Annotated in this window: 108 protein-coding genes, 7 tRNA genes and 2 pseudogenes (2 of these 117 running past the window's edge); 80 read left to right on the plus strand and 37 right to left on the minus strand. The window is 71.7% G+C overall.

Features of this window, described 5'->3' with window-relative positions:
* The 6 genes from CTZ28_RS06570 to CTZ28_RS06595 all read left to right on the plus strand — a co-directional run.
* On the plus strand, positions 1–455 hold the 3' end of the coding sequence (locus CTZ28_RS06570) for a sensor histidine kinase (RefSeq protein ID WP_121888285.1). The gene continues 682 nt to the left of window position 1, outside the view; 455 of the gene's 1137 nt are visible here — the last part of the coding sequence; its start codon lies off the left edge, out of view; it ends in the stop codon at positions 453–455.
* Positions 456–600: 145 nt separating this feature from the next.
* Positions 601–1725, plus strand: coding sequence for a phenylalanine--tRNA ligase subunit alpha (gene pheS, locus CTZ28_RS06575; protein WP_121888286.1), 1125 nt, complete (start codon positions 601–603; stop codon positions 1723–1725).
* Positions 1725–4268, plus strand: coding sequence for a phenylalanine--tRNA ligase subunit beta (gene pheT, locus CTZ28_RS06580; RefSeq protein ID WP_121888287.1), 2544 nt, complete (start codon positions 1725–1727; stop codon positions 4266–4268). The genes pheS and pheT overlap by 1 nt, the downstream gene beginning before the upstream one ends.
* Before the next feature lie 162 nt (positions 4269–4430).
* On the plus strand, positions 4431–5657 hold the full coding sequence (locus CTZ28_RS06585) for a PP2C family protein-serine/threonine phosphatase (RefSeq protein ID WP_259471489.1): 1227 nt from the start codon (positions 4431–4433) through the stop codon (positions 5655–5657).
* A gap of 109 nt (positions 5658–5766) precedes the next feature.
* On the plus strand, positions 5767–7107 hold the full coding sequence (locus tag CTZ28_RS06590; protein WP_121888288.1) for an NsdA family TPR-like regulatory protein: 1341 nt from the start codon (positions 5767–5769) through the stop codon (positions 7105–7107).
* 57 nt (positions 7108–7164) lie between these two features.
* On the plus strand, positions 7165–7698 hold the full coding sequence (locus CTZ28_RS06595) for an NUDIX hydrolase (protein WP_121888289.1): 534 nt from the start codon (positions 7165–7167) through the stop codon (positions 7696–7698).
* 12 nt (positions 7699–7710) lie between these two features.
* Here the strand turns inward: CTZ28_RS06595 and CTZ28_RS06600 are convergent, their stop codons facing one another.
* The 3 genes and pseudogenes from CTZ28_RS06600 to CTZ28_RS06610 form a co-directional block, all read right to left on the minus strand.
* Positions 7711–7968 (minus strand): hypothetical protein, encoded by a 258-nt coding sequence (locus tag CTZ28_RS06600; protein WP_121888505.1) that lies wholly within the window; start codon positions 7966–7968, stop codon positions 7711–7713.
* A 276-nt stretch (positions 7969–8244) separates the two neighbouring features.
* Positions 8245–8406, minus strand: a pseudogene (locus tag CTZ28_RS48070) (protein-L-isoaspartate(D-aspartate) O-methyltransferase); the annotation flags it as partial.
* 13 nt (positions 8407–8419) lie between these two features.
* Positions 8420–8779 carry a hypothetical protein gene (locus CTZ28_RS06610; protein ID WP_121888290.1) on the minus strand — a complete coding sequence of 120 codons (360 nt, stop codon included), beginning with the start codon at positions 8777–8779 and terminating at the stop codon, positions 8420–8422.
* Positions 8780–8884: 105 nt separating this feature from the next.
* Here CTZ28_RS06610 and CTZ28_RS06615 point away from each other — a divergent pair, with 105 nt between their 5' ends.
* Positions 8885–9667: an NADP-dependent oxidoreductase gene (locus tag CTZ28_RS06615; RefSeq protein WP_259471490.1), complete on the plus strand. Its 783-nt coding sequence runs from the start codon at positions 8885–8887 to the stop codon at positions 9665–9667.
* Here CTZ28_RS06615 and CTZ28_RS06620 read toward each other — a convergent pair.
* From CTZ28_RS06620 to CTZ28_RS46570, 4 genes are all read right to left on the minus strand, one after another.
* Entirely contained in the window at positions 9654–9941 is a 288-nt protein-coding gene (locus tag CTZ28_RS06620; RefSeq protein WP_259471491.1) for a hypothetical protein, read from the minus strand. The genes CTZ28_RS06615 and CTZ28_RS06620 overlap by 14 nt on opposite strands.
* A gap of 149 nt (positions 9942–10090) precedes the next feature.
* On the minus strand, positions 10091–11158 hold the full coding sequence (locus tag CTZ28_RS06625) for a hypothetical protein (RefSeq protein WP_147481113.1): 1068 nt from the start codon (positions 11156–11158) through the stop codon (positions 10091–10093).
* Positions 11159–11817: 659 nt separating this feature from the next.
* Positions 11818–12174 (minus strand): hypothetical protein, encoded by a 357-nt coding sequence (locus CTZ28_RS06635; protein WP_147481114.1) that lies wholly within the window; start codon positions 12172–12174, stop codon positions 11818–11820.
* 34 nt (positions 12175–12208) lie between these two features.
* Positions 12209–12391 carry a hypothetical protein gene (locus tag CTZ28_RS46570; protein ID WP_147481115.1) on the minus strand — a complete coding sequence of 61 codons (183 nt, stop codon included), beginning with the start codon at positions 12389–12391 and terminating at the stop codon, positions 12209–12211.
* Positions 12392–13276: 885 nt separating this feature from the next.
* Here CTZ28_RS46570 and CTZ28_RS06645 point away from each other — a divergent pair.
* Positions 13277–14692 (plus strand): glycosyltransferase, encoded by a 1416-nt coding sequence (locus tag CTZ28_RS06645; RefSeq protein ID WP_259471492.1) that lies wholly within the window; start codon positions 13277–13279, stop codon positions 14690–14692.
* Positions 14693–14815: 123 nt separating this feature from the next.
* On the opposite strand, the gene CTZ28_RS06650 is transcribed toward CTZ28_RS06645, so the two are convergent.
* Positions 14816–15685, minus strand: coding sequence for a 3-hydroxybutyryl-CoA dehydrogenase (locus tag CTZ28_RS06650; RefSeq protein WP_121888294.1), 870 nt, complete (start codon positions 15683–15685; stop codon positions 14816–14818).
* A 168-nt stretch (positions 15686–15853) separates the two neighbouring features.
* On the opposite strand from CTZ28_RS06650, the gene CTZ28_RS06655 reads away from it, so the two are divergent.
* The gene (locus CTZ28_RS06655) at positions 15854–17164 is read left to right on the plus strand and encodes a glycoside hydrolase family 10-like protein (RefSeq protein ID WP_121888295.1); all 1311 of its coding nucleotides are present in this window, start codon (positions 15854–15856) and stop codon (positions 17162–17164) included.
* Here the strand turns inward: CTZ28_RS06655 and CTZ28_RS06660 are convergent, their stop codons facing one another.
* The gene (locus CTZ28_RS06660) at positions 17165–17368 is read right to left on the minus strand and encodes a DUF1918 domain-containing protein (protein ID WP_121888296.1); all 204 of its coding nucleotides are present in this window, start codon (positions 17366–17368) and stop codon (positions 17165–17167) included. It lies immediately after the preceding gene.
* Positions 17369–17380: 12 nt separating this feature from the next.
* Positions 17381–18331, minus strand: coding sequence for a DMT family transporter (locus tag CTZ28_RS06665; RefSeq protein WP_121888297.1), 951 nt, complete (start codon positions 18329–18331; stop codon positions 17381–17383).
* Here CTZ28_RS06665 and CTZ28_RS06670 point away from each other — a divergent pair.
* The 3 genes from CTZ28_RS06670 to CTZ28_RS06680 all read left to right on the plus strand — a co-directional run bounded on the left by CTZ28_RS06670 (position 18330) and on the right by CTZ28_RS06680 (position 20925).
* Complete coding sequence (locus CTZ28_RS06670; RefSeq protein WP_121888298.1) at positions 18330–19763, plus strand: aminotransferase-like domain-containing protein; 1434 nt, start codon at positions 18330–18332, stop codon at positions 19761–19763. The genes CTZ28_RS06665 and CTZ28_RS06670 overlap by 2 nt on opposite strands.
* A 60-nt stretch (positions 19764–19823) precedes the next feature.
* Positions 19824–20261 carry a GNAT family N-acetyltransferase gene (locus CTZ28_RS06675; protein ID WP_121888299.1) on the plus strand — a complete coding sequence of 146 codons (438 nt, stop codon included), beginning with the start codon at positions 19824–19826 and terminating at the stop codon, positions 20259–20261.
* Between the two features lie 73 nt (positions 20262–20334).
* Positions 20335–20925 (plus strand): histidine phosphatase family protein, encoded by a 591-nt coding sequence (locus tag CTZ28_RS06680; RefSeq protein ID WP_121888300.1) that lies wholly within the window; start codon positions 20335–20337, stop codon positions 20923–20925.
* Here the strand turns inward: CTZ28_RS06680 and CTZ28_RS06685 are convergent.
* A complete protein-coding gene (locus CTZ28_RS06685; RefSeq protein ID WP_121888508.1) occupies positions 20907–21359 on the minus strand; it encodes a DUF6314 family protein in 453 nt (150 codons plus the stop codon). The two genes, CTZ28_RS06680 and CTZ28_RS06685, sit on opposite strands and share 19 nt — an antisense overlap.
* 351 nt (positions 21360–21710) lie before the next feature.
* Here CTZ28_RS06685 and CTZ28_RS06690 point away from each other — a divergent pair, with 351 nt between their 5' ends.
* The 8 genes from CTZ28_RS06690 (at position 21711) to CTZ28_RS06725 (ending at position 30838) form a co-directional block, all read left to right on the plus strand.
* Positions 21711–24359, plus strand: a complete 2649-nt coding sequence (locus tag CTZ28_RS06690) for a YfhO family protein (RefSeq protein WP_121888301.1) — start codon at positions 21711–21713, stop codon at positions 24357–24359.
* Between the two features lie 23 nt (positions 24360–24382).
* On the plus strand, positions 24383–25333 hold the full coding sequence (locus CTZ28_RS06695) for a glycosyltransferase family 2 protein (protein ID WP_121888302.1): 951 nt from the start codon (positions 24383–24385) through the stop codon (positions 25331–25333).
* A gap of 35 nt (positions 25334–25368) precedes the next feature.
* Positions 25369–25776, plus strand: a complete 408-nt coding sequence (locus tag CTZ28_RS06700; protein ID WP_121888509.1) for a GtrA family protein — start codon at positions 25369–25371, stop codon at positions 25774–25776.
* 67 nt (positions 25777–25843) lie between these two features.
* The gene (argC, locus tag CTZ28_RS06705) at positions 25844–26872 is read left to right on the plus strand and encodes an N-acetyl-gamma-glutamyl-phosphate reductase (protein ID WP_121888303.1); all 1029 of its coding nucleotides are present in this window, start codon (positions 25844–25846) and stop codon (positions 26870–26872) included.
* Positions 26873–27020: 148 nt separating this feature from the next.
* A complete protein-coding gene (gene argJ / locus CTZ28_RS06710) occupies positions 27021–28172 on the plus strand; it encodes a bifunctional glutamate N-acetyltransferase/amino-acid acetyltransferase ArgJ (RefSeq protein WP_121888304.1) in 1152 nt (383 codons plus the stop codon).
* Entirely contained in the window at positions 28169–29083 is a 915-nt protein-coding gene (gene argB, locus CTZ28_RS06715; RefSeq protein WP_121888305.1) for an acetylglutamate kinase, read from the plus strand. The genes argJ and argB overlap by 4 nt, the downstream gene beginning before the upstream one ends.
* Complete coding sequence (locus CTZ28_RS06720; RefSeq protein ID WP_121888306.1) at positions 29080–30279, plus strand: acetylornithine transaminase; 1200 nt, start codon at positions 29080–29082, stop codon at positions 30277–30279. Before argB ends, CTZ28_RS06720 begins: the two co-directional genes overlap by 4 nt.
* A gap of 7 nt (positions 30280–30286) precedes the next feature.
* Positions 30287–30838, plus strand: coding sequence for an arginine repressor (locus tag CTZ28_RS06725; protein ID WP_121888307.1), 552 nt, complete (start codon positions 30287–30289; stop codon positions 30836–30838).
* Between the two features lie 388 nt (positions 30839–31226).
* Here CTZ28_RS06725 and CTZ28_RS06730 read toward each other — a convergent pair whose 3' ends face one another.
* The 5 genes from CTZ28_RS06730 to CTZ28_RS06750 are packed head-to-tail and all read right to left on the minus strand — an operon-like array spanning position 31227 to position 36113.
* Entirely contained in the window at positions 31227–32015 is a 789-nt protein-coding gene (locus tag CTZ28_RS06730; protein ID WP_121888510.1) for an FAD:protein FMN transferase, read from the minus strand.
* Between the two features lie 4 nt (positions 32016–32019).
* Positions 32020–32802 carry an FMN-binding protein gene (locus CTZ28_RS06735; protein WP_183154284.1) on the minus strand — a complete coding sequence of 261 codons (783 nt, stop codon included), beginning with the start codon at positions 32800–32802 and terminating at the stop codon, positions 32020–32022.
* A gap of 49 nt (positions 32803–32851) precedes the next feature.
* Positions 32852–34234, minus strand: coding sequence for a ferredoxin reductase family protein (locus tag CTZ28_RS06740; protein ID WP_183154285.1), 1383 nt, complete (start codon positions 34232–34234; stop codon positions 32852–32854).
* 60 nt (positions 34235–34294) lie between these two features.
* A complete protein-coding gene (locus tag CTZ28_RS06745) occupies positions 34295–34753 on the minus strand; it encodes an FMN-binding protein (RefSeq protein ID WP_121888308.1) in 459 nt (152 codons plus the stop codon).
* 7 nt (positions 34754–34760) lie between these two features.
* On the minus strand, positions 34761–36113 hold the full coding sequence (locus tag CTZ28_RS06750) for a ferredoxin reductase family protein (protein ID WP_121888309.1): 1353 nt from the start codon (positions 36111–36113) through the stop codon (positions 34761–34763).
* A gap of 174 nt (positions 36114–36287) precedes the next feature.
* Between CTZ28_RS06750 and CTZ28_RS06755 the strand changes: the two genes are divergently transcribed.
* Both CTZ28_RS06755 and CTZ28_RS06760 read left to right on the plus strand, forming a co-directional pair.
* Positions 36288–37028, plus strand: a complete 741-nt coding sequence (locus CTZ28_RS06755; protein WP_121888513.1) for a response regulator transcription factor — start codon at positions 36288–36290, stop codon at positions 37026–37028.
* The gene (locus CTZ28_RS06760; RefSeq protein ID WP_121888310.1) at positions 37025–38533 is read left to right on the plus strand and encodes a sensor histidine kinase; all 1509 of its coding nucleotides are present in this window, start codon (positions 37025–37027) and stop codon (positions 38531–38533) included. The genes CTZ28_RS06755 and CTZ28_RS06760 overlap by 4 nt, the downstream gene beginning before the upstream one ends.
* 374 nt (positions 38534–38907) lie before the next feature.
* Here the strand turns inward: CTZ28_RS06760 and CTZ28_RS06765 are convergent, their stop codons facing one another.
* The 3 genes from CTZ28_RS06765 to CTZ28_RS06775 all read right to left on the minus strand — a co-directional run bounded on the left by CTZ28_RS06765 (position 38908) and on the right by CTZ28_RS06775 (position 41265).
* Positions 38908–39612: a L,D-transpeptidase family protein gene (locus CTZ28_RS06765; protein WP_121888311.1), complete on the minus strand. Its 705-nt coding sequence runs from the start codon at positions 39610–39612 to the stop codon at positions 38908–38910.
* Positions 39613–39615: 3 nt separating this feature from the next.
* Positions 39616–40203: a pyridoxamine 5'-phosphate oxidase family protein gene (locus CTZ28_RS06770; protein WP_121888312.1), complete on the minus strand. Its 588-nt coding sequence runs from the start codon at positions 40201–40203 to the stop codon at positions 39616–39618.
* A 174-nt stretch (positions 40204–40377) separates the two neighbouring features.
* Positions 40378–41265, minus strand: a complete 888-nt coding sequence (locus tag CTZ28_RS06775) for a hypothetical protein (RefSeq protein ID WP_121888313.1) — start codon at positions 41263–41265, stop codon at positions 40378–40380.
* Between the two features lie 176 nt (positions 41266–41441).
* On the opposite strand from CTZ28_RS06775, the gene CTZ28_RS06780 reads away from it, so the two are divergent.
* The 5 genes from CTZ28_RS06780 to CTZ28_RS06800 all read left to right on the plus strand — a co-directional run bounded on the left by CTZ28_RS06780 (position 41442) and on the right by CTZ28_RS06800 (position 47479).
* Positions 41442–42635, plus strand: coding sequence for an argininosuccinate synthase (locus CTZ28_RS06780; protein ID WP_121888314.1), 1194 nt, complete (start codon positions 41442–41444; stop codon positions 42633–42635).
* A 103-nt stretch (positions 42636–42738) separates the two neighbouring features.
* Positions 42739–44172 (plus strand): argininosuccinate lyase, encoded by a 1434-nt coding sequence (gene argH / locus CTZ28_RS06785; protein ID WP_121888315.1) that lies wholly within the window; start codon positions 42739–42741, stop codon positions 44170–44172.
* Positions 44173–44355: 183 nt separating this feature from the next.
* Positions 44356–45327: an aldo/keto reductase gene (locus tag CTZ28_RS06790; protein ID WP_121888316.1), complete on the plus strand. Its 972-nt coding sequence runs from the start codon at positions 44356–44358 to the stop codon at positions 45325–45327.
* 80 nt (positions 45328–45407) lie between these two features.
* Positions 45408–45959 carry a TetR/AcrR family transcriptional regulator gene (locus tag CTZ28_RS06795; protein ID WP_220795310.1) on the plus strand — a complete coding sequence of 184 codons (552 nt, stop codon included), beginning with the start codon at positions 45408–45410 and terminating at the stop codon, positions 45957–45959.
* Positions 45956–47479 (plus strand): MFS transporter, encoded by a 1524-nt coding sequence (locus CTZ28_RS06800; protein ID WP_121888318.1) that lies wholly within the window; start codon positions 45956–45958, stop codon positions 47477–47479. Before CTZ28_RS06795 ends, CTZ28_RS06800 begins: the two co-directional genes overlap by 4 nt.
* 102 nt (positions 47480–47581) lie before the next feature.
* On the opposite strand, the gene CTZ28_RS06805 is transcribed toward CTZ28_RS06800, so the two are convergent.
* Positions 47582–48253 (minus strand): lysophospholipid acyltransferase family protein, encoded by a 672-nt coding sequence (locus tag CTZ28_RS06805; protein WP_121888319.1) that lies wholly within the window; start codon positions 48251–48253, stop codon positions 47582–47584.
* A gap of 417 nt (positions 48254–48670) precedes the next feature.
* Between CTZ28_RS06805 and CTZ28_RS06810 the strand changes: the two genes are divergently transcribed.
* The 3 genes from CTZ28_RS06810 (at position 48671) to CTZ28_RS06820 (ending at position 50979) form a co-directional block, all read left to right on the plus strand.
* On the plus strand, positions 48671–49843 hold the full coding sequence (locus tag CTZ28_RS06810; protein ID WP_121888320.1) for a glycerophosphodiester phosphodiesterase: 1173 nt from the start codon (positions 48671–48673) through the stop codon (positions 49841–49843).
* Between the two features lie 86 nt (positions 49844–49929).
* On the plus strand, positions 49930–50424 hold the full coding sequence (locus CTZ28_RS06815; protein ID WP_121888321.1) for an RNA polymerase sigma factor: 495 nt from the start codon (positions 49930–49932) through the stop codon (positions 50422–50424).
* 57 nt (positions 50425–50481) lie between these two features.
* Positions 50482–50979: a GNAT family N-acetyltransferase gene (locus CTZ28_RS06820; RefSeq protein WP_121888322.1), complete on the plus strand. Its 498-nt coding sequence runs from the start codon at positions 50482–50484 to the stop codon at positions 50977–50979.
* On the opposite strand, the gene CTZ28_RS06825 is transcribed toward CTZ28_RS06820, so the two are convergent.
* Entirely contained in the window at positions 50969–51394 is a 426-nt protein-coding gene (locus CTZ28_RS06825) for a hypothetical protein (RefSeq protein WP_121888323.1), read from the minus strand. The genes CTZ28_RS06820 and CTZ28_RS06825 overlap by 11 nt on opposite strands.
* 1 nt (position 51395) lies before the next feature.
* Entirely contained in the window at positions 51396–51755 is a 360-nt protein-coding gene (locus tag CTZ28_RS06830) for a hypothetical protein (protein ID WP_121888324.1), read from the minus strand.
* A gap of 65 nt (positions 51756–51820) precedes the next feature.
* On the opposite strand from CTZ28_RS06830, the gene CTZ28_RS06835 reads away from it, so the two are divergent.
* From CTZ28_RS06835 to CTZ28_RS06880, 10 genes are all read left to right on the plus strand, one after another.
* Complete coding sequence (locus CTZ28_RS06835) at positions 51821–52471, plus strand: HAD family hydrolase (protein WP_121888325.1); 651 nt, start codon at positions 51821–51823, stop codon at positions 52469–52471.
* 366 nt (positions 52472–52837) lie between these two features.
* Positions 52838–53890, plus strand: coding sequence for a methionine ABC transporter ATP-binding protein (locus tag CTZ28_RS06840; RefSeq protein WP_121888326.1), 1053 nt, complete (start codon positions 52838–52840; stop codon positions 53888–53890).
* A 20-nt stretch (positions 53891–53910) separates the two neighbouring features.
* Positions 53911–54621, plus strand: a complete 711-nt coding sequence (locus CTZ28_RS06845; protein WP_121888514.1) for a methionine ABC transporter permease — start codon at positions 53911–53913, stop codon at positions 54619–54621.
* A gap of 72 nt (positions 54622–54693) precedes the next feature.
* On the plus strand, positions 54694–55530 hold the full coding sequence (locus tag CTZ28_RS06850) for a MetQ/NlpA family ABC transporter substrate-binding protein (RefSeq protein ID WP_121888327.1): 837 nt from the start codon (positions 54694–54696) through the stop codon (positions 55528–55530).
* Between the two features lie 22 nt (positions 55531–55552).
* Positions 55553–56383 carry a MetQ/NlpA family ABC transporter substrate-binding protein gene (locus CTZ28_RS06855; RefSeq protein ID WP_121888328.1) on the plus strand — a complete coding sequence of 277 codons (831 nt, stop codon included), beginning with the start codon at positions 55553–55555 and terminating at the stop codon, positions 56381–56383.
* A gap of 144 nt (positions 56384–56527) precedes the next feature.
* Complete coding sequence (locus CTZ28_RS06860) at positions 56528–57166, plus strand: GNAT family N-acetyltransferase (RefSeq protein WP_121888329.1); 639 nt, start codon at positions 56528–56530, stop codon at positions 57164–57166.
* A 123-nt stretch (positions 57167–57289) separates the two neighbouring features.
* Positions 57290–58507: a precorrin-6y C5,15-methyltransferase (decarboxylating) subunit CbiE gene (gene cbiE / locus CTZ28_RS06865; protein WP_121888330.1), complete on the plus strand. Its 1218-nt coding sequence runs from the start codon at positions 57290–57292 to the stop codon at positions 58505–58507.
* Positions 58508–58888: 381 nt separating this feature from the next.
* Positions 58889–62641 carry a nicotinate-nucleotide--dimethylbenzimidazole phosphoribosyltransferase gene (cobT, locus tag CTZ28_RS06870; protein ID WP_121888331.1) on the plus strand — a complete coding sequence of 1251 codons (3753 nt, stop codon included), beginning with the start codon at positions 58889–58891 and terminating at the stop codon, positions 62639–62641.
* A gap of 169 nt (positions 62642–62810) precedes the next feature.
* On the plus strand, positions 62811–64043 hold the full coding sequence (gene cobA / locus CTZ28_RS06875; RefSeq protein WP_121888332.1) for a uroporphyrinogen-III C-methyltransferase: 1233 nt from the start codon (positions 62811–62813) through the stop codon (positions 64041–64043).
* A 98-nt stretch (positions 64044–64141) separates the two neighbouring features.
* Positions 64142–64951 carry a TrmH family RNA methyltransferase gene (locus CTZ28_RS06880; protein WP_121888333.1) on the plus strand — a complete coding sequence of 270 codons (810 nt, stop codon included), beginning with the start codon at positions 64142–64144 and terminating at the stop codon, positions 64949–64951.
* Positions 64952–65168: 217 nt separating this feature from the next.
* Here the strand turns inward: CTZ28_RS06880 and CTZ28_RS06885 are convergent, their stop codons facing one another.
* Positions 65169–66539 (minus strand): serine/threonine-protein kinase, encoded by a 1371-nt coding sequence (locus CTZ28_RS06885; RefSeq protein WP_121888334.1) that lies wholly within the window; start codon positions 66537–66539, stop codon positions 65169–65171.
* 196 nt (positions 66540–66735) lie between these two features.
* Between CTZ28_RS06885 and CTZ28_RS06890 the strand changes: the two genes are divergently transcribed.
* The 4 genes from CTZ28_RS06890 to CTZ28_RS06905 all read left to right on the plus strand — a co-directional run bounded on the left by CTZ28_RS06890 (position 66736) and on the right by CTZ28_RS06905 (position 69044).
* Positions 66736–67011, plus strand: a complete 276-nt coding sequence (locus tag CTZ28_RS06890) for a hypothetical protein (protein WP_121888335.1) — start codon at positions 66736–66738, stop codon at positions 67009–67011.
* 198 nt (positions 67012–67209) lie between these two features.
* The gene (locus CTZ28_RS06895) at positions 67210–67407 is read left to right on the plus strand and encodes a hypothetical protein (protein ID WP_121888336.1); all 198 of its coding nucleotides are present in this window, start codon (positions 67210–67212) and stop codon (positions 67405–67407) included.
* 300 nt (positions 67408–67707) lie between these two features.
* On the plus strand, positions 67708–68682 hold the full coding sequence (locus CTZ28_RS06900) for a phosphotransferase family protein (RefSeq protein ID WP_121888337.1): 975 nt from the start codon (positions 67708–67710) through the stop codon (positions 68680–68682).
* A gap of 80 nt (positions 68683–68762) precedes the next feature.
* A complete protein-coding gene (locus tag CTZ28_RS06905; RefSeq protein WP_121888338.1) occupies positions 68763–69044 on the plus strand; it encodes a TFIIB-type zinc ribbon-containing protein in 282 nt (93 codons plus the stop codon).
* 50 nt (positions 69045–69094) lie between these two features.
* Here the strand turns inward: CTZ28_RS06905 and CTZ28_RS06910 are convergent.
* The 5 genes from CTZ28_RS06910 to CTZ28_RS06930 all read right to left on the minus strand — a co-directional run bounded on the left by CTZ28_RS06910 (position 69095) and on the right by CTZ28_RS06930 (position 69549).
* A tRNA-Val gene (locus tag CTZ28_RS06910) sits at positions 69095–69166 on the minus strand.
* A 33-nt stretch (positions 69167–69199) separates the two neighbouring features.
* Positions 69200–69271: transfer RNA gene (locus CTZ28_RS06915), tRNA-Val, on the minus strand.
* 20 nt (positions 69272–69291) lie between these two features.
* Positions 69292–69363, minus strand: a tRNA-Val gene (locus CTZ28_RS06920).
* A gap of 1 nt (position 69364) precedes the next feature.
* A tRNA-Cys gene (locus CTZ28_RS06925) sits at positions 69365–69438 on the minus strand.
* A 38-nt stretch (positions 69439–69476) separates the two neighbouring features.
* Positions 69477–69549, minus strand: a tRNA-Gly gene (locus CTZ28_RS06930).
* A 177-nt stretch (positions 69550–69726) separates the two neighbouring features.
* On the opposite strand from CTZ28_RS06930, the gene CTZ28_RS06935 reads away from it, so the two are divergent.
* Genes CTZ28_RS06935 through CTZ28_RS06945 form a run of 3 tightly spaced genes read left to right on the plus strand, consistent with a single transcriptional unit; the run spans position 69727 to position 72478 of the window.
* Positions 69727–70776: a chorismate-binding protein gene (locus CTZ28_RS06935; protein WP_121888339.1), complete on the plus strand. Its 1050-nt coding sequence runs from the start codon at positions 69727–69729 to the stop codon at positions 70774–70776.
* 1 nt (position 70777) lies between these two features.
* Complete coding sequence (locus CTZ28_RS06940) at positions 70778–71599, plus strand: aminotransferase class IV (protein ID WP_121888340.1); 822 nt, start codon at positions 70778–70780, stop codon at positions 71597–71599.
* Between the two features lie 51 nt (positions 71600–71650).
* Positions 71651–72478, plus strand: coding sequence for a GNAT family N-acetyltransferase (locus CTZ28_RS06945; RefSeq protein WP_121888341.1), 828 nt, complete (start codon positions 71651–71653; stop codon positions 72476–72478).
* 31 nt (positions 72479–72509) lie between these two features.
* Here CTZ28_RS06945 and CTZ28_RS06950 read toward each other — a convergent pair whose 3' ends face one another.
* Positions 72510–73034 (minus strand): DsbA family protein, encoded by a 525-nt coding sequence (locus CTZ28_RS06950; RefSeq protein WP_121888342.1) that lies wholly within the window; start codon positions 73032–73034, stop codon positions 72510–72512.
* Between the two features lie 195 nt (positions 73035–73229).
* On the opposite strand from CTZ28_RS06950, the gene CTZ28_RS06955 reads away from it, so the two are divergent.
* Together CTZ28_RS06955 and CTZ28_RS46855 are read left to right on the plus strand one after the other, a co-directional pair.
* Positions 73230–73673 (plus strand): hypothetical protein, encoded by a 444-nt coding sequence (locus CTZ28_RS06955; protein ID WP_121888343.1) that lies wholly within the window; start codon positions 73230–73232, stop codon positions 73671–73673.
* 206 nt (positions 73674–73879) lie between these two features.
* Positions 73880–74032 carry a hypothetical protein gene (locus tag CTZ28_RS46855; protein ID WP_167345734.1) on the plus strand — a complete coding sequence of 51 codons (153 nt, stop codon included), beginning with the start codon at positions 73880–73882 and terminating at the stop codon, positions 74030–74032.
* Between the two features lie 81 nt (positions 74033–74113).
* Here CTZ28_RS46855 and CTZ28_RS06960 read toward each other — a convergent pair whose 3' ends face one another.
* A complete protein-coding gene (locus CTZ28_RS06960) occupies positions 74114–74674 on the minus strand; it encodes a CGNR zinc finger domain-containing protein (RefSeq protein WP_121888344.1) in 561 nt (186 codons plus the stop codon).
* Positions 74675–74944: 270 nt separating this feature from the next.
* Entirely contained in the window at positions 74945–75358 is a 414-nt protein-coding gene (locus CTZ28_RS06965) for an SsgA family sporulation/cell division regulator (protein ID WP_004002642.1), read from the minus strand.
* A gap of 191 nt (positions 75359–75549) precedes the next feature.
* On the opposite strand from CTZ28_RS06965, the gene CTZ28_RS06970 reads away from it, so the two are divergent.
* From CTZ28_RS06970 to CTZ28_RS07005, 8 genes and pseudogenes are all read left to right on the plus strand, one after another.
* On the plus strand, positions 75550–76014 hold the full coding sequence (locus CTZ28_RS06970; RefSeq protein WP_121888345.1) for a TIGR02611 family protein: 465 nt from the start codon (positions 75550–75552) through the stop codon (positions 76012–76014).
* Positions 76015–76104: 90 nt separating this feature from the next.
* A tRNA-Val gene (locus tag CTZ28_RS06975) sits at positions 76105–76176 on the plus strand.
* Between the two features lie 270 nt (positions 76177–76446).
* Positions 76447–77707, plus strand: a pseudogene (locus CTZ28_RS06980) (ABC transporter substrate-binding protein).
* Positions 77708–77718: 11 nt separating this feature from the next.
* Positions 77719–78672, plus strand: a complete 954-nt coding sequence (locus CTZ28_RS06985; protein WP_121888346.1) for a carbohydrate ABC transporter permease — start codon at positions 77719–77721, stop codon at positions 78670–78672.
* A 35-nt stretch (positions 78673–78707) separates the two neighbouring features.
* Positions 78708–79592, plus strand: coding sequence for a carbohydrate ABC transporter permease (locus tag CTZ28_RS06990; RefSeq protein ID WP_121888515.1), 885 nt, complete (start codon positions 78708–78710; stop codon positions 79590–79592).
* 10 nt (positions 79593–79602) lie between these two features.
* Positions 79603–80193, plus strand: coding sequence for a hypothetical protein (locus tag CTZ28_RS06995; protein WP_121888347.1), 591 nt, complete (start codon positions 79603–79605; stop codon positions 80191–80193).
* Positions 80194–80387: 194 nt separating this feature from the next.
* Complete coding sequence (locus tag CTZ28_RS07000) at positions 80388–80834, plus strand: SRPBCC family protein (RefSeq protein WP_121888348.1); 447 nt, start codon at positions 80388–80390, stop codon at positions 80832–80834.
* 39 nt (positions 80835–80873) lie between these two features.
* Positions 80874–80945 (plus strand) — tRNA-Val (locus tag CTZ28_RS07005).
* 58 nt (positions 80946–81003) lie between these two features.
* Here the strand turns inward: CTZ28_RS07005 and CTZ28_RS07010 are convergent.
* Positions 81004–81729 (minus strand): 3'-5' exonuclease, encoded by a 726-nt coding sequence (locus tag CTZ28_RS07010; RefSeq protein ID WP_121888349.1) that lies wholly within the window; start codon positions 81727–81729, stop codon positions 81004–81006.
* A 168-nt stretch (positions 81730–81897) separates the two neighbouring features.
* Between CTZ28_RS07010 and CTZ28_RS07015 the strand changes: the two genes are divergently transcribed.
* From CTZ28_RS07015 to thrS, 3 genes are all read left to right on the plus strand, one after another.
* Positions 81898–82464: a DUF4365 domain-containing protein gene (locus CTZ28_RS07015; RefSeq protein ID WP_121888350.1), complete on the plus strand. Its 567-nt coding sequence runs from the start codon at positions 81898–81900 to the stop codon at positions 82462–82464.
* Positions 82461–83699 (plus strand): hypothetical protein, encoded by a 1239-nt coding sequence (locus tag CTZ28_RS07020; RefSeq protein ID WP_121888351.1) that lies wholly within the window; start codon positions 82461–82463, stop codon positions 83697–83699. Before CTZ28_RS07015 ends, CTZ28_RS07020 begins: the two co-directional genes overlap by 4 nt.
* Positions 83700–83820: 121 nt before the next feature.
* Entirely contained in the window at positions 83821–85797 is a 1977-nt protein-coding gene (gene thrS, locus CTZ28_RS07025; RefSeq protein ID WP_121888352.1) for a threonine--tRNA ligase, read from the plus strand.
* A gap of 27 nt (positions 85798–85824) precedes the next feature.
* Here the strand turns inward: thrS and CTZ28_RS07030 are convergent, their stop codons facing one another.
* The gene (locus CTZ28_RS07030; RefSeq protein ID WP_259471494.1) at positions 85825–86496 is read right to left on the minus strand and encodes a potassium channel family protein; all 672 of its coding nucleotides are present in this window, start codon (positions 86494–86496) and stop codon (positions 85825–85827) included.
* A 67-nt stretch (positions 86497–86563) separates the two neighbouring features.
* On the opposite strand from CTZ28_RS07030, the gene CTZ28_RS07035 reads away from it, so the two are divergent.
* The gene (locus CTZ28_RS07035; RefSeq protein ID WP_121888516.1) at positions 86564–87124 is read left to right on the plus strand and encodes an HIT family protein; all 561 of its coding nucleotides are present in this window, start codon (positions 86564–86566) and stop codon (positions 87122–87124) included.
* An 18-nt stretch (positions 87125–87142) separates the two neighbouring features.
* Here the strand turns inward: CTZ28_RS07035 and CTZ28_RS07040 are convergent, their stop codons facing one another.
* Entirely contained in the window at positions 87143–88789 is a 1647-nt protein-coding gene (locus tag CTZ28_RS07040) for a hypothetical protein (protein ID WP_121888354.1), read from the minus strand.
* Positions 88790–89009: 220 nt separating this feature from the next.
* Complete coding sequence (locus CTZ28_RS07045; protein ID WP_121888355.1) at positions 89010–91208, minus strand: elongation factor G-like protein EF-G2; 2199 nt, start codon at positions 91206–91208, stop codon at positions 89010–89012.
* Between the two features lie 252 nt (positions 91209–91460).
* Between CTZ28_RS07045 and pgsA the strand changes: the two genes are divergently transcribed.
* From pgsA to CTZ28_RS07125, 15 genes are all read left to right on the plus strand, one after another.
* On the plus strand, positions 91461–92189 hold the full coding sequence (pgsA, locus tag CTZ28_RS07050) for a phosphatidylinositol phosphate synthase (RefSeq protein WP_121888356.1): 729 nt from the start codon (positions 91461–91463) through the stop codon (positions 92187–92189).
* Entirely contained in the window at positions 92186–93094 is a 909-nt protein-coding gene (locus CTZ28_RS07055) for a phosphatidylinositol mannoside acyltransferase (RefSeq protein ID WP_121888357.1), read from the plus strand. Before pgsA ends, CTZ28_RS07055 begins: the two co-directional genes overlap by 4 nt.
* Positions 93091–94260: a glycosyltransferase family 4 protein gene (locus CTZ28_RS07060; protein ID WP_121888358.1), complete on the plus strand. Its 1170-nt coding sequence runs from the start codon at positions 93091–93093 to the stop codon at positions 94258–94260. Before CTZ28_RS07055 ends, CTZ28_RS07060 begins: the two co-directional genes overlap by 4 nt.
* A 195-nt stretch (positions 94261–94455) precedes the next feature.
* On the plus strand, positions 94456–94998 hold the full coding sequence (locus CTZ28_RS07070) for a hypothetical protein (protein WP_121888360.1): 543 nt from the start codon (positions 94456–94458) through the stop codon (positions 94996–94998).
* Between the two features lie 209 nt (positions 94999–95207).
* Positions 95208–96119, plus strand: a complete 912-nt coding sequence (gene pdxS / locus CTZ28_RS07075) for a pyridoxal 5'-phosphate synthase lyase subunit PdxS (RefSeq protein ID WP_121888361.1) — start codon at positions 95208–95210, stop codon at positions 96117–96119.
* Positions 96120–96122: 3 nt separating this feature from the next.
* Positions 96123–96728: a pyridoxal 5'-phosphate synthase glutaminase subunit PdxT gene (gene pdxT, locus CTZ28_RS07080; RefSeq protein ID WP_121888362.1), complete on the plus strand. Its 606-nt coding sequence runs from the start codon at positions 96123–96125 to the stop codon at positions 96726–96728.
* A gap of 49 nt (positions 96729–96777) precedes the next feature.
* A complete protein-coding gene (locus tag CTZ28_RS07085) occupies positions 96778–97530 on the plus strand; it encodes a YebC/PmpR family DNA-binding transcriptional regulator (protein WP_121888363.1) in 753 nt (250 codons plus the stop codon).
* Between the two features lie 122 nt (positions 97531–97652).
* On the plus strand, positions 97653–98192 hold the full coding sequence (gene ruvC, locus CTZ28_RS07090) for a crossover junction endodeoxyribonuclease RuvC (RefSeq protein ID WP_121888364.1): 540 nt from the start codon (positions 97653–97655) through the stop codon (positions 98190–98192).
* Entirely contained in the window at positions 98189–98794 is a 606-nt protein-coding gene (ruvA, locus tag CTZ28_RS07095; RefSeq protein WP_121888365.1) for a Holliday junction branch migration protein RuvA, read from the plus strand. Before ruvC ends, ruvA begins: the two co-directional genes overlap by 4 nt.
* A 30-nt stretch (positions 98795–98824) precedes the next feature.
* Positions 98825–99913, plus strand: a complete 1089-nt coding sequence (ruvB, locus tag CTZ28_RS07100) for a Holliday junction branch migration DNA helicase RuvB (RefSeq protein ID WP_121888366.1) — start codon at positions 98825–98827, stop codon at positions 99911–99913.
* A gap of 167 nt (positions 99914–100080) precedes the next feature.
* The gene (yajC, locus tag CTZ28_RS07105) at positions 100081–100596 is read left to right on the plus strand and encodes a preprotein translocase subunit YajC (protein WP_121888367.1); all 516 of its coding nucleotides are present in this window, start codon (positions 100081–100083) and stop codon (positions 100594–100596) included.
* A 131-nt stretch (positions 100597–100727) separates the two neighbouring features.
* Positions 100728–102491, plus strand: a complete 1764-nt coding sequence (gene secD / locus CTZ28_RS07110; RefSeq protein WP_183154287.1) for a protein translocase subunit SecD — start codon at positions 100728–100730, stop codon at positions 102489–102491.
* A 3-nt stretch (positions 102492–102494) separates the two neighbouring features.
* Positions 102495–103601, plus strand: a complete 1107-nt coding sequence (gene secF / locus CTZ28_RS07115) for a protein translocase subunit SecF (RefSeq protein WP_121888369.1) — start codon at positions 102495–102497, stop codon at positions 103599–103601.
* On the plus strand, positions 103598–104137 hold the full coding sequence (locus CTZ28_RS07120) for an adenine phosphoribosyltransferase (protein WP_121888370.1): 540 nt from the start codon (positions 103598–103600) through the stop codon (positions 104135–104137). Before secF ends, CTZ28_RS07120 begins: the two co-directional genes overlap by 4 nt.
* 239 nt (positions 104138–104376) lie before the next feature.
* Positions 104377–106890 (plus strand): RelA/SpoT family protein, encoded by a 2514-nt coding sequence (locus tag CTZ28_RS07125; protein WP_121888371.1) that lies wholly within the window; start codon positions 104377–104379, stop codon positions 106888–106890.
* A gap of 84 nt (positions 106891–106974) precedes the next feature.
* On the opposite strand, the gene CTZ28_RS07130 is transcribed toward CTZ28_RS07125, so the two are convergent.
* A complete protein-coding gene (locus tag CTZ28_RS07130; protein WP_121888372.1) occupies positions 106975–108204 on the minus strand; it encodes a DUF349 domain-containing protein in 1230 nt (409 codons plus the stop codon).
* 144 nt (positions 108205–108348) lie between these two features.
* Positions 108349–109170: a peptidylprolyl isomerase gene (locus CTZ28_RS07135; protein WP_121888373.1), complete on the minus strand. Its 822-nt coding sequence runs from the start codon at positions 109168–109170 to the stop codon at positions 108349–108351.
* A 169-nt stretch (positions 109171–109339) separates the two neighbouring features.
* Here CTZ28_RS07135 and CTZ28_RS07140 point away from each other — a divergent pair, with 169 nt between their 5' ends.
* The 4 genes from CTZ28_RS07140 to CTZ28_RS07160 all read left to right on the plus strand — a co-directional run.
* The gene (locus CTZ28_RS07140; protein WP_121888374.1) at positions 109340–110050 is read left to right on the plus strand and encodes an MBL fold metallo-hydrolase; all 711 of its coding nucleotides are present in this window, start codon (positions 109340–109342) and stop codon (positions 110048–110050) included.
* Positions 110051–110062: 12 nt separating this feature from the next.
* Entirely contained in the window at positions 110063–111325 is a 1263-nt protein-coding gene (gene hisS / locus CTZ28_RS07145; protein WP_121888375.1) for a histidine--tRNA ligase, read from the plus strand.
* A gap of 514 nt (positions 111326–111839) precedes the next feature.
* A complete protein-coding gene (locus CTZ28_RS07155; RefSeq protein WP_121888376.1) occupies positions 111840–112493 on the plus strand; it encodes a vitamin K epoxide reductase family protein in 654 nt (217 codons plus the stop codon).
* A 52-nt stretch (positions 112494–112545) separates the two neighbouring features.
* Positions 112546–113074 carry the start of a replication-associated recombination protein A gene (locus CTZ28_RS07160; RefSeq protein ID WP_121888377.1) on the plus strand. Its footprint extends 827 nt past the window's final position, so 529 of the gene's 1356 nt are visible here — the first part of the coding sequence; it begins with the start codon at positions 112546–112548; its stop codon lies beyond the right edge, outside the window.

The raw sequence follows: 113074 nt of genomic DNA on the forward strand, positions 1-113074 counted from the left end.
GGGCGGCCGTGGGACGGCACATCCAGGCGTACGTCGCAGCCGGGCAGCCCGCCGACCGGTTCCTGCTGCGCATCGAGCAGCCGCTGCCCGCCCTGTGGGCCGACCCCGACAAGGTCGACCAGGTGCTCAGCAACCTCATCGAAAATGCCGTGCGGCACGGCGAGGGAACCGTCACCATTGATGTCACGCCCGCCGCGTCCCCGCGCGAAGGAGAGGACGCCGGCACATCGGTCACGGTGAGTGACGAGGGCGCCGGCATCCCGGAGGAGTCCATGAACCGCGTCTTCACCCGCTTCTGGCGGGGCAGCAAGCGCGGCGGGACCGGCCTGGGACTGTACATCGTCAAGGGCATCGTCGAGGTGCACGGCGGCACCATCACGGTCGGCCGGGCCCCGGGCGGCGGCGCGGAGTTCCGATTTACCCTGCCCGTGGGCACCCCGGCACACCTGCTGTAGACCGCCGGGGACCCGCGGGCGCATGCGTATCCCCCCAGCCCCGTTAGACTCGGCCTTTGGCACCTTTGCGTCCAGATCCGTGGACAGAACGTCCGAGACCGGAGACGGGGCACGTCAGCCAGCCCAATCGGAAGCACGGGAAGAGATGTCCGCACCCAATAAGTCGTACGACCCGGTCGAGGTCGAGACGTTGAAACCGGAAGAGATCGAGCGCATGCGGGACGAGGCGCTCGCCGCCTTCGCCGCCGCGGACTCCCTCGACGCGCTCCACGAGGCCAAGGTCGCCCACACCGGCCCCGCCTCGCCGCTGGCCCTCGCCAACCGCGAGATCGGCGCCCTGCCCCCGCAGGCCAAGGCCGAGGCCGGCAAGCGGGTCGGCCAGGCCCGCGGCGCCGTGAACAAGGCGCTCGGCGGCCGCCAGGGCGAGCTGGAGGCCGAGCGCGACGCCCGCGTCCTGGTCGAGGAGTCGGTCGACGTCACGCTGCCGTACGACCGCGTACCGGCCGGCGCCCGGCACCCGCTGACCACGATGATGGAGCGGGTCTCGGACGTCTTCGTGTCCATGGGCTACGAGATCGCCGAGGGCCCCGAGGCCGAGGCGGAGTGGTTCAACTTCGACGCGCTGAACTTCACCCCGGACCACCCGGCCCGGCAGATGCAGGACACGTTCTTCGTCCAGGGCCCGGCGGGCGACGACGCCGAGTCCGGTGTGATCCTGCGCACCCACACCTCGCCGGTCCAGGTCCGCGCCCTGCTCGACCGTGAGCTGCCCGTCTACATCGTCTGCCCCGGCCGGGTGTACCGCACCGACGAGCTGGACGCCACGCACACCCCGGTCTTCCACCAGATCGAGCTGCTGGCCGTGGACGAGGGCCTGACCATGGCCGACCTCAAGGGGACCCTGGACCACATGGTCCGCTCCCTCTTCGGCGCGGACATGAAGACCCGGCTGCGGCCGAACTACTTCCCCTTCACCGAGCCGTCCGCCGAGATGGACATGCTCTGCTACGTGTGCAAGGGCGAGTCCGTCGGCAACCCCGACCGGCCCTGCCGCACCTGTTCCAGCGAGGGCTGGATCGAGCTGGGCGGCTGCGGCATGGTCAACCCGCGGGTGCTCACCGCCTGCGGTGTCGACCCCGAGAAGTACAGCGGATTCGCCTTCGGGTTCGGCATCGAGCGGATGCTGATGTTCCGCCACAACGTCGAAGACATGCGAGACATGGTCGAGGGTGACGTCCGGTTCACCCGGCCGTTCGGGATGGAGATCTGATGCGGATCCCGCTTTCTTGGCTGCGGGAGTACGTCGACCTGCCGGCGACGGAGACCGGGCGCGACGTCCAGGACAAGCTGATCTCGGTCGGCCTAGAGGTCGAGACCGTCGAGCAGCTCGGCGCCGACCTCAAGGGGCCGCTCGTCGTCGGCCAGGTGCTGACCATCGAGGAGCTGGACGGCTTCAAGAAGCCGATCCGCTTCTGCACCGTCGACGTCGGCCGGGCCAACGGCACCGGCGAGCCCCAGGAGATCGTCTGCGGCGCGCGCAACTTCGAGGTCGGCGACAAGGTCGTCGTGGTCCTCCCGGGCGCCGTGCTGCCCGGCGGCTTCGCGATCTCCGCGCGCAAGACCTACGGCAAGGTCTCGCACGGCATGATCTGCTCCAGCGACGAGCTGGGCATGGGTGACGACGGCTCCAAGGGCATCATCGTGCTGACGCCGGAGCACGAGGTCGGCACGGACGCCATCGAGCTGCTCCAGCTGGTCGACGAGGTCCTCGACATCGCGGTGACGCCCGACCGCGGCTACTGCCTGTCCCTGCGCGGCGTCGCCCGCGAGACGGCGATCGCCTACGGCCTGCCGCTGCGCGACCCCGCGCTGCTCGACGTACCCGGCCCGAACGCCTTCGGGTACCCGGTCCAGGTCGCCGACCCGTTCGGCTGCGACCGGTTCACCGCCCGCACCGTGACCGGCCTCGACCCCGAGGCCCGCTCCCCGATCTGGCTCCGCCGCCGCCTCCAGAAGGCCGGCATGCGCCCGATCTCGCTGGCCGTGGACATCACCAACTACGTGATGCTGGAGCTGGGCCAGCCCCTGCACGCCTACGACCGGGCCCGCGTCCAGGGCACGATCGGCGTGCGCCGGGCCACGGCGGGTGAGAAGCTCACCACCCTCGACGGGGTGACCCGCACCCTCGACGCGGAGGACCTGGTCATCACCGACGACCGCGGTCCGATCGGCCTGGCCGGCGTCATGGGCGGCGCCACCACCGAGATCGACGACACCGACGGCACCACCACCGAGGTCGTCGTCGAGGCCGCCCACTTCGACGCGGTCTCCGTCGCGCGCACCGCCCGCCGGCACAAGCTGTCCTCCGAGGCGTCCCGCCGCTTCGAGCGGGGCGTCGACCCGCGGGCCGCGTCCGCCGCGGCCCAGCGCACGGTCGACCTGCTCGTGCTGCTCGCGGGCGGCACCGCGGACGCCGGTGTCACCGAGGTCATCGCGCCGTCCGCGCCGCGCACCATCACCCTCCCGGCCGCCCACCCGGACCGGGTCGCGGGCGTCGACTACGGCCGGGAGACGGTCGTCCGCCGCCTCCAGGAGATCGGCTGCGACGTGTACGGGCAGGACGAGCTGATCGTCACCGTCCCGTCCTGGCGGTCCGACCTCACCGACCCGAACGACCTGGCGGAGGAGGTCATCCGCCTGGAGGGCTACGAGAACCTGCCCGCCACGCTGCCCAAGCCCCCGGCGGGCCTGGGCCTGACCGAGCGGCAGCGGCTGCACCGCCGGATCGGCCGCGCGCTGGCCGGCGCCGGCTATGTCGAGGCGCTGAACTACCCGTTCATCGGCGAGCAGATCCTCGACCAGCTCAACCTCGCGGCCGACGACCCGAACCGCCGGGTGGTCACGCTGGTCAACCCGCTCTCCGACGAGGAGCCCGCCCTCCGCACGACGCTGCTGCCTGGCCTGCTCGGCGCGCTGCGCCGCAACGACGGCCGCGGCTCGCACGACCTGGCGCTGTTCGAGACCGGGCTGGTCTTCCATCCCCGGGCTGCCGGCTCCGGCGAAGCGGGGGAGACCCCGGCGGCCGCGGAGCCGACGGCCGCCGTCCGGCTGCCCGTCGACCGGCGTCCCACCGACGCGGAGATCGCCGCGCTCACCGAGGCGCTGCCCGAGCAGCCGCGGCACGCCGCCGTCGTCCTCGCGGGCGCCCGCGAGCAGACCGGCTGGTGGGGCACGGGCCGCCCGGCCGACTGGGCGGACGCGGTCGAGGCCGCGCGGCTGCTCGCCCGCGAGACCGGGACCGAACTGCTCGTCCGCAAGGGGCAGTACGGCCCCTGGCACCCCGGCCGCTGCGCCGAACTGGCGGTCGTCGTGGACGGCGCCGAGCAGGTCATCGGGTACGCCGGTGAGTTGCACCCCGGTGTTCTCAAGAAGCTCGGCCTGCCCCCGCGCACCTGTGCGATGGAGCTGAACCTGGACGTCCTGGAGCAGGCGGGTGCCGGACTCGTGACGAGCCCGCGCATCTCGACCTTCCCGGTGGCCACCCAGGACGTGGCCCTGGTCGTCGACGCGGGCGTGCCGAGCGCCGACGTCGAGGCCGCGCTGCGCGAGGGAGCGGGTGAACTCCTCGAGTCCATCCGGCTGTTCGACGTCTACGAGAACGCCGAGCAGCTCGGGGCGGGCCGCAAGTCGCTGGCGTACGCGCTGCGTTTCCGCGCGGCGGACCGGACGCTGACGGTGGACGAGGCCTCGGCCGCCCGGGACGCGGCGGTCAACGTCGCGGGCGAGCGCATGGGGGCGGTGCTGCGGGGATAGGCGCTCCTGCCTGCATAAATGCGGGCAACCCGAAGCGAGATCACTCATTCGGGTGGCAACAGCCGATGATCTGGCCCTTCCGGGCCATGCCGTCGACAGAATCGGACCGGCCTTTCGGGGTCGGTCCGTCCGCGCTGTCAGGGCTTCCATGGGGGCATCGGCATGATCCGTATCAAGGCGCGGGCACCCACGCGGCGGTCCGCGGCCGGGCCGGTGCGGCGCGGTGTGCGCCGCGCCCGCACCCTGGCCCTGCCCACGCTCTGGGGCGGCGCGGCCATCCTGTACAAGCTGGCCTGCCCGCTCGCCCGGCAGAACGGGATCGGCGCGCGGATCGTCACCTGCGCCGTGTTCTTCGCGGTCGGCACCGGCCTCATCGTCCATGTCCGCCAGGCCCTGCTGCGTGAGCTGCGGCAGGCCCGCCGGGTCGCGGGCGCCGCGCAGAGCGTGCTGCTGCGGCCTCCGCCGGCCCGCCTCGACGGCCTCCGTGTCGCCGCCGGTCAGCTCTCCGCCGACCGCGGCGCGGCCATCGGCGGCGATCTGTACGAGGCGATCGCCACCGAGCACGGCGTCCGGGTGGTGATGGGGGACGTGCGCGGCCACGGTCTCGCCGCGCTGGCCACCGTCGCGGCCGTCCTCGGCAGTTTCCGCGAGGCCGTCCACGACGAGCCCGAACTCGGCTGTGTGCTGCACCGGCTGGACAGGGCCCTGGACCGGCATCTGCGCGAGCGGGCCCACGCCGAGCATCCCTGGGCCGGCCAGGATCCCGACACCCCGGTGGCCGAGGAGTTCGTCACGGTGCTCCTCCTGGAGATCCGCCGGGACGGCGAACTCCGCGCGCTCAACTGCGGCCACCCGTGGCCGTATCTGCTCAGCGGCCACGGCGTCGAGCCGCTCACCCGCGCCGAACCCCTGCCGCCGCTCGGCCCGTTCCCGCTGCCGCGCGAGGTGGACCCCGTGGTCTGCGGTCATCTGCTCACCGGCGATTCCCTGGTCCTGTACACGGACGGGGCGGAGGACGCGCGGGACGCGCGGGGCCGCTTCTTCTCGCTGCCGGGAGTCCTCACGGAAGCGGCCCGCGCCGACCCGGTCTCCCCGCAGACGGTCCTGCGCACGGTCCTCACCTCCCTGCTCCGCCACACCGCCGGCACCCCGACGGACGACATCGCCCTGCTGATCCTCCGGAACGAAGGGGGGAGGGCGCAGCGCGGCGCGCCCTCCAAGAGTGCGGGGAACGGCGCCGCCGGCTGCCCGCAACCCGCGGCCGACGACGGGCATGTGACGACGGGTCCCAGGCCGCACGGCCGAGCCGCCGGCCAGGCCACCGCACTGTACGAGGGGGAGGCGGTGGCCCGGCCGGCCTCTTGCGAGGCATTTCAGTCAACCGACTGAACACGCTGCGCGACAGTGCGCGTACCGCCCGGATGCGCGTACTCCGTTCACACCCCGTGTGAACCCGTACGCACTACGCTGACGACACCAGGCCACCCGGGGGGCATCCATGCAGCCCAACACTCTGCTCGACGCGATCCTGGACGAGGCCGGCATCTCGCACGCCGGTCTTGCCGCCCATGTCAATCAGACGGGCCGGGCGCGGGGCCTCGCGCTCCGTTATGAACACACCGCCGTCGCCCGGTGGTTGAAAGGCCAGCGGCCCCGCGGCCAGGTGCCCGACCTGATCTGCGAGGTGCTCGCCGCCCGGCTGCACCGGCCCGTCACGCTCGACGACATCGGCCTCGGTGTCCCGGGCGAGCCCGCCACTGCGCACGGCACCTCGCTGTCCGGCTTCGTCGAGCGCGCCACCGCGCTGTGGCGCTCCGACGAGCAGCAGCGCCCGCATGTGCTCGGCGCGCCCGCCGTCACCGGCACGCCGGCCGTGATGCCCGTGTGGGAGTGGGAGAACCCGCCCGAGGACGTGGACGTCTCGCGTGGCGGCAGCCACCGGGTCACCTCGGGCGACATCGAGATGCTGCGTGTCGCCCGCGCGCACTACGAGCAGATGTACCGCAAGGCCGGCGGCATCGCGACCCGCACCCGTGTCGTCGGCTTCCTGAACGCCGAGGCGGCCCCGCTGCTGCGGGGCGGCTACGCCGACGCCACCGGCCGTCAAGTGCACCGGGCCACCGGCGGGTTGGTGGCGATCGCGGGCATCTGCGCCTACGACTCCGACGCGCACGGACTCGCCCAGCGCTACTTCCACCAGGCGCTCAGGCTGGCGAAGGCCAGCGGGGACCGGGGACTCGGGGCGTATGTCATCGCGCTGCTGGTCAACCAGGCGCTGTTCACGCGGGAGTACCGGCAGGCGGTCGCCTTCGCCGAGGCCGCGCTGCGCGCCGCGGGCAAGCACATCACCCCGGCCCTCGCCTCGGATCTGTACGCGATGCAGGCCAAGGCGTACGCCCACCTCGGCGACGGCACGAGCGCCCTGTCCTGCATCCGGCGGGCCGAGACGGCCGCCGAACGCATCCGCCGCGGATACGAACCCGACGAGACCGGCTATGTCCAGCCGGGGCTCGTCAATGTCCAGGTGGCCGAGGCGCTGCTCAGCCTGGGCGAGTTGGCGGCGGCCCGGGAGCACGCCGCGGCGGCCGTGGGCAACCCGGCCCACGACCGGGGCCGGGTGCACCGGCTGGCCATGCTCAGCACCATCGAACTCCGTCAGGGCAACGCGGACACCGCGGTGGCCACGGCGGTGCAGATGGCCGAGCAGGCCCGCGGCATGGAGTCCCAGCGGCTGCGCGACCGACTGCGCGCGGTGCGCGAGCACCTGGCGCGCAGCGGCTGCGCCGGAACCGCCGAGGCCGCCGAACTCATCGACGGGGCGCTGCGCGTCCCGTTGTAGGCCAGTCCAAGCCACTGCTGCGATATTGCCACCTACTCGGCGGAAGGTGGCAGAACCGTGCAGTGGACGAAACAGAACGAACAAACTGTGTATGCAAATCGCTGGTTCAGCGTCAATCTCGCAGATGTCGAGCTGCCGGACGGCCGGCACCTGGACCACTTTCTGATCCGGCTGCGGCCCGTGGCCGTGGCGACGGTGGTGAACGAGGCCAACGAGGTACTCCTGCTGTGGCGCCACCGGTTCATCACGGACAGCTGGGGGTGGGAACTCGCGGCGGGCGTCGTGGAGGACGGCGAGGACATCGCCCGCGCGGCTGCCAGGGAACTGGAGGAGGAGACCGGCTGGCGGCCGGGACCCCTGCACCATCTCATGAGCGTGGAGCCGTCCAACGGCCTCACCGACGCGCGCCATCACATCTACTGGGCCGACGAGGGCGAGTACATCGGACACCCCGTGGACGACTTCGAGTCGGACCGGCGGGAATGGGTCCCCCTCAAGCTCGTCCCCGACATGGTCGCCCGCGGCGAGGTCCCGGCCGCCAACATGGCCGCCGCGTTACTCCTGCTGCACCACCTCAGGCTCGCGGGCTAGGCGCTCCGCCGCTCAGCGGGCCAGCACCTGCCAGACCGTCACGACGAGCGCTCCCAGGGAGATGAGCGCGGCGACCGAGGGCAGCGGCCAGCGCGCGTGTTCCAGCGAGGTCATACGGGTGTTCAGTTCGTCCAGCTCCTTGGCGGTCTCCTTGGTGCGATGACTGAGCAACGCCAGACCTCCCTCGACACGGGCGTAGGCCACGTCGAGGCGGCGCCGTAACTCTGCGAGTTCTCCAGGGACCACGGGATGCTTCGGATCGGCGGTCACGGGTCCACTCCTTTCCGTAGTCGAACGTGGGGGTTGCACATCCTTTGCATGCGCATGAGGAGTCAACTCGCCTGGTGGGCACGTGGGGAGCGTGTGCGACGGGCATATGCGGGTCCGGTGCGCACACGGTGTGTGAAACGGACGGGCCCGGCACCGCATCCGGTGCCGGGCCCGTGTCATGTCGCTCCGGGTAATCAGCCGGATGAGCTCCAGCTCTGCCCACAGCCGTCGCGGGCCGCTCTCGTGCACGACCGGGGAGTCGAGGTGGGCGTAGTCGCCGCCGTCGGGGGTCTTGTCCGCGGTGAGGATCAGCCCGGTGCCGGCGATCGTGGTCACGAGCCGGCCACCCGGCCGCAGTGCCCGCAACTAGGAGGCCAGGACGGGCCGCACGGACACGGTGGACACGATCCGGTCGTACTCGCCGGGCAGCGGCCCCGAGCTGGAGTGTGGTTCAGCTGCTGGCGGTCAGGGTCCGCAGTCGGTCCAAGGTCTCGTGGATGACTTCTTGCAAGCCTTGCTCCTCGGTGGTGCCGACCCATCGCGAGAAGGCGACGCGGAACACGACAATGCTCGTCTCGGCGGCCAGACTGGCCTCGAAGTCGCCGATGCCTCGCTGTCGCAACCTGTCGGCCAGGGCGGCCGACATGGATGCGAGCTTGATCAACTCGCGTTCGCGGAGATCGGCGTTGGCCATGATCACGCTCTGCCGCATCCGCGCGAGCTCACGGTCGCCTATGTCCGCCACCATCGTCTGCTCGAAACCGCGCTCCAGATAAGCGCATCCAGTACCGTACGGCGGTCCGGAGGTCATGCGGCTGGAGGAGTTCGAGCCGGCTCGTCCGCGTTCCGGCGAGGTGCTGGTCCGCGTGCGGGCCGCGGCGGCCAATCCGATGGACGGGGGGATCCGTAGCGGGCCATGAAGGTGGTGACGGGGCGGACGTTCCCGCGCGGGTTGGGCCACGACTTCGCGGGCGTCGTCGAGGCTGTCGGCCCGGGCGTCTCCCGCCTCGTCGTCGGCGACGAAGTGCTCGGCGAGGCATCGATCAAGGCGTCGGGTGCCTTCGCCGAGATGGTCCTCGCCGAGGAGAAGGGGGTTGTGAAGAAGCCCTCGAACCTCTCCTACGAGGAGGCCGCCGCCCTCCCGACCGTGGGGCTCACCGCCTTTCAGGCCATGGCCAAGAAGGGGAAGCTGCAATCCGGACAAGTCGTTTTCATCCACGGGTGCCTTGGCGGAGTGGGCCGATCCGCCGTTCAGATCGCCTTGGCGCGTGGTGCCTCGGTGGGAGGCAGCTGCCGCGCTACCGCTGCGCAGGACGCTCACGACCTCGGTATCGACCCGATCGTCGAGTTCGACTTCGACCCGACGGTGCTCAGCAGGCGATTCGACCTCGTCCTCGACACTGCCGACACGCTCCCGATCGATGCAGCGAAGAAGATGCTGAAGCCGGGCGGACGCATCATCAGCATTCACCCCACACCCGCGAACATCGCGAGGAGTGCGCTGCCGGGCCCGTGCAGCGTCTTGATCGCGAGGCCCGTGACGGGGGACCTGGAGGAGGTCGCGCGCGCCGCTGGACGGGGCACACTGCGCGTGCCGATCGTCCGCACGGTGCCACTCACGGAAGCAATCGCTGCACTCACAGAGCACGAACGCAACGGCACGCCCAAGGGCGGCAAGCTCATCATCACGACCGAATGACCGCGCGGGCGCTGTTGCGGCGGTGGTGTGCGCTGCGGGCATTGGCGGGGTCGAGGAGGTCGCCGCCGCGGGAGAGCGGGGCGGCGTGGTGGAGGGGGAAGGCGTCGCGGTGGCGTTGTGCGGCACGGCCGGTGAAGTCGTAGCGGATGGGCTGGCCGCACCACCAGCAGGGCAGGAGCAGGGCGAGCTGGGCGGCGAGAGCGTTGAACGCAGTGACGTACTGGTTGGCGGCACGCAAGGTGGTGTCGTCATGAGATCTGTTGTGTCCGGGCATGCCGGCAGCAGGATGCCCGTGGCCATGAGTGATCATTTCTGTCCTCTACGCAGAACGATCAAGCAGGAGCCACGGGCTTGCTCAGCGATGCGACGTTGCTGCTCGGCCTCGACGGGTGTCGGTCGTTCGGGCCGAGCAGCTGGCCGACGTCAGCCGGGGCTGGTACCTGACATCATGCCCAGGCCGAGATCTGCGGTTCCGTCGGTGCCGGTCGACCACAGGCTGCCGGTGTTGGCCTGGAACAGGACTTGATACCAACTATTGATGGGGAGGCGGATGCCACCCTGGATGTGGGGGCTGGTACCTGGCATCATGCCCAGGCCGAGGTCTGCGGTTCCGTCACGGCCGGTCACCCACAGGTTTCCGGTGTTGGCCTGGAACGCCACCTGGTAACCATTCAAGACCCTGGCGATGCTGGGGCTGGTGCCTGGCATCATGCCCAGGCCGGAGTCACGGGTTCCGTAAGTGCCGGTCGTCCACAGGGTGCCGGTGTTGGCCTGGAACGCGATCTCAGTGTTGGAGATGCTGGGGCTGGTACCTGGCGCCATCCCCAGGCCGAGGTCTGCGGTTCCGCGACTGCCGGCCGTCCACAGGCTGCCGGTGTTGGCCTGGAACGCCACCTGAAAACCGCCCTCGACGGACGTGATGTCGGGGCTGGTGCCACGCATCATGCCCAGGCCCCAGTCTCCGGTTCCGGCACTTCCGGCCACCCACAGGGTGCCGGTGTTGGCCTGGAACGCGATCTGATAGCCGCCGCTGGCGAGGGCCGTGATGCTGGGGCTGGTGCCTGGCATCATGCCCAGGCCGAGGTCTGCGGTTCCGTAATGGCCGACCGTCCACAGGGTGCCGGTGTTGGCCTGAAATGCGACCTGATAACCACCACCATTACCGGCGGCGATGATGCTGGGGCTGGTGCCCTTCATCATGCCCAGGCCGGTGTCGTAGGTGTTTCCGGCTCCGTCGGTCACCCACAGGGTGCCGGTGTTGGCCTGGAACGCCTTCGGCCGACCGTCAATATTCTTCGCAGACCTGGGCTCGCTGGGAGCGGTCGGTTTGGCCATGCCTGAGGCCTTGTGCGACTTGATGTGCGTGCCTGCCGGGGCGCTCGCCGACGCCGCCAGGGCAGGGGGCGCCACGGCCGCAGCCATTGCCATCAGTAACATCAGGACGATCGACCGCGCGGCACTGCGCAGCGCGTCAGGCGGTATCCGTCTCATGATCCATCTCCTGGGGTGTCTTCACCGTCCCCCCTGCTCAAGAGCCGGCATCCGATGACAGTGCTGCCTGCAATGGCGATCGAGAGCAGTCGATCCGATGGACGCCATTGATGCACCACCCACAAAGAGCCGCCCAGCCCCCTTTGTGTGATGAACAGGTAATCCGAACGAATGGTGCCTGCCTGGGCTGACGCCGCAATCACGGGCAGGCGCAGCGGGCCCCGACGTGACCGGGAATTGCGGGGCAGGGCCGGTTCCTGGCGCTCGGCTACGCGGTTTGGGTGCCGGTGAGGCGGCGGCGTACTGGTGGAGTGTCTGTATTGGATCGGTGCGCAATTCCTTCGCCAGTCGGGCTCGATGCGAGTGCCTGAACGGTGACTGTGGCGACTGCGAGAGGAGCAGAGCAGCGATGCCATCGCCTCCGATGAAAACCTTTGCGCGGGTCGCCGTCCGGATGATGAGGTGGCACGGTGATCAACCACGATGAGTGGGCGGCTGTCCGACCGCTGACCCTGGCTTGGGTGGGCCGACACCTGGAGGTCGGCGAACGGACCGTCAGAACCGAGGCGTAGGCCCGCAGCCTGCCGGTTGCCGTCTTCGCTCCATGACGGAGCCCTTGACCACCAAGCGGTGGCCGAGGGCTCCGTTGTCCGGGCTGATTACGGTCCGGAGGATGGCGGTGCCGAAGGAGTCGTCGGGCCCGGAGTGGGCGTGTCGTGCTGCTCCTCCACTGCGGGACGGGTCGTCCACCACAGCACGGCCACCAGCCCAACGACGCACGCACCACCGACGAGCATCCCGACCGCAGGGCGTCGAGGGGAGCGAGCCAGGCGCAGCCCCAGCCAGCCGACGCACGCCACGGCGAAGACTGTGATCGTCGAGGTGAGGTCGCCGTTCCTGTAGGTGATCAGCAGGGCGTCGTAGTTGGTGGACAACGCCAAGAGCGTCGCGAAGAGCACCGTGATGACCGCGCACGCGCCTTCCAGCAGGCGCAACACGCGTCGGCTTCTGTCCATGCCGATCTCCCCTCCCCGGCCGAACGCAGGGCCGTCAGTTGGCTGGCGGCACCGACGGCTGGGCCTGGACGTTCTCCGTCACCCGTCCGTCCGCGTCCGTTTCCATGGTGCGAGTCTCCTCGGCCTTCGTGCCGTTGGCGTCCTTGACGACCTTGCCGGCAGCGCCGATCAGCAGCGCAGCGACTGCCGTGCCCATGGCTATGCGTACCTTCTTCACGTGCGCCTCCTGGCTCTGGCGTGGTAACGGCTCGACGAAGTGGGACCCGGGCCAGATGGGGACGTTGCCCCGTACCACGAGCCACCGTAGTAGCCACCTCCGCAAGGCGGAGCGACTCCGAAGTCGTAGCTGAGAGTCATCCACTGGCCGTGGTCGTGGAGGTGGGCGAGGACGGTGTTCAGGTGCACCTTGTCGGCGTCCCCCATGACCTCCAGCAGGAGCTCGCGGGCGGCCTGCCCCGGGGGCTCCGCGGGGGCAGCGGGGACGTCCCCGGCGGCGGGTGCGGGCGTCGGCTTTCCGGCCCGCCGGGCGGCGAGTGTCCAGGTGGCGGTGAGCAGCCGCAGCAGTACTGGTAGAGCGCGTGCATGGCGCTACGTCAGGTACAGCAGGAGGCGGGCGCCCAGGGCGGCGGACGAGGGCGGTGGAGCCGGTGGTGAGTGCTCCGGACGCGCGTCGCACTCGAACCTGCCGCCCACCGGCGCCTCTCTCAACTGCCGTAGTTCTTCAGCCCTTGAGGTGAGTCATAAAGGAGTCGGCAGCAGTCAGGAAGGAAGCCGACGTTCATATGATGAGCGCACTCGCCAGAACCTTTACAGAATCCAGGGGGGATTGTCATATGTCTGGTCACGCGCAGCTTGCGCAGACGGGGCTTCCGACGCTGGCCATCGGGAGTGTCGCTTACCCGCTCGGCGGCTGGATCGCAGCAGCCGCCGTCGTACTCCTCGGAGTGGGGCTCGTCTGCCTCCGCTTCCGGTTCCGCCCCGACCTTCCCGCCGGACAGGCTGCACCCATCAGTCGCAGCAGTCGGCGCCGTAAGGAGTGAGCGGAGAACGTAGCCGTGATCCGGTGCTGGCGGCTCACCGACACCGGTCAGCGACTGTCCTCATGAGCATCGTCGTTCTTCTGCTGGCAACCGCATGGACTGCCCATCACGCAGTCGTAGCCTTCGAGTTCGACCCGAAGACCACCAGCCGCCTGACCATCGTCTGGATCGTCCTCTTCCTCGTCTTCATCCTGCAGACGTTCATGTACCACCTTGAGCGCCCCAGGAAAATGACACCGCGTATCGCCCGGCAACTCAACGAACTGCACGTGGCGATCATCATTCCCGCCTACAACGAGGACCCCGGCTATCTGCAGGCCGGTCTGGAGTCGTTCCTGCGGCAGACACGCCTGCCCAGCTCCGTGCACGTCGTGGATGACGGCTCCAGGAACACGGACTATGCCGACGTCCGAGCCTGGTGGGAACCCGCCGCCCATGCGGCCGGAGTCGAGACGACCTGGCAGCGCGTCCCCAACGGCGGGAAGCGGCATGCCCAGGCCCACGCCGTCCGGGTCAGTCCCGACGCCGACATCTACATCACCTGTGACTCCGACTCGATCTTCGCGCCGAACGCGGTGGAGCAGGTACTCATCCCCTTCGCCCGGCCGCGTGTGCAGTCGGTGGCCGGGCTCATCGTGGCCGCGAACGTCCGCGCGAACTGGCTGGTGAGGATCACCGACCTGTGGTTCGTCGTCTGCCAGCTCGTGGACCGCTCCGGCCAGAGCGCGGTTGGCGCCGTCATGGTCAACTCGGGTCCGCTCGCCGCCTACCGGGCGGCCGTGGTCCGCGACAACCTCGACAGCTACCTCAACGAGACCTTCATGGGCCGCCCCGTGATGTTCTCCGACGACTCGCTGCTCACCCTGTACGCCCAGGAGCGCGGCCTGACCGTGCAGCAGCCGTCGGCGATCTGCTTCTCCGCCATGCCGGAGAGGTGGAAGCACTTCACGAAGATGTACCTGCGGTGGATGCGCGGGTCGACGATCCGCTCGATCTGGCGCGCTCGGTACCTGCCGGTGAACCGGCCCGCGTACTGGCTGCACGCCCTGCGCTGGCTCCAGATGATCCTCACCCAGATGGTCACGGTCTGGATCCTGCTCGTCGAGCCGTTCTACTTCGCCAACATGCCGCCGTCGACCATGCTCGTGATCCCCTTCCTCATCGCCTACGCGCAGGGGCTGCGGTACCTCGGCATCATCCGCTCCGACGTGCGCGTCCGGTACCAGTTCACCACCTGGCTCATGATGCCGCTCGCGGTGGTGCTGGCCTGGACCCACCTGCGCTTCATGCGCTGGTACGGCATCTTCACCTGCGCCAGGACCGGATGGGGGACCCGGCAGAACGGCGCGGAAGTATCCCTCGGTGCTCCGGCCGCCACGGCAGCGCCGGAGCCGGTGCACGCCAAGATGCTCGACCCCTACGACGAGTCGGCCCCGCAGCTCCCGCAGTACCGGGCACCTGCGTCCCCGTCGTACTGAGACCTCCGCCCCCGGACATGTCCCCGCGCTGGGGGTGGCAGGCGTCGCGGGAGATGACGCACCACGTTGGCGGCACACCTACGCCGGCGTGCAGCGCGACGTGCGCGGCGGTGTTCGTGCAGCTCAGCCGTAAGTGTAGAAGCCGGAGCCGGTCTTGCGGCCGAGGCGGCCCGCCTCGACCATGCGCTGGAGCAGCGGGGGAGCGGCGTAGAGCGGCTCCTTGTACTCCTCGTACATCGAGTCGGCGATGGAGACGATGGTGTCCAGGCCGATCAGGTCGGACAGCCTCAGCGGGCCCATCGGATGGGCGCAGCCCAGCTCCATGCCGTTGTCGATGTCCTCGCGGCCCGCGATGCCGGACTCGAACATCCGGACCGCGGACAGCAGATAGGGCACGAGCAGCGCGTTGACCACGAAACCGGACCGGTCCTGGGCGCGGATGGCGTGCTTGCCCAGCACCTTCTCCGCGAACAGCTGCGCGCGGCTGAGCGTGCCCTCGGAGGTGGTGAGCGCCGGGATCAGCTCGACGAGCTGCTGCACCGGGGCCGGGTTGAAGAAGTGGATGCCGACGACGTGGTCGGGGCGGCCCGTGGCGACCGCCAGCTTCACCAGCGGGATGGAGGAGGTGTTGGAGGCCAGGATCGCGTCCGAGCGGGTCACCACCTGGTCGAGCACCTGGAAGATCTCCGTCTTCACCTGCTCGTTCTCGACGACGGCCTCGATGACCAGGTCGCGGTCCGCGAACTCGCCGAGGTCGGTGGTGAAGCCGAGACGGGCCTGCGCGGAGTCCCGTTCCGCCTCGCTGATCTTGCCGCGCTCGGCGGCCTTGGCCAGGGAGTTGAACAGCCGGGTGCGGCCGATCTCCAGGGCCTCGCCGGTGGTCTCGGCGACCTTGACGTCCAGACCGGCGCGGGCGCAGACCTCGGCGATGCCCGCCCCCATCTGACCGCAGCCGACCACCCCGACGCGTGCGATATCTGAGCTGCCCGTCACATCGTCCCTTTCGCTGATCCACGGCCGGCGCAGGGCCTTTGGGTCGGGCGCCTGCTCCGATCGTGCACGTTACTCCCAAGTATCGAAGATCGATCGTGCGGGTCGGGGCATCCTGGGGCCCCGGACGATCCACGACGGTACGGATCCGCAGTGTATGGGGGTGCGCAGATGAGGCCAGTCTCACGCCGGGTGTTCGCGGCGGCGGCGCTGTCGACGCTGGTGACGGCACCCGGCGCGGCGGCGGCACCCGGCGGCGCGCCGGCCGCGGGCGTCGCGCCGACGCCGGGCGGTGCGGCGGCGCCGGGCGGTGCGGCGGCGCCGGGCAGTGCGGCGGCACCGCGGAGGCGGGACTCCGCCGAGCTGCGGGGTGTGTGGCTGGCGACGGTCGACAACCGCGACTGGCCCACGAAGCCGGGCCTGACCGCCGCCGCACAGCGCGCCGAGCTGATCGCCCACCTCGACCGGGCCGTCCGCGACCGCCTCAACACGGTGATCCTCCAGGTGCGGCCGACCGCGGACGCGCTGTGGCCCTCGCCCCACGAGCCGTGGTCCGAGTACCTCACCGGCACCCAGGGCAGGTCCCCGGGCTGGGACCCGCTGGGCACCGCCGTGGCCGAGGCGCACGCCCGCGGTCTTCAGTTGCACGCCTGGTTCAACCCGTACCGGATCGCGCTGCACGCCGACCCCGCCCGGCTGGTCGCCTCCCACCCGGCCCGCAGGCACCCGGACTGGGTGGTGCGCCACGGCGGCCGGCTCTACTACAACCCGGGCCTGCCGCAGGTCCGCGCCTTCGTGCAGGACGCGATGCTGGACGCGGTGGCCAGGTACCCGGTGGACGCCGTCCACTTCGACGACTACTTCTACCCGTACCCGGTCGCCGGGCAGAGCTTCGACGACGACGCCGCGTACGACGCGTACGGCGGCGGCTTCGTGAACCGGGCGGCCTGGCGCCGCGACAACATCGACAAGCTGGTGCGCGAGACGGCCGCGCGGATCCGGCAGCTCCGGCCCGGCACCCAGTTCGGGATCAGCCCGTTCGGGGTGTGGCGCAACGCGTCCAGCGACAGCCGCGGCTCGGACACCCGGGCGGGCGTGCAGACGTACGACGACCTGCACGCGGACACCCGCAAGTGGGTCCGGGAGGGCTGGCTCGACTACATCGTCCCGCAGGTGTACTGGAACATCGGCTTCGCCGCCGCCGACTACGCCAGACTCGTGCCCTGGTGGGCCGAGGTGGCCAAGGGCACGAGGACACGCCTCTACATCGGCGAGGCGCTGTACAAGACGGGTGCTGCGGGGCAGCCCGCCGAGTGGCAGGACCCGGCCGAGCTGTCCCGGCACCTCACCCTCGCCGCCGGCCACGCGCAGGTGCGCGGGCACGTCTTCTTCGCCGCCCGGGACCTGGCGCGGGATCCGGTCGGGGCGATGGCACGGGTCGTCGCCGACCACTACCGGCAGCCGGCGCAGCCCCCGCGCTGACTACTGGGCCTGGGGTTCCTGGCTCCGGTGACGGATTTCGCAGTCGGGGCCGGGAGCCATCACGGCCTCGTGTCCGTCCGGGAAGCGCACACGGTAGGGCGGGTTGCCCTCGGTGCCCATCACTTCGACGACCTCCGAGACCTGGTCGTGCTGGCCGACCACCCTGCCGTGCTGGACAAGCTGGTCGCCCACGGTTGCACGCATCTGCGGGCCTCCTCACGAACGTGATCGTTGGGTGACGGCGATGCACACGAGCACCGCGGCGGCGGTCAGCGGGGCAGCCGCCGTGAGGTGCTCGCCCAGCAGCAGCACCGACCACACCAGTGTGAGCAGCGGTTGCGCCAACTGCAACTGGCTGGCCCTCGGGATGCCGATGGCCGCCATGCCCCGGTACCAGACGACCAGACCGAGGAACTGCGAGCCCGCCGCGACCCACAGCAGCCCGGCCACGCCGTGCGCGGTCAGCCGCACGGGCTCGTACGACAGCGCCAGCACGGCGGCCGGCACCGTCAGCGGCAGACACAGCACCAGGGCCCAGCCGATGACCTGCCATCCCGGCATGACCCGGGCCAGCCGGCCGCCCTCGGTATAGCCGGCCGCGCACACCAGCAGTGCCGCGAACAGGAAGCCGTCGGCGGCCGTGAGCGATCCGCCGCTCTGCTGCACGGTGAAGGCGAGTACCGCCGCCGCGCCCGCCAGCGCCGCCGCCCAGAAGGTGCGGGAGGGGCGGGTGCCCATGCGCAGGGCCGACAGCAGCGCGGTGGTCAGCGGCAGCAGGCCGACGACGACGGCGGCGTGCGCGGTGGTGGAGGTCTCCAGGGCGAGCGTGGTCAGCAGCGGGAAGCCGAGCACCACCCCGGCGCCGACCACGGCGAGGCCCGGCAACTGCCCGCGGTCGGGCAGCGGGATGCGCCCTCGCGTCCGCCCCCGCTCCCGGGACGCGCCGGCCACGCACAGACAGCAGCCCGCGATCACCGCGGCCAGCACGCTGCGGACGGCCACCAGGGACCAGGGCCCGAAGCCCTCAAGGCCCCAGGCGGTGGCCGGAAAAGTGAGGGAGAAGGCGACGACGCCCAGGGCGGCCTGGAGGGTGCCGAGGCCGACCTGCTCGCCGGGGCCGGTGACCGCTATCCGGGTGCGGTCAGTAGCGCTACTCTTTACTCTCATGCACGAGCGTAGCAGCGTCGGTGAACTGGCGGAACGGCTGCGACAGGAGCTCGACCGCTATCCACCGGGTGGAAAGCTCCCGTCGAGCCGGTCCCTCGTCGAACGGTTCCGGGTGAGCCCGGTGACGGTCTCCCGGGCCCTGGCGCAGCTGTCAGCCGAGGGGCTGGTGGTCACCCGGCCCGGCGCCGGGGCGTTCCGGGCGCGGCCCCGCACCCCGGCCGCGCCCGACGGGGACACCTCCTGGCAGGAGGTCGCGCTGAGCGCCGACGGCGCCGCCGACCTCGTGCCCCGCACCGTCGACGCCTCCGGGGTCACCGTCTGCCTCGCCGCGCCGCCGCCCGGCGTGCTGGAGTTCAACGGCGGCTATCTGCATCCCTCGCTGCAGCCCGAGCGGGCCATGGCGGCGGCGCTCGCCCGCGCCGGGCGTCGGCCCGGTGCCTGGGAGCGCCCGCCCTTGGAGGGCCTTCCCGAGCTGCGGGAGTGGTTCGCGCGCGGCATCGGCGGCGGCGTCACGGCGGCCGAGGTGCTGGTAGCGGCGGGCGGACAGACCGCGCTCGCCACCGCGCTGCGGGCGCTCGCCCCGCCCGGCGCGCCGGTGCTCGTCGAGTCGCCGACCTACCCGGGCATGCTGGCGCTCGCCCGCGCGGCCGGGCTGCGCCCCGTGCCCGTGCCGGTGGACCCGGACGGGGTGCGGCCGGAGCTGCTCGCCGACGCGTTCCGGGCGAGCGGCGCCCGGGTCTTCGTCTGCCAGCCCCTGTTCCAGAACCCGACAGGCGCCGTGCTCGCGCCCGACCGGCGGGCCGAGGTGCTGCGGATCGCCCGGGCGGCCGGCGCCTTCGTGATCGAGGACGACTTCGTGCGCCGGCTGGTGCACACCGACGCCGGGCCGCTGCCGCGACCGCTGGCCGCGGACGACGCGGACGGCGTCGTCGTGCATGTCGGCTCGCTGACCAAGGCGACCTCGCCCAGCTTCCGGGTGGGCGCGCTGGCCGCGCGAGGTCCGGTGCTGGAACGGCTGCGCGCCATCCAGGTGGTCGACACGTTCTTCGTGTCACGGCCGCTCCAGGAGGCCGCGCTCGAACTCGTCGGCTCGCCCGCCTGGCCACGTCATCTGCGTGCCCTGTCGGCCGAGTTGACCGCCCGGCGCACCGCCATGACGACGGGCCTGCGGCTGCGGCTGCCCGAACTCGCCCTGCCGCACGTCCCGTCCGGCGGCTACCACCTGTGGCTCCGCCTGCCCGACGGCACCGACGAGGCCGCCCTGACCGCCGCGGCCCTGCGCGCGGGCGTCGCCCTCACTCCGGGCCGCCCCTACTTCAGCGCCGAACCTCCGGCGCCGCACGTCCGGCTGAGCTTCGCCGCGGTCTCCGGAACCGCGGACATCAGCGAGGGACTTCGGCGGCTGCGCACGGCCTGCGACGAGGTCCTCTAGCCGGAGCCCGCCGGCGGGAATCCGATCGACGTGCGTGCGGCAGGCCGGCAGCATCGCCGCATGAACGACGCATACGGGCTGCCCGAGGGATACGAGTTCTCCGCCGACCGCGAGCGCGTCGACATCGAGCGCGTGCACGGGTGGCTGTCGACGGACGCCTACTGGGCGAAGGGCCGCCCCCGCGAGAAGCAGGAGACCGCGGTCGCCTCCTCGCTCAACTTCGGGGTGTACGACACGGTGTCGGGTGCGCAGGTCGCGTATGCGCGCGTGGTGACCGACCGGGCGCTGTTCGCCTGGCTCGCCGACGTGTACGTCGAGCCGTCGGCGCGTGCCAAGGGCATCGGCACGGCGCTGGCCGGGGCCGTGGTCGAGCACCTGCGGCCGTTCGGGCTGCGCCGTCTCCTGCTGGCCACCGACGACGCGCACGGGGTCTACGCGAAGCTCGGCTTCACCCCGCTCCACCGGCCGGACCAGTGGATGGTGCACGTATTCGAGTAACGTCCCGGGCACCCTCGGTATCCGCCAGGCAGGCCCTCTTGACCTGGGTACTTGAGCGGCACACCATCACCGCATGCCACTTCGGGTGACGTTCGTCGCCGCCGCGCGCAGTTCACCGCTGCTCGCCGAGCGCTTCGAGGACGACCGACCGCTGGACCAGGCGGGCTGGGACGAGGTGCTGCGGGGCGCGGGGGAGTTACGGCCGCTCGCGGCGGCCGACCTGCGCTACTGCTCGCCGACTCCCCGCAGCCGGGCGACCGGTGACGCCCTGGGATATGCGCCCCTGGTGCAACTCGCCCTGCGGGACTGCGACATGGGCCGGTGGCGGGGGCTCACCCTGGGCGAGGCGATGGCCCGGGAGCCGGCGTCGGTGGACGCCTGGCTCGCCGATCCGCGCTCCACCCCGCACGGCGGTGAGTCGCTGCTGGCCTTCATCTCCCGGGTCGGCGGCTGGCTGGACACCCGGCCCGCCGCCGACGGCCGCATCGTCGCCGTGGCCGAGCCCTCGGTGATCCGCGCGGCCCTCGTCTATGTGCTGAAGGCGCCGCCCGCGACGTACTGGAACATCGACGTCCGGCCGCTGTCCGCGACCACGGTCACCGGCCGGGCGGGCCGCTGGAACCTCCGCGTCGACGGCGCGCCGGCTCAGGCCGCGCGCCCGTAGTCGGTGACGAGAAGGAGGTCCTTCGCGGGGCCGCCCACACGCCACACCGTCCGCCAGTGGTCCGCGTCCCGGACGGTGAACTCGCCCCGGTAGAGGTCCGCCACGCACGGGTGGTCGGCGACATGGCGGCCGGAGGTCAGGTCCAGGTCGTGGAAGGGCCGCCCGTCGGCGAAGCGGACGTCCGCCGTGCCCGCGACGGCACCCGGCAGAAAGCGCAGGGTCCGCTCGGCGGGCCGCGACACCCCCTGCCAGGTGAACGTGCCGGACTCCTCGTGCAGCAGCCCGCCGCCGGTCAGCGGGCTGAAGACGGTGGTGCCCGCGAAGCGTCCTGCGGCACCGCCCGCCAGATCCCGCACGGTGCGCTCCACGCGCCAGCGCCCGGCCAGATACGTCAGTACGTCCGGCACGGGCCGGAGTCCGCCGTCCGTCGTCATGCCGTCCACGTCCCCATCCCCGCTCACGTCCTGCTCATGCCTTCCTCGTCCCGACCCTATGTCCCGACGCACAGGCACCCGTTCCGGGCAGGCGTCCCCGCGGGCGCCGGTCACCGGGCCGCTCGCCCGTATTCACGTGATGCACACGTTCTCGAAAGCTTTTGTTTTCTCGGTTGTCGGCGGGGATTTTTGCAACGCACGATATTCGGAATTGTGGGCATCAGTTTGCGTTGGTGACACAACCATCCGGAAACCAGGTCCGTCTAACCCGGCGAATCGGCGAAGCGCGGGGATCGACACCCCCGGCCCGGACGCCGTGCGTCCCGAATTTCCTCTGGGGGCCTCCCGAGAATGCACCGCCCGACCCCGCCCGGTGACAGCCGCGTCACCGGGCGAACCGCAGCCCTGCTCGCCGCGGCCCTCACCGTCACCGCGCTCTGCGCGGCCGACGCGCTCGCCCGGTGCTACCCGTTCGGCCCCCGCACCCGCAGCGTCAACGACCTGGGCAACCAGTACGTGCCCTTCCACGCCCACCTCTGGGACCTGCTGCACGGCCGGGCCGACGGCGGGCTCCTCGTCAACTGGCAGTCCGGCTTCGGCGCCAGCTTCCTGCCCGACGTCGGCACCTACCTCGGCAGCCCGTTCGCCCTGCTCGTCGCGGTGTTCCCGCGGGACGAGATCGATCTCGCGGTGTACGTCGTCACCGTGCTGAAGACGGCGGCCGCCGGCGCCGCCATGGCCTGGCTGCTGCTCGCCCTGCGCCCCGGCCGCTGGTGGGCGGCCGGCCTGCTGGGCGCCTCCTACGCCCTGTGCGGCTGGGCCGTGGCCGTCTCCATCTACAACCCGATGTGGATCGACGGCCTGATCGCCCTGCCGCTGCTGTGCCTGGTCGGCGAGTGGACCCTGCGGCGCCGGCGGCCGGTCCTCGGCGTGCTGGTCGTCGCGCTCGCCTGGATCGCCAACTTCTACACCGCCTACATGGCCACCCTCGCCGCCGGACTGGTGCTGCTGCTCCGGCTGCTGCTCGCCGAACTCCCGCGCCGGCAGGCGCTGGCGGCGGCCGGCCGGGCCGTCGGCACCGTCGTACTCGGCATCGGCCTGGCCGCACCGCTGGTGGCGGTCGTGTACTTCGGCACCAAGCACGCCTACCCGGGCCGCGAGGGGCACTTCGTCCCGGTCGCCGTGGACGACCTGCTGGCCCGGCTGCTGCCGACGACGTACAGCTTCAGCACCCCGGCCCTGTACGTGGGCGTCACCGCGCTGCTGCTCGCGCTCGCCCTGCCGTTCCACCGGGCGGTGCCCCGGCGGGTGCGCGCGGGCTGGACACTGCTCGTGATCCTGGTGACCCTGTCGTTGCAGTGGCCGCCCACCCAACTGGTCTGGCACGCCTTCGCCACCCCGCAGGGCAGCGCCTACCGGGAGGCGTTCGTCCTGTGCGCGGTACTGGTCATCGCCGCCTGGCACACCCTCTCCCACGGCCCGCCCGACTGGCGTGCGCTGGGCGCGGCGAGCGCGCTGCTCGCGCTGATCGCCGCCGTCGCGAGCCGCAGCACGCTGGTGCACGGCTACACCTGGGTGGTCCTCCTGCCGGCCGTCGTGGGCGCGCTCGGCGGGCTCGCCCTGCTCGCCACGGAGGGCCATGGCCGGCCGGCCACCGGGCGCCGGAGCGCCGTACTGGCCGGCTGCGCCGTCGCGCTGCTCGTCGGCGGACAGCTCGGCGAGACCGCCGCGACCTCCGCGGTGGCCAGCCGGCAGCGCCTCGACCACCTCGACGACTACGCGCCCTGGGGCGAGCGGCAGCAGCGACAGGCCGACGCGATCGCGGGCGCCGACGGCTGGCCCCGCTACCGCACCGAACCGGGCCGGGACCAGACCGTCGCCAACGACCCGCTGATGGTGGGCGGTCAGGGCGCCCAGTACTACAGCAGTCTCACCTCCGACGTGCTCAGCCGTACCCTCACCGCGCTCGGCGGCGGCTGGACCTCGCGGGGCCGGAGCCTGCAGAGCCTGGACAACCCCGTCACGGACGCGGTCTTCTCCGTCGGCGCGCGGGTGCACTCCCCGCCGGACCCGCACCAGCCCTGGCTGCCGCAGGGCGGCGGCCCGGTGACCGTGTCCCGCGAAGAGGTGCCGCCCCTGGTGACCGTGCGCCCGCCCGGCACCCCGGCGCACACCGGGGTCCCGGCCTTCGGGCCGTCTCCGTACCGCAACCAGGAGCGGCTGCTCGGCAGCCGCGTCTACACCCTGCCCCGCGCGACGCTGCGCACCGGCACGGGCAGTCCGCCGCAGCCCGGCGACACTCGTCGCCAGGGGCTGCTCGTCACCGCACCGGCCCGCGGCACCGACCTGCCCGCGCCCACGATCACGGCGCGCTGTGCGGCCGGCGACCGGGTGTTCCTGTGGGCGCCGCACTTCTCGGGCACCGCGCGGCTGGCCGGCGGCGGGCCGGACGCCCGGTTCCGGTCCGACGCGGAGGGCACCCAGACCGCCGCCATGCAACCGCTCGGTCCGGTTCCGGCCTCCGGGCGGCTGCGGATCGAGCTGACCCCGAACCGGCCGAGCCGGGTGCCGGACAGCGGGGCGGTCGGCTGTCTGGACACCGCCGCGCTGCGCACCGCCGTCGACGGGCTCCGGGCCGGCGCGGCCACCGAGGTGACCGTCGACGACGGCACCCTGCGCGCCGAACTCCCCGCCGGCAGCAAGGGCACCGCCGTCGTCGCGGCGCCGCGGATCGCCGGCTGGCGGTGCGCCGCGGGCGGTGCGGCGGAGCGGCCCGCGGGGGAGTACTACGGGCTGATCGCGGTGCCCCTGGACGGCTCCGCGACCAGTCTGAGCTGCACGTTCCACCCGCCGGGACTGCGGCTTGGCGCGATGGCGGGGGGCGCCGCGCTGCTGACCCTGATCCTGCTCTGCGTCCTCGGCGCCGTCCGCCGGCGGCGGGCCGCGGCACCGCGGACGCCCACGCCCGAACAGCCCGAGCGCCTCACCCACGCTCTGTGACCCGCCCCAGGGGGGAAGAACCCATGCTCATCTCGATCGTCGCGCCCTGTTACAACGAGGAGGACGTCCTCGGACGCTTCCACGAAGCGGTGCAGAAGGTCGCGGAGGAACTGCTGCCGCTCGGCCACGACGTACAGTTCGTGTACGTCGACGACGGCAGCCGCGACCGGACGCTGGTCGTCCTGAAGGAACTCGCCGATCTCGACGCGCGGGTGCGGTACGTCTCGTTCAGCCGCAACTTCGGCAAGGAGGCGGCCCTGCTCGCCGGTCTGCGGCTCGCCACCGGGGACTGCGTCGTCGTCATGGACGCCGACCTCCAGCACCCGCCAGAACTGATCAAACGCATGGTGGAGCTGCGTGGACAGGGCTACGACCAGGTCATAGCCAAGCGCACCAGGACGGGCGAGGGGATCGCCCGTACTCTCACCGCCCGGCTGTACTACCGGACGGTCAACCGGCTCGTGGACGTGGAACTCGTGGACGGCGTCGGCGACTTCCGGCTGCTGTCGCGGCGCGTGGTGGACGCGGTCCTCGACCTCACCGAGTACAACCGCTTCTCCAAGGGGCTGTTCGCCTGGGTGGGCTTCCCCAGCACCACCTTCGCGTACACGAACGCGGTGCGCGCCCACGGGCGCAGCTCCTGGACGCTGCGCGGCCTGCTCAACTACGGCCTCGACGGACTGCTCTCCTTCAACAACCGGCCGCTGCGCGCCGCCCTCTACCTGGGCATGGGGCTGCTGCTGTGCGCGGGCGTGTACACGGCGTGGATCGTGGGCGCCGCGCTCGTCAACGGCGTGGACACGCCCGGCTATGTCACCATCATCACTGTCGTCACCGCCCTCGCCGGGGTGCAGATGATCATGCTCGGGGTCATCGGCGAGTACACCGGCCGGATCTACTACGAGGTCAAGGGGCGCCCGCACTTCCTGGTCAAGGCGACCAACGTGGAACGGACGAAAGACCTCATCCCTTGATGCGTACCGCGACGCCCCGCCCGATGCCCCGCCCGATGCCCCGCCCGGCGGCCCGGCCGCTGCCGCGCCAGATCCTCACCTTCGCCGTCGTCGGCGTCGTGAACACGGGTACGTATTACGGACTCTACTTGTTGTTCCTGATGCGTTTGCCGTATCTCTTCGCGCATGTATTCGCATTCCTGCTGAGTATGACCGGTTCCTTCTTTCTCAATGCCCGGTTCACCTATCGCACACGGCCCACCTGGCGGAAATTCCTGCTGTTCCCGCTGACGAATGCCACCAATTTCGTGATCACCACGGCGGGTGTGTATGTGATCGTCGGTGTGCTGCACGCGGGCAGCCGGTTCGCGCCCCTGCTCGCGTCCATGGCGGCGATTCCGGTGACCTTCGTGGTCTCCCGCTGGGTCATGCTGCCCCGGGTCCCCGAAGGGGACCCTGCATAGGACCCCGCATAGGATTGCATAAACGTGCAGCGAAACGTATAGTCATGCCATCGAGGAGGAGGGTGTCATGGCGGTACGTGCGGCGGTGGCCGGAGCGAGCGGATACGCGGGCGGAGAGGTCCTGCGGCTGCTCCTCGCGCACCCCGAGGTCGAGATCGGTGCCCTGACCGGCAACTCCAACGCCGGCCAGCGGCTCGGCGCGCTCCAGCCGCACCTGCTGCCGCTGGCCGACCGGGTGCTGGCCGAGACCACCGCGGATGCCCTCGCCGGGCACGACGTGGTCTTCCTCGCCCTGCCCCACGGGCAGTCCGCCGCCGTCGCCGAGCAGCTCGGACCCGATGTCCTCGTCGTCGACATGGGCGCCGACTTCCGGCTCCAGGACGCCGCCGACTGGACGCGGTTCTACGGTTCCGAGCACGCCGGGACCTGGCCGTACGGGCTTCCCGAACTGCCGGGCGCCCGCGCCGCGCTGGAGGGTGCCAAGCGCATCGCGGTACCCGGCTGCTATCCGACCGCCGTCTCGCTCGCCCTGTTCCCCGCGTACACGGCGGGCCTCGCCGAGCCCGAGGCCGTGATCGTCGCCGCCTCCGGCACCTCCGGCGCCGGCAAGGCACCCAAGCCGCACCTGCTGGGCAGCGAGGTCATGGGATCCATGTCGCCGTACGGCGTCGGGGGCGGGCACCGGCACACGCCCGAGATGATCCAGAACCTCAGCGCCGCGGCCGGCGAGCGGGTCGCCGTCTCCTTCACCCCGACCCTCGCGCCGATGCCCCGTGGCATCCTCGCCACCTGCAGCGCGAAGGCACGCGGGCCGGTCACCGCCGAGTCGGTGCGCGCCGCCTACGAGAAGGCCCTCGCCGACGAGCCGTTCGTCCATCTGCTGCCCCCGGGACAGTGGCCCGCCACGGCGTCCGTCCACGGTTCCAACGCCGTTCAGATCCAGGTCGCGTACGACGCCGCCGTGGGACGCATCATCGCGATCAGCGCCATCGACAACCTGACCAAGGGCACCGCGGGCGGCGCCGTCCAGAGCATGAACATCGCCCTGGGGCTCGACGAGACCACCGGGCTCTCCACGATCGGAGTCGCACCGTGAGCCGGGGGTACCTCCCGGCGGCGGCCGCGGGAGCCCGTGGCACCGCCGGGCCGCGGACGACCGGAGGCACCCCCCGGGTTCCCGAGGCACCGGGGGAGCCAGCCGCACCGCTGCGCCGCACGGGCGGAGAAGCGAACAAGGAGATGCAGTGAGCGTCACGGCAGCCAAGGGATTCACGGCGGCGGGCATCGCCGCCGGGATCAAGCAGAAAGGCACCCCGGACCTGGCCCTCGTGGTCAACGACGGGCCCCGCCGGGCCGCCGCGGGGGTCTTCACCTCCAACCGCGTGAAGGCCGCCCCGGTGCTCTGGTCCGAGCAGGTCGTCAGGGGCGGCCAGGTCTCGGCCGTCGTCCTCAACTCGGGCGGCGCCAACGCCTGCACGGGCCCGCAGGGCTTCCAGGACACGCACGCCACCGCCGAGAAGGCGGCCGAGGCCCTCGGCCGGGGCGCCGTCGAGGTGGCCGTCTGCTCCACCGGCCTGATCGGCGTGCTGCTGCCCATGGACAAGCTCCTGCCGGGCGTCGAGGCCGCCGCCGCCCAGCTCTCCGAGCACGGCGGCGAGAAGGCCGCCATCGCCATCAAGACCACCGACACCGTGCACAAGACGTCCGTGGTCACCGGGGCGGGGTGGACCGTCGGCGGCATGGCCAAGGGCGCCGGCATGCTCGCCCCCGGCCTCGCCACCATGCTGGTCGTCCTCACCACGGACGCCGTCGCCGACGACGGAACACTGGACCGGGCGCTGCGCGCCGCCACCCGGGTCACCTTCGACCGGGTCGACTCCGACGGCTGCATGTCCACCAACGACACCGTGCTGCTGCTCGCCTCCGGCGCCTCCGGCGTCACCCCGGAGTACGCCGAGTTCGCCGAGGCCGTACGGCAGGTCTGCGACGACCTCGGCCGGCAGCTCATCCAGGACGCCGAGGGCGCCAGCAAGGACATCAAGGTCGAGGTGGTGGGCGCCGCCACCGAGGACGACGCCGTCGAGGTGGGCCGCTCCATCGCCCGCAACAACCTCCTCAAGTGCGCCATCCACGGCGAGGACCCCAACTGGGGCCGCGTCCTGTCCGCCATCGGCACGACCGCCGCCGCCTTCGAACCCGACCGGCTCAACGTCGCCATCAACGGCGTCTGGGTGTGCAAGAACGGCGGCGTCGGCGAGGACCGCGACCTGGTCGACATGCGCTACCGAGAGGTGCACATCGTGGCGGACCTCGCGGCGGGAACCGAGACCGCCACGATCTGGACCAACGATCTGACCGCCGAATACGTCCACGAGAACAGCGCCTACAGCTCATGAGCAACGGAACCACGCGTAAACACAACGCGCTGCCCAAGGCCCGGATCCTCGTCGAGGCACTGCCCTGGCTGACCCGGCACCACGGAAAGACCGTCGTCATCAAGTTCGGCGGGAACGCCATGGTGGACGAGGAGTTGAAGGCCGCGTTCGCCCAGGACGTGGTGTTCCTGCGGCACGCCGGCCTCAAACCGGTCGTGGTGCACGGCGGCGGCCCGCAGATCAGCGCCGCGCTCGACCGGCACGGCATCGTCAGCGAGTTCAAGGCCGGCCTCAGGGTCACCACCGAGGACGCCATGGACGTCGTACGCATGGTGCTCGCCGGGCAGGTGCAGCGCGAGCTGGTGGGGCTGCTCAACCAGCACGGGCCGCTCGCCGTGGGCCTGACCGGCGAGGACGCGCACACCATGACCGCCACCAAACACCTGCCCGAGATCGACGGCGAACCGGTCGACATCGGACGGGTGGGCGAGATCACCGCGATCGACACGGGCGCGATCGAGGCCCTGCTCGCCGACGGCCGCATCCCGGTCGTCTCCTCCATCGCCCGCAGCCAGGACGACGGACACGTCTACAACGTCAACGCGGACACGGCCGCGGCGGCGCTCGCCGCGGCCCTGGGCGCCGAAACCCTCATGGTCCTCACGGACGTCGAGGGCCTCTACGAGGACTGGCCGCACTCCGACGAGGTGATCAGCCGCCTCACCGCTTCCCAACTGGAGAAGCTGCTGCCGGAGTTGTCCTCCGGCATGGTGCCGAAGATGCAGGGCTGCCTGCACGCCGTGCGGGGCGGGGTGCGCACCGCCCGGGTCATCGACGGCCGGGTCCAGCACTCGATCCTGCTGGAGATCTTCACCGACGAGGGCATCGGCACGATGGTCGTGCCCGACGAGCAGGAGGGGGACGCCTCATGACGGGCAATCAGGAACTGACCGCGCGGTGGCAGGGCGCGCTCATGAACAACTACGGCACCCCCCGGCTGCCGCTGGTGCGCGGCGCCGGCACGAAGCTGTGGGACGCCGACGGCACGGAGTACCTCGACTTCGTGGGCGGCATCGCGGTCAACGCGCTCGGCCACGCCCACCCGGCCGTCGTCGAGGCCGTGAGCCGGCAGATCGCCTCCCTCGGCCATGTCTCCAACCTGTTCATCGCCGAGCCGCCCGTCGCCCTCGCCGAACGGCTCCTCCAGCTCTTCGGCCGCGACGGCAGGGTGTACTTCTGCAACTCCGGCGCCGAGGCCAACGAGGGCGCCTTCAAGATCGGCCGGCGCACCGGGCGGACCCACATGGTCGCCACCGAGGGCGGCTTCCACGGCCGCACCATGGGCGCCCTCGCGCTCACCGGCCAGCCCGGCAAGCAGGAGCCGTTCCGGCCGCTGCCCGGCGACGTCACCCATGTGCCCTACGGCGACGCGCAGGCGCTGGCCGCCGCGGTCACCGAGGAGACCGCCCTCGTCGTCATCGAGCCCATCCAGGGCGAGAACGGCGTCGTGGTCCCGCCCGCCGGCTATCTGAAGGCGGCCCGCGCGATCACCGCGGCCACCGGCTCGCTGCTGGTCCTGGACGAGGTGCAGACCGGCGTCGGCCGCACCGGGAACTGGTTCGAGTACCAGGCCCACGAGGGCGTCCTGCCGGACGTCGTCACCCTCGCCAAGGGCCTCGGCGGCGGGCTGCCGCTGGGCGCCACGGTCGCCTTCGGCCGCGCCGCCGACCTGCTCGGGCCCGGCCAGCACGGGACGACCTTCGGCGGCAACCCGGTCGCCTGCGCCGCGGGGCTCGCCGTCCTCGACACGATCGCGAACGACGGGTTGCTGGAGAACGTCAAGCGGCAGAGCGAGCGGTTGCGGGACGGGGCCGAGGCGTTGGGGCATCCGCTGATCGCCCATGTCCGGGGCGCGGGCCTCCTCCTCGGTATCGTGCTCACCGAGCCGCTCGCGCCGCAGGCCCAGCAGGCGGCTCAGGAGGCCGGTTTCCTGGTGAACGCGCCCGCTCCCGACGTCGTACGGCTGATGCCGCCGCTGACCCTCGGCGACGACGAGACGGAGGCGTTCCTCCAGGCGCTGCCCGGCATCCTCGACGCAGTCAACGGGGAAGGACGATCCGGAGAATGAGACGACGATGAGTCAGGAGCAGGACCACGGGCAGGACAACGAGCAGGCCGCCGGGCCCGCCGTGCCGCAGACCCGGACCGCGCGGCACCGCCGGATCGTGGACATCCTCAACCGGCAGCCGGTGCGGTCGCAGAGCCAGCTGGCGAAGCTCCTGTCCGACGACGGGCTGAGCGTCACCCAGGCGACGCTCTCCCGGGACCTGGACGAGCTGAACGCGGTGAAGATCCGCAACACCGACGGCGATCTGATCTACGCGGTGCCGAGCGAGGGCGGGTTCCGCACGCCCCGGGCGCCGCTCGGGGAGTCGGCGAAGGAGGAGCGCATGCGGCGCCTCTCCCAGGAGTTGCTGATCTCCGCGGAGGCCTCGGCCAACCTCGTGGTCCTGCGGACCCCTCCGGGGGCCGCGCAGTTCCTCGCGTCCGCCATCGACCAGGCCGAACTGCACGACATCCTGGGGACGATCGCGGGCGACGACACGGTGCTTCTGATCAGTCGGGGGGCGAGTGGGGGGTCGGCTCTGGCCGCCCACTTGCTGCGGTTGGCGCAGAACAGTCACTGAGGTTTCTCGGCGGGTTGCGCAGTTCCCCGCGCCCCTGGGGGTGGGTTGCTGTGGTTGGTTGGGTGCGGGTTGTGTGTGGCTGGTCGCGCAGTTCCTCGCGCCCCTGGGGGTGGGTTGCTGTGGTTGGTTGGGTGCGGGTTGTGTGTGGCTGGTCGCGCAGTTCCTCGCGCCCCTGGGGGTGGGTTGCTGTGGTTGGTTGGGTGCGGGTTGTGTGTGGCTGGTCGCGCAGTTCCTCGCGCCCCTGGGGGTGGGTTGCTGTGGTTGGTTGGGTGCGGGTTGTGTGTGGCTGGTCGCGCAGTTCCTCGCGCCCCTGGGGGTGGGTTGCTGTGGTTGGTTGGGTGCGGGGTGCGTCCGCGCCCCTCGGCATGCTTTGAGGGCAGGGGGTTGGTCAGCCCAGGCGGGTGGGGAGGCCCTCCGTGCAGCGGACCTCGTCGCCTGCTGTGATGAGTAGGGCCTCCACGTCCGGGAGGGACTCCAGCCAGCTCAGTCCGGCCCGCGAGCCCATCGCGAACGCGGCCGTGGCCCAGCAGTCCGCCCAGGTCAGGCGGGGAGCGATCACGGTCACCGCCACCAGGTCCGTGACCGCCGTACGCCCGGTCCGCGGGTCCACGATGTGTGCCCCGCGCTCCGCCGTCCCGGACGTCGCCACCGCCAGCCGGTCCACCCCGGCCGCCGACACCACCGCCGCCAGCCCACCCGGCCGCAGCGGATCCGCCACCCCGACCCGCCACGGCCGGTGCGGCTCGGGCACGCCGAACATCTGCACGTCGCCGCCGCCGTTCACGCTCACCCCGGTCACCCCGGCCGCGGCGAGCCGCCGCGCGGCCCGCTCGGCGGCCCAGCCCTTGACGATCCCGGTCGGATCCAGCTGCCCCCGGTACCTCGTGCTGAACCACCCGTCGCTCGACCGCTCCGCCTCGGCCGCCAGCTCCAGCACCTCGGCCACCTCGGGATCGCAGTCCGCCACGGTCAGCTCGTCCCGGGCCAGCCGGGAGACCTGGCTGTCCTCCCGGTAGGTGCTGAACACCTCGTCGACCCGGTGCAGTCCGGCGACCGCCTCGTCCAGAGCCGCCCGCACGGTCCCCGGTTCCCCGCCGCGGACGTCGAAGGAGAAGACCGTCCCCATGACCTCCTCCGCGTGCCGCACCGCCGCGGGGGTCTCCGCCGGCTCCGCCACCGCGTCAGCCACCGGTCTGGTCCAGCGCGGACTGGAGCGATTGCTTGTAGCCGTTGCTGGTGTAGGTGGCGCCGGATACGGAGTCGATCTGGGCGCTCTGTGCGGCGACGGCCGCTTGGTTCAGTCTGGGTACGGCGAGTGCTGTCTTCTGGTCGCTGGTGCCGCCCTTGGGTGCCTGCACCGCCTCCGCCTCGGTGATCTTCCCGTCGGTGACCGTGATCCGCACCTGGACCGGCCCGTACGGGGTCTGGGCGGCCTCGCCGGTCAGCGTCCGGGAGGTGGTCTGTGCGGCGCCGGAGGAGGGCGCGGCGGGCGACGCGGGCGCGGAATCCGCCGCCTTCACCTTGTCGAGCGCGGACTGGAGCGACTGCTTGTAGCCGTTGCTGGTGTAGGTGGCGCCGGATACGGAGTCGATCCGGGCGCTCTGTGCGGCGACGGCCGCTTGGTTCAGTCTGGGTACGGCGAGTGCTGTCTTCTGGTCGCTGGTGCCGCCCTTGGGCGCCTGCACCGCCTCCGCCTCGGTGATCCTGCCGCCGCTGACGGTCAGGCGTACCTGCACGGCCCCGTACTGGGTCCGGGCCGCGTCACCGGTCACCGTGCCGGATCCGGCGCCCTGCGCTCCGCCCTGAGGCGACTCCTGCGCCGCCGCCGTCTGCTGGGGCGCCGCGCCCGCCGCCGACGCGGAGGCCGGGTCCGAGGCCGGCTTCAGCGTCAGCAGCAGGACGACTCCGGACACGGTGGCCGCCGTGGCCAGCACGACGCGCCGTATGGGGTGGCTCTTCCGCATCTCTTGTGCGCTCCTGATTTCCCGTCGGGTTCCGCTGAGAGTCCGTCGCTCACATTTCGAACGACTCGTGATGGATGCGCCGGGCGGGTACCCCCGCGCCGCGCAGCGCCTCGTACACCGACTGCGCGAACCCGGGCGGGCCGCACATGAAGACGTCGTGCCGGTCGATGTCGGGGATCTTCCGCCGGAGGTTGTCCGCGGAGATGTCCGGCCGTTCCCCCTCCGGGCTGTTGACCGCGTACATCAGCCGGGCGCCGCGCTCCTCGGCGATCGACGCCAGCTCGTCCCACAGCGCCAGGTCCTGCGTGCTGTTGGCCCGGTACAACAGGGTCAGATCGCCGGCCGCGCCTGGCAGCGTCTCGAACAGCGCCCGCATCGGCGTGATGCCGACGCCGCCCGCGACCAGCAGCACCTTGCCGCGGCTGCGCCGGGACGCGGTGAGCGCGCCGTACGGGCCCTCCGCCCACACCCGGGTGCCCGGCCGCAGCTCGCGCAGCCGGGTGCTGTGGTCGCCGATCGCCTTCACGGTGATCCGCAGCATGTCCGGCCGGGGCGCCGCCGACAGCGAGTACGGGTGCGAGCTGAACCGCATGCCCGGCGCCAGGAACCGCCACCGGAAGAACTGCCCGGCCTCCGCGCCCATCCGGTGCAGCTTCCGTCCGCCGATCAGGACCGAGACGATGCCCGGGGTCTCCTCGATCACCGCCTCGACCCGCATCCGGTGCCGCAGGTTGAGCCGGATCGGGGTGAGGATCCGGTACCAGACCAGCAGCGCGGTCACCGAGCCGTACAGCGCGTACCAGACGGTCTTCGCGGTGGGTTCGACGGCGAAGTCGTTGCCGGTGGTGATCTGGTGCCAGAACGTCAGGAACACCGCCGCGTACGTCAGCAGATGGACGTGGTACCAGGTGTCGTACGGCAGCCTGCGGCGGACCGCGCCGATCGAGGTCAGCCCGATGAGCACGAACAGCCCCGTGCCGATGGCGGCCTTGCCCATGTCGGGCAGCTGGTCGATGGATTCGACGGTCTGCTGGACGATGTCGCCGAGCGACCTGCCCGCCTGCAGCGCGTAGCCCCACATGATGAGGACGACATGGGCGAGGACCAGACAGAGCGTGTAGCGGCCGCTCATCGCGTGCCAGCGGGCCACCCGGTCCGAGCCGACCCGCCGTTCCAGCGCGGGGACCCGGGCCATCTGCAGCACCACCAGCGCCATGAGGTAGCCGGCGAGCAGACCCGTGATCCGGCCCGCGTTGAGGATCTTGCTGGTGTCGTCGGCGATGGACGGGGTGTTGTGCCACCACAGCCACAGCACGCCCACCGCGCCCGCCGCGACGACGAGCAGCAACGGGACGGCCGGGGAGCGGCGCGGGCGGATGCGGCGCATCATCTGGCGGCGGGCGGCACGTCCGCCTGCGAGCGTGGTGGTCACGGTTCCTCCGTCGGGGACAGGACCCTTGACCCACAGATACGCGTCATAGCACCCGAGTGTTCACAGCCCCGCGGAGTCCAGCGCGGACTGGAGCGACTGCCGGTAACCGTCGCTGGTGTAGGTGGCGCCCGACACGGTGTCGATCTGCGCGCTCTGCGCGGCCAGCGCCTCCTGCCGCAGCTGGGGCAGGGCGTAGCCACTGATCTGCTGGTCGCGCGGATTGTCCTGCGGGTACACGACGGCCGTGACGTCGGTGAGCCGGCCGCCCCGCACGGTGACCCGCACCTGGACCGGGCCCCAGCGGGTCTGCACCGAGTCACCCGTGACGGTCCTGTCGCCGGCGGCCGGAGCCGTGGCCGACGCGCTCGCGGCACCGGACGGCGCGGGCACCGGCGCACCGGCCGCCACCGGCGGGTTCGCGTGCGGCTTCAGGGCCAGCAGCAGGACCGTCCCGCAGACGGTCGCGGCGCTCGCCAGTACGACGCGGCGCAGCGGACGGGTCTTCCTCAACGCGTGCACGACGGCCTCACAGCTCGAACGACTCGTGGTGGATACGGCGGTCCGGCACACCCGCGGCCCGCAGCTGCGCGTACACGTCCTCGGCGAAGCCCTGCGGACCGCACAGGTATATGTCGTGCCCGGCGAGCCCCGGGAAGGCGGCGCGCAGCGCCCCGGCGGTCAGCGCCGGGCGTGCGCCGTCGGCCCCGTTGAGGGCGTAGCGCACCGCCGCCCCGCGCCGGCGCGCGATGGCCTCCAACTCGCCGCCCAGGGCGAGGTCCTCGGCCGTCCGCGCCCGGTAGAGCAGCGTCACGTCGCCGGGCAGCGTCTCGAAGAGCGCCCGCAGCGGGGTGATGCCGACGCCGCCCGCGATCAGCAGCGACCTGTGCGCGGTGCGCCGGTCCGCGGTCAGGGAGCCGTACGGACCCTCCGCCCACACCCGGGTGCCCGGCCGCAGCAGCGGCACGGCCGCGCTGTGCCCGCCGAGCGCCTTGACCGTGATCCGCAGCAGGTCCCCGTGCGGCGGCGCCGACAGGGAGTACGGCGTCGACGTCCGGCCCAGGCCCGCCCCGAGGAACCGCCAGCGGAAGAACTGCCCGGGCCGCACGCCCAGTTCGTCCAGCCGCCGGCCGCGCACGACGACGGAGTACACGCCCGGCGCCTCCCGGTGCACCGACTCCACGCGCAGCCGGTGGCGCAGGTTCAGCCGCACCGGCGCGAGGATCCGGTACCAGCCCACCAGGGCCGCGACGCCCAGGTAGAGCGCGTACCAGGCGGCGGTGGCCGCGGGCTTGCCGGCGAAGTCATCGCCCAGCGCCAGCTGGTGGAAGAAGGCGAGGAAGACGGCGGCGTAGGTCAGCAGATGGAGGTAGTACCAGAACTCGTAACTGGTACGGCGGCGCACGGCGCGCGCGGAGGCGACACCCACCGCGCACAGCAGCGCGCCACCGGCGGTCGCCTTCAGCATCTCCGGGTAGTCGAGGACGACGGTGACCGTCTCGCGGACGAGGGAGGCGTGGTCCTGCGCGGCGTACCCGGCCAGGATCAGCACCACGTGCGCGACCAGCAGACAGACCGTGTACCGGCCCGCCATCGCATGCCAGCGCGCCACCCGGTCCGAGCCGATCCGCACCTCCAGCACCGGCACCCGCGCCATCAGTCCCACCAGCACCGCGCAGGCGTACCCGCACAGCAGACCGGCGATCCGCCCGGCCCCGGTCAGCCAGCCCGCCGCGCCGATGACCGAGCCCGTGTCCGTCCACCACAGGGCGATCACGGCCGCCGCGCCGGCCCACAGCAGCGCCAGCAGCGGGAGCGCCGGGGAGCGCCGGGAGGCGGGCGGAGCGGCCCGAGCCGTCCGCCGCTCATGCACCGCGGCCATGATCACGTCCTCTCTCCCGGCGGGCCCGCACCGCGCACCCCCGCCGGAGCCGCCACTGTGCCGCCGGAACCTCTGAACCGCCTCTGAGCGCAGCCGCGCCCGGCGGACTCAGAGGAAGCTCAGAGCGTTCCCGCTCCCCGCCGCCGCCCGGGATGGGTGATGCTGGAGGGCGAGATGACGACCACCCGCTCCGGCCGCCCCGCGCTGACCCGCCCCGACGGGACACCCCTGCGCGTCCTCGTCGTCGACGACGACCCCGACCTCGCCGAGGTGCTCACCGGCGCCCTGCGCTACGAGGGCTGGGAGGTCCGCGCGGCCGGCGACGGCGCCTCGGCGCTCGCGGCGGCCCGCGAGCTGCTGCCCGACGCGGTCGTCCTCGACGTCCTGCTGCCGGACACCGACGGCTTCGCCGTGCTGCGCCGGCTGCACGAGGTGAAGCCCGACGTCTGTGTGCTGTTCCTCACCGCGCGGGACGCCGTGGAGGACCGCATCGCGGGGATCACCGCGGGCGGCGACGACTACGTCACCAAGCCGTTCAGTCTGGAGGAGGTCGTCGCCCGGCTGCGCGGACTGCTGCGGCGCGCGGGCATGGCCCGGCAGCTGGAGGAGGGCCCGCGGCTGGTCGTGGGCGACCTGGTCATGGACGAGGAGGCCCGTGAGGTGACCCGGGCCGGCGAGCTGATCGAGCTGTCCCCCACCGAGTTCGAGCTGTTGCGCTTCCTGATGCGCAATCCGCGCCGGGTGCTCAGCAAGGCGCAGATCCTCGACCGGGTGTGGTCCTACGACTTCGGCGGCCAGGCCCACGTGGTCGAGCTGTACATCTCGTATCTGCGCAAGAAGCTCGACGCGGGCCGCGCGCCGATGATCCACACCGTGCGCGGGGCCGGCTATCTGCTCAAGCCGGTGCTCGTATGAAGCCGGTGCTGCGGCGTGCGGCGCGGGGGCTGCGGCGGCTGCCGTGGCCGCGTACGCTGCGGGCCCGGCTCAGCGCCGGACTGGTCGTGCTGCTCGCCGTCAGCTGCGCCGCCGTGGGGGTGGCCGCCGTCGTCGAGCTCGACGGCTTTCTCACCCGCCGGCTCGACCAGCAGCTGGCCGACGTCGGGAGCCGGCTCCCGGCCAGCCTGGAGCACCAGGTGCCGAAGCCGAGCGACCACGACGGCGACGAGCACGGCGACACCCGGCGCCAGGTGACCGGCACGTTCGGCGCCCGGCTGGTCGGCGTCCGGGTCACCGACGCGGCCGTCGTGCCGTCCGGCAGCGCCGCCGCCAATCTGCGCGACGTCACCCTGTCCGCCGCGGACGGGGCGCGGCTCGCCGCCCTGCCGGCCGACGGCCGGGCCCGCACCGTGGCCCTGGAGTCGCTGCACGCCTCCTACCGGGCCGCCGCCTACCGGGGCAAGGACGGCGATGTGCTGATCACCGGGCTGCCGCTGGAGCCGGTGGAGGCCGCGGTGCGCCGGCTCGAACTGGTCGCCGGGATCGTCTTCGGCGTCGCCCTGGTGATCGCCGGTGTGGCCGGCGCGCTCTGGGTGCGCTGGTCGCTGCGCCCGCTGAACCGGGTCGCCGCGACCGCCACCCGGGTCAGCGAGCTGCCGCTGGCCAGCGGGGACGTCGTCCTGCCGGCGCGGGCCCCGGCGGCCGACCCGCGTGGCGAGGTGGGGCAGGTGGCCGCCGCGTTCAACCGGATGCTCGGGCACGTCGAGAACGCGCTGACCAAGCGGCAGGCGAGCGAGGAACGGCTGCGCGGCTTCGCCGCCGACGCCAGCCACGAGCTGCGCACCCCGGTCGCCTCGGTGCGCGGCCACGCCGAACTCGCCCTGCTGCATCCCGGACCGGTGCCTTTGCAGGTGACGCGGGCCCTGGAGCGGATCGCCGCCGAGTCCGCCCGCATGGGCGAGATGGTCGACGAGATGCTGCTGCTCGCCCGGCTGGATGCCGGACGCCCGCTGGAGCGCCGCTCCGTCGACCTCACCCGGCTCGTCCTGGACGCCGTCACGGACGCCCGGGCGGCGGGCCCCGGCCACGGCTGGGCGCTGGAGCTGCCCGAGGAGCCGGTGACGGTGACCGGCGACGCCCACCGCCTGCAACAGGTGCTGGCCAACCTGCTGGCCAACGCGCGGTCGCACACGCCCGCAGGCACGAAGGTGACGGTGTCCCTGGAGACCGACGGCGACACCGTCCGGCTGGACGTCCACGACACCGGGCCGGGCGTCCCCGAGGAGATCCGGCCCGGCGTCTTCGAACGCTTCACCCGCGCCGAGCACCGCCGCCGCACGGAGGCCGCGGGCGGCGGGGCCGGACTGGGGCTCTCGATCGTGGCGGCGGTGACGGAGGCACACGGGGGAGAGGTGAGCCTGAAGAGCCACCCGGGCACCACAACATTCACAGTGCGCCTCCCCACGCCCCCCACCCCACGCTGAGCACACGGCCAGAGCCTGGCTTTGTGCGGCCGGGGCCCCGTGCGCGATCTGAGCCCGTGCCTGTGCGTCCGGAACTCGCCTGTCCGCGGCTGGAGCCTGGCCCTGTGCAGCCGGACCCCCGTGCGCGTCCGGAACCCGTGTCTGCGCGGGCGGAGCCTGGCCCTGCGTGCCCGGGTTCCACCTGTCTGCGACCCGAGCCCGTCCCTGTGCGACCCGAGTCCATCCCCGTGCGGCCGGAGTCCTGCCGTGTGCGGCCCGGGCCCGTCCCTCCCCGGCCGGAGCTTGCCCCTCCGCGGCCGGAGTTCGCCCCTGTGCACGGCCTGAGTCCGTTCCGGGGCGGTCGGAGTCCAGTCCTGGGTGGGCCGTGTGCGGTGTCAGTAGTGGGTGATCGCCGTGGGACCACCCTTCGTGCCGATCGCGATGTGTGGTCGTGCCGTTGGGTTTGCCCAGCGCAGGATCCGGCGCATCGCGTCGGCCGGTACCGACACGCAACCCGCCGTCGCGCCGGACCCGTTGACATGCAGGAAGATCCCGGCACCGCGGCCCCGCACCGGGCGGTGGTAGTTGAAGCCGATGACAAGCGCGTGCGCGTACTGGGTGCGGTACCCGATCAGGCGCTCCGACTCGGCGGCGCGGCAGTCGGCCGCCCGGGGCTCGGTCCAGCGGTTGTAGGACCGGGACGCGGTGTCCTGGCACCACCAGGAGTCCCGGTGCACCGGCCGGTAGCGGACCGCCGTGCCCCGCGGTGCCGGCCGCACACCGAAGGCGAACGGCAGGTCGTACAGCCCGGCCGGGGTCGTGTTCGTGCCCTGCTTGCGCGCGGTGCCCTCGACGAGTCCCTTCGCACCGAACCGGGCCGGTGCCGAACCGGCCCGCACCCACCGCCCGCCCCGCCGGTCCCACCAGATGACGGTGCCCGACGTCGCGCCGGCCCGCGGCGCCTCGGCGGTGATCAGCTGGCGGCCGCCCCCGGTGTCGGCCAGCCGGGCCGGCAACGGGGGCGGGGCGGCGGTGGCGGGTGCCGTACCGAGCATGAGGACGGACGCGGACACGAGGGCGACGACGACACCGGGGCGCATGGCTCAGACGGTAGACGGCGGCAGCGGCAACGGCAGTCCCGGCAGGCCGTCCAGGCTCGTCGCGACATGCTCCTTCTTGGTGAAGTAGTCGTTCAGCGAGGCGTCGTCCTCGCGCGCGAAGCGCCGCTCGTGCAGGTCCCGGTCCGCCTCGTACGCCATGAAGGGAACCGCGTATCCGCAGGTGTCCCGGACGAGTTCGGCGCGGACGACGATGATCGCGCGCAGCCCGTGCGGGCCCGGGTCGATGCCGGGGAAGTGGGTGAGGAGGTCGCCGAAGCGCGGGTCGTCGCGGAAGACCGGCTCGCCCCGACCGTGCACCCGGACGATGTTCGGCGGGCCCTGGAAGGCGCACCACATCAGCGTGATGCGGCCGTTCTCCCGCAGGTGGGCGATCGTCTCGGCATTGGAGCCGGCGAAGTCGAGATAGGCGACGGTGTGTTCGTCGAGCACCGCGAAGGAGCCCTTGAGCCCCTTGGGGGAGAGGTTGACGGTGCCGTCGCCGGAGAGGGGGGCGGTGGCGGTGAAGAAGAGGGGCTGTTCCTCGATGAACGTGCGGAGCCTGCCGTCGATGCGCTCATAGGTCTTTCCCATGTCCGCCGAGTATCGCCGCAATCCCCTCCGCCGTCGAAGAGGAATTCGGCCGCCGGACAGAAGCCGCCCGTCATCGGCGGAAGCCGGATCCGGTGGGGGCGGATCCGGCCTCCGCCGTCCGCCGTGGCCGCCCCGGCCGGCGCTGACACGGGGCGGTCACGGCTGCCTGTCACCTCACGGAGTGAGTGTGCAGGCGGCCAGGGAGTCGAGACCGGCCGGCTTCTCCGCCGTGCGCCCGATGGAGATGGCGATGCGGTCGATGGTCGAGGTCCGTTTGTCCTTGAGGGGGCCGAGGATGGCGTTGTCGACGAAGTTGGGTCCGCCTTGGCCGACGGTGTCGGTGAGGCGCTTGTTGGCTTCCTGGATCTGGGTCTGGAGGAGGGTGAGGTTGCGTTCGACCTCGGCCTGGGCGGAGGCGGGGACCGCGGGGAGTTGCGAGGCGACGTCGGGGCAGCTGATCGCGCCCGCGGTGGCCCCGGTGCCGTCGGCCGGCTGCTGCGTGCCCCCGGCACCTTCCGCACCGGTGTCACCCGCCCCGGTGTCACCCGCCCCGGCGTCTCCTGCTCCGGCGTCGCCCGCCCCGGCCTCTCCCGTGCCCCCGGCACCCGTGTCGGCGCCGCCCGCGTCGAGCGAGCACGGTGCGAGCGCTTCGAGCCCGGTCGGCCTCTCCGCCGTACGGCCGATCGCCGTCGCGATGCGGTTGACGGTCGCCACCCGCTTGTCCTCGAGGGGGCCGAGGATGGCGTTGTCGACGAAGTTGGGTCCGCCTTGGCCGACGGTGTCGGTGAGGCGCTTGTTCGCTTCCTGGATCTGGGTCTGGAGGAGGGTGAGGTTGCGCTCGACCTCGGCCTGGGCGGAGGCGGGGACCGCGGGCAGCTGCGAGGCGACGTCGGGGCAGCTGATCGTTCCCGGTGCCGCGAGGGTACGAGCGTCGGTGCCGCCCTGGGAGGTCTCCCCGGCGAGCGCGGAGCCGGCGATCACCGCGCCGGACAGCACCACGGCGGCGGCGCCGCCGATCACGGCCACGCGGCGCCTGTTGTACTTCGGAAGAGCCCTGGACATGGGGATGCCTCACTTGGGTCAGAGGTGGGTTCACGGACGCGGCGCCTACGTCGCTGAGGAGTACGGGTAAGCGATTTCGAGCGTTCAACGCACCGCCGATTCCCTTGCAGATTGACGAATCATGCAGAGTGCTGCATACTCATGCATATCAGCCAGTGCACTGTGAGGAGAAACCCGTGACCGAGCGCGTCGTACTCGCCTACTCAGGCGGTCTGGACACCTCTGTCGCCATCGGCTGGATCGCCGAGGAGACGGGCGCCGAGGTCATCGCCGTTGCGGTCGACGTCGGCCAGGGCGGCGAGGACCTGGACGTCATCCGCAAGCGCGCCCTCGCGTGCGGCGCCGTCGAGGCCGAGGTCGCGGACGCCAAGGACGAGTTCGCCGAGGAGTACTGCCTCCCGGCGATCAAGGCCAACGCCCTGTACATGGACCGCTACCCGCTGGTCTCCGCGCTCTCCCGCCCGACCATCGTCAAGCACCTGGTCGCCGCCGCCAAGAAGCACGGCGCCACCACCGTCGCCCACGGCTGCACCGGCAAGGGCAACGACCAGGTCCGCTTCGAGGCCGGCATCGTCGCCCTCGCCCCCGACCTCAAGTGCATCGCCCCGGTCCGTGACTACGCGATGACCCGCGACAAGGCGATCGCCTTCTGCGAGCAGAAGCAGCTCCCGATCGCCACCACCAAGAAGTCCCCGTACTCCATCGACCAGAACGTCTTCGGGCGTGCCGTCGAGACGGGCTTCCTGGAGGACATCTGGAACGCCCCGATCGAGGACATCTACGAGTACACCTCCAACCCGGCCGAGCCCCGCGAGGCCGACGAGGTGGTCATCACCTTCAAGGAGGGTGTCCCGGTCGCCATCGACGGCAAGCCCGTCACCGTCCTTCAGGCCATCCAGCAGCTCAACGAGCGCGCCGGCGCCCAGGGCATCGGCCGGATCGACATGGTCGAGGACCGGCTCGTGGGCATCAAGTCCCGCGAGGTGTACGAGGCTCCGGGCGCGCTCGCCCTGATCACCGCCCACCAGGAGCTGGAGAACGTCACCGTCGAGCGCGAACTGGCCCGCTACAAGCGGCAGGTCGAGCAGCGCTGGGGCGAACTGGTCTACGACGGCCAGTGGTTCTCCCCGCTCAAGCGCGCCCTGGACGGCTTCGTCAACGAGGCCAACCAGAGCGTCTCCGGCGACATCCGGATGACCCTGCACGGCGGCCGCGCGGTGGTCAACGGCCGGCGCTCCGACCAGTCGCTGTACGACTTCAACCTCGCCACCTACGACACGGGCGACACGTTCGACCAGTCCGCGGCCAAGGGCTTCATCGACATCTACAGCCTGTCGGCGAAGATCGCCGCCAAGCGCGACCTGGCGTGACCGCCCTGCGGCGGTCACCCGCACCGGCCTGACAACCGCCTCCCCGTTCACGTCCGAGCGGGGAGGCGGCGGCACCTCCGTATCTTTCCTAGGAGCAACGCAAGTGAGCAGCAACAGCGGTGACGTACGGCTCTGGGGCGGCCGGTTCGCGGACGGTCCCGCCGAGGCCCTGGCGAAGCTGTCCGCGTCCGTCCACTTCGACTGGCGGCTCGCCCCCTACGACATCGCCGGTTCGCGGGCCCACGCGCGCGTGCTGCACAAGGCGGGGCTTCTCACCGACGACGAACTGACCCGGATGATCGCCGGCCTCGACCGGCTGGAGGCGGACGTGGCGGACGGCTCCTTCGTCGGCACCGTCGCCGACGAGGACGTCCACACCGCCCTGGAGCGCGGCCTGCTGGAGCGGCTCGGCCCGGACCTCGGCGGCAAGCTCCGCGCGGGCCGCTCGCGCAACGACCAGGTCGCCACGCTCTTCCGGATGTACCTGCGCGACCACGCCCGGACCATCGGCGGCCTGATCGCCGATCTGCAGGACGCGCTGATCGGCCTCGCCGAGGCCCACCCGGACGTGGCGATGCCCGGCCGCACCCACCTCCAGCACGCCCAGCCGGTGCTCTTCGCCCACCACGTCCTCGCACACGTCCAGTCGCTGTCCCGGGACGCCGAGCGGCTGCGCCAGTGGGACGAGCGGACGGCCGTGTCGCCGTACGGCTCGGGGGCCCTGGCGGGCTCGTCGCTCGGCCTGGACCCGGAGGCGGTGGCGAAGGACCTGGGCTTCGAGCACGGCAGCGTCGGCAACTCCATCGACGGCACGGCCTCCCGTGACTTCGTGGCCGAGTTCGCGTTCATCACCGCGATGATCGGGATCGACCTCTCCCGGATCGCGGAGGAGGTCATCATCTGGAACACGAAGGAGTTCTCCTTCGTGACGCTGCACGACGCGTTCTCCACGGGCTCGTCGATCATGCCGCAGAAGAAGAACCCGGACATCGCCGAGCTGGCCCGCGGCAAGTCCGGCCGGCTGATCGGCAACCTGACCGGGCTCCTGGCCACCCTCAAGGCGCTCCCGCTGGCGTACAACCGTGACCTCCAGGAGGACAAGGAGCCGGTCTTCGACTCCTGCGACCAGCTCGAAGTCCTCCTGCCCGCCTTCACTGGCATGATGGCCACCCTCACGGTCCACCGCGAGCGCATGGAAGAACTGGCCCCGGCCGGTTTCTCGCTCGCCACGGACATCGCCGAGTGGCTGGTGAAGCAGGGCGTGCCCTTCCGGGTCGCGCACGAGGTGGCCGGCGAGTGCGTGAAGGCCGCCGAGGCCGAGGGCAAGGAGCTGGACGAGCTGACGGACGAGCAGTTCGCGAAGATCTCCGCCCATCTCGGCCCCGAGGTGCGCTCCGTCCTCAATGTCCCCGGCGCCCTCGCCTCCCGCAACGGCCGCGGCGGCACGGCCCCGAGCGCGGTCGCGGTCCAGCTGACGGAGGTCAAGACGAACGTGGCGGCGCAGCACGCATGGGCAGGCGCCAAAACGCCCCGCTAGGGCCCGCCCTCCGGGCGGACGACGGACTCTGACGACAGGACCTGGGGGCGCGGGGAACTGCGCGACAAGCCACGACGTCGCCGCACACGCCAACGCACCGCACGAACCGTGCTCCGAGGCGAAGGTCATCAAGGGTTACGTTGGTCGCAAGGCCGTACCGGAGCCGACCGAACGGAGCCCGCGATGCCCTTCGCCCGACTGGCGACAGCAACGACCCCGACCTGCCACATCGGCCTGGGCCTGGCGGCCGTCGGCCGCCCCGGCTACATCAACCTGGGCCGGGAGCACGACCTGGGCGAGGACCGCAGTGTCGAGACGCTGCGCACCCGCACCCACGAACTCCTCGACGCCGCCTACGCCCAGGGCGTGCGCTATGTCGACGTGGCCCGCTCCTACGGCCGTTCCGAGGAGTTCCTCGCCGACTGGCTGCGCGCCCGCCCGGACGCCGCCGACGTGGTCGTCGGCAGCAAGTGGGGCTACACCTACACCGCGGGCTGGTCCACCGACGCGGAGCAGCACGAGGTCAAGGACCACAGCCTGCGGACCTACGAGCGTCAGCGCGCCGAGACGGACGAGCTGCTCGGCGACCGGCTCGACCTCTACCAGATCCACTCGGTGACCCCGGACAGCCCGGCCCTCACCGACAAGGAGCTGCACGCGAAACTCGCCGAGGCCGCCGCCGGGGGCCTGACCATCGGCTTCTCCACCAGCGGCCCGGCCCAGGCCGACACGGTCCGCGCCGCCCTCGCCGTCACCGTCGACGGCGCGCCCCTCTTCCGTACCGTCCAGTCGACGTACAACGTCCTGGAGACCTCCGCCGGGCCGGCGCTCGCCGAGGCGCACGACGCCGGGCTCACGGTGATCGTGAAGGAGGGCATGGCCAACGGGCGGCTGTCCGCCCCGCAGGCGCCGGACGCGCTGCGGGCGGTGGCCGAGGAGACGTCCCTGGGGTGCGACGCGGTCGCCCTCGCGGTGATCCTGCACCGGCCGTGGGCGGGCGTCGTCCTGTCCGGCGCCGCGACCACCGGCCAGCTCGCCTCCAATCTGCACGCCGCCGCCGTGGACCTGGACGAGGAGCAGCTGGCCCGGCTCGCGCCGCTCGCCGAGGAGCCGGCCGCGTACTGGGAGCGGCGCGGGCAGCTGCCCTGGCACTGAGCCACCCGCCGATCGACGGCCACTGATACCCCCATGCCTACCGTGAGACAAAAATGTCTCACATGGTCTATCGTTGTCTCATGGCTCTGGATCGTGACCATGTGCTGCGCAGCGCAGCCGCCCTGCTGACCCGTAAATCCACCGCGACCATGGACGAGGTCGCCAAGGCCGCCGGGATCAGCAGGGCCACCCTGCACCGCCACTTCGCCGGGCGCGACGCGCTCGTACGGGCGCTGGAGTCGCTCGGCATCGAGGAGTGCGTGGCCGCGCTGGACGCCGCCCGTCCGGACGAGGGCCCGGCGGGCGAGGCGGTACGGCGGCTGGTGCGCGAGTTCGAACCCGTCGCCGGCCTGCTGGCCTTCCTCTACACCGAGAACCAGCTGTTCGAGGGCGAGGAACAGAACGCGGGCTGGACCCGGATCGACGAACGCATCGCGGCCCTGTTCCGCAGAGGCCAGGAGGCGGGCGAGTTCCGCATCGATCTGACCCCCGCCTGGCTCACCGAGGCGCTGTACGGCCTGCTGGCCTCCGCCGCCTGGGCGGTCACCGAAGGCCGCGTCGCCCCCAAGGACTTCACCCACATGATCGTCGAGCTGCTGCTCGGCGGCGCAGTACGGAGAGCGGAATCATGAGCAGCACCCTGCGGTCGGCCCCGGTGACGGAGACGGAGAAGGGTCCGGGCCGCTGGGTCGCGCTCGCCGTCCTCGTGCTGGCCGTGCTGCTGGTGGCCGTCGACGCGACCGTCCTCGGCCTCGCGACCCCCTTCATCAGCGAGGATCTCAGGCCCTCAGGCAACCAGCTGCTGTGGATCGGCGACGTGTACTCGTTCGTCATCGCCGGTCTGCTGGTCTCCATGGGCAGCCTCGGCGACCGCATCGGCCGCAAGCGGATCCTGCTCGTCGGCGCCACGGCGTTCGGCGCGGTCTCCGTGCTCAACGCCTACGCCACCACCCCCGAGCTGATGATCCTGGCGCGGGCGCTGCTCGGAGTCGCGGGCGCGACCCTGATGCCCGCCACGCTCGCCCTGATCCGCAACCTCTTCAACGACCCGCGCGAGCGCAGCCTCGCCGTCGGCATCTGGGGCGCGACGGCCTCCGCCGGTACGGCCGTCGGTCCGATCGTGGGCGGTTTCCTGCTGGAGCACTTCTGGTGGGGTTCGGTCTTCCTCATCAACCTGCCGGTGATGGCGGTGCTCGTCCTCGTCGGCGCCCGGACCCTGCCCGAGTCCCGCAATCCGCACCCCGGCCCGTGGGACCTGGTCAGCGTCGCCCTGTCGCTGGTCGGCATGATCGGTGTCGTCTACGCGATCAAGGAGACCGCCTCGCACGGCTTCGCCCCGGCCACCCTCGGCGTCGGCCTGCTGGGCGCGGCGGCGCTGTACGGCTTCGTGCGCCGCCAGTTCACGCTGCCCGTCCCGCTGCTGGACATGCGGCTGTTCCGGCGGGGCGGGTTCAGCGGCGCGGTCCTCGCCGACCTGCTCACCGTGCTGGGCATGTCCGGGCTGGTCTTCTTCCTCTCCCAGTATCTGCAACTCGTCCAGGGCATGCGCCCCTTCGAGGCGGGGCTGGCCGAACTGCCCGCCGCGATCGGCGCGGTGGCGGCCGGTCTGGTCGCGGGCCGCGCGGCGCGCCGCTTCTCGGTGCGGGCCGTGGTCTCCGGCGGCCTCGCCGCGGTGGGCCTGGCGCTCGCCGCGCTGACGATGCTGAGCCGGACGACGGGGTATCCGCTGCTCGGCGCGGCGCTGCTGGTGGTCGGCGTGGGTGCGGGCTTCTCCTTCACCGTGACCGCCGACGTGATCCTCTCCAGTGTGCCCAAGGACCAGGCGGGCTCCGCCTCCGCGGTCTCCGAGACGGCGTACGAACTCGGCGCCGCCCTGGGCATCGCCCTGCTGGGCTCGATCGTGACGGGCGTCTACCGGGACTTCACGGGCCCGGCGGGCACACCGGCCGCGGCCCATGAGTCACTGGGCGGCGCGGTGGAGTCGGCGTCGGCCCTGCCGGCCCCCACCGCGGAAGCCCTGCTGAACGCGGCCCGCGACTCCTTCGTCCACGGCCTCCACCTGGCATCCGGCGCAGGAGCAGCAGTCCTCCTGACCGCAGCAGCAGCATCATGGTTCCTACTCAAAAACCAATCCCTGCAAGACACCCCGTAGAACCTGGAGGTGCCGGCAGGGCAACACACCCAGGGGCGCGGGGAACTGCGCGCCAAGCCACAACGCACCCGCACCCGAACAACCGCCAAACCGCCGGAGGTGTCAGGCGACCTTCGCCTTAGTGGCGTACATGTCCACATACTCCTGCCCGGACAACCGCATGACCTCCGTCATCACGGAATCCGTCACGGCCCGCAGCACATACCGATCCCGGTCCATCCCCTCGTACCGGGAGAACTCCATCGCCTCACCGAAGCGCACGGTCACCCGGCCCGGCCGCGGAAACCCCCGCCCACCCGGCTGCAACTTGTCCGTGCCGATCATCGCGAACGGCACCACCGGCGCGCCCGTCATCAGCGTGAGGCGGGCGATGCCGGTACGGCCGCGGTAGAGCCGCCCGTCGGGCGACCGCGTGCCTTCGGGGTAGATGCCGAAGATCTTCCCCTCCTCCAGGATCCGCCGCCCGGTCATCAGCGCGGCCACGCCCCCGCTCGCCCCGTCCCGGTCCACCGGGATCATGCCGACGCCGGTGAAGAACCAGGCCATCAGGCGGCCCTTGAACCCCTTGCCGGTGACGTACTCGTCCTTGCCGATGAAGAACACCTGCCGCTTGGACACCAGCGGCAGCACGATCGAGTCGATGAACGTGAGGTGGTTGCCCGCCAAGATGACCGGACCGTCCGCCGGGATGTGCTCCGCGCCCTCCACCTGGGGGCGGAACATCAGGCGCATGATCGGTCCGAGCACTGCCTTGATGAGCGCGAAGCGGGACAACGGGTCCTCCGATGTCGAGGGGCGGTATGAGTCTGTGCAGGTGAGGACGATACTCGCGGCCCGGGGGGAAGCGCACATCGAGCGCGTCCGGTTCACCGATGTCTTACTCACTATTGACGCAGGTTTACCTGCGCAGGCGTACCGGGGCCGCCGCGTCACACGGACGCCACGGTGTGACGGACATCGCCCGGTCACCCGCCCGACGCCCGCCCGTCCCGCGCGCGCCGCCCCGGACCCGCCGTCACCCCGTGCTTCGCGTGCGACATCTGACAGCACCCGCTTGTTGGGAACGGAGTCTCCCGTCCGTCATGTCCACGACCCTACGATCGGCCCGCATCGACGAAGACAGACGAAGACACCGGCCGGGGCGCCCGGTGGGGGCGTCGGAAACGGCGGCCGGACGGCAGGAAGGCCTTCATGGACAGGCACGAGTCGAACGAGCAGCAGCAGGGAACCGGACGGCGGGCGCTCCTCGGCGCCGCGGTGCTGGGCGCCGGCGGAGCGGTCCTCGGACTGCCCGGCGCCGCGCGGGCCACGGAGTCCCGGCCGACCGGACAGCGCGGCGGCCTGAAGAGCCTGCCCGTGCCGACGATCATCGGCCACCGGGGTGCCAGCGGCTACCGCCCCGAGCACACCTTCGGCTCCTACCAGCTGGCTCTCGACATGGGCGCCGACATCGTCGAGGCCGGTGACCTGGTGCCGACCAAGGACGGTCACCTGGTGTGCCGGCACGAGCCGGAGATCGGCGGCACCACCGATGTCGCGGACCACCCCGAGTTCGCGTCCCGCAGGACCACCAAGGTCCTCGACGGCGTTTCCGTCACCGGCTGGTTCACCGAGGACTTCACGCTCGCCGAGCTGAAGACCCTGCGCGCCATCGAGCGCATCCCGGCCAACCGCCCGCACAACAACCTCTACAACGGGCGCTGGGAGATCCCCACGCTCGAAGAGGTCCTGAAGTGGCAGGACGAGCAGACCCGCAGGCGCGGCAAGCAGGTCTGGATCTACCCGGAGACCAAGCACCCCACGTACTTCCGCAAGCTCGGCCTGGGTCTGGAGGAGCGGGTCGCCAAGCTGCTGCGCAAGTACGGCAAGGACAAGCGGAACTCGCCGGTCATCCTGCAGTCCTTCGAGCCGGGCAGCATCCAGCGGCTGAACAAGCTGGTGGACAACCCGCTGGTCGTCCTGCTCTCCTCGGCCGGCAGCCGCCCCTGGGACTTCGTCGAGGCGGGCGACCCGCGCACCGTCGCCGACCTCGTCACGCCCAAGGGCCTGCGGGAGCTCGCCGGTTACGCGCAGGGCATCGGCCCGACCCTCGACCTGGTCATCGCGAAGAAGGCCGACGGCAGCCTGGGCGCGCCGACCACCCTCGTCGCGGACGCGCACAAGGTGGGGCTGATCCTGCACCCCTACACGATGCGCAACGAGAACCCCTTCCTGCCGGCGGAGTTCCGCAAGGGCACCGACGCGGACGCCTACGGAGACGCCTTCGGCGCGTTCAAGGCGTACTTCGCGACCGGCATCGACGGCGTGTTCACGGACAACGCGGACACCGGTCTGCTCGCCCGCGAGGACTTCGTCAACGGCTGAGTCAACGGCTGAGCACCCGGCGTCCGTTCGGGTACTTCCCCGGCCGCCCCGGCAACCCGCGCCGGGGCGGCCACGTCGTTGCGCATATGACGCACGACCTAGTTGCCGCTCTGCGCCCGCTGCTCACCGCGGAGGCGGGCGCCGAGGCGCATGCCGCGGGAGCCGAACCCGCCGATCTGGAGCAGGAGGTCTGGCTGCGCCTCCTGGAACACCTGGCCACCGCAGGACCGCCGGCCGACCCGCAGGGCTGGCTGCGCCGGGCGGTCCGCGCCGAGGCCCGGCGCAGCCGACGCCGGGCCCGCGCCGAGCTGCCGTACGAGACCGAGCCCGCCGACGACGGGGGCCGCGGACCCGAACAGGCCGTGCTCACCGCGGCGCGGCACCGGGCGCTGCGTGACGCGGTGAGCAGACTGCCCGGCCGCTGCCCGCGGCTGCTGGAGGCGCTGCTGTCCCCGAAGGACCTCACCTATCGGGAGATCGCGCGGGAGTTGGGTATCTCACAGGGCAGTCTCGGGCCGGAACGTTCCAGATGTCTGGGATGTCTGCGTCGATTGCTGACGGCGGAGGTTGCGGCCCGCTGAGCGCGGGGATAGGAGTGAGATACCACAGGCGATCAGGTGAGCGGGAGGCATGCGCACATGGGCATGAGCGTGACCATCTCGGCGGCGACCGAGCGGGATACGGAGCAGATCTTCAGGCTGCAGTACCTGTGCTTCCAGAGCGAGGCGGCGCTCTACGGCAACTACCGCATCGACCCGCTCGTCCAGAGCCTCGAATCGGTCCGTCAGGAGGTCGCGGCCGACTGCGTCTTCGTCGCCCGGCTCGGCGACGAGGTGATCGGCTCGGTCCGCGGCACGGTCACCGGGGACGGCGCGGCCTCCATCGGCAAACTCTGCGTCCACCCGCGGCTGCAGGGACACGGCATCGGCGCCCGGCTGCTGCGCGCTGCCGAGGCCGCGCTCGCCGAGGAGCGCGGCGCCACCACGTTCCGGCTGTGCGCCGGCCACCGCAGCGAGGGCAACCTGCGGCTGTACCGGCGGGTCGGCTACCAGACGGTGGGCACCTCCGAGGGCGAGGACGGCGTCCCGATGATCGTCCTGGAGAAGCCGGCCGGGGCGTACGCGGCTACGGCGTGACGCCGGCCCGGGCGCGGCGCAGCCAGTACAGCGCCGTCAGGGGCAGCAGCACCGGGATGAAGACGTACCCCATGCCGTAGTCGGACCAGACCGTCGCGTCCGGGAAGGCCGACGGTTCGATCAGCGTCCAGGTCCCGACGACCAGAACACCCGCGAGTTCGGCGGCGCAGCACACCAGCGCCGCCCTGCGGGCCCTCTCGCCGCCGCGTACCAGCGAGTACGTGATGAACCCGTAGACGACGCCCGCCACCGCCGACAACGAGTAGGCGAGCGGCGCCCGGTCGAACTCGGTCGCGATCTGGTAGACGGACCGCGAGACGGCCCCGACGACCATCACGCCGTAGAACCAGACGAGCAGCATCCCGGGCCCGCCGATCAGCCGTTCCCGCGCCGGCTTGCCCTCCGTGGTGGTCATCTCACCTTCCCCAGATGTCATAGAGCCGCACCTCCAGGACGGCGAGGACGACGCCGCCCGCGGCGACCGTCACCGAGCCCCACCGGGTGCGCTCGGCCAGCGACATGAAGCCCGCCGCCGGGATGCACGCGAACGCGCCCAGCAGATAGGCCACGAAGATCGTCTTCCCCTGTTCCGGGTCCTCGCCCCGGGCCAGCTGCACGATCCCGACCGCCAACTGCACGACGGCCAGCAGCGACACCACGGCCATCCCGATGAAGTGCCAGTCCTTGGTGGGCTGATCACGCCGGGCCGCCCACCCGCACCAGGCGGCGAGGAACAGCGCGGCGACCCCGGTCACCAGCATCAGGGGATTGAGCATGCGGCGACCCTATTACGCTCCCGGCACCCGGCTGCGCCCGGGCCCGGCGCCGTAGGGTCGGGGCCATGACCCTCTCTGCGCAGGCCCTCCTGTTCGACAACGACGGCACCCTTGTCTCCTCGCTCGACTCCGTCCAGCGCTGCTGGACGCGGTGGGCGGGGGAGTACGGGCTGACGGCGGCGGAGTTCGGGCGGGTGGAGCTGCATGGGCGGACCGCCGCGGAGATCGTCGCCGATCTGCTGCCCGCCGACGCGGTGCCCGGGGCCGTCGCCCGGGTCGAGCAGCTGGAGGTGGCGGACGTGGCCGAGGGAGGCGTGCGACTGCTGCCCGGGACCCGCGACTTCCTCGACTCGGTGCCTGCGGACCGGTGGGCCGTGGTGACCTCCGCCACCCGGCGGCTCGCCGAGGCCCGGCTCGGCGCCGTCGGCATCCGGCCCAAGACGCTCATAGCCGCCGACGACGTCACGCGCGGCAAGCCCGACCCGGAGCCCTATCTGCTCGCCGCCCGGCAGCTGGGCGTCGACCCGGCCCGGTGCGTCGTCTTCGAGGACGCCCCGGCGGGGCTGCGGGCGGGCCGTGCCGCCGGCATGGCCACCGTGGCGTTGGCCACAACCCACCCCGCGCACGAGCTGGTCGCCGATCTGGTGGTGCAGGACCTCTCGGCCCTGTCCGCGCTGGTCACCGACGGGGGAGTGGAGATCTCCGTCCACCGCTGAACCCTGTCCGCCACTGTCCAGCATGCGGACGGTGGCGGACTGTCAGCACCGTACGTCTGGTTTACTGATCGCATGACCACGACGAGCAGCCGCGCCCTTGCGACCGAGGCGACCCTGACGCCCGGTGCTCGTTGTATGTGTCGAATGTGCGCCTGCTAGAGGGCCCCCGCACCGCCTGAGTCCCGCGCCCCGAAGCGAGACGCCGCGGCATGTCCGTGCGCCGCCGCGCGATGCGCGCGACCGACGCCGGCCCCGCGCCCCGTTCCTCCCGGTTCACCACGCCACCGCGAGAACCGTGCCGCGTCCCCGCAGAAACGCACCCTCCGGGCACACCCACGCCCGCCCCCGACAGTGACGGAAACCCACGTGATCACCACAACGGGCCTGACCAAGGTCTACCGCACCCGAGGCCGCGAGGTCACCGCCCTCGACGGCGTCGATCTCCACGTCCGCGAGGGCGAGGTGTACGGCGTCATCGGCCAGTCCGGCGCCGGCAAGTCCTCGCTCATCCGCTGCGTCAACCTGCTGGAGCGTCCGACCGCCGGGACGGTCACCGTCGCCGGCCAGGACCTCACCGCCCTGGCCGGGCGCGGCCCCCGCGCCGGCAAGGAACTGCGCCGGGCACGCAGCCGGATCGGCATGGTCTTCCAGCACTTCAACCTGCTGTCCTCACGGACGGTCAAGGACAATGTCGAGCTGCCGCTGGAGATCCTCGGCACATCGGGGAAAGAACGTTCCCGCAAGGCGCTCGAACTCCTCGACCTGGTCGGCCTCGCGGAGAAGGCCGGGGCCTACCCCGCCCAGCTCTCCGGCGGCCAGAAGCAGCGCGTCGGCATCGCCCGCGCGCTGGCCGGCGACCCCAAGGTGCTGCTCTCCGACGAGGCCACCAGCGCCCTCGACCCGGAGACCACGCGCTCGATCCTGCACCTGCTGCGCGACCTGAACCGGCAGCTCGGCCTCACGGTGCTGCTCATCACCCATGAGATGGACGTCGTCAAGTCGATCTGCGACTCGGCCGCCCTCATGGACCGGGGCCGCATCGTCGAGTCCGGCACGGTCAGCGAGATCCTCGCGACCCCGGGCTCCGAACTGGCCGCCGCGCTCTTCCCCGTGGGCGGCGAGGCATCCGGCAGCGACCGCACCGTGCTCGACGTCACCTTCCACGGTGAGGCCGCCACCCAGCCGGTCGTCTCCCAGCTGTCACGCACCTACAACATCGACATATCCATCCTCGGCGCCGCCATCGACACCGTCGGCGGCCTCCAGATCGGCCGCATGCGCATCGAACTGCCCGGCCGCTACGAGGACAACGTCGTGCCGATCGGCTTCCTGCGCGAACAGGGCCTGCAGATCGACGTCGTCGGCCGGCCCGCCGGTCCCGCCGAGGAGTCCGCGCTGGTGAAGGATGGTGCCAAGTGACCTGGTCCGATTGGTCCGAGATGCAGCCCCTGCTGTCCCAGGCGTGTTGGGACACGCTCTACATGGTCGGCTGGTCCACGCTCATCGCCGTCGTCGGCGGGCTCCCGCTCGGCGTCCTGCTCGTCCTCACCGACCGCGGCGGACTGCTCCAGAACGTCATCGCCAACAGGGTGATCGGGCAGATCGTCAACATCGCACGCTCGATGCCGTTCATCATCCTGATGGTCGCGCTGATGGGCTTCACCCGCTGGATCACCGGTACCACCATCGGCCGCGAGGCGGCCATCGTGCCGCTCGCCATCGGCGCGATCCCCTTCTTCGCCCGGCTCGTCGAGACGGCCGTCCGGGAAGTGGACGACGGACTGGTCGAGGCCGTGCAGTCGATGGGCGGCAACACCTGGACCATCGTGCGCAAGGTCCTCGTGCCCGAGTCCCTGCCCTCGCTGATCTCCAGCACCACCACCACGATCGTCGCCCTCATCGGCTATTCCGCGATGGCCGGCACGGTCGGCGCCGGCGGCCTCGGCGACATCGCCATCCGCTACGGCTACCAGCGCTTCGAGACCCAGCTGATGTGGATCACCGTCGGCGTCCTCGCCGTCGTCATCTCGGTCATCCAGTTCGCCGGCGACTACGCGGCCCGCGCCCTGCACCGCCGCGGCGGCCGGTCCGGGCCCGCGCCCCGGCTGCGGCTGCTCAAGACGTCCACGCCCACCGGCAAGGCCGGCTGACCGCACAGCACCCCCCGAACTCCCGCACCACCGACCGCGGGACCGCTCCACCCCGAAGGAAAGGCACTTTTCGTGCGTAACACCGCCAAGATCACCGCCGCCGTCCTCGCCGCCGGAGCCCTCACCCTCGGGCTCACCGCCTGCGGCTCCGACAAGGACAACTCCACGTCCGCCGCCGACACCGGCAAACCGCTGATCGTCGCCGCGAGCCCGACCCCGCACGCCGAGATCCTCAACTACGTCAAGGACAACCTGGCGAAGAAGGCCGGACTCGACCTGGAGGTCAAGGAGTTCCAGGACTACATCGTCCCGAACACCGCGACCGAGGACGGCTCGGTGGACGCCAACTACTTCCAGAACCAGCCCTACCTCGACGACTTCAACAAGAAGCGCGGCACCCACATCGTGCCCGTCGTCACGGTGCACCTGGAACCGCTCGGCCTCTACTCCCACAAGGTGAAGAGCGCCGACGCCCTGAAGAGCGGTGCGACCGTCGCCGTCCCGAACGACGCCGTCAACGAGGCCCGCGCCCTGAAGCTGCTCGCCGCCAACAAGCTCATCACCCTCAAGGACGGCACCGGCAGCGAGGCCACCCCGCGGGACATCGCCGACAACCCCAAGAACCTCAAGTTCAAGGAGGTCGAGGCGGCCCAGACCCCGCGCTCCCTGGACGACGTGGACGCCGCGGTCGTCAACGGCAACTACGCCATCTCCGCCGGCCTCAAGCCCGCCCAGGACGCCCTGGTCCTGGAGTCCGCGACGAACAGCCCCTACGGCAACTTCCTCGCCGTCAAGGAGGGCAACGAGAAGGACCCGCGCGTGGAGAAGCTCGCCAAGCTCCTCACCTCGCCCGAGGTCAAGAAGTTCATCGAGGACAAGTACCAGGGCTCCGTCATCCCGTCCTTCTGAGCCCGGACGGGACAGCGAACCGATGCGTACCCCCACCATCGCCGCGGCGGCCGCCGCCGCGGCCCTCGGCCTCGCCCTGACCGCCTGCGGCTCGGGCTCCGGCTCCGCCGCGGGCGGCGACGGCGACACCCTCGTCGTCGGCGCCACCGCCGTCCCGGCCGGCGAGGTCCTCACCTACATCCAGGATCACCTCGCCGCCGACGCCGGCCTCAAGCTGGAGATCAGGGAGTTCACGGACTACGTCCTGCCGAACACCGCGCTCCAGGAGGGCTCGCTCGACGCGAACCTCTACCAGAACCAGCCCTACCTCGACGACTTCAACGCCTCCAAGGGCACCGACCTGGTCCCGGTCGTGCAGGCCTATCTGCCGCCCATGGGCGTCTACTCGAAGAAGACCGACGACGTCACGAAGCTCGCCGACGGAGCCACCGTCGCCGTGCCCAACGACACCACCAACGAGGGCCGCGCCCTCAAGCTCCTCGCCGCGAAGGGCGTCATCACGCTCAAGGACGGCGCGGGCACCGACGCGTCCCCGCGGGACATCACGGCCAACCCGAAACACCTCCGGTTCAAGGAACTGGAGGCCGCCCAGCTGCCGCGCTCGCTCGACGACGTGGCCGCGGCCGTCATCAACAACAACTACGCCCAGGACGCGGGCCTCAGCCCCACCAGGGACGCCATCCTCCTGGAGTCGGCGCGGGACAACCCCTACGCCAACATCCTCGCCGTCAAGCGCGGCAACGAGGACGACCCCCGGGTGCGCAAGCTCGTGAAGCTCCTCGGCTCCGCCGACGTGAAGAAGTTCATCGAGGAGAAGTACCAGGGCTCGGTGCTGCCGGCCGGCTCCGGGTGAGGGTGCGTTTACGGCGTATCGCCCCGCACGGGGTCCGCACCCCGCACCGGGTGCGGACCCCGTGGTGCGGTTCGCCGCTCCCATGCTGCATGCTGGGCAGTTCAGCAGGCCCAGTGGGCTCGTCCCAAGGTTACGGAGCGGCGCATGACTAGCACCTTCCCCAACATCTCCATCAGCACGGAGCGGTTGGTGCTGCGGGCCCTCGACGAGGACGACGTACCCGCCCTTGCCGAGATGATGAACGACGAGCAGGTGGCGGCCTGGACCCTGGTCCCGCAGCCGTTCACCGAGGACGACGCCCGCACCTGGATCACCGGGTACGCGCCGGCCGAGCGTGCCGCCGGCCGCGGCCTCGGCCTCGCGGTCACCGAGTTCCTCACCCAGCGCCTGGTCGGCCTCGTCCAGCTGACCAAGACCAACTGGCGCATCCGCGCCACCGAACTGTCCTACATCATCGCTCCCTGGGCCCGCGGCGAGGGCTACGCCGCCGAGGCCGCGCTGGCCACCGCCCAATGGCTCTTCCGCGAGCAGAAGTTCGAGCGCATCGAACTGCGCACCGCAGCCGGCAACACCGCCTCCCAGCAGGTGGCGCAGAAGATCGGCTGCATCAGCGAGGGCGTGCTGCGCAACGCCTGCATAGCCCGGGTCCGCGCCGAGGACGGCACCTGGGCCGACCTGCGCACCGACTTCATCGTGTGGAGCCTGCTCCCGGAGGACCTGGAGGGCACGGGCGAGCGGCTCGCCGACACCGGCGGTTTCACCTCGTTCTCCGACTGGAACTGACCCCCACGGGACCCCGTACCCCGCCCCGCCGCGCGCCCGACGGCGCCACCGGGTACTCTCACGGAGCCCGTGCGCGGGCGCCCGCTCCCTGACGACCTGCGAAAACACTGGAGACTGACGACGATGGCCGACCGGGTCACGGTGATCGGCTGGGACGGTTCGCCGCTGACCGCGGCGGCGCGCTCCGCGCTGGGCGCCGCCACCCTCGTCGCGGGCGCGCCCCACCATCTGGCCCTGCCCGAGGTGCCCCCCACCGCCGAACGCGTCCGGCTCGGCAGCGTCGCCCTGGCCGCCCGGCGCATCGCCGCCCACCGCGGCAGCGCGGTCGTGCTCGCCGACGGTGACCCCGGCTTCTTCGGCGTCGTACGGACCCTGCGCGCACCGGAGTTCGGCCTTGAGATCGAGGTCGTCCCCGCCGTCTCCGCCGTGGCCGCGGCCTTCGCCCGCGCCGGCATGCCCTGGGACGACGCCCAAGTGGTCGTCGCACACCGGCGCACCCTGCGACGCGCGGTGAACGTGTGCCGCGCCCACACCAAGGTCGCCGTGTTCACCTCGCCCGGCGCCGGTCCCGCCGAACTCGGCCTGCTGCTGGACGGAGTGCACCGCACCTTCGTCATCTGCGAGGAGCTGGGCACCGAGCGCGAACGGGTCACCGTCGTCACCTCCGACAAGGCCGCCGACCACGCCTGGCGCGACCCCAACCTCGTGATCGTCATCGGCGGCCCGGCCGGCGCGGCGGAGAGCGGCGGCTGGATCGCAGGCCGCGACCCGGGCCAGGGCCCGCGCGGCTGGGTCCAGCCGGGCGCGGCGTACGGCGGCGGACTCGGCGAAGGCGAGACGGAGCTGCTCCGGGCCGCCCAACTGGCCCGGCTGGGACCGCGCGTCGGCGACCTGGTGTGGGACATCGGCTGCGGCAGCGGGGCGTTCGCCACCGAGGCCGCCCGCGCCGGCGCCGCCGTCATCGCCGTCGACCAGGACCCCGGTGCGTGCGCCCGCACCGAGCACGCCGCCCGTGCCTTCGGGGTCCAGCTCCAGATCGTGCACGGCACCGCCCCGTACATCCTGGAGAATCTGCCCGAACCGGACGTCGTCCGCGTCGGCGGCGGTGGCGCGGCCGTGGTCTCGGCGGTCGCCGACCGCCGCCCGCAGCGCATCGTCACGCACGCCGCGACCCGGGACACCGCCGAACTCGTGGGCCGCGACCTGACCGAACACGGATACCGGGTCGAGTGCGCCCTCATGCAGTCCGTCGAACTCGACACCAGGGCCTGGACGGAGACGGAGCGGAGCGTCGCGTTCCTGCTTACAGGGGAGCTACAGGGGCGCGAAACGTCTCGCTGAGCGCCCGCGTGTGCCCCCGGCGGATCGCGCCCCGTGATCCTGTTGTCGTACTGCGCGCGGTAGGCTGGCCGATCGTTGTACCTCACCAGGCGGCCCGGAGATTCGTTCGTCAATGTCCGGAAAACACGCCCGTTTTTGGGCGGGTGTGGTACGGCAGAACCGGGGGACGCGCATCGTGGCGCAGTCCACAGCGGGCTGTCGCGGATCATGCTGTCGCGGCGGTGGAACGGCCGGGACAATGCCACCGAATGGCTTTGTCGCCTTTTCCGGGCGGTCGTTCGTGCCGCTGGGGACGCACGCTCGTTCTTCACTGCGGGCGGTCGGTGCGCCGTTCCCGGTGAGCTGGTCGTAGGAGCACTAACCGATGGGCGAGGGGTACGCATGACGGACACCGGCCAGGTCCCGGGCGAGGGACTGCCGGAGAGCGCGGGCATGGTGGAGCAGCCGGGCGTCCCCGCACACGGCGCGTACCACTACCTCTCCGACGCTCCCGCCGAGGACGAGGACCTCCTGCTGCCGGGCGCCCAGGGCGCGTGGGGCAATGAAGTGCCCCCGCCCGCCCCGGAGCCGGTCGTCGAGGCCGTCCACGAACCGGGCCCGCACGAGACGGACGGCCGGGACACCGGCTCCGTCGACCTCGGCGGCGTCCGGCCGCCCGACGCCGTCCCCGTGTCCGCCGCGGCGTCCCCCATCCTCTCGGCCCCGCACGACCAGGCCGCCACCGCGGCCCCACGCCGGCCGCTGCACCTCGGCCCGCCGATCCCGGACGCCTCCGCCAGCCTGGTGCGCTCCCTGGCCGACCGCGGTCCCGCGGGCGCCCCGGTGCGGCACCCGGGGCCGCCGACGATCGGCCCCGAGTACCTGGACGTCCAGCCGTTGCGCGACCTGGCCCCGCAGAGCGCGGTGCCGTGGGGCGCGCCGCAGGCGCCGGTGGCCCAGGTGGGCGGCAGGCCCGCGACCGCCGTGCCCCGGCTCGCCCCGGGCACGGTCGTGGCGGCGGTCCCCGCCCCGGTGATCGCGGAGGTCCCTGCCCCGGTGGCGCAGGGACCGGTGACCGGGCAGCAGCCGCAGGGACCGGCGGACGCACAGGCCGGGCCCGGGCACGACGGAACGTACGTGGCCGACGGACCGGTCGCCGAGGCCGCCCAGGGCCCGGCGGTGCCGGGTGGTCCGGAGAGCGGATACGGCCCGGAGGGCGGCCCCGCGCCGGCCCCGGCGCCGGCCGCCGCTGTCCCCGGGCCGGACGGGACGCTCGGTGCGCAGGCCGTCCTCGCGGCACCGGACGCGCCGCTTCCCGAGGGGGCGGCGGCCCCGCAGGCCGGGCCCGAGGACGGCGCACCGGCCTTCTCTGCCGAGGAACCGCACATCCCGCAGACCGCGTTCGCGCCCGAGGGCGACCCGCACCCCGACCCGGCCCAGCCGGTCGCGCAACTCCCCGAGGCCGACGGGTCCCAAGGCGCCGTCCCGATGCCGCCCGTGGCAGGGCTGGTGCCGGCGGCGTTCACCGGCGACGGCATTCCGACGCCCGCGGCCGGCACCCCGCTGCCCGTCGCCCCGCAGCACCTGGAGGCGGAGCCCGTCGCACCGGCCGGGGAAGCGCACCCCGGGCAGGCCGCCGAGCAGACGCCGGCCGCCGGGATCGTCGTGGACCAGGTGGCCGACGGCTTCCAGCCGCACCCCGAGCAGGGCCCGCAGCAGCCGGCTGCCGCGGCCGGCCCGCACGACGCCGCCCCCGCCGGCCCCGAGCCGCTCGCACCGGAGGACCCGGCGGCGGACGACGGATCCGTTCCCGCCGCCCCGGCGCACGAGTCCGACGGCCTTGAGGCCGGGCCCGACGCCCAGGCCGCGCCCGGCGCCGAACCGGCGCCCGTGCCCGCCGAGGCCGGCCTGCCCGAGGAGACCCTCGCGGAGGCGCCGGGCGAGACCCCGGCCGAAGTAACCGCCGACGAGGCTCCCGGTGCCGACGCCTCCGGCGACGCCGCTCCCGGCGTGGACGCTCCCGCGGAAGGCGTTCCCGCGGAAAGCGTCGCGGCGGAAGGCGTTCCCGCAGAAGGCGTGCCCGCCGCCGCTCCCGGCGAGCAGACACCCCTCCCCGGCACCGTCCCGGCCGCCGGGGACACGGAACACACCCTGGGACAGTTCGTGCCGGTCGACGGCACGGTGCCGACGACCCCGCACCTCGCCCCCACCCCGCCGCAGCCCCTCGTCCTGCCCGCGCAGGACCAGAGGGAGCCACAGCCCGCCCACGCGGTCCCGCAGGGGCCCGTCGCCTCGGTCCCCGGACCCCGCGAGGCCGAGCCCGCGCCGGACGCCCCCGACGTCGTACAGCAGGCGGAGGACCTGGAGACCAGGGCCGCCGACCAGGAGGACGGCCCGGTCGCGGAGCCGCGCCGGCCCGTCGGCCCGGCCGCCCCCGGCTACGAGGACGCCGAGCGCGAGGCCGTCCTCAAGGTCATGCGCGAGCGCCGTGACATCCGCAACGGCTTCCGCAGCGACCCCATCCCGCACGAGGTGCTGCTGCGCGTCCTGGAGGCCGCCCACACCGCGCCCTCCGTCGGCCACTCGCAGCCCTGGGACTTCGTCGTCATCCGGTCCCCCGAGACCCGCCGCACCATGCACGAACTGGCCATGCGCCAGCGCGACGCCTACGCCAAGTCACTGCCCAAGGGCCGGGCGAAGCAGTTCAAGGAACTGAAGATCGAGGCGATCCTCGACACCCCGGTGAACATCGTCGTCACCGCCGACCCGACCCGCGGCGGCCGGCACACCCTCGGCCGGCACACCCAGCCGCAGATGGCGCCGTACTCCTCCGCGCTCGCCGTGGAGAACCTGTGGCTCGCCGCCCGGGCCGAGGGCCTCGGCGTCGGCTGGGTCAGCTTCTTCGACGAGCGGGAGATGGTCCGCGCCCTCGACCTGCCCGAGCACCTGGAGGTCGTCGCCTACCTGTGCGTCGGGTACGTCGACGAGTTCCCGGACGAGCCCGAACTGATGCAGTCCGGCTGGTCCAAGCGCCGCCCGCTGTCCTGGGTCGTGCACGAGGAGACCTACGGCCGCCGCGCGCTGCCCGGCGAGGACCCGCACGACCTGCTCGCCGAGACCGTCGCCGGCATCCGCCCGCTGGACGCCAAGGCGCTCGGCGAGGCCTGGGAACGGCAGAAGCGCATGACGAAACCCGCGGGCGCGCTCGGCATGCTGGAGATCATCTCGGCGCAGCTGTCCGGCCTGTCCCGGCAGTGCCCGCCGCCGATCCCTGAGCCCGCCGCCGTCGCGATCTTCGCCGGTGACCACGGTGTGCACGCCCAGGGCGTCACCCCCTGGCCGCAGGAGGTCACCGCGCAGATGGTGGCCAACTTCCTCGGCGGGGGAGCGGTCTGCAACGCGTTCGCGGGCCAGGTGGGCGCCGAGGTCTGTGTGGTCGACGTCGGCGTCGCCACCGACCTCCCGGCCACGCCCGGTCTGCTGCCGCGCAAGGTCCGGGCCGGCACATCGGACATGACCACCGGCCCGGCGCTGACCCGCGAGGAGGTCAAGCAGGCCATCGAGGTCGGCATCGAGACCGCCCGCGACCTGGTCGCGGCCGGCAACAAGGCGCTGCTGACGGGGGAGATGGGGATCGCCAACACCACGGCATCCGCCGCCCTGATCTCCGTCTTCACCGGCGCCGACCCGGCCGAGGTGACCGGCCGCGGCACGGGCATCAACGACGAGACCCTGGCCCGCAAGACCGAGGTCGTCCGCCGCGCCCTGGAACTCCACCAGCCGGACCCGGCCGACCCGATCGGCGTCCTCGCCGCGGTCGGCGGCCTGGAGCACGCCGCCATGGTCGGCCTGCTCCTCGGTGGCGCCTCGCTGCGTACGCCGGTGATCCTGGACGGTGTCAGCGCGGGCGCCGCCGCCCTGGTGGCCCGCGCCATCGCGCCCGAGGTCCTCGCGGCCTGCATCGCGGGCCACCGCAGCGCCGAGCCCGGCCATGTGGCCGCCCTGAACAAGCTGGGCCTGCGCCCCCTGGTCGACCTCGACCTGCGGCTCGGCGAGGGCACGGGGGCGCTGCTCGCCCTGCCGCTGGTGCAGAGCACGGCTCGGGCGATGCACGAGGTGGCGACCTTCGATTCGGCGGGAGTGACCGAGAAGTAGATCCGGCGGCCGCACCCGGGAAGCAGGCACCGCCGACCGCGGTGGTCCGGCGTTCAGCTGCCGGACCACCCGCGCGGGCTGCCCCGTCCGCGTCCTAAAATCCGCACGTCAGGGCCGCTCCGGAGCTGTAGCGCGCCCACCGCACCGCCCGCACGAGGAGCCGCCCCTCATGGCCGAACACCCCGCCTATCCCGTAGGCCTCCGTCTCAGTGGCCGTCGAGTGGTCGTGCTCGGCGGCGGCCAGGTCGCCCAGCGCCGTCTGCCGGCGCTCGTCGCGGCGGGTGCGGACGTCCTCCTCGTGTCTCCCGGGGCGACCCCCTCGGTCGAGGCCATGGCGGACGCCGGGGAGATCACCTGGGTGCGGCGCCCGTACGAGGACGGCGACCTCGCGGACGCCTGGTACGCGCTCATCGCCACCAGCGACCCGGTGGCCAACGCCGTCGCCTCCGCCGAGGCGGAACGGCACCGCGTCTGGTGCGTCCGCGCCGACGACGCGGACGCCGCCACCGCCTGGACCCCGGCCACCGGCCACAGCGCGGGCGTCACGGTCGCCGTCCTCACCACCGACGCCCGCGGGCGCGACCCCCGGCACACCGCCGCCATCCGCGACGCGGTCGTCGAGGGGCTGCGCGACGGCACACTGGTCGCCCCGCACCACCGCACCCGCACCCCGGGCGTCGCCCTGGTCGGCGGCGGACCCGGCGACCCCGACCTGATCACCGTGCGCGGGCGCCGGCTGCTCGCCGAGGCGGACGTGGTCATCGCCGACCGCCTCGGCCCGCGCGACCTGCTCGCCGAACTCCCGCCGCACGTCGAGGTGATCGACGCGGCGAAGATCCCCTACGGCCGCGCCATGGCGCAGGAGGCCATCAACGACGCCCTCGTCCAGCACGCCCGGCAGGGCAAGTCGGTGGTCCGCCTCAAGGGCGGCGACCCGTTCGTCTTCGGCCGCGGCATGGAGGAGGTCCAGGCGCTCGCCGAGGCCGGCATCCCCTGCACGGTCGTCCCGGGCATCTCCAGCTCGATCGCGGTGCCCGGCGCGGCCGGCATCCCGGTCACCCACCGGGGCGTCGCCCATGAGTTCACCGTGGTCAGCGGCCATGTCGCCCCGGACGACGAACGCTCCCTGGTCGACTGGCCCGCGCTGGCGCGGCTCACCGGCACGCTCGTGGTCCTCATGGGCGTCGACAAGATCGGGCAGATCGCCGAGACGCTCGTCGCCCACGGGAGGTCTCCGGACACCCCGGTCGCCCTGGTCCAGGAGGGCACGACGGCGGCCCAGCGCCGGGTCGACGCGACCCTCGCCACGGTCGCCGGGACCGTCCGCGCCGCGGACGTGAAGCCGCCGGCGGTCATCGTCATCGGCGAGGTCGTCGCCGTCGGCCGGCCCGCCGCCGGATGAGCCCGGACACCGGGCGGAACCGCCTCCCGAGTAACCGCGGGTAACAGAACCCTTCCCGAGCCGTTGGCACCGCACCCAGGACAAGGCAGTATCACTCTGTGGCCGATCTCATCACCGTCGAGGACCCCGACGACCCCCGCCTGAGCGATTACACGGGCCTGACCGACGTCGAACTGCGGCGCAAGCGCGAACCGGCCGAGGGCCTGTTCATCGCCGAGGGCGAGAAGGTCATCAGACGGGCCAAGGAAGCGGGCTACGAGATGCGCTCCATGCTGCTCTCGGCCAAGTGGATCGACGTCATGCGCGACGTGATCGACGAACTGCCCGCCCCGGTCTACGCGGTCAGCCCGGAACTCGCCGAACAGGTCACCGGCTACCACGTGCACCGTGGCGCCCTCGCCTCCATGCAGCGCAAGCCCCTGCCCACGGCGGCCGAACTCCTGCGTGGCGCCCGCCGGGTGGTGGTCATGGAGTCCGTCAACGACCACACCAACATCGGGGCGATCTTCCGTTCGGCCGCCGCCCTCGGCATGGACGCGGTCCTGCTCTCCCCGGACTGCGCCGACCCGCTCTACCGCCGCAGCGTCAAGGTCTCCATGGGCGCGGTGTTCTCCGTGCCCTACGCCCGCCTGGACACCTGGCCCAAGGGCCTGGAGTCGGTCCGCGAGGCGGGCTTCACGCTGCTCGCGCTGACCCCCGACGAGAAGGCCGAGTCGCTCGACGAGGCCGCCCCGCACCGGATGGAGCGGGTCGCCCTGATGCTCGGCGCCGAGGGCGACGGACTGTCCACCCAGGCCCTGGTCGCCGCCGACGCATGGGTCCGCATCCCCATGTCCCACGGCGTCGACTCCCTCAACGTGGGAGCGGCGGCAGCGGTCGCCTTCTACGCGGTCGCGACGGGCCGCTGAGCGCTCCGCGGGTTGGGCGGTGTCGGCCGTCCGTCAGCTGCGGCGGCGTGGTGGCTGGTCGCGCAGTTCCTCGCGCCCCTTTGGGGGCGCTGCCGGGCCTAGGGCACTTTCGGGTTGTGGTGTCGGGATGTTCCGGGGGTCGCGGGTTGTCGGTCGGCTGCGGCAGTGTCGTGGCTGGTCGCGCCGTTCCCCGCGCCCCTTTGGGGCGCTGCCGGGCCTAGGACACTCCCGGGCCGTGGTGTCCGGATGTCCCGGTGTCCGGGGGCAGGTTCCGTTCCTGTGCGCCGGTGACGTTGCCGCCGCCGCCCAGGCCGTGCGCGGGCCCCTGACACCCCTGGGCCAGCGCGATGCCGAGCGCGACCAGCAGGGTCACCACGACGAACACGAACAGCCGTTGCCGCAGCAGCCGCGGATTGGCGGGCCGTCTGCCGGTGCCCGTGGTGCGCGGCCCCGGCCGCCCGGCCCCGCTGCGCGGCGCGGGCCTGCTCCCGCTGCCGGTACGGGTCGTGCTCCGCGACGCCGGAGTCGGCCGCGCGGCGCCGCCGCCACGTGTGCCGTTGGGACCGCGTGTGCCGTTGGTTCCACGCGTGTTGCCGCCCCCGCGCGCCGGAGTCCCGCCACGCGATACCGGGGTACCGCCCTGCGAGGGCTGCGGACGGCGCTGGGTGCGCTGCGGCTCCGGATAGGTGTCCGTGAGCCGCCCGGTGGGCCGGTCCGCCTCGGCGGCACGCGGCGCGGGCGGCCCCACGCCGGACAGGCCCTGCGTCTCGCGGGCCGCGATCTCCTTGAGCCGCAGCGACAGTTGGAGCGTGCTCGGCCGCTCCTCGGGGTCCTTCGCAAGACAGGCCCGCACGAGCGGGGCGAGCGCGTCCGGCACACCGTGCAGTTGCGGCTCCTCGTGCACCACGCGGTACAGCATCACTTCCGAACTGCCGTGCCCGAACGGCGAGTCACCGGTCGACGCGTACGCCAGCGTGGCCCCCAGCGAGAACACGTCCGTGGCCGGCGTGACGGCGGCGCCGCGCACCTGCTCGGGCGCGAGGAAACCGGGTGAGCCGACCGCCGTTCCGACGTGCGTGAGCGTGGACGCGCCGGTCGCCCAGGCGATGCCGAAGTCGATGATCCGCGGACCCTTCGGGGACAGCAGGATGTTGGACGGCTTCAGGTCCCGGTGCACCACACCGGCCTCGTGCACGGCGACCAGGCCCTCGGACAGCGCCGCCCCGACGGCCGCCGCCTCGGCGGTGGCGAGCGGCCCCTCCTCGGCGACCTTGTCGTGCAGCGAGGGGCCCGGTACGTACTGGGTGGCGAACCACGGCCGGTCGGCGTCCAGATCCGCCGCGACGAGCCGCGCCGTGCAGCCGCCCCGGATCCGCCGTGCCGCGGAGACCTCGCGCGCGAACCGCGAACGGAACTCCTGGTCCTCCGCCAGATCCGGCCGGATCACCTTGAGCGCGACCCGCTGTCCCTTCTTGTCGGAGCCGAGATAGACAACGCCCATCCCGCCCGCGCCGAGCCGTCTGTGAAGCCTGAACGAGCCGACGACGCGCGGGTCCTCGCGCCTCAGGCGCATCATCGCCATGTTCATCCCCGCTGCCCGGTCCGTGTGACGTGGCACAGCTTACGTTTCCCCGGCCGCCCGCGCGCAGAGGCCGCGCCCTCTCGGCCCGATGGATTGTCAGTGCCCGGTGGGAGACTTGAAGAGTGGTCAGGGACCGTGCGAGCGCACTGCCCTTGACCGGCCTGTGACTCCAACCGATCGTCACAGAAGGGGGATTGGACCCGTGAAGGGTGACCGCGTGGAGATAGTCGTGGACGCCGGGGACACGACGCGAACCTACGAGGTGGTGGCGAGCCGGGCGGGCCGCCGGGTGGAGACGGCGGTGCGCCGAGGGGTGGTGGAAGTGAGCGAAGTCACCCGAAACGGCACGGTCGTGCGCACTGCCCGTTTCATGGCGAACCGGGTCCTCGCCCTGGTCGAGCAGCCGGTGCCCCGCGAGGACAACTCGGGAAAGCGCGATCACTCCGGGCGCCCCCTCCGGGAAGACCCCGAGACGTAGGACCACGTCTCCACCCAGGGGAGTACGCATCAGGTGACGGCTCATCCTCCCGCAGGTCCGCGAATCGATACGACGGCATGACGTCCTGGGGGCGTCGCCCACCTAGATTTGAGGTCAAGCGGCGGGTGCAGCACTCGTCCCCCGAGGTCAGACGCCCGCCGCTGCCAACGAACAACCGAGACGGTCAGGAGAGGGACCATGGCCCACACGGCACCGCGGACGCTGTTCCGCACACAGGGACGCGCCGCGTCCCGCGCCCGTCGTCAGGGCCGTCGCCACCCCTTGGTGGCGACGCTCATGGCCCTTCCCCTGGCGGCCCTTCTCCTCGTGGTCTTCGACGGCTGGGAGACGGTGGCCACACAGGCGTCGTCCGTGGGTGTGATGCTGGGGCGCTGAGCGGCGACCCCAGGCCCGGAAGAGCGGTCCGGGCGGGGACATCCATCCATGAAACCCCGTGGGGACGGGGGTGCGGCGGACGGCACAAATGCCGGCGCAGCTGGGGAGCTGCGCCGGCATTGCTTTTGCCCGCACGACCTGGCGCCGTCACGGCGACCCCGCGTAGGCCCCGACCGGCACCACAGCGACGGCCCGTCCGCGGACGAGCCCTTCCCGCAAGGGATCCTCAGTGCCTCGCCGCCGCGATCCGGAACCCGCGTAGGCTCGCCGCAGCAGCCGCCGGCCCCTCAAGGAACCTTCGTGACCGCACCCGTCCTGCCGCAGCTGGCCGCGAAGGCCAGGGGCGCCGCCCACCGAGGCGGGGCGCCGTGTGTCTGCGGAGCGGCCGTCACCCTCGCCGACCGTCCCGACGCCACCGTCGTACGACACGCGGACGTCGTCGCGAAGGCCCACGCCCCCGACACCGACCGTGCCGCGCTGGACCTCCGTGTCGCCACCGCCGCCCGCCTGCCGGATGTCTTCGTACCACCGCTCGGCACGGCACCGGCCACGCTCGGCGACCGCCTCGTGACGCTGTGGCCGTACGGCGCCCCGGTGGACCCGCACACCCCCGACGCGGCGCCGTGGGAGGCGGCCGGCACCCTCCTCGCCCGCCTCCACCGGACCCCCGTGACCGGCGCCGTCACGGCGGTCCTGCGCGCGGCCCCCGCGCCACCCCCGATGCGCGGCCCGGTCAAGGCCGCCCGCGCGATCAGCCGCCTCCGCGCCGCCCTCGGCACCGGCGGCACCCCCGCCGCGCCCCCGGTCCTGCGGGCCTGGGCGGCCCTCCCCGCCTGGGCGCGCGCCGCGGCCCCCATGCCCGGCCCCGCCGCCCTCTGCCACGGCGACGTACACCTCGGCCAGCTGGTGCGGCACCCCGCCCCGGACGGCCCGTGGCGGCTCATCGACGTCGACGACCTGGGCGTGGGAGTCCCGGCCTGGGACCTGGCGCGCCCCGCCGCCTGGTACGCCTGCGGGCTCCTCCCGCCCGACGCGTGGACCCGCTTCCTGACCGCCTACCGCGCCGCCGGCGGCCCGGCCGTCCCCGCCCACGGCGACCCCTGGCCCGCCCTGGACGTCCCGGCCCGCGCCCTCACCGCACAGACCGCCGCCCTGGCCGTCGCCAAGGCGCTGACGGCGGACCGCCCGCTGGACGAGGTGGAGGCGGCCCTCGTCGACGCCTGTGCCCGAATGGACTGCGCACCCGCCGAGTTGACGCACGGCTTCCCGACGTAGGCTGCAACCGGCCGGGGCTGGGCGGAGTCTGTCCTGGTGAACCGCGAAGCAGCACCGACCGGCGAGGAGTTGAGCCGACCATGCAGTGTCCGAAATGCCATGCGCCGATGCACACCTACAACCGCAACGGCGTCCAGATCGAGCAGTGCAGCGGCTGCCGCGGCATCTTCCTCGACTACGGCGAGCTGGAGGCGCTGACCCGTCTGGAGTCCCAGTGGTCCCAGCCGGCCCCGCCGCCCCCGCCCGCCCCGCAGGCGTACCCGGCCCCGTCCGCGCCCGCCTGGGGTGCCCCGCACGGCGGTCACGGCCACTACGGCCACCACCGTCACAAGAGCTTCGGCCGTATGCTGTTCTCCAGCTGAGCCCACCGAGAAGCCCCCGGCCGTACGAGACGGCCGGGGGCTTCGGTGTGTGGACGATACTGGGATTGAACCAGTGACCTCTTCCGTGTCAGGGAAGCGCTCTCCCGCTGAGCTAATCGTCCTCGGGACGTGACCGTGAAGTCACGGACTGTACGTGCGCGATACTGGGATTGAACCAGTGACCTCTTCCGTGTCAGGGAAGCGCTCTCCCGCTGAGCTAATCGCGCGGGGATCCTCGCGGATCCAGTGGACGATACTGGGATTGAACCAGTGACCTCTTCCGTGTCAGGGAAGCGCTCTCCCGCTGAGCTAATCGTCCTTGGAGGTGGAGACGGGATTTGAACCCGTGTAGACGGCTTTGCAGGCCGTTGCCTCGCCTCTCGGCCACTCCACCAGGAGTGTAGGGGATCGGGTCGACCCCCCGTTCCTTCGAGCGGACGACGAGGCTCGAACTCGCGACCTCAACCTTGGCAAGGTTGCGCTCTACCAACTGAGCTACGTCCGCTTGTCGTTTCGGTCGGCGTCAGCGTCCCGGCGACGAGGTGAACTCTAGCGGATTCCGGAGCCAGTACAAAAACGCGTTTGCGCAGCGTGCTGCGCTGCGCTCACCGAACGGCATGGTCAGGGCACCCGCGGGACATGCCCGGGTCACCCTCGGGGCACCCGCCCTAGACTCGACCGCGTGCCCCACCTGCCACCTCTCGCCCGCTTCGGTGACCGCGTCGCCACCGGTCTCCGCGACGTCACCGACGACCCCGCGGCCCTGGACTCCACGGGCTTCTGGGCGGTCTGCGCGGACTTCGAGGGCCGGCTGACCTGCGCCCGCTTCGCGGACGTCCGGGCGGAGCCGGTACCGGCCCCGGTGCCGGGGCGGTGGCGGGGACCGGCACCGGGGGAGTGGACGTCGTCCCTGGGTCACGCCGCGTACACGGCGGGCGTGCGCCGGATCCGCGAGCACATCGCGGCCGGCGAGGTCTACCAGGCCAACCTCTGCCGGGTGCTGTCCGCGCCCGTCGCCCCCGACAGCGACGTCGACGCCCTGACCGCACTGCTCGCCCGCGGCAATCCCGCGCCGTACGCCGGAACGATTCGGCTGCCCGGCCACGGCGTGGAGCTCGCCACCGCATCGCCGGAGCTCTTCCTGCGCCGCGCCGGCGCGCTCGTCGAGTCCGGCCCGATCAAGGGCACCGGACGCACCGAGGCGGACCTCCTGGAGAAGGACTACGCCGAGAACGTGATGATCGTGGACCTGGTCCGCAACGACATCGGCCGGGTCTGCGCCACCGGCAGCGTGACCGTGCCCGATCTGTGCGCCGTGGAGAAGCACCCCGGTCTCGTCCATCTGGTGTCCACGGTCCGCGGTGAGCTGCGCGCCGGTGCCGGCTGGCCGCAGCTGCTGACCGCCGCGTTCCCGCCCGGCTCGGTGACCGGCGCGCCCAAGTCGAGCGCGCTGCGGATCATCGAGGCGCTGGAGACGGCACCCCGGGGGCCGTACTGCGGCGGCATCGGCTGGGTCGACGCGGACCGGGGCACCGGCGAGCTGGCCGTGGGCATCCGCACCTTCTGGCTCGACCGGTCCCGCACATCCGGGGCGACGCTGCGCTTCGGCACCGGAGCCGGCATCACCTGGGGCTCCGACCCGGAGGCGGAGTGGCGGGAGACCGAGCTGAAGGCGTCCCGGCTGCTCGCGATAGCGTCGGGTACGTACAACGCGAGCGGGGAGGAATCCTGACGTGAAGATCTGGCTCGACGGCGGCCTGCGGGACATCGAGTCCGCCCGGGTCTCCGCCCTGGACCACGGACTGACCGTGGGCGACGGTGTCTTCGAAACGGTGAAGACGGTGCACGGCAGGCCGTTCGCGCTCACCCGGCACCTCGACCGGCTGACCCGCTCCGCGCGCGGCCTCGGCCTGCCCGAGCCCGACCTGGACGAGGTGCGCCGCGCCTGCGCCGCCGTCCTGGCGGCCGACCCGGTGCCGCTGGGCCGGCTGCGCATCACCTACACCGGTGGCGAGGGCCCGCTCGGCTCCGACCGCGGGGACCGGGGCCCGACCCTCATGGTCGCGCTGGGCGCCACCACCCGGCGCCCCGACTCCACTGCCGTCGTCACCGTGCCCTGGACCCGCAACGAGCGCGGCGCCCTCACCGGCCTGAAGACCACCTCGTACGCGGAGAACGTCGTCGCCCTGGCCCGCGCCGTCCGACAGGGCGCCTCCGAGGCGCTGTTCGCCAACACGGTCGGACAGCTCTGCGAGGGCACGGGCTCGAACGTCTTCGTCGTCCTCGACGGCGAGCTGCACACCCCGCCGCCGGCCTCCGGCTGCCTGCCCGGCATCACCCGCGCGCTGACCGCCGAGTGGACCGGCGCGAAGGAGACGGACCTGCCGCTGGACGTGCTGGAGCGCGCCGACGAGGTCTTCCTGACCTCCACCCTGCGCGACGTCCAGGCCGTGCACCGGGTCGACGGCCGTGACCTGCCCGGCGCGCCGGGCCCGGTGACCGCAAAGGCCATGCGGATCTTCGACGAGCGGTCCGGGGCCGATCTCGACCCGTAGCGGCGGCGCACATGGGGCTGACGGCGGGGCGCCGCAGGGGGTAGAAATCCCATGATGACCACGACCCTGCGGCCGACCGGGCCGCTCCAGCACGCCGCGGACGGGGCACTGTCCCGGCACTTCCAGGTGTGTGTGAACGGCCGCCCCGTCGGCGGGGTGCGCCTTGCCACGGACGACCTGTTCGGACCCTCCGTGGCCCGGATCGACGAGCTGAGCATCGACGAGCCGGACCGCGGCCGTGGCCGCGGCACGGTGGCCGCCCTCGCCGCCGAGGAGGTCGCGCGCGGCTGGGGCTGCGAGCGCGTCGAGATCACGGTGCCCGCGGCGGCCGGTGCCGCGGTGCGGCTGGCCGCGGCGCTCGGCTACGTCCAGCGCAACCGCCGGATGCGCAAGCGGCTCGGCGACATGCCGCCCGAGCTGCCCGCGGGCAGCCGGGGCAGGCCCATGACCGAGGCCGAGTTCGGGCCCTGGGTCGAAAAGTCGGTCAAGGACTATGCGCGGAGCTGGATCGACCACGGTGTGCCCGCGGCCGCGGCGCGGGCCAGGTCGGAGCGGGACCACGCGCGGGCCCTGCCGGACGGCCCGGCCACCGCGGACACCCTGCTCAGCGTCCTGGAGCACGAGGGCACCAGGGTCGGCACCCTGTGGCTGTCGGTCGCCGGTGACCGGGCGTTCGTCTACGACGTGGAGGCCGAGGAGCGCTTCCGCGGGCGCGGCCACGGACGCGCCCTGATGCTGCTGGCCGAGGCCCAGACGGTGGCCGCGGGACAGCGGGCGCTCGCCCTCAACGTCTTCGCGGGCAACACACCGGCCGAGCGGCTGTACGCGTCGCTGGGGTACCGGCCGGTGGAGTACTCGCTGTACAAGAACCTGCTCTGAGGCACGCCAATCGCGCGGGTCAGGTGTCCGCTCAGGTCTGCGACAGCAGCCGGTCGGCGATCTCCTCGATCCGCTCGCGCAGCCCCTCCTGGCTCTTGCCGCCGTCGAGGCGCTCGTCGCCGATGACGTACGTCGGGGTGCCGGTCACCCCGATCGCCGTGCCCTCGGCCTGGTCGGCGTCGACGACGAGGATGTGCCGTCCGTCGATCAGCGCGGTGTCGAACTCCTCGGCGTCCAGACCGAGTTCACGGGCCACCCGGACCAGGAGCGGCTCACCCTCGCGGTCCAGTTCCGCGACGCGGCCCAGGACCGCCTCGACATACGCCCAGCCCCGTCCCTGGGCGAAGGCCTCCTCGGCGGCCTGCGCGGCGGCGAAGGCGTGCGGGTGCTTGTCCAGCGGGAAGTGCCTCAGCCGCAGCTCCAGCCGGTCGCCGTAGCGGGCGCGCAGCGCGCGGATGTCGTCCAGGGCGGTGCGGCAGTCCGGGCACTGGAGTTCGCACCAGACGTCGAGCACGGGCGCGGGGGCGTCGCTGGGCGCGGGAGAGGAGTCGTTCATGGACGCCAGTCTTCCAGGCACGGCCCCCATGGCCGAATCGGTGCCGTACGCGGCCGACCGGCACCTGCGGAGGAGCCGACCCGGAGATGTCCCTGATCTCGGGCCGGGCCATGGCATCGAGGGGAGGGGCAGTGCAGGATGGAAGGGACGAAGCGTACCCGCGCTTCGGCCGCCCGAGCCCGCCAGGAGGACCGGATGATTGCCGAGACCGTCTGTTCCGCCGTGTCCGCGGCCGGCCTGGGCATCGCGGTGGTCACCGCCTACCGCAAGCGCTACCTCGCCGCCGTCCGTATCGCGGCCTATTCGCTCGTCCCCGTGGGCCTGGTGATGACGGGTGTCGTCGGCTGGCTGGCCGACACGGCGTTCAGTCCCACGGCGTGGGCGGGCTTCGGGGTGCTGGGCGCCGCCTGGGCCCTGTTCGCGTCCTCGCGTGCGGTCGAACGCCGCCGCGGCGGCACCCGCGCCCAGCGGAAGGCCGCCCGTGGAGCACGGCCCGACGCGGTGGCACCCGCCGCCTCGGCGCCCTCGCTGGGTCCGGCCACCCGCCCCGCGGCCCCGCCGGCGACCGCGCCCCGCGCCACCGACTCCGCGGACGACTTCAGCGACATCGAGGCCATCCTCAAGAAGCACGGCATATGAACTACGGCATATGAGCATCGGCATATGACACCGGCACCCGCACATCGGCGCCGGGGCTGAAACGACACAGTCCGCCGGGACCGCGCCCGGAAGTGATCATGAGCCGGGCGGAACCGAACCGGACATCACGGAATTCGGCGAACTCCCGCATAATCCGGGCGTGTTGATCGCGAAGGGCCCCTCACCTGGGCCATCATCGCCCCGAGATGCTGGACACGACACAGAGCGAGGCCGCGCCGCCGAAGGACGAGCCGCGCGGGTGCCTCTTCGCCCTTTCCCAGCCACCGCTGATGATCTTCCTGGCGGTGATCGGGTGTCTGCTCCTCATGGCAGCGCTGCACGATCTGCTGTTGCTGTGAGTCGTACACGCCAGTCCCGGCGCCACCCGCCGGGGCGGGCGTCGGCATCGGGAGCCCGGCCCCGCAGAACCGGCCGGGCGGTCAGCCCGTCGCCTCCTTGCGCCGGGCCCGGTACGCGGCCACATGCAGCCGGTTTCCACAGGTGCGGCTGTCGCAGTAGCGGCGCGAGCGGTTGCGGGACAGATCGACGAAGGCGCGCCGGCAGTCGGGCGCCTCGCAGCGCCGCAGCCGCTCCTGCTCCCCGGCGACCACGAAGAACGCCAGCGCCATCCCGCAGTCGGCGGCGAGATGGTCCGCCACGGAGGCGCCTGGCGCGAAGTAGTGCACATGCCAGTCATAGCCGTCGTGGTCCGTGAGCCGCGGGGTGGTCCCCGCCGCCGCGACCAGCTCGTTGATCATCCCGGCGGAGGCCCGGGCGTCCGGAGCCGCGAAGATCCCCGCGAACCGGCCACGGACCTTGCGCACGGCCGACAGATCGAACTCGGAGAGCACCCCGACATCGCTCATTTCGTGTTTTCGCACGAAATCCTCGAGCGTCGCGACATCCGGCAGCCCGTCCGGCGCCGCGTCGTCCTCCGGCACGGTGTTCACCAGATCCACCACGGTGTCGAGCGCGCACCGGGTGTCGTGGGTGATCAGCACGTTTCGCTCCCTGGCGTGAGGGTCGGGCGGGTGCCCGCCGATGCTGGCCGATGGTAGTTGGCCGTTGGCCGAAAGAACGGCTTCCTGTGCATCGCGGTTCCCGCCGCCCGGGCCCGTCGCCGGGGGTCGGGGGCCGGCCCGACGGGCCCGGGCACACCGAAGCCGCCGCCGCGACGGCTCGCGGCGGCGGCTTCGGGCCACGCCGTATGCGGTTGTCTTGGCCCGAGCCGTCTCCCCGAGTGGACGGCGCCGGGCTGCTTCGGGGGCGGCCTAGCTCTCCGCCAGGATGTGCGAGAGCTCCTGATCCAGGTCGAAGTGCCGGTGTTCCGTGCCCGGCGGCACGGCGGCGTCGGTTCGCTTCAGGAAGGACTCCAGAGCCCGCGCCGGGGCCTCCAGCAGTGCTTCCCCCTCCGGGGAGCTGAGGGCGATGCATACGACGCCCTGGCCGTGACTGCGGGAGGGCCAGACGCGGACGTCGCCGGTGCCGGTGGGCCGGTGCAGGCCCTCGGCGAGGAGGTCGCGGGCGAACACCCACTCGACGGTCTCCTCGGCTCCGGTGTGGAAGGTGGCGTGCACGGCGTAGGGGTCGGCCGTGTCGTACCGCAGGCCTGCGGGGACAGGCAGGGAGGACTCGCTCGACACAACGAGGCGCAGGTGCAGCTCGCAGCTGACCGTGGTGTTCATAAGCGCCAGGGCCTTTCGCTCAGTGTGCGCTCGGGGATTCGCACGTCGGCGAAATCGACATGCCACCTACGGTGCCGTTGTAAACCCCTCTGAGTGTTTTGCGTGGCTTTAGGTACCTCTTCCGGCCGAGAACCCGTGCGAGGAGTGCCACCATTCCGGTGACTGGTTTCACTCGGGTAGGGTTTGGTCGTATGAATACGGGGAGTGACGGTTCGGGCGAGGTCACCACGGTCTCCGGCCCGGCCGAGGCGGAGCCGGAGACGGGGGGCGCGCAGGAGGAGCGGGGCCTCGGGTCGCGTGCGCCCGGGTTCATCAAGGCCCGCCGCGTCCTGCACATGAGCTGGCAGGTCGGCGTCTTCGTCATCGGCCTCGCGGTCGTGGTCGCCGGCATCATCATGCTGCCGCTGCCCGGGCCCGGCTGGGTGGTGATCTTCGGCGGCATGGCGATCTGGGCGACCGAGTTCGTCTGGGCCCAGCTCGTGCTCCGCTGGACGAAGCGGAAGGTGACCGAGGCGGCCCAGCGGGCACTGGATCCCGCGGTGCGCCGCCGCAACCTCACGTTGACGGTGATCGGCCTGGTGATCGTGGCGGTGCTGCTCGCGATCTACCTCTGGAAGTTCGGCGTCGTGATGCCCTGGAAGATCAAGGACCAGTGATCCGGCGAGCGGGCTCCGCCCCCGGTCCCGGCGTCGCCCCGCCGTGGTCGGGGGCATTCCCTGACATGGGGTAATGTTCTTCCTGCGCCCGGGCGATTAGCTCAGTGGGAGAGCGCTTCGTTCACACCGAAGAGGTCACTGGTTCGAACCCAGTATCGCCCACCGGGATCGGCGGCCCGTCTGCGACTAGCGGACGGGCCGCCGTCGTTTTCGCGTACATCCGTTCCCTCGCACGCCTGTGGAACGCGCGCGTGCCTGCTTCGCGTACGGGCGGGCCTCCTGAGGATGCCGCCCGGCTCCGGATCGCCGGGGCCGGGAGATATTCCTGCCCGAATCATTGACGCACCCCCGGGCCCTCCGTACCTTGTGCCAGCAAGCGCTTGCTTGAAACGATTCACGAAGTGACAGCGACGTCGCGGAGAGGGGTCGACCGTGGGAAGCGACAGGCATGTGGAGCGGCGTACGGTCCTGAAGGCGGCCGGGGCCACGGCCGCCGTGCTGGGGCTGGCCGCGGCGACGGGGTGCGGGGGCGGCAGCGGATCCGGGAACGGGACGGTGACGATCCGTTACTCATGGTGGGGCGCCGAGGAACGGGCCAAGAGGATCAACCGGACCATCGCGCTCTTCGAGAAGAAGTACCCGAAGATCAAGGTCAAGACGGACTTCCAGACGTATCAATCGTTCTGGGAGAAGTTCCAGACGCAGGCCGCCGGCGGAAATCCCCCGGACGTTTTCCAGAATGCCGTCACGTTTCTTCGGAAGTACGACAAGAGAGGTGTTCTGCTCGACCTCAAGTCGCAGGCGCAGGCAGGAAATCTGAGCCTGGATCAGTTCCGCGCGGGCGTCACGAAGGTCGGCGAGGTGAACGGGAAACAACTCGGTGTGCCCGTCGGCTCCAACACCATGTCCCTCGTCGTCGACAAGAAGGTCTTCGAGGAGGCCGGTGTGCAGCCGCAGCCGGGCTGGACCTGGGACGAGTACTTCAAGGCCCTGAAGACCATCCACGACAGGACGAAGATCCCCGGTGACACCGGCTACTTCACCATCATGTACCTGTACGACCTGTACCTCCGCCAGAACGGCCGGGCGTTCTTCACCGAGGACGGACTCGGCTTCGACCAGGCGGATCTGACGGAGTGGTGGACGGACGGCTACAACCGGGTCAAGGCCGGCTTCGTCACCGACCAAGTCCTCCCTCTCCGCCGGCCACGGCGCCTCGGAGTTCACCTGGGACAACTTCACCGTCCGCTACTCCGCGGAGGGCGACAGCAGCTACGGCCTCGCCCCGATCCCCACCACGGACGGCAAGCACACCGGCCAGTACCTCGCCTCCCTGATGCTCAGCGCCTCGGCCCGCACCTCGCACCCCAAGGAGGTCGCCCAGTTCATCGACTTCATGGTCCACGACCCCGAGGTCGGCACGATCATGGGCTACGACCGTGGCATCCTCGCGAGCACCGCGCAGTACGAGGCGTTCGAGCCCGCCGACGAGGTGAACAAGGAGATCGCGCAGTACGAGGAGGACACCGCCGAGGCCGGCGTCCTCGGCACGATCACCCCGCATCCGTCCGGCGCCGACACCGTCGAGGCGGCCTTCCTGCGCATCGGCGGCGACCTCGGACAGGGCAGGACCAGGGTCGCCGACGCGGTGAAGCAGTTCTTCACCGAGTCCGAGGCCGCCTTCCAGGCCTGATGGGGACTCCCGTGACGCTCGTCAAGGACTCCGTGCCCGCCCGCGCGGCCCGCCCGGCCGCCGCCCCCGCGGGACGGCCGGGCCGCCGCCGGGAGAACCTCGCCGGCTACCTCTTCATGTCACCGTGGATCGCGGGTTTCCTGCTGCTGACCGCGGGCCCGATGGTGGCCTCCCTGTACTTCGCCTTCACCGACTACAACCTGTTCAACAGCCCCAGGTGGGTCGGGTTCGACAACTTCACCAAGATGTTCGACGACCCGCGCTGGCAGAAATCGGTCGAGGTGACCGCCAAGTACGTGGTCATCGGCACCCCGTTGAAGCTGCTGCTCGCGCTCGGCGTCGCGCTGCTCCTCGCACAGAGCCGCCGCGGCCAGGCCTTCTACCGGGCCGCCTTCTACGCCCCCTCGCTGATCGGCGCGAGCGTCTCGGTCGGGTTCGTGTGGCGGTCGCTCTTCTCCGACGGCGCGATCGTGGACCGTACACAGACCTTCCTCGGCTTCCACGTCGGCGGCTGGGTCGGCAACGCGGACTGGGTGCTGTACTGCCTGGTGGCGCTCACCGTCTGGCAGTTCGGCGCGCCGATGGTCATCTTCCTTGCGGGGCTCAAACAGGTGCCGAGGGAGCTGTACGAGGCCGCCGAGATGGACGGCGCGGGAGCGTTCCGGCGGTTCTGGAACATCACCCTGCCGACCATTTCCCCGGTGCTCTTCTTCAACGTCCTGCTGGAGACGATCCACTCGTTCCAGATCTTCGGCTCCGCCTACGTGGTCTCCAACACGTACTGCGGACCGGCCGACGCCACGCTCGTCTACACCTGCTACCTGTACCAACAGGGGTTCAGGAACGCCCAGATGGGCTTCGCCGCCGCGATGGCCTGGATGCTGCTGCTCGCCGTGGCCCTGGTGACCGCCGTCCTGTTCTGGTCGCAGAATAAGTGGGTGCACTACGCGGAGGAGGCCCGATGAGCGCCCCCGATCTGCCGGCCTCGCCGGCTCAGGGGATGCCGGGAGTACCCCCGTCCGGCACCGGCCCCCTGGCCGCCGCGCACCGCGGGCGCGCCGGTTCGCTCGGCTGGCATCTCGGCGCGCTGGTGATCCTCGCGGTCATCCTCTACCCGGTCGTCTGGGTCATGGGCGCCTCGTTCAAGCCGAGCAAGGACATCATCAACAGCCTCACGCTGTTCCCGGCCGACCCGATCCTGTCCAACTTCAGGGGCTTCGCGGACGGCATCGCGGACATCTCGATCTGGAGGTTCTTCCAGAACTCCCTCTTCTACGGGCTCGGCTCCGTCGTCGGTGTGCTGATCTCCTGCTCGCTGACCTCGTACGCGTTCGCGCGCATCCGGTTCGCCGGGCGCAACCTGCTGTTCTCCCTCATGATCGGCACACTGCTGCTGCCGTACCACGTGCTGCTGATCCCGCAGTACGTGATGTTCCAGAAGCTCGGGCTGGTCAATACCTACACCCCGCTGCTGATCGGCAAGTACCTCGCCACCGAGGCGTTCTTCGTCTTCCTCATGGTGCAGTTCATGCGCAACCTGCCCCGCGAACTGGACGAGGCGGCCCGCCTGGACGGCTGCGGGCATCTGCGGATCTACTGGTCGATCGTGCTGCCGCTGTGCCGCCCGGCGCTCATCACCAGCGCGATCTTCACCTTCATCAACGCCTGGAACGACTTCATGGGCCCGCTGATCTATCTCAACGAGCCCGGCAAGTACACCGTCTCGCTCGGCCTGATGATGTTCCGCGACTCCGACGGGGTGGCCGCCAACTACGGCGGCATGATCGCGATGTCGCTGGTCGCGCTGGTGCCCGTGCTGCTGTTCTTCCTCGCCTTCCAGCGGTATCTGATCGACGGGATGGCGACCTCCGGACTCAAGGGCTGAGGGGATCCCCATGGCGCAAGCGCGTGGGAAACCGCGCAGGGAGCCGGTGTTCGCCGACCGGTTCGGCCTCTTCGCCGAGTGCCTGCTGACCGGCGTGTGGATCGCCGTGGCCGCCCTCGGCGTGGTCACGTATCCGGCGGCCTTCGCCGCGGGCGCCCGGCATCTGCGCCGGAGCACCGCACATGAGCGCGGCGGCCTGCGGGAGTTCGTCGCCGACTTCCGGGCCGCCCTGCGCGGCGGCTGGGCCGTCGGGGTCGCCGGGTGGGCCGCGGCGGCGCTGGCCTGGGTGGACATCCAGGCCGTCCGGGCCGGGCTGCCCGGCGGGCCGCTCGTCGGCGCCGTCGGGCTGTTCGCGCTGATCGGACTCGCCGTGGCCGGGCTGCGCGCGGCGGCGCTCTGGGCGCCGGGCGAGAGCTGGCGCACCCTGCTCGCCGAGGCCGGCCGGCGTACTGTCCGCGACCCCGCCGGCTCCTTCCTGCTGGTCGGCGGAGCGGTCCTCGTCGGCTGCTGCGCCCTGCTCGTCGCGCCGCTCGCGGTCCCCGTGCTCGGGGCCGTCGCCGCGGCCGCCGTCGCAGTGGAGGAGCGCCACCGCCACCGCTGACCCGCGCTCCCCTTCGGCCGACGGCTCCACCGAGTCCGCCCCGTGCCGGCCACAGGAGCCGACCGCCCCCGGCCGGTCTAGGGGGGAGCGCCGTCGCACGGGCGGCGGCGCTCGTATCCAGGAGTGTGGACCCCATCCGCCCCGCCCGGCATGAGTACGCGTACTCAGCTGACCCCCGCGGGCAGACTCCGCCCATGGACTGGACCCGCTACCGCTTCCGCAGCCTGTGGCCCCTGCCCGCGCCGCCCGCCGCCGTCTACGACACGCTGGAGCGAGCCGAGGACTACCCGCGCTGGTGGCCCCAGGTGCGCACGGTGAGCCGGCTGGACGACACCACCGGTCTCGTCACCATCCGCTCCGCCCTGCCCTACGACATGACGTTCACCGCGCGCGCGGTGCGACGGGATCCGGCCGCCGGCATCCTGGAGATCGCCATGACCGGGGACATCGAGGGCTGGGCCCGCTGGACCGTCACCGCCGACGGCACCGGCGCCCTCGCCCGCTACGACCAGGTCGTCGACGTCAACAAGCCGTTGCTGCGACGACTGGCCGTACCCGGGCGGCCGTTCTTCCGCGTCAACCACCGGCTGATGATGCGGGCCGGCCGGCGCGGACTGCTCGCGCACCTGCGAACGGTTTGAACGAAACCCGCCGGGAGCTGTATGGTTCAGTGCGTTCCCGGGCGATTAGCTCAGTGGGAGAGCGCTTCGTTCACACCGAAGAGGTCACTGGTTCGAACCCAGTATCGCCCACAGTCCGACGGCGGCTCGTGCCTGCACCCGATGCAGGCCGAGCCGTCGTCGTCGTGTGTCAGGCCGCCCTCGGCAGCTCCGGACGCAGCGGCCAGTCCGTGCTCACCGCCTCGTTCGAGCCGCTGCGCGCGAACCACGCCTGAAGACCGCGGGCCTGCGCCGCGTGCCAGGTCGTCTGCAGCGTGTGCAACTCGGCGGGGGACAGGCGCTCCAGCCGGGTCGCGAAGCGCCGCCCCACCGCCCGTACGACGCCCAGCGCGGCCAGCGCGTCCGCGGCGGCGTCATGCGCGCCCTCCAGCACCACGCCGTAGTGCGCGCACAGATCGGTCAGCGTCCGGCGGCCCTTGCGGTAGCGGTCCAGATGCTTGTCCAGCACCCGCGGATCCAGCACCAGCAGCGGCGCCGACTCGAACCAGCGGTCCAGCGACGAGGCCCGATGGCGGCGCAACTCCCGGTCCAGCAAGGTCAGATCGAACGGGGCGTTCATCACCACCAGCGGCCGGCCCAGCGCCGCGTGCCCCGCCAGTTCCTCGGCTATCTCGAACATCACAGGCGCCGGCCAGCGGCCGTTGCGCTCCAGGTGCTCCTCCGTCAGCCCGTGCACGTCCGTCGCCGCCTGCGGCACCCGCACGCCCGGGTTCACCAGCCAGCGGGTCACCCGAGGCCGGGTGTCCGGCGCGTCCTGGACGACGACGGAGGCCGACACGATCCGGTCGGTCTCGACATCCACGCCCGTGGTCTCCGTGTCGAAGGCGGCGAGAGGTCCCTCGTACCAGCACGTCATGCCCACACAACTCCTCGTTCACCCAGGGCAGATGACGACCCGTCTTCTGCCTGTTTGGTGATACCCGGGCTGTTTGCGCCGTACGCCGCAAGGACACAACAGGAGTACGGGTCTTTGCAGTTCAGCGGACCGTTGTGGGAAATCACTCGGCTTGGAAGGCTGTTGGACATGGCGATAGCGCAGCCCGAGCGGGGCGGGCTGCTGCCCGAACGCACGGGCCCCCATCGCGGAACACTCGCCACCACCGCCTGCATGGAGACACTGCAGGTCGGCTATCTGCACGCGGTCGCCGCCGCCGCGGGCTGCTCGTTGTCCCAGCCGTTCCCGGACAACGGCATCGACTGGCACGTCAGCCACAGCGCCCCCGGACACACCGTCGACGACGAGGTGACCATCAAGGTGCAGCTCAAGTGCACCTACCAGATCGCGCCCAACCCACCGGGCCGCTTCTTCTCCTTCACCCTCGACAACGACCACCTGCGCAAGCTCGCCCGTACCCCCGTCTCGGTGCACAAGATCCTGGTCGTGATGCTCGTCCCGCGCTCCCAGGACGACTGGCTGCGCGCCAGTCACGACCGGCTCGACCTGCGGCACTGCTGCTACTGGGTGAACCTGGCCGGGCAGCCGGTCACCGGCCGGCACCGGACCACCGTGCGCATCCCCACCGCGCGCATCTTCGACGACCGGGCGCTGTGCGAGATCATGACGCGGGTCGGGACGGGAGGCAGACCATGAGGCACCGTCCGACCGATGAGCCCCTGCGGGAGGTCAGGCCGCACCCCGTCGACGCCCACGGGAACCACCTGCCCGAGCCCGCGGGACTCGACCCCGCCACCGTCGACCCCGCGGTGCTCAGCGCCCTGCTGCACCGGCACGGCTGGCAGCGCCGCGGTGGCGCCGGCGGGCGGTACGGCCGCTGGACCCCGCCGGGCCCGGGCAACGGCGGGACCAGCCTGCTCGTGCCCGAGAGCCGGGCCTTCCCCGACAGCGAGGACCTGCTCGCCGAGGCCCTCGTCGCGCTCGCCCGCAGCGGTACGCCCTCCGCGCGCGAGGTGCTCGTCGGGCTCGCCGTGCCCAGTGACGAGATCCACTGGTGGCGGGACGTGCCGAGCGGCCCTGCGGGTGCGGCGCCCTGGACGGTCGAGGAACAACTGCGCACCGCCGCCCGGCAGATGCTGCTCGCGGGCGCGCTCGCAGGGCGCGAACGCGCGGGCTACTACGGCGCCCGGCACCGCAGGTCGGCCGCCGCGATGCTGGCGGACGTCCTGGTCGGACCGGCGGCGCACGGCCACCTCACCGCCTTCGTCCCGGTGGACACCGGACGCCTCCTGTCCGTACGTCTGCACCAGGCCCTGCACGCCGTGCGCGAGGCGATCGACTACCAGCGCGCCACCGGCGGCATGGACGCCTTCGACGCGGCCGTCGAGGCCGGGGTCAGCCGTGAGCTGACCGAGGCGCTGGTGGCCCTCGTCCGCGGCACCGAGGGCGCCCGGATCGCCGTCGAGTGGGCGCCCGCCGCCGCTGTCCCCGAGGACTGCGCGAGCACCGCGGAGCCCGTCGAGTTCTCGCCCGGCGACCTGTCCGTGCTGCGCGAGGCCGGCGCCCGCTATCTGCGCGACGAACCCTCCGTCCCGGTCCGGGTCACCGGCACCGTGGTCCGCATGCGGCGCTCCGGCCCGCGCGGCGCGGGCACCGTACGGCTGCGGGTGATCGCCGGCGCCGAGGTGCCGCACGTCCGTGTCACCCTGGACGAGGAGGACTACCGCATCGCCGGGCACGCGCACCTCGTCGGGCTGCCGGTGCGGGTGCACGGCCGGCTGGAGAGCCGGGGCGGGTTCCGCCGGCTCACCGGCGCCCTCGGAGTGGTACCGGTGCAGGTGGACGAGGCCGAGCGGGACCGGCTGATGAAGTCCCTCCAGGAGAACCTCGACTTCTTCGAGGAGGCGTGCAGCGGGGACGACTGCGACTGACCGGGGGCGGCCCCTCACACAGGGCCACCGTTTCGCCGTCGGCGGGCCCAGGTCGGTACGATCCCCTATTGCGCGCGCTCCTGGTACGGCGCCCGCATCCACCAGCAGTCAGGAGAGACCGGTGTCAGACGTCCGTGTGATCGTCCAACGCGAATCCGAGCGGGAAGAGCGCACGGTGACGACGGGCACTACGGCCGCCGAGCTCTTCGCCGGCGAGCGCTCGATCATCGCCGCCCGGGTGGCCGGAGAGCTGAGGGACCTCGCCTACGAGGTCAAGGACGGCGAGACCGTCGAGGGCGTCGAGATCACCTCCGAGGACGGTCTGAACATCCTGCGCCACTCCACCGCGCATGTCATGGCGCAGGCCGTGCAGGAGCTGTTCCCGGAGGCCAAGCTGGGCATCGGCCCGCCCGTCAGGGACGGCTTCTACTACGACTTCGACGTCGAGAAGCCGTTCACGCCCGAGGATCTCAAGGCCGTCGAGAAGAAGATGCAGGAGATCCAGAAGCGGGGGCAGCAGTTCTCCCGCCGTGTCGTGACCGACGAGGCCGCCCGCGAGGAGCTGGCCGCCGAGCCGTACAAGCTGGAGCTGATCGGGCTCAAGGGGGCCGCGTCCGCCGACGACGGCGCGGACGTCGAGGTCGGCGCCGGCGAGCTGACGATCTACGACAACCTGGACGCCAAGACCGGCGAGCTGTGCTGGAAGGACCTCTGCCGCGGTCCCCACCTGCCCTCCACCCGGAACATCCCGGCGTTCAAGCTGATGCGCAACGCGGCCGCCTACTGGCGCGGCAGCGAGAAGAACCCCATGCTCCAGCGCATCTACGGCACCGCGTGGCCGTCCAAGGACGAGCTGAAGGCGTACCTCGACTTCCTCGCCGAGGCCGAGAAGCGCGACCACCGCAAGCTGGGCAGCGAACTCGACCTGTTCTCCATCCCCGAGCAGATCGGCTCCGGCCTCGCCGTCTTCCACCCCAAGGGCGGCATCGTGCGCCGCGTGATGGAGGACTACTCGCGGCGCCGCCACGAGGAGGAGGGCTACGAGTTCGTCTACACCCCGCACGCCACCAAGGGGAAGCTCTTCGAGACCTCGGGCCACCTGGACTGGTACGCCGAGGGCATGTACCCGCCCATGCAGCTCGACGAGGGCGTGGACTACTACCTCAAGCCCATGAACTGCCCGATGCACAACCTGATCTTCGACGCGCGCGGCCGCTCCTACCGTGAACTGCCGCTGCGGCTCTTCGAGTTCGGGACCGTGTACCGGTACGAGAAGTCCGGCGTCGTGCACGGCCTGACCCGGGCCCGCGGCTTCACCCAGGACGACGCGCACATCTACTGCACCCGCGAGCAGATGTCCGAGGAACTGGACAAGACGCTCACCTTCGTCCTGCGCCTGCTGCGCGACTACGGCCTGACCGACTTCTACCTCGAGCTGTCCACCAAGGACCCGGAGAAGTTCGTCGGCTCCGACGAGGCCTGGGAGGAGGCGACCGAGACGCTGCGCCAGGTCGCCGAGAAGCAGGGCCTGCCGCTCGTGCCGGACCCGGGCGGCGCCGCCTTCTACGGCCCGAAGATCTCCGTCCAGGCCAAGGACGCGATCGGCCGCACCTGGCAGATGTCGACGATCCAGCTCGACTTCAACCTGCCGGAGCGCTTCGACCTGGAGTACACCGGCCCCGACGGCTCCAAGCAGCGCCCGGTCATGATCCACCGCGCCCTGTTCGGTTCCATCGAGCGGTTCTTCGCGGTGCTCCTGGAGCACTACGCGGGCGCGTTCCCGGCGTGGCTGGCGCCGGTGCAGGCGGTGGGCATCCCGGTTGGGGACGCACACGTCGAGTACCTGGAGAAGTTCGCCGCCGCGGCCCGGAAGAAGGGCCTGCGCGTCGAGGTGGACTCCTCCTCGGACCGCATGCAGAAGAAGATCCGCACGGCGCAGAAGCAGAAGGTTCCGTTCATGGTCATCGTCGGCGACGACGACATGAGCGCGGGCACGGTGTCGTTCCGGTACCGCGACGGCTCGCAGGAGAACGGCATCCCGTTCGAGGACGCCATCGCCAAGATCGTGAAGGTCGTGGAGGAGCGGGCACAGGTCTGAGCGGACCCGCACGGCGGCCCCCGAGGCTCAGCTCCTCGGGGGCCGTTCGTCGTCCTCGCGCGAGAAGACCTGGAGCATCCAGGACGAGAACGACCCGGTGACCGCGCCGAGCAGGGCGAGACCGCCGGCCATCATGCCCACCGCGATCGTCCGGCCGAGCCGGGTCACCGGGACGATGTCCCCGTAGCCCACGGTGGTCAGCGTCGAGCAGGTCCACCAGAGGGCGTCCCCGAACGTCTGCATGGTCGCGTCGGGCGCCCCGCGCTCCTGCTGGTAGACGGCGAGCGCGCCGGAGAAGCCGAGGAGCACCGCGGACAGGCCCGCGTACACGATCACGCGCGCGTGCAGCGCCAGCCGGGGCCGGCCGTGCCGGTGCTGCACCGTCTCGTAGAGCCGGACCACGCGCAGCGGGCGCAGCAGCGGCAGCAGCAGCACCAGCGTGTCCAGCCCGTGCGTCCGTACGAAGCGCAGCCGCTGCCCGCTCAGCCGCCACCGCACCGCGTAGTCCACGGCGAACAGCGCCCAGGCCGCGAAGAGCGCGGCCTGGCACAGGTCCCGCCACCCGGTGCCGACACCGCGGCCCAGCACCAGGACCGCGTACGCGGCGAGGAAGACCAGCGACGCCACGGCGAGCGGGACCTCCGCGCGGCGCTCCCAGTGATCCGGTGGACTGCCGTCCGGGGGACTGTCGTCGTACACCGGCCCAGCTTCGCCCGGGAGCCGGTCGCCGCAACCCCGACGACACGCCGCGATCGGGCGAAGCCATATGCTGCGTAGCATGACGAGTGAGCCGGAGCAGCAGATCGGAGTGGGGACGCAGGACGCGTTCCAGCGCCTGTGGACACCCCACCGGATGGCCTACATCCAGGGCGAGAACAAGCCGACCGGTCCGGGGGCCGACGACGGCTGCCCCTTCTGCTCGATCCCGGCCAAGTCCGACGAGGACGGGCTGATCGTCCGGCGCGGTGAGCATGTGTACGCGGTGCTCAACCTGTACCCGTACAACGGCGGCCACTTGATGACGGTGCCCTACCGGCACGTCGCCGACTACACCGATCTGACCGGGCCGGAGACCATGGAACTGGCCGAGCTGACCAAGCAGGCGATGGCGGCCCTGCGCAGCGCGTCGGGCGCCCAGGGCTTCAACATCGGCATGAACCAGGGCGCCGTCGCGGGCGCCGGCATCGCCGCCCACCTGCACCAGCACATCGTGCCCCGCTGGGGCGGCGACACGAACTTCATGCCGGTGGTCGGCCACACCAGGGTGCTGCCGCAGCTGCTGGCGGACACCCGCACGATGCTGGCGCAGGCATGGCCGACGCCGTGAGGCGCCGGCCCGCGGACGTCACGCGTCGTACAGATCGGCCTTCCGCGGCGACGGGTCCTGGGCGCTCGAGCTGAGGAACGCGGAACGGGCGCCGAACTTGTCCGTGTTCACGCCGTGCTCCTCCAGCACCCGGATCGCCGCGGTGTGCACCACCCGCAGCACCGGCGCGGCCGCGCGCAGCGCGTCGTCGGCCATGAACCGGTGCCGCCACGGCTTGTCCGCCCAGGCGTGCCGCAGCCCGAACGGCTCGGGCAGGCCCAGCGAGCCGCCCAGCCAGTTCAGCGCCGGCGGGTACCAGGTGAGCGGCGCCCGCACCGCGAGCCGCACCACCTCGTCGGTGCCGACCAGCGGCAGCTTGATCGACCGGGTCTCCCACGGCTTGAAGGACTTGGTGACCTCCTTCGTCGGCGCCGAGGGCTTCGAGGTGAACAGCGAGTGCACCGGCCCCAGCGCGTGCCCCGTCACCTCGATGCGCAGCGTCTGGTGCAGCACGGTGACCGTGATCAGCATGGTGATGATCAACTGCCCGTCCCACAGCGTCCACTGGACGCCCAGATAGTGCCGGTTGCCGCTGCCGAACTGCTGCTTGTTGCAGATCTCCTGTATCGCGTGCGGCTTGACCTGGAACGCCTCGACATCGGCGCCGTCCGGACGGGACACCGCCTTCGCGTTCTCCCCGATCGGCGTGACGATCCAGTGGCGTACGGACGGCTTGGGGAAACCACCGGTGTTCAGCGGGCCGCGCTCCAGCATCCTCAACTGGTCGTGGATCGCCCGGATGACGTCCCAGCTGCGGAACGGGTGGATCTCCCGGGTGGGATCGGCGGGCAGCAGATCCTCGGCGAGCTGCCAGCTGCCCCAGCGCGTCCCCATGCCGAGTATGCCCTTGGGGCCCGCGTAGAAGACCGAGTTGGACTGCTGCTCGGCGCTGAGCCGGGCCAGGGACTGGCGCAGCTGCTCCGCCGCCGTCTCGCCCGGGCTGCTCGGCACGGCCTCCGGGACCTTGGCGCCGACGCTGGTGCCGGAGAGCAGGCCGTCCCACCGCGCCCGCAGGTCCTTCGCCGCGCGCTCGCAGATCCGCCGGGCCCAGAACCAGCCGAGCACCGGGAGGACGACCGACGCGCGCGCGTACCAGGCCCAGAACCCGGTGAACGGCATCCGGATCAGGAAGATCAGGGCGACCACGCCGACCGCCACGAGCAGCGCGGTGGCGAGCGCCCCGGCGCGCTTGGCGTCCCGCTTGGCCATGAACGTACGCAGCTGGAAGACGAGCAGCCAGAGCAGCAGGCCGGGCAGGACGAGCAGGCCGCACAGGACCATGACGGTGCTGAGCTGGTTGTCACGGGTGCGGCGGATGTTGTTCGCCGCCAGGCAGTGCTCCACGACGACCTGCGGCTCGGAACCGAAGGACTGGATCAGCGGCTTGCGCCCGGAGCCGAGCATGCGGTCGACCACGGCCCGGGAGAAGGCCTCGCCCAGGTTCGGCTTGAACAGGGAAATCCGGCCGGACTTGACGGTGGACTGGTGCCAGTCGTTGTCGGCCTTCTTGATCTCCTCCATCGGGCTGTCCCGGTAGGCGGCCGAGGCCAGCGCGTAGGTAGCCGCCTGGCTTCCGTCCCCTGCGATGGGTACCTGTGGCCCGTCCCACTCGGTTCCAATCGACATGCCCGCCCCCGATCGCCGTCGGTGTCGCTTCTGCGGCCTTCCCGACTTCCTTGCTCCGCACACCTGTTGAACAGGTCATCGTGCCGACGCGGCACGAAGTGATCACGTGATCAGCGTATCCCCAGCCACCGACATCCGTAGGCGGACGGCCAAAAGGCCGCCCGCCTGTGCGGAAGGAAACGCTCCGTTCGAGCCGGCTGCGAACTCCTCGACTTGCCGCCTACGAGGCCTCCTTCGCCTGCGCGCGGATCTTCTCGGCGATCTGCACCGGCATCGGCTCGTGCCGGGCGTACGAGCGGCCGAACCGGGCCGTGCCGTGCGAGAGGGAGCGCAGGTCGACCGTGTACCGGCCGATCTCGAACTCCGGTACCTCGGCGCGGACCAGCGTCCGGCCCGTGCCCACCTGTTCGGTGCCCAGCACCCGCCCGCGCCGCCCCGACAGATCGCTCATCACGGCGCCCACGTAGCCGTCGCCGACCAGGACCGTCACCTCGGCCACCGGCTCCAGCAGATGGATCGTCGCGTCCGCCGCGGCCTCCCGCAGCGCCAGCGCGCCTGCCGTCTGGAAGGCGGCGTCGGAGGAGTCCACCGAGTGCGCCTTGCCGTCCAGCAGCGTGATCCGCACGTCGACCAGCGGATACCCGGCCGCAACTCCCTTGGCGGCCTGGGCTCTTACGCCCTTCTCCACCGACGGGATGAACTGCCGCGGCACGGCCCCGCCGACCACCTTGTCCACGAACTCGATGCCCGAACCGCCCGGCAGCGGCTCGACCTCGATCTCGCAGATGGCGTACTGCCCGTGCCCGCCGGACTGCTTCACATGCCGGCCGCGCCCGGCGGCCGGGGTCGCGAACGTCTCCCGGAGGGACACCCGGTGCGGCACCACGTCGACCTGGACGCCGTACCGGCTGCGCAGCCGCTCCAGGGCGACGTCCGCGTGCGCCTCGCCCAGGCACCACAGCACCACCTGGTGCGTGTCCTGATTCTGCTCCAGGCGCATCGTCGGGTCCTCGGCGACCAGCCTGCCCAGCCCCTGGGAGAGCTTGTCCTCGTCCGGCTTGCTGTGCGCCTGGATGGCGAGCGGCAGCAGCGGGTCCGGCATCTGCCACGGCTCCATGAGCAGCGGGTCGTCAGTGGCCGAGAGCGTGTCCCCGGTCTCCGCCCGGCCCAGCTTCGCCACGCAGGCCAGGTCGCCCGCGACGGCGTGCGTCACCGGCCGCTGCTGCTTGCCGAACGGGGTGGACAGGGCGCCGATCCGCTCGTCGACGTCGTGGTCCTCGTGGCCGCGGTCGGCCAGCCCGTGCCCGGAGACATGCACCGTGTCGTCCGGGCGCAGCGTGCCGGAGAAGATCCGGACCAGGGAGACCCGGCCGACATAGGGGTCGGAGGAGGTCTTCACGACCTCGGCGACCAGCGGCCCGTCGGGATCGCACGGCCGCAGCTCGCGCGGCCTGCCGTCGATCGTGGTGACGTCCGGCACCGCGTGCTCCGGCGGGGTCGGGAAGCCGCGGGTGACCAGGTCCAGGAGTTCGACCGTGCCGAGCCCCTGGCGGGCCCCCTCGGCGGCGGGCGCGGCGGCCAGCACCGGGAAGAACGCCCCGCGCGCGACGGCCCGCTCCAGATCCTCGATCAGCGTCTTGACGTCGACCCGCTCGCCGCCGAGATAGCGGTCCATGAGGGTCTCGTCCTCGCTCTCGGAGATGATCCCCTCGATCAGCCGGTTGCGGGCGTCCTCGATCTGCGGGAGCAGGTCGGGGCCCGGCGCGGACTCCTTGCGCTCCCCTGAGGAGTAGTCGAACAACTGCTGCGACAGCAGCCCGATCAGCCCGGTCACGGGCGCGTGCCCGTCGGCGGCCCGCGTCCCGTGCAGCGGCAGATAGAGCGGGAGCACGGCGTCCGGGTCGTCCCCGCCGAACTCCTGCGCGCACACGCGCGTCATCTCCTCGAAATCCGCGCGGGCTGCCTCCAAATGGGTGATGACGATGGCCCGCGGCATGCCGACGGCCGCGCACTCCTCCCACACCATCCGGGTCGAGCCGTCCACCCCGTCCGAGGCCGACACCACGAAGAGGGCCGCGTCCGCGGCGCGCAGACCGGCCCGCAGCTCCCCGACGAAGTCGGCGTACCCGGGGGTGTCCAGTAGGTTGATCTTGAAGCCGTCCCATTCGACGGGCACCAGCGAGAGCTGTACGGAGCGCTGCTGCCGGTGCTCGATCTCGTCGTAGTCGGAGAGGGTGCCGCCGTCCTCCACGCGGCCCGCCCGGTTCACCGCTCCCGTGGTCAGCGCGAGAGCCTCCACCAAGGTGGTCTTGCCCGATCCGGAGTGGCCGACCAGTACCACATTCCGTACGGACGCGGGGTGGTCGGCCGCCGTAGCCCTGCCGGCGGCCCCAGGGTGTGTGTTCGCCTTGTCGCCCATGGCCTAGCCTCCCGTGCACGGTGAGGTCACAGTGGGCGCGGGACACCCGGATTCCTCCCCCGGACTCGGTCCGGGGGAGCCCCAGCAGGGGCGGCTCCGGCGACGCCCGCGGTTATTCGAGCTTTCCACTCTCGTCACGGTGCGTCCATACAAGCGACGTGATCGCGCCGCCCCCCGTGGGTTGCGGCCCGTCCGCCCGATCTCCGCCGGGTCCGGGTGCCCGGCCGTCGCGTACGCGCGCGCGTGGCTACGATGGGCCAGCCGGCGGCCAGCAGGGGCCGCGCGGCGACACCGACCCTCGGGAAGGCCATGCTGAACAAGTACGCGCGTGCATTCTTCACGCGTGTCCTCACACCGTTCGCCGCGTTTCTCATCCGCAGGGGCGTCAGTCCCGACACGGTGACGCTCATCGGCACGGCCGGAGTGGTCGCGGGCGCACTGGTCTTCTACCCCCGGGGCGAGTTCTTCTGGGGCACGGTGGTGATCACCCTCTTCGTCTTCTCCGACCTGGTCGACGGCAACATGGCACGCCAGCTGGGCCGTTCCAGCCGCTGGGGCGCCTTCCTCGACTCCACCCTGGACCGGGTGGCCGACGGCGCGATCTTCGGCGGATTCGCCCTGTGGTACGCGGGCAACGGGGACAACGATGTGCTGTGCGCCGTGGCCATCTTCTGTCTGGCCAGCGGCCAGGTGGTGTCGTACACGAAGGCCCGCGGCGAGTCGATCGGGCTGCCGGTGGCCGTCAACGGCCTCGTCGAGCGCGCCGAACGGCTGGTGATCTCGCTGGTCGCGGCGGGCCTCGCGGGCTTCCACAAGTTCGGTGTGCCGGGCATCCAGTGGCTGCTGCCGATCGCGCTGTGGATCGTCGCCGTCGGCAGCCTGGTCACCCTGGTCCAGCGCGTCGTCACGGTCCGCCGGGAGTCCGCGGAGGCGGAGGCGGGTCGGCGCAACGAGTCCCAGGGGAGCGAGGCGGCCAAGTGAGCGCCCGGGAGCGCCTGACCGACGCCCTGTACGGATTCGGCTGGAGCGCCGTCAAGACGCTTCCCGAGCCGGTCGCCGTGCGGCTCGGCCGCACCATCGCCGACCTCGCCTGGAAGCGCCGCGGCAAGGGCGTACGGCGGCTGGAGAGCAACTACGCGCGCGTGGTGCCCGACGCGACCCCGGAGCGCCTCGCCGCGCTCTCGCGCGCGGGCATGCGCTCGTACCTGCGGTACTGGATGGAGTCCTTCCGGCTGCCCGCCTGGAGCCCCGAGCGGATCAGGACCGGCTTCGACCCCAAGGACGTCCACCATCTGACCGACGGCCTGGCCTCCGGCCGGGGCGTCGTCCTCGCGCTGCCGCACCTGGCCAACTGGGACCTCGCGGGCGCCTGGGTCACCACCGGACTGGACACCCCGTTCACCACGGTCGCCGAACGCCTGAAGCCCGAGACGCTCTACGACCGTTTCGTCGCCTACCGCCAGGGCCTCGGCATGGAGGTCCTGCCGCACAGCGGCGGCTCCGCGTTCGGCACGCTGGCCCGGCGGCTGCGCGACGGCGGCCTGGTCTGCCTGGTCGCCGACCGCGACCTGTCCGCCTCCGGCGTGCAGGTCAGCTTCTTCGGCGAGACGGCCCGGATGCCCGCGGGCCCGGCCCTGCTCGCCCAGCAGACGGGCGCGCTCCTGCTGCCCGTCACCCTCTGGTACGACGACTCTCCGGTGATGCGGGGCCGGGTCCATCCCCCGATCGAGGTACCCGAGACAGGTACCCGGGCCGAGAAGACGTCTGTCATGACACAGGCGCTGGCCGATGCCTTCGCCTCGGGGATCGCCGAGCATCCGGAGGACTGGCACATGCTGCAGCGGCTGTGGCTCGCTGATCTGGACCCGCCGAAGGGAACCTCGTGAGGATCGGCATCGTCTGCCCGTACTCCTGGGACGTGCCGGGCGGCGTCCAGTTCCACATCCGGGACCTGGCCGAGTACTTCATCGGCCTCGGCCACCAGGTCTCCGTCCTCGCGCCCGCCGACGACGACACCCCGCTGCCGCCGTACGTCGTCTCGGCCGGCCGCGCGGTGCCCGTGCCCTACAACGGCTCGGTGGCCCGCCTGAACTTCGGCTTTCTGTCGGCCGCCCGGGTACGCCGGTGGCTGCACGACGGCGCGTTCGACGTGGTGCACATCCACGAGCCGACGGCGCCGTCGCTGGGCCTGCTGACCTGCTGGGCGGCGCAGGGCCCCATCGTGGCCACCTTCCACACCTCCAACCCCCGCTCGCGCGCGATGATCGCCGCGTACTCGATCCTGCAGGCCGCGCTGGAGAAGATCAGCGCGCGCATCGCGGTGAGCGAGTACGCCCGGCGCACGCTGGTCGAGCACCTGGGCGGGGACGCGGTGGTCATCCCCAACGGCGTCGACGTCGACTTCTTCGCCCGCGCCGAGCCCAATCCCGCGTGGCAGGGTGACACGATCGGCTTCGTCGGCCGCATCGACGAGCCGCGCAAGGGCCTGCCGGTGCTGATGAGGGCCCTCCCGAAGATCCTCGCCGCGCGGCCGGGCGCCCGGCTGCTGGTGGCCGGCCGCGGCGACGAGGAGGAGGCCGTCGAGACGCTCCCCGCCGAGCTGCGCTCCCGGGTCGAGTTCCTCGGCATGATCAGCGACACGGACAAGGCGCGTTTCCTGCGCAGCCTCGACCTGTACGTGGCGCCCAACACCGGCGGCGAGAGCTTCGGCATCATCCTGGTCGAGGCGATGTCGGCGGGCGCCCCCGTCCTCGCCTCCGACCTGGACGCCTTCGCCCAGGTCCTGGACCGGGGAGCGGCCGGGGAACTGTTCGCCAACGAGGACGCCGACGCGCTCGCCGACGCGGCGATCCGCCTGCTCGCCGACCCGGCACGCCGCACCGAACTGCGCGACCGCGGCAGCGCCCACGTACGCCGCTTCGACTGGTCCACGGTCGGCGCGGACATCCTGTCCGTCTACGAAACGGTCACGACAGGCACGGCAGCGGTAGCAACAGACGACCGCACCACAGGCCTACGAGCCCGCTTCGGCCTGGTCCGCGACCGTGATTGAGCCGGGTGGGACGTCTGGCGGCGGGCGGTCATGATCAGCCCGTCCGGCGTTTGAGGACGAGGCTGTTCAGGCCGAAGCGGGGGTCTGGGGGCGGCAGCCCCCAGTGACGGCAACCCCAACCCCGCCGGCCTCAGCGAGAGACAGCACCCCCAGCCCCGCCCGACCCAGCGGAGCGCACCGGTAGCCTTGCCCGCCGTGACCGCAACCCTCATCTGGATCCTCGTCGTCCTGGTCGCCGTAGGCCTCTACCTGAGCTGGACCGCCGGCCGGCTCGACCGGCTGCACTCCCGGATCGACGCGGCCCGCGCCGCCCTCGACGCCCAGCTGCTGCGCCGGGCCTCGGTGGCCCAGGAACTGGCGACCTCCGGAGTGCTGGACCCGGCCGCCTCGATGGTGCTGTACGAGGCCGCGCACGCCGCCCGACAGGCCGAGGAGGAGCAGCGGGAGGTCGCCGAGAGCGAGCTGAGCCAGGCGCTGCGTGCCGTCTTCGCGGAGCCCCAGCAGATCGAGGAGGTCCGCCGGGCACCCGGCGGGGAGTCGGCCGCCCATGAGCTGACCGAGGCGGTGCGCAGGGTGCCGATGGCCCGCCGCTTCCACAACGACGCCGTGGGCGGGGCCCGCAGGCTGCGCCAGCACCGCAAGGTCCGCTGGTTCCGGCTGGCCGGCCACGCACCCTTCCCGCTGGCCTTCGAGATGGATGACGAGCCACCCGCCGCCCTCGTGGACCGGGCGCCCTGAAGGGGCGCGGGGAACTGCGCGACCGGCCACGACGGTGCCGCGGACGACCGACGGCGCATCGCGGCGCTTCCACGCGGAGCGCAGCGGCACCAGCGCGCGCCCCGGCCGGCAAAAGGATCCACAGGCTTGCCATTGGCCCTTGCTGTGGACTGGTCCGTTCACGTTTTCTCGGTGCGGCAGAAACCCTCTTTCACCGAGCGAGGTCACCCGTGTCCAGCACGCTTCCGGAAAACCAGGCCCCCGAGACCGGCACCGCCCGCGTGAAGCGCGGCATGGCCGAGCAGCTCAAGGGCGGCGTGATCATGGACGTCGTCACGCCGGAGCAGGCGAAGATCGCCGAGGACGCGGGCGCCGTCGCCGTCATGGCCCTGGAACGGGTCCCGGCCGACATCCGCAAGGACGGCGGCGTGGCCCGGATGTCCGACCCGGACATGATCGAGGGCATCATCGGCGCCGTGTCGATCCCCGTGATGGCCAAGTCCCGCATCGGCCACTTCGTCGAGGCCCAGGTGCTGCAGTCGCTGGGCGTGGACTACATCGACGAGTCCGAGGTCCTCACCCCGGCCGACGAGGTCAACCACTCCGACAAGTGGGCCTTCACCACGCCGTTCGTGTGCGGCGCCACCAACCTGGGCGAGGCGCTGCGCCGCATCGCCGAGGGCGCCGCGATGATCCGCTCCAAGGGCGAGGCCGGCACCGGCAACGTCGTCGAGGCCGTCCGCCACCTGCGCCAGATCAAGAACGAGATCGCCCGGCTGCGCGGCTACGACAATCACGAGCTGTACGCCGCCGCCAAGGAGCTGCGCGCCCCGTACGAGCTGGTCAAGGAGGTCGCCGAGCTCGGCAAGCTGCCGGTCGTGCTGTTCTCCGCCGGCGGTGTCGCCACCCCGGCTGACGCCGCTCTGATGCGTCAGCTCGGCGCCGAGGGCGTCTTCGTCGGCTCCGGCATCTTCAAGTCGGGCGACCCGGCCAAGCGTGCCGCCGCCATCGTGAAGGCGACCACTTTCTACGACGACCCGAAGATCATCGCGGAGGCGTCCCGCAACCTTGGCGAGGCCATGGTCGGCATCAACTGCGACACCCTCCCCGAGACCGAGCGCTACGCCAACCGCGGCTGGTGACCCATGAGCACTCCTGTCATCGGCGTCCTGGCCCTCCAGGGCGACGTACGGGAGCACCTCGTCGCCCTGGCCGCGGCCGACGCCGTGGCCAGGCCGGTGCGGCGCCCCGAGGAACTCGCCGGGGTGGACGGGCTCGTCATCCCCGGGGGTGAGTCCACCACCATCTCCAAGCTGACCGTTCTCTTCGGCCTCATGGACCCGCTCCGCGCGCGCGTGCGGGACGGCATGCCCGTCTACGGCACCTGCGCGGGCATGATCATGCTCGCCGACAAGATCCTCGACCCGCGCTCGGGCCAGGAGACGGTCGGCGGGATCGACATGATCGTGCGGCGCAACGCCTTCGGACGGCAGAACGAGTCCTTCGAGGCGGCGGTCGACGTCACGGGCATCGCGGGCGATCCTGTAGAGGGCGTCTTCATCCGCGCCCCCTGGGTCGAGTCCGTCGGCGCGGCGGCCGAGGTGCTCGCCGAGCACGACGGCCATATCGTGGCGGTCCGGCAGGGCAACGCGCTCGCCACGTCGTTCCATCCGGAGCTGACCGGCGACCACCGCGTGCACGCCCTGTTCGTCGACATGGTGCACGCGAACCGGGCGGCGGAGTCCTTGTAGGATCTCTGGCGTTCGTTGCAGGGATGGGTTACGCGAAGGAGACAGGCAGATGTCCGGCCACTCTAAATGGGCCACGACGAAGCACAAGAAGGCCGTGATCGATGCCAAGCGCGGCAAGCTCTTCGCGAAGCTGATCAAGAACATCGAGGTCGCGGCGCGGATGGGCGGTGTCGACCTCGAGGGCAACCCGACGCTCTACGACGCCGTCCAGAAGGCGAAGAAGCAGTCGGTCCCGAACAAGAACATCGACTCCGCGATCAAGCGCGGCGGTGGCCTTGAGGCCGGTGGCGCCGACTACGAGACGATCATGTACGAGGGCTACGGCCCGAACGGCGTCGCGGTGCTCATCGAGTGCCTCACCGACAACCGCAACCGCGCCGCCTCCGACGTCCGCGTCGCCATGACCCGCAACGGCGGCTCCATGGCCGACCCGGGCTCGGTGTCGTACCTGTTCAACCGCAAGGGCGTCGTCATCGTCCCCAAGGGCGAGCTGTCCGAGGACGACGTCCTGGGCGCCGTCCTGGACGCGGGCGCCGAGGAGGTCAACGACCTCGGCGAGTCCTTCGAGGTGCTCAGCGAGGCCACCGACCTGGTCGCGGTCCGCTCCGCCCTCCAGGACGCCGGGATCGACTACGACTCCGCCGAGGCCAACTTCGTCCCGACCATGCAGGTCGAGCTGGACGAGGAGGGCGCCAAGAAGATCTTCAAGCTGATCGACGCGCTGGAGGACAGCGACGACGTGCAGAACGTCTTCGCCAACTTCGACGTCAGCGACGAGGTCATGGAGAAGGTCGACGCGTAACCCCGCGACGAGCTGCACGGGCGCATGGGCCGACGGGACACACCCGTCGGCCCGTCCTTTTGCGGGGCGTTGTCGGTGGCACCCGATAGCCTGCACAAACAACAGATCGAACGGAGGGGCGCGTGCGCGTGCTGGGGGTGGACCCGGGGCTGACCCGCTGCGGCATCGGGGTGGTCGAGGGCGTCGCGGGGCGCCCGCTCACGATGCTCGGCGTCGGCGTCGTCCGCACCCCCGCGGACGCGGAGCCGGCCCTCAGGCTGGTCGCCGTGGAGCAGGGCATCGAGGCCTGGCTCGACGAGCACCGTCCCGAGTACGTGGCCGTGGAGCGCGTCTTCAGCCAGCACAACGTGCGCACCGTGATGGGTACGGCCCAGGCCAGCGCCGTCGCCATGCTCTGCGCGGCCCGCCGGGGCATTCCGGTCGCGCTGCACACCCCCAGCGAGGTCAAGGCCGCCGTCACCGGCTCAGGCCGCGCCGACAAGGCCCAGGTCGGCGCCATGGTCACCCGGTTGCTGCGGCTCGACGCGCCCCCGAAGCCCGCCGACGCCGCCGACGCCCTCGCCCTGGCCATCTGCCACATCTGGCGCGCCCCCGCGCAGAACCGACTCCAGCAGGCCGTGGCCCTGCACGCAGCCACAGCACCGAAAGGCCGTACGGCATGATCGCCTTCGTGAGCGGCACGGTCGCCGCACTCGCTCCCGACACCGCCGTCGTCGAGGTGGGCGGTGTCGGCATGGCCGTCCAGTGCACACCGAACACGCTCTCCACGCTCCGTCTGGGACAGCCCGCCAAGCTCGCCACCTCCCTGGTGGTGCGGGAGGACTCGCTGACCCTGTACGGCTTCGTGGACGACGACGAGCGCCAGGTCTTCGAACTGCTCCAGACCGCCAGCGGCGTCGGCCCCCGCCTCGCCCAGGCCATGCTCGCCGTGCACACTCCCGACGCCCTGCGCCGGGCGGTCTCCACGGGCGACGAGAAGGCGCTCGTCGCCGTACCCGGCATCGGCAAGAAGGGCGCGCAGAAGCTGCTCCTTGAGCTCAAGGACCGGCTCGGCGCCCCGGTCGGCGCCCCAGCGGTCGGCGCCGCGGTCACCCAGGGCTGGCGCGACCAACTGCACGCCGCCCTGATCGGCCTCGGGTACGCGACCCGCGAGGCCGACGAAGCGGTCGCCGCCGTGACTCCGCAGGCCGAGTCGGCCGATGGCGCCCCGCAGGTCGGACAGCTGCTGAAGGCCGCCCTCCAGACCCTCAACCGCGCCCGCTGACCACCTGCGCCACGCAGCTAGGAGACCTCAGTGAACTGGGACGACTCGACCGGCACCCCCGCTCCCGAGGGGCTCGCCGGCCCCGAGCGGCTGGTGGGCTCGGTCGCCGACGGCGAGGACCAGGCCGTCGAGGCCGCCCTGCGCCCCAAGGACCTGGGCGAGTTCATCGGCCAGGAGAAGGTCCGTGAGCAGCTCGACCTCGTCCTGCGCGCCGCACGCGCGCGTGGCGCCACCGCCGACCACGTGCTGCTCTCCGGCGCCCCCGGCCTGGGCAAGACCACCCTTTCGATGATCATCGCGGCGGAGATGGGCGCCCCGATCCGTATCACCAGCGGCCCCGCCATCCAGCACGCCGGTGACCTCGCCGCGATCCTCTCCTCGCTCCAGGAGAGCGAGGTCCTCTTCCTCGACGAGATCCACCGCATGTCCCGGCCCGCCGAGGAGATGCTCTACATGGCGATGGAGGACTTCCGCGTCGACGTCATCGTCGGCAAGGGCCCCGGCGCCACCGCCATCCCGCTCGAACTGCCGCCGTTCACCCTGGTCGGCGCCACCACGCGCGCGGGCCTGCTGCCGCCCCCGCTGCGCGACCGCTTCGGCTTCACCGCTCACATGGAGTTCTACGAGCCCGCCGAACTGGAGCGCGTCGTGCACCGCTCGGCCCGGCTGCTCGACGTCGAGATCGAGCCCGCGGGCGCGGCCGAGATCGCCGGCCGGTCGCGCGGCACGCCCCGTATCGCCAACCGCCTGCTGCGCCGCGTCCGGGACTACGCGCAGGTCAAGGCCGATGGCCTCATCACGCCCGAGATCGCCGGAGCGGCCCTCGCCGTGTACGAGGTCGACGCGCGCGGCCTCGACCGCCTCGACCGCGCCGTCCTGACGGCCCTGCTGAAGCTGTTCGGCGGCGGCCCGGTCGGCCTGTCCACCCTGGCCGTCGCCGTGGGGGAGGAGCGGGAGACGGTGGAGGAGGTCGCCGAGCCCTTCCTGGTCCGCGAGGGCCTGCTGGCCCGCACCCCGCGCGGCCGGATCGCCACGCCCGCGGCATGGGCGCATCTCGGCCTCACCCCGCCCCGGTCGGCGCCCGCGGGAAACGGACAACAGAACCTGTTCGGGGCGTGACGGCGAGCGCATTGGCCGGGGCAGGAACCCAGGTGCCATGCTGAGCGTTGTTCCATGCGCGCGGACTCGCTTAGACTCCGCCGATGCCGCCTTCGCGGGCGGCGCCGTCCACACCCCCAGCCACCAGGCCGCTGTCCGCCGCGGTCGTGCGAAGGAAAACCCGTCCCGTGAATACCTTGACCCTTCTCCCGTTCATCGTGCTCATCGCGGCCATGTTCCTGATGACGCGCTCGGCCAAGAAGAAGCAGCAACAGGCCAATGACATGCGGAACCAGATGCAGCCCGGTTCCGGCGTCCGCACGATCGGGGGCATGTACGCGACGGTCAAGGAGGTCAGCGAGGACACGGTCCTCCTCGACGCCGGCCCGGGCGTCGAGCTCCTCTTCGCGAAGAACGCCATCGGCGCCGTCCTCACCGACGACGAGTACAACCGCATCGTGCACGGCATCGAGCACGACCTGAAGTCCGACGCCGACATCGTCCCGGACGACGCCTCCTCCCTCACCGAGGCCGACGGGCCCGCCGACGCTGCCGCCTCCGACCAGGCCGTCGACCTCGGCAAGAAGGACGCGGCCGAGGAGCCCGCCGCCGACGCGAAGGCGGACCCGGAGCCGAAGGCGGACGCGGAGCCCGAGGCGGACGTCGAGGCGAAGAAGACCGACGGCAGCTCCGACGCGAAGTAGTCACGTCCAAGGGCACGCGGTTCCGGCTCGCGCGCCCCACGACGTCTGCTTCTCACAGGGGGTTCCGAACCACGTCATGGCCGCTGCCGCGCCCACCCGGCGCGGGGCGGCCCGAGAGGGAGTACGAAAAGGTGGCAGCACCTAAGAAGGGCCGGAACGCGAGTCCCCAGAGCAAGCCGGGGCGCTCGCTGGCCCTCATCCTGATCGCCATCGTGGCGCTCACCGGTGGCATGTTCGCCTCCGGGCACACCACCCCACGTCTCGGCATCGACCTTGCCGGCGGCACGAGCATCACGCTCCAGGCCAAGGCCGACCAGGGGTCCGCGATCAACAAGGCCAACATGGACACCGCGGTCGAGATCATGAACCGCCGTGTCAACGGCCTGGGTGTCTCCGAGGCGGAGGTGCAGACCCAGGGGACGAGCAACATCATCGTCAACATCCCCAAGGGCACCAACTCCGAAGAGGCCCGCCAGCAGGTCGGCACCACCGCGAAGCTGTACTTCCGCCCGGTCCTGGCCAGCGAGCCCAGCGGCGCCGCCGCCTCGCCGAGCGCCTCGCCGAGCAGCTCCTCCAGCGGTGGCGCCTCGCCGTCGCCGTCCGGCAGCGCCTCGGCGGAGGAGAAGGCGTCCTCGTCCTCCGCGTCGCCCTCGTCCTCCGCGACCTCCCAGGGCCGGGCCGTCACCGACGCGCTGAAGGCCGACGCCACCCCGTCCGCGACCTCGAGTGCGGCGGACTCCGCGAGCCCCTCCGCGAGCGGCGGCACCGGCTCCTCCGGCAACAAGCTGGAGGACCAGTACGCCAAGCTGGACTGCTCCAAGTCGGCCGACCGGGCCACCGCCGGGAAGACGGCCAAGCCTTCCGAGTCCACCGTGGCCTGCGGCGACATCGGCGGCGCCTGGTACAAGTACATGCTCGGCCCGGCCGCCGTCGACGGCACCGAGGTCAAGAAGGCGCAGGCGGTCTTCGACACGCAGACCGCGTCCGGCTGGCAGGTCCAGATGAACTTCAGCTCCACCGGAGCGAAGAAGTTCGCCGACATCACCGGCCAGCTCGCCAAGAACTCCACCCCGCAGAACCAGTTCGGCATCGTCCTCGACGGCGAGGTCGTCTCCAGCCCGTACGTCAGCCAGTCCATCAGCGGCGGCCAGGCGGAGATCTCCGGCAGTTTCACCCAGGAAGAGGCCCAGAGCCTCGCCAACATGCTGTCGTACGGCGCGCTCCCGCTCTCCTTCAAGGAGCAGAGCGTGACCACGGTCACCGCCGCGCTCGGCGGTGAGCAGCTGCACGCCGGTCTGGTCGCCGGCGCGATCGGCCTCGCGCTGGTCGTCGTCTACCTGGTGGCCTACTACCGCGGCCTGGCGCTCGTGGCCCTCGCCTCGCTGCTCGTCTCCGCGGCCCTCACCTACGTCATCATGTCGCTGCTCGGCCCGACGATCGGCTTCGCGCTGAACCTGCCGGCGGTCTGCGGCGCGATCGTCGCGATCGGTATCACCGCGGACTCGTTCATCGTGTTCTTCGAACGCGTCAGGGACGAGATCCGCGAGGGACGCTCGCTGCGTCCCGCCGTCGAACGCGGCTGGCCGCGCGCCCGGCGCACCATCCTGGTCTCCGACTTCGTGTCGTTCCTCGCCGCCGCGGTGCTGTTCGTGGTGACCGTCGGCAAGGTCCAGGGCTTCGCGTTCACGCTGGGTCTGACCACCGTGCTCGACGTCGTCGTCGTCTTCTTCTTCACCAAGCCGCTGATGACCATCCTCGCCCGCCGGAAGTTCTTCGCGCAGGGCCACAAGTGGTCCGGACTCGACCCGAAGAGCCTGGGTGCCAAGCCACCGCTGCGCCGCACCCGCCGTCCCGCCGGTCCTGCCGCCGGCTCTGTCGACCCGAAGGAAGCGTGAGCGATGTCGAAACTCGGCAACCTCGGCGCGCGACTGCACCGCGGCGAGATCAGCTACGACTTCGTCGGCCACCGCATGCTCTGGTACGGCATCTCGATCCTGATCACCATCACGGCCATCGTGGGCCTGGCGGTGCGCGGCCTGAACATGGGCATCGACTTCCAGGGCGGTGCCGTCTTCACCACCCCGAAGACCAGCGTCTCCGTGGCGCAGGCCGAGGAGTTCGCGAAGGACGCGTCCGACCACGAGGCGGTCGTGCAGAAGCTCGGCAGCGGCGGTCTGCGCATCCAGATCGCGGGCATGGACACCCAGAAGTCCGACGAGGTCAAGACCGCCCTCGCCAAGGACTTCAAGGTCGACTCGGAGGCCATCAACGCCGACCTGGTCGGCCCCAGTTGGGGCGAGCAGATCGCCAACAAGGCCTGGCAGGGCCTGGCGATCTTCATGGTGCTCGTCGTGATCTACCTGGCGATCGCCTTCGAGTGGCGGATGGCCATCGCGGCGCTCATCGCGCTGATCCACGACATCACCATCACGACCGGTATCTACGCCCTGGTCGGCTTCGAGGTCACGCCCGGCACGATCATCGGTCTGCTGACCATCCTCGGTTACTCGCTGTACGACACGGTCGTCGTCTTCGACAGCCTCAAGGAGCAGACGAAGGACATCACGAAGCAGACCCGCTTCACCTACAGCGAGATCGCCAACCAGTCGATCAACGGCACCCTGGTCCGCTCCGTCAACACCACGGTGGTCGCGCTGCTGCCGGTCGCGGGCCTGTTGTTCATCGGCGGCGGCTTCCTCGGCGCCGGCACGCTCAACGACATCTCGCTGTCGCTGTTCGTCGGCCTCGCGGCCGGTGCGTACTCCTCGATCTTCATCGCCACGCCGCTCGTCGCCGACCTCAAGGAACGCGAGCCGCAGATGAAGGCTCTCAGGAAGCGGGTCAAGGCCAAGCGGGCCCAGGCCGTGGCCGAGGAGGAGCTGTCGGCGACCCGACCCGCGCCCGCCGACGCCCCCGAGGACGCCGCACCCGCCGTGGTGGGGCCGCGCAACCAGCCCGCGTCCCGTAACCGGGGCCGTGGCCGACCCTCCGGGAAGCGTCGATGACCGACATCCAGGAGCTGCTGCTCAGCCGCATCCGCGATGTGGCGGACTACCCGGAGCAGGGGGTGATGTTCAAGGACATCACCCCGCTCCTGGCGGATCCCGCGGCGTTCACGGCCCTCACCGACACGCTGGCCGACATCGCCGGTGCCACCGGCGCCACCAAGGTCGTCGGCCTGGAGGCCCGGGGCTTCATCCTGGGCGCCCCGGTCGCCGTCCGCGCGGGCCTCGGGTTCATCCCCGTCCGCAAGGCCGGCAAGCTCCCCGGCGCCACCCTGCGCCAGGCGTACGACCTGGAGTACGGCTCGGCCGAGATCGAGGTGCACGCCGAGGACCTGACCACGGCCGACCGCATACTGATCGTCGACGACGTCCTTGCCACCGGCGGCACCGCGGAGGCCGCGATCCAGCTCATCCAGCGCGCGGGCGCCGAGGTCGCGGGCGTCGCGGTGCTGATGGAGCTGGGCTTCCTGGGCGGCCGGGACCGGCTGGCACAGGCGCTGGACGGGGCTCCCCTGGAGGCGCTGCTCCAGCTCTGAGCACCGGTTTTCCGGGGGCACGCGGAGGAGCGCGCAAGCCGCGCGACGACCGCGGGACACCCCCGTGAAACCCGTGGGACACCGCTGAGGCGGGCCCGGAGGAATCCGGCGCCCGCCTCTTGCGTTCCCTCTGCAGAAGGTCCGCACTTCGGTCTCAAGGGGATGCCGAAGCCCGGGATCGATACCATGGGGTTTCCGGAGCCTGACCGGGGGACCCGGATCGCGCACGAGGAGTCCTCTTGCCAGACGAGGCCCAGCCACTGACCGCCGCCAAGCCCGAGTCCGCCTCGGCGCCCGCGGCGAAGCCCGCGCTGCCCGCCAAGAAGGACACCCGCGGGCCGGTCGAGCACGCCCAGTCCGCGCCCGCCGACCAGGCGATCGAGCCCGTGCGCCCCAAGCCCGTCCCGCCCACGGTCCGCGCCGGCACCGGCCAGCCGGCCCGCTCCGGCTCCTCCAACCGCGTCCGCGCGCGTCTTGCCCGGCTCGGTGTGCAGCGCGCCAACCCGTACAACCCGGTCCTGGAGCCGCTGCTGCGGATAGTGCGCAGCAACGACCCCAAGATCGAGAACGCCACCCTGCGCCAGATCGAGCGTGCCTACCAGGTGGCCGAGCGCTGGCACCGCGGCCAGAAGCGCAAGAGCGGCGACCCGTACATCACGCATCCGCTCGCCGTCACCACCATCCTCGCCGAACTGGGCATGGACCCGGCCACCTTGATGGCGGGCCTGCTGCACGACACCGTCGAGGACACCGAGTACGGCCTCGACGACCTGCGCCGCGACTTCGGCGACGTCGTCGCCCTCCTCGTCGACGGCGTCACCAAGCTGGACAAGGTCAAGTTCGGCGAGGCCGCGCAGGCCGAGACCGTGCGCAAGATGGTCGTCGCCATGGCCAAGGACCCGCGTGTCCTGGTCATCAAGCTCGCCGACCGCCTGCACAACATGCGCACGATGCGCTACCTCAAGCGGGAGAAGCAGGAGAAGAAGGCGCGCGAGACCCTGGAGATCTACGCGCCGCTCGCCCATCGGCTGGGCATGAACACCATCAAGTGGGAGCTGGAGGACCTCGCCTTCGCGATCCTCTACCCCAAGATGTACGACGAGATCGTCCGGCTGGTCGCCGAACGCGCGCCCAAGCGGGACGAGTACCTCGCCATAGTGACCGACGAGGTCCAGGCCGACCTGCGCGCCGCCCGCATCAAGGCCACCGTCACCGGCCGACCCAAGCACTACTACAGCGTCTACCAGAAGATGATCGTCCGCGGCCGTGACTTCGCGGAGATCTACGACCTGGTGGGCATCCGCGTCCTGGTGGACACCGTCCGCGACTGCTACGCGGCGCTGGGCACCGTCCACGCGCGCTGGAACCCGGTTCCGGGGCGCTTCAAGGACTACATCGCGATGCCCAAGTTCAACATGTACCAGTCGCTGCACACGACGGTGATCGGCCCCAACGGCAAACCCGTCGAACTGCAGATCCGTACCTTCGACATGCACCGCCGGGCCGAGTACGGCATCGCCGCGCACTGGAAGTACAAGCAGGAGGCCGTCGCCGGCGCCTCCAAGGTGCGCACCGACGTGCCCAAGCCCGCGGGCAAGGCCGGCAAGGAAGCCGCCGCCATCAACGACATGGCGTGGCTGCGCCAGTTGCTGGACTGGCAGAAGGAGACCGAGGATCCGGGCGAGTTCCTGGAGTCGCTGCGCTTCGACCTGTCCCGCAACGAGGTCTTCGTCTTCACCCCCAAGGGCGATGTCATCGCGCTGCCCGCCGGTGCCACCCCGGTCGACTTCGCGTACGCGGTCCACACCGAGGTCGGCCACCGCACCATAGGAGCACGGGTCAACGGCCGCCTCGTACCGCTCGAATCCACCCTGGACAACGGCGACTTGGTGGAGGTCTTCACCTCCAAGGCGCCCGGCGCCGGCCCGTCCCGCGACTGGCTGGGCTTCGTCAAGTCACCGCGTGCCCGCAACAAGATCCGCGCCTGGTTCTCCAAGGAGCGCCGCGACGAGGCGATCGAGCAAGGCAAGGACGCCATCGTCCGCGCGATGCGCAAACAGAACCTGCCGATCCAGCGGATCCTCACCGGCGACTCGCTCGTCACGCTCGCGCACGAGATGCGCTACCCGGACATCTCCGCGCTGTACGCGGCGATCGGCGAGGGGCACGTCTCCGCGCAGAACGTCGTGCAGAAGCTGGTGCAGGCGCTCGGCGGCGAGGAGGCGGCCACCGAGGAGATCGACGAGAGCGTGCCGCCCTCGCAGGGCAGGGGCCGCAAGCGCCGCTCCAGCACCGACCCGGGCGTGGTCGTCAAGGGCGTCGACGACGTGTGGGTCAAGCTGGCCCGCTGCTGTACGCCCGTACCCGGCGACCCGATCATCGGCTTCGTCACGCGCGGCAGCGGCGTCTCGGTGCACCGCAACGACTGCGTCAACGTGGAGTCGCTGTCCCGCGAGCCCGAGCGGATCCTGGAGGTCGAGTGGGCGCCCACCCAGTCCTCGGTCTTCCTCGTCGCCATCCAGGTCGAGGCGCTCGACCGCTCCCGGCTGCTGTCGGACGTCACCCGCGTCCTGTCCGACCAGCACGTCAACATCCTCTCCGCGGCCGTCCAGACCTCCCGCGACCGCGTCGCCACCTCCCGCTTCACCTTCGAGATGGGCGACCCGAAACACCTCGGGCACGTCCTGAAGGCCGTGCGGGGTGTGGAGGGCGTCTACGACGTGTACCGGGTGACCTCGGCCCGCAGCAGGTGACATCACCCCGCAGACGGCGAGAGGGCCCCGTACGCGGCGTACGGGGCCCTCTTACGTGCGACGGGTGAAGCGGTGCCGGCTGTGTCAGCCGCCGAACTCCTGCAGGCCCTTCAGCGCCTGGTCCAGAAGCGCCTGGCGGCCCTCCAGCTCCCGTTCGAGCTTCTCGGCCCTGGACGCGTTGCCCTGCGTCCTGGCCTGCTCGATCTGGCCCCTCAGCTTGTCCACCGCGGCCTGGAGCTGACCGGTCAGGCCCTCGGCACGCGCGCGTGCCTCCGGGTTGGTCCGGCGCCACTCGGCCTCCTCGGCCTCCTGGAGCGCCCGCTCGACCGTGTGCATCCGGCCCTCGACCCTGGGACGCGCGTCGCGCGGCACATGGCCGATGGCCTCCCAGCGCTCGTTGATCGAACGGAAGGCGGCCCGCGCGGTCTTGAGGTCGGTGATCGGCAGGAGCTTCTCGGCCTCCTCGGCCAGCTCCTCCTTCAGCTTCAGGTTCTCCGTCTGCTCGGCGTCACGCTCGGCGAACACCGAACTGCGGGCGGCGAAGAACACGTCCTGCGCACCGCGGAAGCGGTTCCACAGGTCGTCCTCGTGCTCGCGCTGGGCGCGGCCCGCGGCCTTCCACTCCGACATCAGCTCGCGGTAGCGGGCCGCCGTCGGACCCCAGTCCGTCGAGCCGGACAGCGCCTCGGCCTCGGCGACCAGCTGCTCCTTGGCCTTGCGGGCCTCCTCGCGCTGCGCGTCCAGCTGCGCGAAGTGCGCCTTGCGGCGCTTGGAGAACGCCGACCGGGCGTGCGAGAAGCGGTGCCACAGCTCGTCGTCCGACTTGCGGTCGAGCCGCGGCAGCCCCTTCCAGATGTCCACCAGGGCGCGCAGCCGCTCACCCGCGGCCCGCCACTGGTCGGACTGCGCCAGCTGCTCGGCCTCCGTGACCAGGTCCTCCTTGGACCTGCGGGCGTCGTCGGACTGCTTGGCCCGCTGCGCCTTGCGCTCCTCGCGGCGGGCTTCCACGGTCGCCACGAGCTTGTCCAGCCGGGCCCGCAGCGCTTCCAGGTCGCCCACCGCGTGATGCGCCTCCACCTGCTCGCGGAGGTGACCGATCGCGGTCTGGGCGTCCTTCGCCGACAGGTCGGTGGTCTGCACTCGCTTTTCGAGGAGGCCGATTTCGACGACCAGGCCCTCGTACTTGCGCTCGAAGTAGGTCAGCGCCTCCTCGGGGGAGCCGGCCTGCCAGGAACCGACGACCTGCTCGCCGTCGGCCGTACGCACGTACACGGTCCCCGTCTCGTCGACGCGGCCCCACGGGTCGCTGCTCACAGCGCCTCCTCCACATGATGCCTGCGCAGGGCTTGTGCACCCCCGGGCATCGTCCACAGTTTCGTCACGGCCAACATAGGCGACCGGCGGGTTGCCTGTCCGCATCCCGCGCGACCGAAATTCCCCGGTGGACCGTCATGAGCGTCAGGACTTCGCGACCGTCGCCTTGTTGATCACGACCGTCGCGTTCGGAGCACCGTCACCGGCGCCCGTGTTCTCGCCCGCGTCGGCGATCTTCTTGAGCACCTTCAATCCTGCCTCGCCGATCGTCCCGAACGGTGTGTAGCTGGGCGGCAACTGACTGTCCTGGTACACCAGGAAGAACTGGCTGCCGCCGGTGTGCGCCTGGCCGGTGTTCGCCATCGCGACCGTGCCCGCCGGATACACGTTGTCCTTCAGGCTCTTGTCCTTCAGGTTCTCGTCCGGGATCGTGTAGCCGGGCCCGCCGCTGCCGGTGCCCGTCGGGTCGCCGCACTGCAGCACGTAGATGCCGTTCGTGGTGAGCCGGTGGCACTTGGTGTGGTCGAAGTAGCCCTTGCCGGCGAGGAAGTCGAACGAGTTGACGGTGTGCGGCGCCGCCGCGGTCTTCAGCGCGACGTCGATGTCACCGCACGTCGTCGCCAACGTCATGGTGTAGTCGGCCGACTTGTCGATCGTCATCGCCGGCTCCTTCTTCCAGCTGAGCTTCTCGACCGAGCCCCCGGCGGCCTTCTCGCAGGGATCGGGGGCCTTGCTCGTGGCCGAGGCGCTGGGCGTCACCTCCGCGTTCGCGTTGGCCTTGTCGTCGTCGTTCTTGAGCACTCCGGTCGTGTACAGCGCGAGGCTGCCGATGACGACCACGCCCAGTACCGACGCGATCACGGAGTTGCGCATGCGTGATTTGCGCCGCGCGGACGTACGCCGCTGCTGCTGCCGCAAGAACTTCTCCCGGGCGAGCTGACGCCGCCGCTGCTCCTGGCTGACCACCGGGTTCTCTCCTCATGCGTGTCGTGTTGTCGACCGGTACGCGTGTGTCCTGTGAGCCGACCGCTGCGTGTAGCCCCGTACCGTATATGGGTTAGCTGAGGAAACGGCAGCGCCGGTAGGCTCTGACAGCAGCGGAAGCCGCCCTTAATCGACACAACGAAGGACGATCGTGCTCATTGCCGGGTTCCCCGCCGGGGCCTGGGGGACGAACTGTTATCTCGTCGCCCCCGCCGCAGGCGAGGAGTGCGTGATCATCGACCCGGGCCACCAGGCCGCCCCAGGAGTCGAGGAAGCGCTCAGGAAACATCGGCTCAAGCCCGTCGCCGTCGTCCTCACCCACGGCCATATCGACCATGTGGCCTCGGTCGTCCCGGTGTGCGGCGCGCACGACGTGCCCGCCTGGATCCACCCCGAGGACCGGTACATGATGAGCGACCCCGAGAAGGCGCTCGGCCGCTCCATCGGCATGCCCCTCATGGGTGAGCTGACCGTGGGGGAGCCGGACGACGTCAAGGAGCTCACGGACGGGGCGAAGCTGGAACTGGCCGGTCTGGAGCTGACCGTGGCGCACGCGCCGGGCCATACCAAGGGGTCGGTGACCTTCCGGATGCCCGAGGCGGCGGACGTCCCGCCGGTGTTCTTCTCGGGTGATCTGCTCTTCGCCGGCTCCATCGGACGCACCGACCTGCCCGGCGGTGACATGGCCGAGATGCTCGACTCGCTGGCCCGCGTGTGCCTGCCGCTCGACGACTCGACCGTGGTGCTGTCCGGCCACGGCCCCCAGACGACCATCGGCCAGGAGCGCGCCGCCAACCCGTATCTGCGGCAGGTGTCCGCCGGCCTGGGAGCGCATGCCGACGCTCCCCGACGAGGAATGTGACGAGAGACCTTCGTGAGCACCTTCAGCGCCCCCAAGGGCACGTACGACCTGATCCCGCCGGAGAGCGCCAAGTACCTGGCCGTCCGTGAGGCGATCGCCGCGCCCCTGCGCAACTCCGGCTACGGCTACATCGAGACGCCCGGCTTCGAGAACGTGGAGCTCTTCGCGCGCGGTGTCGGTGAGTCCACCGACATCGTGACGAAGGAGATGTACGCCTTCGAGACCAAGGGCGGCGACCGGCTCGCCCTGCGCCCCGAGGGCACGGCGTCCGTGCTGCGCGCGGCGCTTGAGGCCAACCTGCACAAGTCGGGCAACCTCCCGGTCAAGCTCTGGTACTCCGGCTCGTACTACCGCTACGAGCGCCCGCAGAAGGGCCGTTACCGCCACTTCTCCCAGGTCGGCGCCGAGGCGATCGGCGCCGAGGACCCGGCGCTGGACGCCGAGCTGATCATCCTGGCGGACCAGGCGTACCGCTCGCTGGGGCTGCGCCAGTTCCGGATCCTGCTCAACAGCCTCGGCGACCAGGAATGCCGGCCGGTGTACCGGGCCGCGCTCCAGGAGTTCCTGCGCGGCCTGGACCTGGACGAGGACACCCGCCGCCGCATCGAGATCAACCCGCTGCGGGTGCTCGACGACAAGCGTGAGTCGGTGCAGAAGCAGCTGGCGGGCGTGCCGTTGCTGCGCGACTACCTGTGCGACGCCTGCAAGACGTACCACGAGGAGGTCCGTGAGCTGATCACCGCGGCGGGCGTGGCCTTCGAGGACGACCCCAAGCTGGTGCGCGGGCTGGACTACTACACGCGCACCACCTTCGAGTTCGTGCACGACGGTCTGGGCTCGCAGTCCGCGGTCGGCGGCGGCGGGCGCTACGACGGTCTGTCGGAGATGATCGGCGGCCCGGCGCTTCCTTCGGTCGGCTGGGCCCTCGGCGTCGACCGCACCGTGCTGGCCCTGGAGGCGGAGGGCGTCGCGCTCGATCTGCCGGCCTCCACCAGTGTGTTCGCGGTCCCCCTCGGGGAGGAGGCGCGGCGCGTGCTGTTCGCCAAGGTGACCGAGCTGCGCAAGGTGGGCATCGCGGCCGACTTCGCCTACGGCGGCCGGGGCCTCAAGGGCGCGATGAAGGCGGCCAACCGCTCCGGCGCGCGTTACGCCCTCGTGCTGGGCGAACGTGACCTGGCCGAGGGCGTCGTCCAGCTCAAGGACATGGAGTCCGGCGAGCAGACGCCGATCGGCGTGAACGAGATCGTGGCCGAACTGGAGTCCCGCCTCGGCTGAGAGATCGTGAACAGGAGAGGGCCTTTCGGTTCGGCGCGGATGACGACATCCACACCGACGGAAAGGCCCTCGGCATACCGAAGACGGCTCCCTGCCGCGGCCGAACTCCTCGCGCGCTTGCGTGCGTTCGCCAAGTTGCCAGGACCGCCGGCGGGCCGTCGGGTGGATCAGCTTGCGTGCCGTCAACGCGGCGGATGCCGATTCGTCCGGTCGGATGATTTCCCCTCGGGATCGCCACGCGCGCGTGGCGGTCGCCGGGTCGGTCCCGAGGACCGGGACCTCGCGCCGTCCGCCGCGGTCACCCCCCCCCGTACGGCCTGCGCAGCCCCCCGTACGTTCACCGTGAAGCCGTTCGCGTGTGCTGTGATGGCACCGAGGGTCGGCCAGAACCGAGCGCTCCGGGACGACCGCACGTACCTCCTTATGTCGAGCGAACGGTGGACGGGACCCTCGGTGCGGCACAATGGCCCCTGCCCGAAGAAGGTCAAACTCTCAAGCAGACGGAATCGACGTGATGAGCAAGACGACAGTCAAGGACGTCTCCACCGAGCCCGGGCCCGAGCGTGCCGACGGAGCGCGGTCGGAGGGCGGCAGCCGTGCCTTCGCCCTGCTGCTGGTGATCACCGGCGCGGCCGGTCTGCTCGCCGCGTGGGTCATCACGATCGACAAGTTCAAGCTGCTGGAGGCGAAGGTCGAGGGCAAGACCTTCACCCCCGGGTGCAGCATCAACCCGGTCGTCTCGTGCGGCAGCGTCATGGAGAGCAAGCAGGCCGCCGCCTTCGGCTTCCCGAACCCCATGCTCGGCCTGGTCTGCTACGGCATCGTCATCTGCGTCGGCATGAGCCTGCTCGCCCGGGCCCGCTTCCCGCGCTGGTACTGGCTGACCTTCAACTTCGGCACGCTCTTCGGCGTCGGCTTCTGCACCTGGCTGCAGTACCAGTCCCTGTACCGGATCAACGCCCTGTGCCTGTGGTGCAACCTGGCCTGGGTCGCCACGATCATCATGTTCTGGTACGTGACGTCGTTCAACGTCCGCAAGGACTTCCTGCCCGCCCCGCGCTGGCTGAAGGGCTTCTTCGGCGAGTTCACCTGGGTGCTCCCGGTGGTGCACATCGGCATCATCGGCATGCTGATCCTGACCCGCTGGTGGGACTTCTGGACCAGTTGAGCCCGGACAGGGGGCCGGCCGCGTTGTCAGTGCGGTGATTTAGGGTTTCAGCGTGGAACCCGACCTGTTCACCGCGGCGGCGGAAGAGCGCCAGGAGAAGGATCCGGCAGGCAGCCCCCTGGCGGTGCGGATGCGTCCGCGCACCCTCGACGAGGTGGTGGGCCAGCAGCATCTGCTGAAGCCCGGCTCGCCCCTGCGCCGGCTGGTCGGCGAGGGCGCGGGCGGCCCGGCCGGACCCTCCTCGGTGATCCTCTGGGGCCCGCCCGGCACCGGCAAGACGACACTGGCGTACGTCGTCTCCAAGGCCACCAACAAGCGCTTCGTGGAACTGTCCGCGATCACCGCGGGCGTCAAGGAGGTCCGCGCGGTCATCGACGGCGCCCGCCGCGCCACCGGCGGCTTCGGCAAGGAGACCGTCCTCTTCCTGGACGAGATCCACCGCTTCAGCAAGGCCCAGCAGGACTCGCTGCTCCCGGCGGTCGAGAACCGCTGGGTGACCCTGATCGCGGCCACCACCGAGAACCCGTACTTCTCGGTGATCTCCCCCCTGCTGTCCCGCTCCCTCCTGCTCACCCTCGAAC

The organism is Streptomyces shenzhenensis (assembly GCF_003688995.1).
Lineage (GTDB): Bacteria > Actinomycetota > Actinomycetes > Streptomycetales > Streptomycetaceae > Streptomyces > Streptomyces shenzhenensis_A.

Bases quoted from the DNA above. Each gene is read 5' to 3' on its own strand.
- CTZ28_RS06660 (WP_121888296.1), bottom strand. From the start codon at position 17,368: ATGCGTGCAACCGTGGGCGACCAGCTTGTCCAGCACGGCAGGGTGGTC.
- CTZ28_RS06620 (WP_259471491.1), bottom strand. From the start codon at position 9,941: ATGCCCGGACACAACAGATCTCATGACGACACCACCTTGCGTGCCGCC.
- CTZ28_RS06590 (WP_121888288.1), top strand. From the start codon at position 5,767: ATGCAGCCCAACACTCTGCTCGACGCGATCCTGGACGAGGCCGGCATC.
- CTZ28_RS06765 (WP_121888311.1), bottom strand. From the start codon at position 39,612: ATGCGCCCCGGTGTCGTCGTCGCCCTCGTGTCCGCGTCCGTCCTCATG.
- CTZ28_RS06735 (WP_183154284.1), bottom strand. From the start codon at position 32,802: ATGCGGAAGAGCCACCCCATACGGCGCGTCGTGCTGGCCACGGCGGCC.
- cbiE (WP_121888330.1), top strand. From the start codon at position 57,290: ATGGCCGACCGGGTCACGGTGATCGGCTGGGACGGTTCGCCGCTGACC.
- pgsA (WP_121888356.1), top strand. From the start codon at position 91,461: ATGGGCCAGCCGGCGGCCAGCAGGGGCCGCGCGGCGACACCGACCCTC.
- pheT (WP_121888287.1), top strand. From the start codon at position 1,725: ATGCGGATCCCGCTTTCTTGGCTGCGGGAGTACGTCGACCTGCCGGCG.
- CTZ28_RS06990 (WP_121888515.1), top strand. From the start codon at position 78,708: ATGCCGGGAGTACCCCCGTCCGGCACCGGCCCCCTGGCCGCCGCGCAC.
- CTZ28_RS06755 (WP_121888513.1), top strand. From the start codon at position 36,288: ATGACGACCACCCGCTCCGGCCGCCCCGCGCTGACCCGCCCCGACGGG.
- CTZ28_RS06585 (WP_259471489.1), top strand. From the start codon at position 4,431: ATGATCCGTATCAAGGCGCGGGCACCCACGCGGCGGTCCGCGGCCGGG.
- CTZ28_RS06855 (WP_121888328.1), top strand. From the start codon at position 55,553: ATGCGTACCCCCACCATCGCCGCGGCGGCCGCCGCCGCGGCCCTCGGC.
- CTZ28_RS46855 (WP_167345734.1), top strand. From the start codon at position 73,880: ATGCTGGACACGACACAGAGCGAGGCCGCGCCGCCGAAGGACGAGCCG.
- CTZ28_RS06905 (WP_121888338.1), top strand. From the start codon at position 68,763: ATGCAGTGTCCGAAATGCCATGCGCCGATGCACACCTACAACCGCAAC.
- CTZ28_RS06820 (WP_121888322.1), top strand. From the start codon at position 50,482: ATGGGCATGAGCGTGACCATCTCGGCGGCGACCGAGCGGGATACGGAG.
- CTZ28_RS07085 (WP_121888363.1), top strand. From the start codon at position 96,778: ATGTCCGGCCACTCTAAATGGGCCACGACGAAGCACAAGAAGGCCGTG.
- CTZ28_RS06845 (WP_121888514.1), top strand. From the start codon at position 53,911: ATGCAGCCCCTGCTGTCCCAGGCGTGTTGGGACACGCTCTACATGGTC.
- cobT (WP_121888331.1), top strand. From the start codon at position 58,889: ATGACGGACACCGGCCAGGTCCCGGGCGAGGGACTGCCGGAGAGCGCG.
- CTZ28_RS06675 (WP_121888299.1), top strand. From the start codon at position 19,824: ATGAACGACGCATACGGGCTGCCCGAGGGATACGAGTTCTCCGCCGAC.
- CTZ28_RS06665 (WP_121888297.1), bottom strand. From the start codon at position 18,331: ATGAGAGTAAAGAGTAGCGCTACTGACCGCACCCGGATAGCGGTCACC.
- pheS (WP_121888286.1), top strand. From the start codon at position 601: ATGTCCGCACCCAATAAGTCGTACGACCCGGTCGAGGTCGAGACGTTG.
- CTZ28_RS06800 (WP_121888318.1), top strand. From the start codon at position 45,956: ATGAGCAGCACCCTGCGGTCGGCCCCGGTGACGGAGACGGAGAAGGGT.
- CTZ28_RS06645 (WP_259471492.1), top strand. From the start codon at position 13,277: ATGAGCATCGTCGTTCTTCTGCTGGCAACCGCATGGACTGCCCATCAC.
- CTZ28_RS07015 (WP_121888350.1), top strand. From the start codon at position 81,898: ATGGCGATAGCGCAGCCCGAGCGGGGCGGGCTGCTGCCCGAACGCACG.
- CTZ28_RS06955 (WP_121888343.1), top strand. From the start codon at position 73,230: ATGATTGCCGAGACCGTCTGTTCCGCCGTGTCCGCGGCCGGCCTGGGC.
- CTZ28_RS06725 (WP_121888307.1), top strand. From the start codon at position 30,287: ATGAGTCAGGAGCAGGACCACGGGCAGGACAACGAGCAGGCCGCCGGG.
- CTZ28_RS06690 (WP_121888301.1), top strand. From the start codon at position 21,711: ATGCACCGCCCGACCCCGCCCGGTGACAGCCGCGTCACCGGGCGAACC.
- argC (WP_121888303.1), top strand. From the start codon at position 25,844: ATGGCGGTACGTGCGGCGGTGGCCGGAGCGAGCGGATACGCGGGCGGA.
- CTZ28_RS07020 (WP_121888351.1), top strand. From the start codon at position 82,461: ATGAGGCACCGTCCGACCGATGAGCCCCTGCGGGAGGTCAGGCCGCAC.
- secF (WP_121888369.1), top strand. From the start codon at position 102,495: ATGTCGAAACTCGGCAACCTCGGCGCGCGACTGCACCGCGGCGAGATC.
- CTZ28_RS06685 (WP_121888508.1), bottom strand. From the start codon at position 21,359: ATGACGACGGACGGCGGACTCCGGCCCGTGCCGGACGTACTGACGTAT.
- CTZ28_RS06970 (WP_121888345.1), top strand. From the start codon at position 75,550: ATGAATACGGGGAGTGACGGTTCGGGCGAGGTCACCACGGTCTCCGGC.
- CTZ28_RS06655 (WP_121888295.1), top strand. From the start codon at position 15,854: ATGAGGCCAGTCTCACGCCGGGTGTTCGCGGCGGCGGCGCTGTCGACG.
- CTZ28_RS07120 (WP_121888370.1), top strand. From the start codon at position 103,598: ATGACCGACATCCAGGAGCTGCTGCTCAGCCGCATCCGCGATGTGGCG.
- CTZ28_RS06830 (WP_121888324.1), bottom strand. From the start codon at position 51,755: ATGCTCAATCCCCTGATGCTGGTGACCGGGGTCGCCGCGCTGTTCCTC.
- CTZ28_RS07010 (WP_121888349.1), bottom strand. From the start codon at position 81,729: ATGACGTGCTGGTACGAGGGACCTCTCGCCGCCTTCGACACGGAGACC.
- CTZ28_RS06945 (WP_121888341.1), top strand. From the start codon at position 71,651: ATGATGACCACGACCCTGCGGCCGACCGGGCCGCTCCAGCACGCCGCG.
- CTZ28_RS07035 (WP_121888516.1), top strand. From the start codon at position 86,564: ATGCTGCGTAGCATGACGAGTGAGCCGGAGCAGCAGATCGGAGTGGGG.
- CTZ28_RS06670 (WP_121888298.1), top strand. From the start codon at position 18,330: ATGCACGAGCGTAGCAGCGTCGGTGAACTGGCGGAACGGCTGCGACAG.
- CTZ28_RS06610 (WP_121888290.1), bottom strand. From the start codon at position 8,779: ATGACCTCCGGACCGCCGTACGGTACTGGATGCGCTTATCTGGAGCGC.
- CTZ28_RS06965 (WP_004002642.1), bottom strand. From the start codon at position 75,358: ATGAACACCACGGTCAGCTGCGAGCTGCACCTGCGCCTCGTTGTGTCG.
- CTZ28_RS06750 (WP_121888309.1), bottom strand. From the start codon at position 36,113: ATGGCCGCGGTGCATGAGCGGCGGACGGCTCGGGCCGCTCCGCCCGCC.
- CTZ28_RS06720 (WP_121888306.1), top strand. From the start codon at position 29,080: ATGACGGGCAATCAGGAACTGACCGCGCGGTGGCAGGGCGCGCTCATG.
- CTZ28_RS06760 (WP_121888310.1), top strand. From the start codon at position 37,025: ATGAAGCCGGTGCTGCGGCGTGCGGCGCGGGGGCTGCGGCGGCTGCCG.
- ruvA (WP_121888365.1), top strand. From the start codon at position 98,189: ATGATCGCCTTCGTGAGCGGCACGGTCGCCGCACTCGCTCCCGACACC.
- CTZ28_RS06950 (WP_121888342.1), bottom strand. From the start codon at position 73,034: ATGAACGACTCCTCTCCCGCGCCCAGCGACGCCCCCGCGCCCGTGCTC.
- CTZ28_RS06775 (WP_121888313.1), bottom strand. From the start codon at position 41,265: ATGTCCAGGGCTCTTCCGAAGTACAACAGGCGCCGCGTGGCCGTGATC.
- CTZ28_RS06770 (WP_121888312.1), bottom strand. From the start codon at position 40,203: ATGGGAAAGACCTATGAGCGCATCGACGGCAGGCTCCGCACGTTCATC.
- CTZ28_RS06680 (WP_121888300.1), top strand. From the start codon at position 20,335: ATGCCACTTCGGGTGACGTTCGTCGCCGCCGCGCGCAGTTCACCGCTG.
- CTZ28_RS07000 (WP_121888348.1), top strand. From the start codon at position 80,388: ATGGACTGGACCCGCTACCGCTTCCGCAGCCTGTGGCCCCTGCCCGCG.
- CTZ28_RS06790 (WP_121888316.1), top strand. From the start codon at position 44,356: ATGCCCTTCGCCCGACTGGCGACAGCAACGACCCCGACCTGCCACATC.
- cobA (WP_121888332.1), top strand. From the start codon at position 62,811: ATGGCCGAACACCCCGCCTATCCCGTAGGCCTCCGTCTCAGTGGCCGT.
- CTZ28_RS06815 (WP_121888321.1), top strand. From the start codon at position 49,930: ATGACGCACGACCTAGTTGCCGCTCTGCGCCCGCTGCTCACCGCGGAG.
- CTZ28_RS06615 (WP_259471490.1), top strand. From the start codon at position 8,885: ATGAAGGTGGTGACGGGGCGGACGTTCCCGCGCGGGTTGGGCCACGAC.
- CTZ28_RS06860 (WP_121888329.1), top strand. From the start codon at position 56,528: ATGACTAGCACCTTCCCCAACATCTCCATCAGCACGGAGCGGTTGGTG.
- argB (WP_121888305.1), top strand. From the start codon at position 28,169: ATGAGCAACGGAACCACGCGTAAACACAACGCGCTGCCCAAGGCCCGG.
- CTZ28_RS06695 (WP_121888302.1), top strand. From the start codon at position 24,383: ATGCTCATCTCGATCGTCGCGCCCTGTTACAACGAGGAGGACGTCCTC.
- CTZ28_RS07040 (WP_121888354.1), bottom strand. From the start codon at position 88,789: ATGTCGATTGGAACCGAGTGGGACGGGCCACAGGTACCCATCGCAGGG.
- CTZ28_RS06700 (WP_121888509.1), top strand. From the start codon at position 25,369: ATGCCCCGCCCGGCGGCCCGGCCGCTGCCGCGCCAGATCCTCACCTTC.
- CTZ28_RS06795 (WP_220795310.1), top strand. From the start codon at position 45,408: ATGGCTCTGGATCGTGACCATGTGCTGCGCAGCGCAGCCGCCCTGCTG.
- CTZ28_RS06625 (WP_147481113.1), bottom strand. From the start codon at position 11,158: ATGAGACGGATACCGCCTGACGCGCTGCGCAGTGCCGCGCGGTCGATC.
- CTZ28_RS07155 (WP_121888376.1), top strand. From the start codon at position 111,840: ATGAGCAAGACGACAGTCAAGGACGTCTCCACCGAGCCCGGGCCCGAG.
- CTZ28_RS06895 (WP_121888336.1), top strand. From the start codon at position 67,210: ATGGCCCACACGGCACCGCGGACGCTGTTCCGCACACAGGGACGCGCC.
- CTZ28_RS06885 (WP_121888334.1), bottom strand. From the start codon at position 66,539: ATGAACATGGCGATGATGCGCCTGAGGCGCGAGGACCCGCGCGTCGTC.
- CTZ28_RS07045 (WP_121888355.1), bottom strand. From the start codon at position 91,208: ATGGGCGACAAGGCGAACACACACCCTGGGGCCGCCGGCAGGGCTACG.
- pdxT (WP_121888362.1), top strand. From the start codon at position 96,123: ATGAGCACTCCTGTCATCGGCGTCCTGGCCCTCCAGGGCGACGTACGG.
- CTZ28_RS06835 (WP_121888325.1), top strand. From the start codon at position 51,821: ATGACCCTCTCTGCGCAGGCCCTCCTGTTCGACAACGACGGCACCCTT.
- CTZ28_RS06995 (WP_121888347.1), top strand. From the start codon at position 79,603: ATGGCGCAAGCGCGTGGGAAACCGCGCAGGGAGCCGGTGTTCGCCGAC.
- CTZ28_RS06825 (WP_121888323.1), bottom strand. From the start codon at position 51,394: ATGACCACCACGGAGGGCAAGCCGGCGCGGGAACGGCTGATCGGCGGG.
- CTZ28_RS06635 (WP_147481114.1), bottom strand. From the start codon at position 12,174: ATGGACAGAAGCCGACGCGTGTTGCGCCTGCTGGAAGGCGCGTGCGCG.
- CTZ28_RS06810 (WP_121888320.1), top strand. From the start codon at position 48,671: ATGGACAGGCACGAGTCGAACGAGCAGCAGCAGGGAACCGGACGGCGG.